The organism is Vibrio sp. 10N.222.54.E6, assembly GCF_041473955.1.
GTDB lineage: Bacteria > Pseudomonadota > Gammaproteobacteria > Enterobacterales > Vibrionaceae > Vibrio > Vibrio tasmaniensis_A.
This window is the reverse complement of record NZ_JBFRTD010000007.1, coordinates 1-108,984: the sequence shown is the minus strand read 5'-3', so window position 1 is coordinate 108,984 and position 108,984 is coordinate 1. Positions and strand designations below refer to the sequence as shown.

At 45.0% G+C, this 108,984-nt stretch carries 91 protein-coding genes, 6 tRNA genes and 1 riboswitch; of the genes, 38 read left to right on the top strand and 59 right to left on the bottom strand.

The features are described from left to right. Both AB4513_RS02860 and AB4513_RS02855 read right to left on the bottom strand, forming a co-directional pair. A partial coding sequence (locus AB4513_RS02860; RefSeq protein ID WP_136975490.1) for a phosphate-starvation-inducible PsiE family protein occupies positions 1 to 284 on the bottom strand: 284 nt, incomplete at its 3' end. A gap of 142 nt (positions 285 to 426) precedes the next feature. After that, positions 427 to 1,797: an NCS2 family permease gene (locus AB4513_RS02855; RefSeq protein ID WP_009848001.1), complete on the bottom strand. Its 1,371-nt coding sequence runs from the start codon at positions 1,795 to 1,797 to the stop codon at positions 427 to 429. A gap of 58 nt (positions 1,798 to 1,855) precedes the next feature. Continuing rightward, positions 1,856 to 1,955, bottom strand: a riboswitch (purine riboswitch). A 324-nt stretch (positions 1,956 to 2,279) separates the two neighbouring features. On the opposite strand from AB4513_RS02855, the gene gmk reads away from it, so the two are divergent. The 4 genes from gmk (at position 2,280) to recG (ending at position 7,718) form a co-directional block, all read left to right on the top strand. Continuing rightward, positions 2,280 to 2,903, top strand: a complete 624-nt coding sequence (gene gmk, locus AB4513_RS02850) for a guanylate kinase (protein ID WP_009848002.1) — start codon at positions 2,280 to 2,282, stop codon at positions 2,901 to 2,903. A 119-nt stretch (positions 2,904 to 3,022) separates the two neighbouring features. Further along, the gene (gene rpoZ, locus AB4513_RS02845) at positions 3,023 to 3,295 is read left to right on the top strand and encodes a DNA-directed RNA polymerase subunit omega (RefSeq protein WP_009848003.1); all 273 of its coding nucleotides are present in this window, start codon (positions 3,023 to 3,025) and stop codon (positions 3,293 to 3,295) included. A 45-nt stretch (positions 3,296 to 3,340) separates the two neighbouring features. Next, positions 3,341 to 5,467 carry a bifunctional GTP diphosphokinase/guanosine-3',5'-bis pyrophosphate 3'-pyrophosphohydrolase gene (gene spoT, locus AB4513_RS02840; protein WP_009848004.1) on the top strand — a complete coding sequence of 709 codons (2,127 nt, stop codon included), beginning with the start codon at positions 3,341 to 3,343 and terminating at the stop codon, positions 5,465 to 5,467. 172 nt (positions 5,468 to 5,639) lie between these two features. Beyond that, positions 5,640 to 7,718 carry an ATP-dependent DNA helicase RecG gene (gene recG, locus AB4513_RS02835; protein WP_102257553.1) on the top strand — a complete coding sequence of 693 codons (2,079 nt, stop codon included), beginning with the start codon at positions 5,640 to 5,642 and terminating at the stop codon, positions 7,716 to 7,718. 67 nt (positions 7,719 to 7,785) lie between these two features. Here the strand turns inward: recG and envZ are convergent, their stop codons facing one another. Together envZ and ompR are read right to left on the bottom strand one after the other, a co-directional pair. After that, positions 7,786 to 9,081 (bottom strand): two-component system sensor histidine kinase EnvZ, encoded by a 1,296-nt coding sequence (gene envZ / locus AB4513_RS02830; RefSeq protein ID WP_012603020.1) that lies wholly within the window; start codon positions 9,079 to 9,081, stop codon positions 7,786 to 7,788. Positions 9,082 to 9,389: 308 nt separating this feature from the next. Beyond that, positions 9,390 to 10,109 carry a two-component system response regulator OmpR gene (ompR, locus tag AB4513_RS02825; protein ID WP_009848007.1) on the bottom strand — a complete coding sequence of 240 codons (720 nt, stop codon included), beginning with the start codon at positions 10,107 to 10,109 and terminating at the stop codon, positions 9,390 to 9,392. A 178-nt stretch (positions 10,110 to 10,287) separates the two neighbouring features. Between ompR and greB the strand changes: the two genes are divergently transcribed. Together greB and AB4513_RS02815 are read left to right on the top strand one after the other, a co-directional pair. Further along, positions 10,288 to 10,770 (top strand): transcription elongation factor GreB, encoded by a 483-nt coding sequence (greB, locus tag AB4513_RS02820; RefSeq protein WP_102257552.1) that lies wholly within the window; start codon positions 10,288 to 10,290, stop codon positions 10,768 to 10,770. Between the two features lie 664 nt (positions 10,771 to 11,434). Continuing rightward, on the top strand, positions 11,435 to 13,765 hold the full coding sequence (locus tag AB4513_RS02815; RefSeq protein ID WP_102257551.1) for a Tex family protein: 2,331 nt from the start codon (positions 11,435 to 11,437) through the stop codon (positions 13,763 to 13,765). Between the two features lie 252 nt (positions 13,766 to 14,017). On the opposite strand, the gene AB4513_RS02810 is transcribed toward AB4513_RS02815, so the two are convergent. Both AB4513_RS02810 and bioH read right to left on the bottom strand, forming a co-directional pair. Continuing rightward, positions 14,018 to 14,491 carry a hypothetical protein gene (locus AB4513_RS02810; RefSeq protein WP_009848010.1) on the bottom strand — a complete coding sequence of 158 codons (474 nt, stop codon included), beginning with the start codon at positions 14,489 to 14,491 and terminating at the stop codon, positions 14,018 to 14,020. Between the two features lie 349 nt (positions 14,492 to 14,840). Beyond that, complete coding sequence (gene bioH / locus AB4513_RS02805; RefSeq protein ID WP_017099269.1) at positions 14,841 to 15,617, bottom strand: pimeloyl-ACP methyl ester esterase BioH; 777 nt, start codon at positions 15,615 to 15,617, stop codon at positions 14,841 to 14,843. A 93-nt stretch (positions 15,618 to 15,710) separates the two neighbouring features. On the opposite strand from bioH, the gene AB4513_RS02800 reads away from it, so the two are divergent. The 4 genes from AB4513_RS02800 (at position 15,711) to cysQ (ending at position 18,847) form a co-directional block, all read left to right on the top strand. After that, positions 15,711 to 16,424 (top strand): ComF family protein, encoded by a 714-nt coding sequence (locus tag AB4513_RS02800; protein WP_170962723.1) that lies wholly within the window; start codon positions 15,711 to 15,713, stop codon positions 16,422 to 16,424. Between the two features lie 109 nt (positions 16,425 to 16,533). Beyond that, positions 16,534 to 17,118, top strand: coding sequence for a Fe-S biogenesis protein NfuA (gene nfuA, locus AB4513_RS02795; protein ID WP_009848013.1), 585 nt, complete (start codon positions 16,534 to 16,536; stop codon positions 17,116 to 17,118). A gap of 313 nt (positions 17,119 to 17,431) precedes the next feature. Next, entirely contained in the window at positions 17,432 to 17,983 is a 552-nt protein-coding gene (nudE, locus tag AB4513_RS02790) for an ADP compounds hydrolase NudE (protein ID WP_102257550.1), read from the top strand. A 36-nt stretch (positions 17,984 to 18,019) separates the two neighbouring features. Further along, entirely contained in the window at positions 18,020 to 18,847 is an 828-nt protein-coding gene (cysQ, locus tag AB4513_RS02785; protein WP_009848015.1) for a 3'(2'),5'-bisphosphate nucleotidase CysQ, read from the top strand. A 121-nt stretch (positions 18,848 to 18,968) separates the two neighbouring features. Here cysQ and AB4513_RS02780 read toward each other — a convergent pair whose 3' ends face one another. The 12 genes from AB4513_RS02780 to gspC all read right to left on the bottom strand — a co-directional run bounded on the left by AB4513_RS02780 (position 18,969) and on the right by gspC (position 30,576). Beyond that, positions 18,969 to 19,748, bottom strand: a complete 780-nt coding sequence (locus AB4513_RS02780) for a type II secretion system protein N (RefSeq protein WP_102257549.1) — start codon at positions 19,746 to 19,748, stop codon at positions 18,969 to 18,971. A gap of 7 nt (positions 19,749 to 19,755) precedes the next feature. Next, on the bottom strand, positions 19,756 to 20,238 hold the full coding sequence (locus tag AB4513_RS02775) for a type II secretion system protein M (protein WP_102257548.1): 483 nt from the start codon (positions 20,236 to 20,238) through the stop codon (positions 19,756 to 19,758). A gap of 19 nt (positions 20,239 to 20,257) precedes the next feature. Further along, positions 20,258 to 21,505: a type II secretion system protein GspL gene (gene gspL, locus AB4513_RS02770; protein WP_102249014.1), complete on the bottom strand. Its 1,248-nt coding sequence runs from the start codon at positions 21,503 to 21,505 to the stop codon at positions 20,258 to 20,260. After that, positions 21,474 to 22,523 (bottom strand): type II secretion system minor pseudopilin GspK, encoded by a 1,050-nt coding sequence (gene gspK / locus AB4513_RS02765; protein ID WP_102257547.1) that lies wholly within the window; start codon positions 22,521 to 22,523, stop codon positions 21,474 to 21,476. The genes gspL and gspK overlap by 32 nt, the downstream gene beginning before the upstream one ends. Beyond that, positions 22,507 to 23,274 (bottom strand): type II secretion system minor pseudopilin GspJ, encoded by a 768-nt coding sequence (gene gspJ / locus AB4513_RS02760; RefSeq protein WP_102257546.1) that lies wholly within the window; start codon positions 23,272 to 23,274, stop codon positions 22,507 to 22,509. The genes gspK and gspJ overlap by 17 nt, the downstream gene beginning before the upstream one ends. Further along, on the bottom strand, positions 23,261 to 23,650 hold the full coding sequence (gene gspI / locus AB4513_RS02755; protein ID WP_076667666.1) for a type II secretion system minor pseudopilin GspI: 390 nt from the start codon (positions 23,648 to 23,650) through the stop codon (positions 23,261 to 23,263). Before gspI ends, gspJ begins: the two co-directional genes overlap by 14 nt. Further along, positions 23,637 to 24,230 carry a type II secretion system minor pseudopilin GspH gene (gspH, locus tag AB4513_RS02750; RefSeq protein ID WP_102257545.1) on the bottom strand — a complete coding sequence of 198 codons (594 nt, stop codon included), beginning with the start codon at positions 24,228 to 24,230 and terminating at the stop codon, positions 23,637 to 23,639. Before gspH ends, gspI begins: the two co-directional genes overlap by 14 nt. Before the next feature lie 100 nt (positions 24,231 to 24,330). Continuing rightward, positions 24,331 to 24,774, bottom strand: coding sequence for a type II secretion system major pseudopilin GspG (gspG, locus tag AB4513_RS02745; protein WP_017102442.1), 444 nt, complete (start codon positions 24,772 to 24,774; stop codon positions 24,331 to 24,333). An 88-nt stretch (positions 24,775 to 24,862) separates the two neighbouring features. After that, positions 24,863 to 26,083 (bottom strand): type II secretion system inner membrane protein GspF, encoded by a 1,221-nt coding sequence (gene gspF / locus AB4513_RS02740; protein ID WP_017099562.1) that lies wholly within the window; start codon positions 26,081 to 26,083, stop codon positions 24,863 to 24,865. Position 26,084: 1 nt separating this feature from the next. Further along, entirely contained in the window at positions 26,085 to 27,587 is a 1,503-nt protein-coding gene (gene gspE / locus AB4513_RS02735) for a type II secretion system ATPase GspE (RefSeq protein ID WP_009848025.1), read from the bottom strand. Continuing rightward, the gene (gene gspD / locus AB4513_RS02730; protein WP_009848026.1) at positions 27,587 to 29,611 is read right to left on the bottom strand and encodes a type II secretion system secretin GspD; all 2,025 of its coding nucleotides are present in this window, start codon (positions 29,609 to 29,611) and stop codon (positions 27,587 to 27,589) included. The genes gspE and gspD overlap by 1 nt, the downstream gene beginning before the upstream one ends. A 41-nt stretch (positions 29,612 to 29,652) precedes the next feature. After that, positions 29,653 to 30,576: a type II secretion system protein GspC gene (gene gspC, locus AB4513_RS02725; protein WP_009848027.1), complete on the bottom strand. Its 924-nt coding sequence runs from the start codon at positions 30,574 to 30,576 to the stop codon at positions 29,653 to 29,655. Positions 30,577 to 30,855: 279 nt separating this feature from the next. Here gspC and hslR point away from each other — a divergent pair, with 279 nt between their 5' ends. The 4 genes from hslR (at position 30,856) to AB4513_RS02705 (ending at position 36,242) form a co-directional block, all read left to right on the top strand. Next, entirely contained in the window at positions 30,856 to 31,242 is a 387-nt protein-coding gene (gene hslR, locus AB4513_RS02720; RefSeq protein WP_009848028.1) for a ribosome-associated heat shock protein Hsp15, read from the top strand. An 18-nt stretch (positions 31,243 to 31,260) separates the two neighbouring features. Then, on the top strand, positions 31,261 to 32,154 hold the full coding sequence (gene hslO / locus AB4513_RS02715; protein WP_009848029.1) for an Hsp33 family molecular chaperone HslO: 894 nt from the start codon (positions 31,261 to 31,263) through the stop codon (positions 32,152 to 32,154). Positions 32,155 to 32,491: 337 nt separating this feature from the next. Further along, the gene (gene pckA / locus AB4513_RS02710; RefSeq protein ID WP_009848030.1) at positions 32,492 to 34,117 is read left to right on the top strand and encodes a phosphoenolpyruvate carboxykinase (ATP); all 1,626 of its coding nucleotides are present in this window, start codon (positions 32,492 to 32,494) and stop codon (positions 34,115 to 34,117) included. A gap of 154 nt (positions 34,118 to 34,271) precedes the next feature. Then, positions 34,272 to 36,242 (top strand): AsmA family protein, encoded by a 1,971-nt coding sequence (locus AB4513_RS02705; RefSeq protein ID WP_102257544.1) that lies wholly within the window; start codon positions 34,272 to 34,274, stop codon positions 36,240 to 36,242. A gap of 39 nt (positions 36,243 to 36,281) precedes the next feature. On the opposite strand, the gene AB4513_RS02700 is transcribed toward AB4513_RS02705, so the two are convergent. The 3 genes from AB4513_RS02700 to AB4513_RS02690 are packed head-to-tail and all read right to left on the bottom strand — an operon-like array spanning position 36,282 to position 38,581. After that, on the bottom strand, positions 36,282 to 37,217 hold the full coding sequence (locus AB4513_RS02700) for a bifunctional GNAT family N-acetyltransferase/hotdog fold thioesterase (RefSeq protein ID WP_009848032.1): 936 nt from the start codon (positions 37,215 to 37,217) through the stop codon (positions 36,282 to 36,284). 16 nt (positions 37,218 to 37,233) lie between these two features. Continuing rightward, positions 37,234 to 37,668 carry a D-aminoacyl-tRNA deacylase gene (gene dtd, locus AB4513_RS02695; protein ID WP_004735590.1) on the bottom strand — a complete coding sequence of 145 codons (435 nt, stop codon included), beginning with the start codon at positions 37,666 to 37,668 and terminating at the stop codon, positions 37,234 to 37,236. Beyond that, positions 37,640 to 38,581, bottom strand: coding sequence for a virulence factor BrkB family protein (locus AB4513_RS02690; RefSeq protein ID WP_012603002.1), 942 nt, complete (start codon positions 38,579 to 38,581; stop codon positions 37,640 to 37,642). The genes dtd and AB4513_RS02690 overlap by 29 nt, the downstream gene beginning before the upstream one ends. Before the next feature lie 205 nt (positions 38,582 to 38,786). Here AB4513_RS02690 and AB4513_RS02685 point away from each other — a divergent pair, with 205 nt between their 5' ends. Further along, the gene (locus tag AB4513_RS02685) at positions 38,787 to 39,428 is read left to right on the top strand and encodes a DUF2959 domain-containing protein (protein ID WP_017099568.1); all 642 of its coding nucleotides are present in this window, start codon (positions 38,787 to 38,789) and stop codon (positions 39,426 to 39,428) included. A gap of 20 nt (positions 39,429 to 39,448) precedes the next feature. Continuing rightward, positions 39,449 to 39,979: an AAA family ATPase gene (locus AB4513_RS02680; RefSeq protein WP_009848035.1), complete on the top strand. Its 531-nt coding sequence runs from the start codon at positions 39,449 to 39,451 to the stop codon at positions 39,977 to 39,979. 192 nt (positions 39,980 to 40,171) lie between these two features. Here the strand turns inward: AB4513_RS02680 and typA are convergent, their stop codons facing one another. Beyond that, a complete protein-coding gene (gene typA / locus AB4513_RS02675; RefSeq protein WP_009848036.1) occupies positions 40,172 to 42,004 on the bottom strand; it encodes a translational GTPase TypA in 1,833 nt (610 codons plus the stop codon). A 563-nt stretch (positions 42,005 to 42,567) separates the two neighbouring features. Here typA and glnA point away from each other — a divergent pair. The 5 genes from glnA (at position 42,568) to AB4513_RS02650 (ending at position 50,228) form a co-directional block, all read left to right on the top strand. Continuing rightward, the gene (gene glnA / locus AB4513_RS02670; protein WP_009848037.1) at positions 42,568 to 43,977 is read left to right on the top strand and encodes a glutamate--ammonia ligase; all 1,410 of its coding nucleotides are present in this window, start codon (positions 42,568 to 42,570) and stop codon (positions 43,975 to 43,977) included. 240 nt (positions 43,978 to 44,217) lie between these two features. Further along, positions 44,218 to 44,787: a DUF4124 domain-containing protein gene (locus tag AB4513_RS02665; protein ID WP_009848038.1), complete on the top strand. Its 570-nt coding sequence runs from the start codon at positions 44,218 to 44,220 to the stop codon at positions 44,785 to 44,787. 168 nt (positions 44,788 to 44,955) lie between these two features. Beyond that, positions 44,956 to 46,032: a nitrogen regulation protein NR(II) gene (gene glnL, locus AB4513_RS02660; RefSeq protein ID WP_012602997.1), complete on the top strand. Its 1,077-nt coding sequence runs from the start codon at positions 44,956 to 44,958 to the stop codon at positions 46,030 to 46,032. 110 nt (positions 46,033 to 46,142) lie between these two features. Continuing rightward, the gene (gene glnG / locus AB4513_RS02655) at positions 46,143 to 47,546 is read left to right on the top strand and encodes a nitrogen regulation protein NR(I) (protein WP_009848040.1); all 1,404 of its coding nucleotides are present in this window, start codon (positions 46,143 to 46,145) and stop codon (positions 47,544 to 47,546) included. Between the two features lie 108 nt (positions 47,547 to 47,654). Then, positions 47,655 to 50,228: an EAL domain-containing protein gene (locus tag AB4513_RS02650; protein WP_009848041.1), complete on the top strand. Its 2,574-nt coding sequence runs from the start codon at positions 47,655 to 47,657 to the stop codon at positions 50,226 to 50,228. 125 nt (positions 50,229 to 50,353) lie between these two features. On the opposite strand, the gene hemN is transcribed toward AB4513_RS02650, so the two are convergent. From hemN to AB4513_RS02625, 5 genes are all read right to left on the bottom strand, one after another. Then, a complete protein-coding gene (gene hemN / locus AB4513_RS02645) occupies positions 50,354 to 51,745 on the bottom strand; it encodes an oxygen-independent coproporphyrinogen III oxidase (RefSeq protein ID WP_009848042.1) in 1,392 nt (463 codons plus the stop codon). A 347-nt stretch (positions 51,746 to 52,092) separates the two neighbouring features. Further along, positions 52,093 to 52,581 (bottom strand): DUF2489 domain-containing protein, encoded by a 489-nt coding sequence (locus AB4513_RS02640; protein ID WP_009848043.1) that lies wholly within the window; start codon positions 52,579 to 52,581, stop codon positions 52,093 to 52,095. A gap of 6 nt (positions 52,582 to 52,587) precedes the next feature. Continuing rightward, positions 52,588 to 53,145 carry a Der GTPase-activating protein YihI gene (gene yihI, locus AB4513_RS02635; protein ID WP_004735577.1) on the bottom strand — a complete coding sequence of 186 codons (558 nt, stop codon included), beginning with the start codon at positions 53,143 to 53,145 and terminating at the stop codon, positions 52,588 to 52,590. Beyond that, positions 53,145 to 53,783: a class I SAM-dependent methyltransferase gene (locus AB4513_RS02630; RefSeq protein ID WP_004735576.1), complete on the bottom strand. Its 639-nt coding sequence runs from the start codon at positions 53,781 to 53,783 to the stop codon at positions 53,145 to 53,147. The genes yihI and AB4513_RS02630 overlap by 1 nt, the downstream gene beginning before the upstream one ends. Before the next feature lie 557 nt (positions 53,784 to 54,340). Continuing rightward, positions 54,341 to 54,958 carry a cytochrome c gene (locus AB4513_RS02625; RefSeq protein WP_009848044.1) on the bottom strand — a complete coding sequence of 206 codons (618 nt, stop codon included), beginning with the start codon at positions 54,956 to 54,958 and terminating at the stop codon, positions 54,341 to 54,343. Between the two features lie 148 nt (positions 54,959 to 55,106). Here AB4513_RS02625 and yihA point away from each other — a divergent pair, with 148 nt between their 5' ends. Further along, entirely contained in the window at positions 55,107 to 55,766 is a 660-nt protein-coding gene (gene yihA, locus AB4513_RS02620; RefSeq protein ID WP_009848045.1) for a ribosome biogenesis GTP-binding protein YihA/YsxC, read from the top strand. Positions 55,767 to 55,996: 230 nt separating this feature from the next. Next, positions 55,997 to 56,596, top strand: coding sequence for a hypothetical protein (locus AB4513_RS02615; protein ID WP_009848046.1), 600 nt, complete (start codon positions 55,997 to 55,999; stop codon positions 56,594 to 56,596). Positions 56,597 to 57,103: 507 nt separating this feature from the next. On the opposite strand, the gene polA is transcribed toward AB4513_RS02615, so the two are convergent. From polA to hemB, 3 genes are all read right to left on the bottom strand, one after another. Then, entirely contained in the window at positions 57,104 to 59,905 is a 2,802-nt protein-coding gene (gene polA / locus AB4513_RS02610; protein ID WP_102257543.1) for a DNA polymerase I, read from the bottom strand. 693 nt (positions 59,906 to 60,598) lie between these two features. Then, entirely contained in the window at positions 60,599 to 61,039 is a 441-nt protein-coding gene (locus tag AB4513_RS02605; protein ID WP_009848048.1) for a GNAT family N-acetyltransferase, read from the bottom strand. Between the two features lie 81 nt (positions 61,040 to 61,120). After that, a complete protein-coding gene (gene hemB, locus AB4513_RS02600; RefSeq protein ID WP_009848049.1) occupies positions 61,121 to 62,164 on the bottom strand; it encodes a porphobilinogen synthase in 1,044 nt (347 codons plus the stop codon). Between the two features lie 208 nt (positions 62,165 to 62,372). Between hemB and AB4513_RS02595 the strand changes: the two genes are divergently transcribed. Continuing rightward, positions 62,373 to 63,134 carry a TatD family hydrolase gene (locus AB4513_RS02595; RefSeq protein WP_009848050.1) on the top strand — a complete coding sequence of 254 codons (762 nt, stop codon included), beginning with the start codon at positions 62,373 to 62,375 and terminating at the stop codon, positions 63,132 to 63,134. Positions 63,135 to 63,325: 191 nt separating this feature from the next. On the opposite strand, the gene tatC is transcribed toward AB4513_RS02595, so the two are convergent. The 7 genes from tatC to rmuC form a co-directional block, all read right to left on the bottom strand. Continuing rightward, complete coding sequence (tatC, locus tag AB4513_RS02590; RefSeq protein ID WP_009848051.1) at positions 63,326 to 64,081, bottom strand: twin-arginine translocase subunit TatC; 756 nt, start codon at positions 64,079 to 64,081, stop codon at positions 63,326 to 63,328. A 148-nt stretch (positions 64,082 to 64,229) separates the two neighbouring features. Next, positions 64,230 to 64,637, bottom strand: a complete 408-nt coding sequence (tatB, locus tag AB4513_RS02585; RefSeq protein WP_004735566.1) for a Sec-independent protein translocase protein TatB — start codon at positions 64,635 to 64,637, stop codon at positions 64,230 to 64,232. Between the two features lie 3 nt (positions 64,638 to 64,640). Beyond that, positions 64,641 to 64,895, bottom strand: a complete 255-nt coding sequence (tatA, locus tag AB4513_RS02580; RefSeq protein WP_009848052.1) for a Sec-independent protein translocase subunit TatA — start codon at positions 64,893 to 64,895, stop codon at positions 64,641 to 64,643. 54 nt (positions 64,896 to 64,949) lie between these two features. Further along, a complete protein-coding gene (ubiB, locus tag AB4513_RS02575) occupies positions 64,950 to 66,584 on the bottom strand; it encodes a ubiquinone biosynthesis regulatory protein kinase UbiB (RefSeq protein ID WP_009848053.1) in 1,635 nt (544 codons plus the stop codon). Then, positions 66,581 to 67,186, bottom strand: a complete 606-nt coding sequence (locus AB4513_RS02570) for an SCP2 domain-containing protein (RefSeq protein WP_009848054.1) — start codon at positions 67,184 to 67,186, stop codon at positions 66,581 to 66,583. The genes ubiB and AB4513_RS02570 overlap by 4 nt, the downstream gene beginning before the upstream one ends. A gap of 98 nt (positions 67,187 to 67,284) precedes the next feature. After that, positions 67,285 to 68,064 carry a bifunctional demethylmenaquinone methyltransferase/2-methoxy-6-polyprenyl-1,4-benzoquinol methylase UbiE gene (ubiE, locus tag AB4513_RS02565; RefSeq protein ID WP_029222994.1) on the bottom strand — a complete coding sequence of 260 codons (780 nt, stop codon included), beginning with the start codon at positions 68,062 to 68,064 and terminating at the stop codon, positions 67,285 to 67,287. 65 nt (positions 68,065 to 68,129) lie between these two features. Next, positions 68,130 to 69,662: a DNA recombination protein RmuC gene (rmuC, locus tag AB4513_RS02560; protein ID WP_102257542.1), complete on the bottom strand. Its 1,533-nt coding sequence runs from the start codon at positions 69,660 to 69,662 to the stop codon at positions 68,130 to 68,132. A 138-nt stretch (positions 69,663 to 69,800) separates the two neighbouring features. Between rmuC and AB4513_RS02555 the strand changes: the two genes are divergently transcribed. After that, the gene (locus tag AB4513_RS02555; protein ID WP_102257541.1) at positions 69,801 to 70,694 is read left to right on the top strand and encodes a DMT family transporter; all 894 of its coding nucleotides are present in this window, start codon (positions 69,801 to 69,803) and stop codon (positions 70,692 to 70,694) included. A 148-nt stretch (positions 70,695 to 70,842) separates the two neighbouring features. Here the strand turns inward: AB4513_RS02555 and AB4513_RS02550 are convergent, their stop codons facing one another. From AB4513_RS02550 to ftnA, 4 genes are all read right to left on the bottom strand, one after another. Further along, complete coding sequence (locus tag AB4513_RS02550) at positions 70,843 to 71,250, bottom strand: hypothetical protein (RefSeq protein ID WP_009848058.1); 408 nt, start codon at positions 71,248 to 71,250, stop codon at positions 70,843 to 70,845. Between the two features lie 130 nt (positions 71,251 to 71,380). After that, complete coding sequence (locus AB4513_RS02545; RefSeq protein WP_102257540.1) at positions 71,381 to 72,574, bottom strand: NAD(P)/FAD-dependent oxidoreductase; 1,194 nt, start codon at positions 72,572 to 72,574, stop codon at positions 71,381 to 71,383. 255 nt (positions 72,575 to 72,829) lie between these two features. Beyond that, a complete protein-coding gene (gene uspB / locus AB4513_RS02540) occupies positions 72,830 to 73,153 on the bottom strand; it encodes a universal stress protein UspB (RefSeq protein WP_009848060.1) in 324 nt (107 codons plus the stop codon). Positions 73,154 to 73,221: 68 nt separating this feature from the next. Further along, on the bottom strand, positions 73,222 to 73,749 hold the full coding sequence (ftnA, locus tag AB4513_RS02535; protein ID WP_004735556.1) for a non-heme ferritin: 528 nt from the start codon (positions 73,747 to 73,749) through the stop codon (positions 73,222 to 73,224). A gap of 189 nt (positions 73,750 to 73,938) precedes the next feature. Between ftnA and uspA the strand changes: the two genes are divergently transcribed. Further along, entirely contained in the window at positions 73,939 to 74,373 is a 435-nt protein-coding gene (gene uspA, locus AB4513_RS02530; protein ID WP_009848061.1) for a universal stress protein UspA, read from the top strand. 52 nt (positions 74,374 to 74,425) lie between these two features. Then, on the top strand, positions 74,426 to 75,304 hold the full coding sequence (locus AB4513_RS02525; protein WP_017103435.1) for a carboxylate/amino acid/amine transporter: 879 nt from the start codon (positions 74,426 to 74,428) through the stop codon (positions 75,302 to 75,304). 145 nt (positions 75,305 to 75,449) lie between these two features. Here the strand turns inward: AB4513_RS02525 and AB4513_RS02520 are convergent, their stop codons facing one another. The 3 genes from AB4513_RS02520 to AB4513_RS02510 form a co-directional block, all read right to left on the bottom strand. After that, complete coding sequence (locus AB4513_RS02520; RefSeq protein WP_017103434.1) at positions 75,450 to 76,040, bottom strand: hypothetical protein; 591 nt, start codon at positions 76,038 to 76,040, stop codon at positions 75,450 to 75,452. Positions 76,041 to 76,161: 121 nt separating this feature from the next. Beyond that, on the bottom strand, positions 76,162 to 76,941 hold the full coding sequence (locus AB4513_RS02515; protein WP_065679634.1) for a class I SAM-dependent methyltransferase: 780 nt from the start codon (positions 76,939 to 76,941) through the stop codon (positions 76,162 to 76,164). A gap of 120 nt (positions 76,942 to 77,061) precedes the next feature. Further along, positions 77,062 to 80,169 carry an EAL domain-containing protein gene (locus tag AB4513_RS02510; RefSeq protein ID WP_346762942.1) on the bottom strand — a complete coding sequence of 1,036 codons (3,108 nt, stop codon included), beginning with the start codon at positions 80,167 to 80,169 and terminating at the stop codon, positions 77,062 to 77,064. 126 nt (positions 80,170 to 80,295) lie between these two features. Here AB4513_RS02510 and asnC point away from each other — a divergent pair, with 126 nt between their 5' ends. Further along, positions 80,296 to 80,760: a transcriptional regulator AsnC gene (gene asnC, locus AB4513_RS02505; protein WP_009848066.1), complete on the top strand. Its 465-nt coding sequence runs from the start codon at positions 80,296 to 80,298 to the stop codon at positions 80,758 to 80,760. 68 nt (positions 80,761 to 80,828) lie between these two features. On the opposite strand, the gene prlC is transcribed toward asnC, so the two are convergent. Further along, a complete protein-coding gene (prlC, locus tag AB4513_RS02500) occupies positions 80,829 to 82,871 on the bottom strand; it encodes an oligopeptidase A (RefSeq protein WP_102257538.1) in 2,043 nt (680 codons plus the stop codon). Positions 82,872 to 83,150: 279 nt separating this feature from the next. Between prlC and AB4513_RS02495 the strand changes: the two genes are divergently transcribed. The 4 genes from AB4513_RS02495 to AB4513_RS02480 all read left to right on the top strand — a co-directional run bounded on the left by AB4513_RS02495 (position 83,151) and on the right by AB4513_RS02480 (position 87,827). Continuing rightward, complete coding sequence (locus AB4513_RS02495; RefSeq protein WP_029224298.1) at positions 83,151 to 83,990, top strand: 23S rRNA (adenine(2030)-N(6))-methyltransferase RlmJ; 840 nt, start codon at positions 83,151 to 83,153, stop codon at positions 83,988 to 83,990. Positions 83,991 to 84,178: 188 nt separating this feature from the next. Then, positions 84,179 to 85,534 carry a glutathione-disulfide reductase gene (gorA, locus tag AB4513_RS02490; RefSeq protein WP_102257537.1) on the top strand — a complete coding sequence of 452 codons (1,356 nt, stop codon included), beginning with the start codon at positions 84,179 to 84,181 and terminating at the stop codon, positions 85,532 to 85,534. A 202-nt stretch (positions 85,535 to 85,736) separates the two neighbouring features. Beyond that, entirely contained in the window at positions 85,737 to 87,434 is a 1,698-nt protein-coding gene (locus AB4513_RS02485; protein WP_102257536.1) for a hypothetical protein, read from the top strand. Positions 87,435 to 87,575: 141 nt separating this feature from the next. Then, positions 87,576 to 87,827 carry a DUF6482 family protein gene (locus AB4513_RS02480; protein WP_017103429.1) on the top strand — a complete coding sequence of 84 codons (252 nt, stop codon included), beginning with the start codon at positions 87,576 to 87,578 and terminating at the stop codon, positions 87,825 to 87,827. Between the two features lie 92 nt (positions 87,828 to 87,919). Here AB4513_RS02480 and AB4513_RS02475 read toward each other — a convergent pair whose 3' ends face one another. The 11 genes from AB4513_RS02475 to AB4513_RS02425 form a co-directional block, all read right to left on the bottom strand. After that, complete coding sequence (locus AB4513_RS02475; RefSeq protein WP_102257535.1) at positions 87,920 to 89,161, bottom strand: NADH:ubiquinone reductase (Na(+)-transporting) subunit B; 1,242 nt, start codon at positions 89,159 to 89,161, stop codon at positions 87,920 to 87,922. 198 nt (positions 89,162 to 89,359) lie between these two features. Then, the gene (locus tag AB4513_RS02470) at positions 89,360 to 90,346 is read right to left on the bottom strand and encodes an SPOR domain-containing protein (RefSeq protein WP_102257534.1); all 987 of its coding nucleotides are present in this window, start codon (positions 90,344 to 90,346) and stop codon (positions 89,360 to 89,362) included. A gap of 188 nt (positions 90,347 to 90,534) precedes the next feature. Next, on the bottom strand, positions 90,535 to 91,473 hold the full coding sequence (locus AB4513_RS02465) for an ABC transporter permease (RefSeq protein ID WP_004735541.1): 939 nt from the start codon (positions 91,471 to 91,473) through the stop codon (positions 90,535 to 90,537). 2 nt (positions 91,474 to 91,475) lie between these two features. Next, positions 91,476 to 92,453, bottom strand: a complete 978-nt coding sequence (locus tag AB4513_RS02460) for an ABC transporter permease (RefSeq protein ID WP_009848074.1) — start codon at positions 92,451 to 92,453, stop codon at positions 91,476 to 91,478. A gap of 180 nt (positions 92,454 to 92,633) precedes the next feature. Beyond that, positions 92,634 to 94,187, bottom strand: a complete 1,554-nt coding sequence (locus AB4513_RS02455; protein ID WP_009848075.1) for an ABC transporter substrate-binding protein — start codon at positions 94,185 to 94,187, stop codon at positions 92,634 to 92,636. A gap of 94 nt (positions 94,188 to 94,281) precedes the next feature. Then, entirely contained in the window at positions 94,282 to 96,009 is a 1,728-nt protein-coding gene (locus AB4513_RS02450) for an ABC transporter ATP-binding protein (RefSeq protein WP_009848076.1), read from the bottom strand. 1,117 nt (positions 96,010 to 97,126) lie between these two features. Beyond that, positions 97,127 to 97,203 (bottom strand) — tRNA-Pro (locus AB4513_RS02445). A gap of 55 nt (positions 97,204 to 97,258) precedes the next feature. Further along, positions 97,259 to 97,334 (bottom strand) — tRNA-His (locus AB4513_RS02440). A gap of 45 nt (positions 97,335 to 97,379) precedes the next feature. After that, positions 97,380 to 97,456 (bottom strand) — tRNA-Pro (locus tag AB4513_RS02435). A 77-nt stretch (positions 97,457 to 97,533) separates the two neighbouring features. Further along, positions 97,534 to 97,609: transfer RNA gene (locus tag AB4513_RS02430), tRNA-His, on the bottom strand. A 47-nt stretch (positions 97,610 to 97,656) separates the two neighbouring features. After that, positions 97,657 to 97,733 (bottom strand) — tRNA-Arg (locus tag AB4513_RS02425). Between the two features lie 297 nt (positions 97,734 to 98,030). On the opposite strand from AB4513_RS02425, the gene AB4513_RS02420 reads away from it, so the two are divergent. Beyond that, the gene (locus AB4513_RS02420; protein ID WP_009848079.1) at positions 98,031 to 98,444 is read left to right on the top strand and encodes a cytochrome c5 family protein; all 414 of its coding nucleotides are present in this window, start codon (positions 98,031 to 98,033) and stop codon (positions 98,442 to 98,444) included. Between the two features lie 96 nt (positions 98,445 to 98,540). Here the strand turns inward: AB4513_RS02420 and rep are convergent, their stop codons facing one another. Then, a complete protein-coding gene (gene rep, locus AB4513_RS02415) occupies positions 98,541 to 100,559 on the bottom strand; it encodes a DNA helicase Rep (protein ID WP_012602966.1) in 2,019 nt (672 codons plus the stop codon). 151 nt (positions 100,560 to 100,710) lie between these two features. On the opposite strand from rep, the gene AB4513_RS02410 reads away from it, so the two are divergent. The 4 genes from AB4513_RS02410 to ubiK all read left to right on the top strand — a co-directional run bounded on the left by AB4513_RS02410 (position 100,711) and on the right by ubiK (position 105,958). Further along, positions 100,711 to 101,328: a TetR/AcrR family transcriptional regulator gene (locus AB4513_RS02410; protein ID WP_009848082.1), complete on the top strand. Its 618-nt coding sequence runs from the start codon at positions 100,711 to 100,713 to the stop codon at positions 101,326 to 101,328. Positions 101,329 to 101,346: 18 nt separating this feature from the next. Beyond that, positions 101,347 to 102,453: an efflux RND transporter periplasmic adaptor subunit gene (locus AB4513_RS02405; RefSeq protein ID WP_009848083.1), complete on the top strand. Its 1,107-nt coding sequence runs from the start codon at positions 101,347 to 101,349 to the stop codon at positions 102,451 to 102,453. Between the two features lie 11 nt (positions 102,454 to 102,464). Then, positions 102,465 to 105,587: a multidrug efflux RND transporter permease subunit gene (locus AB4513_RS02400; RefSeq protein ID WP_009848084.1), complete on the top strand. Its 3,123-nt coding sequence runs from the start codon at positions 102,465 to 102,467 to the stop codon at positions 105,585 to 105,587. Positions 105,588 to 105,706: 119 nt separating this feature from the next. Continuing rightward, a complete protein-coding gene (ubiK, locus tag AB4513_RS02395) occupies positions 105,707 to 105,958 on the top strand; it encodes a ubiquinone biosynthesis accessory factor UbiK (protein WP_009848085.1) in 252 nt (83 codons plus the stop codon). 275 nt (positions 105,959 to 106,233) lie between these two features. On the opposite strand, the gene ilvC is transcribed toward ubiK, so the two are convergent. After that, positions 106,234 to 107,718, bottom strand: coding sequence for a ketol-acid reductoisomerase (gene ilvC, locus AB4513_RS02390; RefSeq protein ID WP_009848086.1), 1,485 nt, complete (start codon positions 107,716 to 107,718; stop codon positions 106,234 to 106,236). A gap of 146 nt (positions 107,719 to 107,864) precedes the next feature. Between ilvC and ilvY the strand changes: the two genes are divergently transcribed. Continuing rightward, positions 107,865 to 108,755 carry an HTH-type transcriptional activator IlvY gene (gene ilvY, locus AB4513_RS02385; protein WP_009848087.1) on the top strand — a complete coding sequence of 297 codons (891 nt, stop codon included), beginning with the start codon at positions 107,865 to 107,867 and terminating at the stop codon, positions 108,753 to 108,755. Positions 108,756 to 108,881: 126 nt separating this feature from the next. Here the strand turns inward: ilvY and AB4513_RS02380 are convergent. After that, positions 108,882 to 108,972, bottom strand: a tRNA-Ser gene (locus AB4513_RS02380). Positions 108,973 to 108,984: the final 12 nt, after the last annotated feature.

The window sequence follows — 108,984 nt, the reverse complement described above, 5'->3', positions numbered from 1 at the left end:
AGAGTAATGTAACGAGCAATCGCCATCATCGCGATGTAAATCGGATATCGAACCGGGATCTTACCGTTCATCACAAACTGCTGAACCATCGCCAACACTTCTAAATAGATGAACATCAGTAGAATATCGGTCAATTGCACTCGACGTTCAGCAAAAACATGCATGAACTCTTCGACCATCGCAAACAAGGTCGCGAGCGTGATCGCTACCAGTAATACCGCTTCCATAATGTGAAATACTTTTAAAAACGGCTTACTAAAAGATTTAGGTAAGTGAGAAGGCATAGTCACTCTTCAAAAAATAATTAATCCAGTCTCTACATTAGCATGCGCTCTAGAGAAGCGACGAATACAAAAATGGCCCCACATTCACTGCAGAGCCATCGACTTGTTTTTTACTTAGCCACTTTCTAGTGGCTAACTAACCTTACAACAGAATCAGGTACGTTAAGAACACCACACACAGCCCGTAGATCAATGGGTGCACTTCTTTGCGCTTACCTGCAACAACCATTGTGAATGCGTAGCTGATGAAACCCATCGCCATACCGTTCGCTGGTGAGAAGCTTAGCACTGTGAACATGATGGTGAAGAAAGCTGCAATGCGTGACTCTTTCTTTTCCCAGTTAATCTGACCAAGACGACCCACCATGTAGATGCCTACCACAACCATCGCAGGCGCGACCATTGCCGCTGAGAAGATAGAGAAGATTGGGTATAGGAATAGAGACACTAGGAATAAGCCAGCCACCATGACTGCCGCTAAACCTGTTTTCGCACCTTGAGAAGAGGCAATACCCGATTCAGAGAAAGCAGTAATCGATGTGGTACCTAGAATTGAACCAATCACAGTACCGCCCGCATCAGCCACTAGCGCCGATTTTGCATTCGGCACTTTACCGTCTTTGTCGATGATACCTGCATCACGGCCAACACCCACAATCGTGCTCAATCCATCGAAGAAATCGACAATCAAGAAGATAAGTACGATGAACAACAAATCGAACATTTTCTCAGGCGTAAAAGCTGAGAAGTCAAAGATAGCGCCAAAGCTGCCTGCCATACTTGGTGGCATTGAAACGAATTGGTCAGGGATTGGGGCGTTTGATGTGCCCATGAATACATCAGCAAGAATGGTCAACACGATAGCTGAAACAAACGAGATAAACGTGGCCAACTTAATGTCACGAACCATACAGCCCAATGCAATGAAGATACTCACATAAGCGATAATCACTTTTGGATCGGAAATGTCACCTAAGCCAACCAGTACGAACGGATTAGAAACGATGATACCCGCATTCTTAAGGCCTAAGAAAGCAATGAACAAGCCGAGAGACACAGTAATCGCCAGCTTCAAGTCTTCAGGAATCGATTCAATCATCGACTTACGGATATTAGTCAATGAGAAAGCAAGATAAAGAATACCCGATAGGAAGATGCCAAATAATGCTTCATTCCAAAGTACCGCCACTGAACCACTTAACAATAAACCTTTGAAGAAGCCATTCATGCTCATGCCAGGTGCTAGCATGACTGGATAGTTACCCCAAATGCCCATGATAAGCGTTGCAATAGCAGCAGAAAGAGCGGTCGCCGTAAAGACTGCACCTTTGTCCATTCCCGGAATGCCACCCAAAATTGCTGGGTTAACCGCCAAGATATAACTCATCGCTAAGAAGGTAATAAAACCTGCGTATAGCTCAGTGCTGATCGTGGTCTTTCTCTCTGAGAGTTTGAACATGGTGTCAAGTGAGCCAGATGTCTTCTGGGCTTTCAGGGTGGAGTCAGTATTCACAACAAAACCTATGTATTAAATTAAGAAATTTGAGATTCAAATGCTGTGAGAATAGAGGGATCTCTACACTAAAAACTGTAGTCACCAAGGTAGGCTCGGTAGTAGAAACATTTGATCCATTTCATCAAACATATACAGCATTTAATCGTTTGCGCGGATTGTAAGGATTGAGATTAAAACTTCAACAAATTTTGTTCAGATCACATAAAAAACTGAACATGATCGGTCATTACATTTATAGGAAGATCAGACAAAGGATCATTTGAGAATAAATAACGATCAAGCCAGTTGTTCTCAATCATCTAAATATGCTACTCTTCGCCTCCATTTTTCTGACCTAATTTTCACCAGTTGTCTCTATTAGTTTTACTTGTTATCCCTTTTTAGATGCAACCAGCGGAACAAAAATTAGAGTCAGTGCTATCTTTTATAGTGTCGGTTTATCGCCCTCACTCAATCCAACCAACAGTGGAAATATACAGATGGGCAAAGGTACTCTTTACATCGTATCTGCACCTAGTGGCGCAGGTAAGTCGAGCTTGATCTCAGCAATGCTAGAAACCAATCCAACCTACGCAATGAAGGTATCTGTTTCACACACCACTCGCGGTATGCGCCCTGGTGAAGAAAATGGTGTTCACTACCACTTCGTAGAGAAGCATCATTTTGAAGACCTTATTAATAAAGGTGAATTCCTAGAGTACGCTGAAGTTTTCGGCAACTACTACGGTACTTCACGCGTTTGGATTGAAGAAAACCTAGACCGCGGTATCGATGTATTCCTAGATATCGACTGGCAAGGTGCTCGTCAGATCCGTGAACAAATGCCTCAAGCGAAGAGTGTATTCATTCTTCCACCATCAAATGGTGAGCTAGAGCGTCGTTTGAATGTTCGCGGCCAAGACAGCGACGAAGTTATTGCGAAACGCATGAGCGAAGCAAAATCAGAAATTTCTCACTATGCAGAATACGATTATGTGATCGTGAATGATGACTTTGATGCAGCCCTAATGGACTTCAGAGCTATCATTCGTGCGGAGCGCTTAAAAGAAGATAAGCAAGCAGCGAAATACAGCGGCATGCTTACTGCTTTATTGGCGGAATAATCTAGATCCCCTAGATTTTCCATTGAGATAAGTATACGGTGAACTAGAAAGTCTCTAGTTAAACTTGTATACTTTCTCGTCATCAAAAATTTATTAGTTAATTACTATTTGGAGTCCTCATGGCACGCGTAACTGTTCAAGACGCTGTTGAAAAAGTTGGCAACCGTTTCGACCTAGTTCTTATTGCGGCTCGCCGCGCACGTCAAATGCAAACTGGCGGCAAAGATTCACTAGTGCCTGAAGAAAACGATAAGCCAACGGTTATCGCTCTTCGCGAAATCGAAGAAGGTCTTATCACTAAAGACGTACTAGATGCTCGTGAGCGTCAAGAGCAACAAGAGCAAGAAGCGGCTGAGCTTGCAGCAGTAAGCAGCATCGCTCACACTCGCTGATAGAATCAACGTCATTCGAACTAATTAACCTTCCGGGCCTTTAATTTGTATCTATTCGATAGCCTCAAAGACGTTGCCCAAGAATACCTAACAGAGCCTCAAGTTGAGGCTCTGCGTCAATCTTATGTGGTAGCGAGAGACGCCCATGAAGGGCAAACCCGTTCAACGGGTGAACCATACATTATTCACCCTGTAGCTGTTTCAAGAATCCTGGCAGAAATGCGTCTGGATATAGAAACTCTGCAAGCAGCCCTACTCCACGATGTAATTGAAGACACTGAAGTTACAAAAGAGGAGCTAGAAGCTCAATTCGGCAATACCGTTGCTGAACTGGTTGATGGTGTATCTAAGCTGGATAAGCTTAAATTTCGTGATCGCAAAGAAGCGCAAGCAGAGAACTTCCGTAAGATGGTTCTCGCGATGGTGCAAGACATCCGCGTTATCTTGATCAAATTAGCTGACCGTACTCACAACATGCGTACGCTTGGGGCACTTCGTCCTGATAAGAAGCGTCGTATTGCTCGTGAAACCCTAGAGATTTATTCTCCGCTAGCTCACCGTCTTGGTATTCATAACATTAAGACAGAACTAGAAGAGCTGGGCTTCGAAGCCCTTTATCCTAACCGTTATCGCGTCCTGAAAAACGTAGTGAAAGCTGCGCGTGGTAACCGTAAGGAGATGATCCAACGTATCCATAGCGAAATCGAAGGCCGCCTTGAAGAAGTCGGTTTGCCTGCTCGCGTACTTGGTCGTGAAAAGAACCTGTTCTCCATCTATAACAAGATGAAAACCAAAGAGCAGCGCTTCCACACCATTATGGACATCTACGCTTTCCGCGTGGTGGTTGATACACCAGATACTTGCTATCGCGTACTTGGTCAGGCCCACAGCCTGTACAAGCCTCGTCCTGGCCGCATGAAAGACTACATTGCGGTACCGAAAGCCAACGGCTACCAATCTCTGCACACGTCAATGATCGGCCCTCACGGGGTGCCAGTTGAGGTCCAGATCCGAACTGAAGATATGGAGCAGATGGCAGATAAAGGTGTCGCGGCGCACTGGTCTTACAAAGGCAATGGCTCACGCAGTAGCAACGGGACAACCGCACAGGTTAAAGCACAACGTTGGATGCAGAGCTTACTTGAGCTGCAACAAAGCGCAGGTAACTCATTCGAATTCATTGAAAATGTTAAATCTGATCTGTTCCCAGATGAGATCTTCGTATTCACGCCGAAAGGTCGCATTGTCGAACTTCCAGCAGGCGCAACAGCAGTCGATTTTGCTTACGCGGTACATACCGACGTCGGCAACATGTGTGTCGGTGCTCGTGTAGACATGAACCCTTACCCACTCAGCAAATCGCTGAAGAATGGCCAAACTATTGAGATCATCAGTGCTCCGGGCGCACGTCCGAACGCAGCATGGCTCAACTATGTAGTGACCTCACGTGCGCGTACGAAGATCCGTCAGGTTCTGAAAACGATGCGTCGTGAAGAGTCGATTACCCTTGGCCGTCGCCTACTGAACCATGCACTTGGTGAACACTCTATTGCCGATGTCGGTCAAGAGAATATCGAACATGTATTGTCTGATCTACGTCTCGATGACATTGAAGACTTGCTAGCATCGATTGGTCTTGGTGAGCTGATGAGTATCGTTATTGCTCGTCGTTTATTGGGCGATGCTGACGAACTGACTGAAGTGGCAAACAACAGCGATACGTCTAGGAAGAAATTACCTATCCGTGGTGCTGAAGGCCTATTACTGACGTTCGCCAACTGTTGTCACCCGATTCCAGATGATCACATTATTGCTCATGTATCTCCAGGTCGTGGTCTTGTGGTGCACCGTGAAACGTGTCCAAACGTTCGTGGTTACCAGAAAGAACCGGATAAATACATGGCGGTTGAATGGTCTGACGATTACAACCAAGAGTTCACGGCTGAACTTCAGGTCGAATTACAGAACCATCAAGGTGCGCTGGCTGAGCTAACTAACGTTATCTCGAAAACAGGCTCGAACATTCACGGTATTTCAACCGAAGAACGTGACGGACGCTTGTACACAGTGACTATCTTGTTGACCACGAAAGATCGTGTTCATTTAGCGAGCATTATGAAGAAGCTACGTGTGATGCCACACGCGCTCAAAGTAAGACGTCGTAAGAACTAACGTTCGAACTTATTGGCAACTTTGCTAAGAATTGAAATCCCCTTAATGCTTTATCGCTTAAGGGGATTTTTTATAACTGAATCCTCGAATTTATCTGACTCCATTCCTGCCTGTACAAAAATCCAGTAAAATGCTTGAATAGATTATCTCTCTTACGTTTATGAGTCTTGTTATGTCACAGCTTTTATCTGCTATCCCTCTCAACTCTTTATCTGGAGTCGGCGCAAAAGTCGCAGAGAAACTGGAAAAGGTTGGGCTTAACAATGTACAAGACCTGCTATTTCATCTGCCTTTGCGCTATGAAGATAGAACTCGTATCTACCCCATCGTAAAGCTGCATGCCGGGCTGTGGGCTGCTGTGCAAGGCAAGGTGATGCATGTTGATACCATTTTCGGTAAACGTAAGATGCTCGCAGTAAAGATCAGCGATGGTAACGGCACGATTACTCTGCGCTTTTTCAACTTTACTGCAGGAATGAAGAATAACTTTGCCGAAGGCAAACAAGTGCATGCTTATGGTGAGATCAAGCGCGGCAATATGGGGCTTGAGATCGTCCATCCGGATTACAAATTCTTTGCTCCTAGGCAACAGCCAGATGTTGAAGCGAATCTGACTCCGGTGTATCCAACCACTGAAGGACTAAGACAAGTCACGCTACGTAACCTTACCGATCAAGCTCTAGAGTTAATCGATAAAGCAGCCGTCAATGAGCTGCTACCGTCTGGTCTATACGACCACCAAATTACCCTCGCACAAGCACTGCATGCCATTCACAGACCGCCCCCGGGCATTGACCTAGAGCTGTTTGATGAAGGCAAGCACCCTGCGCAACTGCGCCTAATTATGGAAGAGTTGCTGGCTCAAAACCTGTCGATGTTGTCTGTTCGTAGCAAAGGACAGCAAGACAAGGCAATGCCTTTTCCTCCAGTAAACACTCTTAAAGATAAGCTACTGGCTCAGCTGCCGTTTTCACCAACCAATGCCCAAGCACGAGTGACCAAAGAGATCGAAGCTGACTTGGAAAAGCCGCACCCTATGATGCGTTTAGTGCAAGGTGATGTGGGCTCTGGTAAAACCTTAGTCGCTGCACTCGCGGCTGTTCGCGCATTGGAACATAGTCAGCAAGTGGCACTGATGGCACCAACCGAACTATTGGCAGAACAGCACGCGATTAACTTTGCTAACTGGTTTGAGGCAATGGGTATTCAAGTTGGATGGCTAGCAGGTAAGCTCAAAGGCAAGGCTCGTGAAACTGAACTAACACGAATTGCCAGCGGCGAAGCGCAAATGGTGGTCGGTACTCATGCGCTATTTCAAGAGCATGTCGAGTTCAACAACCTTGGTTTAGTGATCATTGATGAGCAGCACCGATTTGGCGTCCACCAGCGACTAGAGCTGCGTGAAAAAGGCGTGAAGCAAGGTTATTATCCTCACCAACTGGTGATGACGGCAACACCAATTCCACGAACGCTGGCGATGACGGCCTATGCCGACCTCGAAACCTCGATTATTGATGAGTTACCACCGGGGCGAACCCCAATTCAAACCGTCGCGATTCCTGATACTAAACGCGATGACATTGTTGAACGTGTGAAAAATGCGTGTCTCAATGAAGGCAAACAAGCTTACTGGGTGTGCACGTTGATCGATGAATCCGAAGTATTGGAAGCTCAAGCTGCCGCTGATACCGCAGAAGAGCTGCAACGCAAACTGCCCGACGTAAAAATTGGTTTGGTTCATGGCCGAATGAAACCCGCAGAGAAACAAGCGGTGATGCAGGAATTCAAAGAGAACAAACTGCACCTGTTAGTTGCTACAACCGTGATTGAAGTAGGTGTGGATGTACCGAATTCGAGCTTAATGATCATCGAGAACCCAGAGCGTCTTGGTCTAGCGCAACTGCACCAACTGCGTGGCCGTGTTGGCCGTGGTTCGGTCGCAAGCCATTGTGTACTGTTGTACCACTCCCCACTATCTAAAACCGCTCAGAAACGCTTAGGGGTACTTCGTGAAAGTAACGATGGCTTTGTTATTGCTCAGCGTGACTTAGAGATCCGTGGCCCCGGTGAGCTACTTGGCACTAAACAAACAGGCTTGGCTGACTTTAAGATTGCCGACTTAGTCCGTGACCAACGTTTGATACCTGAAGTGCAGCGTATCGCGCGTCATATCCACGATAGCTACCCAGACAATGCCAAGGCGATCATCAACCGCTGGCTGGGTGAGCGCGATGTGTATTCTAAGGCGTAATTCGCCCTCATATCTTGCTTAAAACGTAAAAAGGCTTCTACAAGGAAGCCTTTTTCGTGCGTATAGCCTAAGGTTTCACAGGGAAACTGATCTGCGCCTTCAAGCCACCCTCACTGCGGTTATTCACCACCACCGCACCTTGGTGTTGGCTGACAATACGTTTCACGATCGCTAAACCTAAACCTGTCCCTTCACTACCACGAGCCGTGTCACCACGAGTGAACGGTTCAAACAACTTACCAATTTGGTCTTGTGGAATACCCGGACCATTATCTTCTACCGTTACCCAAGCCAGTTTGTTATCTGCTGTCATGCCAGTCGATACTTTGACCCAACCATTACCGTAGCGCAGCGCATTTACCACCAAATTACTCACCGCACGCTTCATCGCGATCGGGTTACCCAAAGCAGGTTTCATGGTTTCTGGAATATCGGTTTCAATCTGAACCTCATAGCCTCCTTCAGAGCTAGAGACCTCGCGCGCAATATCATCGACAAATACCGCCTGGAATGAGTCTCGGTCCACAGGCTTTAGGTAATCCATAAACTGACTGATGATCTCATTGCACTCTTCAGTATCACTGATGATCCCTTCCGCTAGATAGCTATCTTCTGGCGACATCATCTCAGTCGCCAAGCGAATACGCGTGAGTGGTGTACGCAGATCATGGCTGATACCCGCCATTAGTAGGGCTCTATCTTCTTCGAGTTCTTGAATGCCTTTCGACATCTGATTAAAGGCTCGAGTTACCGAGCGAATCTCTTGTGCACCTTGTACTGGTAAGGGCGGTGGAATATCACCTCGCCCAACACCTTGCGCGGCTTTCTCTAGGGCTATCAACGGCCGATTTTGCAAGCGGATAAACAGCCACCCACCAGCAACAATCAACAACGCCATGATCAGACTGTTACGAAATAGAGGCGCAAAGTCTTCTTCTTGCAGCTCAGACAGGGGAATACGAATCAAGGAGTTAGGCAACTGCGCAATGTCCATCCACAACACGTAACTTTCTTTGCCCAAAACCAATCGCACTTCGGTTTCAGATCCGAGCTCTTTGGTCATCTCCTCACTCATCAGGTCTATCGCGACCGCATGGTAGTACTCGCCCGACGCTTCACTGTCCTTGGCATGAACCGTAACCCCGAGCTGCTCAAGTACACGCTGACGCAGTGGCGCATCAATCTCGATATCACTGCCTTGGTCCAATACTAGGTTTAGTTCGTGAGCCAAAATTTTATTAAACTGCTGCAAACTCGGCATCAATGCATAATTGAACACCGCGTAATACGAAAAAATTTGGCTGGCAACCAACAGGGTTAAGAAGAGCACTATCGACTGAGTAAAGGAGCTACGTATGCGCATAGAAGACCTAAAGTGAGGGATGATAAAGGAATATAGTGGGAACTATAGCTGTAATACCAATCACAGTAAGTAAATGATCATAAATAGCGCCGGAAAAAGGCTTGAGAACAAGGCTGCAATTTTTGATAAGTAGTTATTCTACAATCAAAATTTCTAACGAAGTTATCGAGCGTTTTAACAAGCTAGGATGAGCAGTTATTTACTACGATTGGTATCTCTCATTGTGCTGAATACAAAACGGGCCATCGCATATTAATGAGATGACCCGTAAATAATAAATTCTGAATCACAGAACGAGCAAAGCTAGATTACACAGCTTTGCCATCTGGAACGAATACATAACCCAAGCCCCACACCGTTTGGATATAACGAGGTTTACTTGGATCTTCTTCTACTAGACGACGCAAACGCGAAATCTGGACATCGATAGAACGTTCCATCGCTGAATACTCACGGCCACGAGCCATGTTCATCAGCTTATCGCGAGACATTGGCTCACGAGCGTTAGTGACAAGTGACTTCAGAACCGCAAATTCACCTGAGGTAAGAGGCATAGGCTCTTCACCGCGGAACATTTCACGTGTACCTAGGTTTAGGCGGAACTCACCAAACTCAACCACAGACTCTTCTGTGCTTGGCGCGCCCGGTGCTTCAATCACTTGGCGACGCATTACCGCTTTGATACGAGCAAGCAGTTCACGTGGATTAAATGGTTTTGGCAGGTAATCATCAGCACCCACTTCCAAACCCACAATGCGATCCACTTCGTCACCCTTTGCTGTAAGCATCAGGATTGGTAGCGAGTTGTTTGCGTTTCGTAGACGACGACAGATCGAAAGACCGTCTTCGCCCGGCAACATTAAATCCAATACCATCAAGTGAAAGTTTTCACGGGTTAACAGGCGGTCCATCTGCTCACTGTTTGCCACGCTACGCACTTGAAAGCCTTGCTCTGACAGATAGCGTTCTAGCAGTGCACGTAAACGAGCATCGTCATCGACCACTAAAATTTTGTAGTTTTCTTGCATGTAATGGTTCCACCTATTAAAGCTTAAACCTAAGGTTAAGCATTCTTGGTAAATTGTATATTGGTATAAGACATTAAAAATGTAACATTATTGAGGGAAAAGTCGCCTAAATAATTGTTAACGTATGTTGCCTTTCTATATATTCTATCTTAGATCATCATTTCATTAAGTCAGATTTATGAAAACCAAACTTATCACCCGCGAAGGTTATAACAAGCTCAAAGCAGAACATGACCACTTATGGCACGAGAAGCGTCCTGAAATCACTAAGATAGTCACTTGGGCTGCAAGCCTTGGAGATCGTTCAGAAAACGCAGATTACACCTTCAATAAGCGTTTGCTTCGTCAGATTGATCGCCGAGTGCGTTTCCTACGCAAATTCCTACCAGATGTCACTATCGTGGATTACTCGCCACAACAAGAAGGTAAGGTATTTTTCGGTGCTTGGGTCGAAATTGAGAATGATGATGGGGAAATTAAGAAGTTTCGCATTGTAGGACCTGAAGAGATCTACGGCGATGCTAAAGGCTATATCTCTATAGATTCACCAATGGCTAGAGCTCTGCTCAAGAAAGAAGCGGATGACGAGTTTACGGTAACCACACCGGAAGGCGACAAAGAGTGGTTCATTAACTCGATTCGCTACGCAGACGACGAATAATCAAACCTAATAAATACTTAGCGATGATCTGAGTGTTCAAGCAAACCCAAACGCCAGATAAAAGAAAACCCCGCTAGGCTTTCGCCTGACGGGGTTAAGTCTCTATCGCAGCAATCCGGCTACTGTTTATCTCTTCGAGATAAGGTGCTCCCTGCATCTTTCCTTGATAGTGGCTAAATCCTTTAACCAATTTCCTTTTTATTCATCGCCATCCTAGCGGTGTCCATTCTAGCCTGTCATCCTGACTGGCGAATCTCATCCAGAGATTATCACTTCCTTGCTGACCACTCATCCTAAGTAATCAAATCTTCATCCTGAAGATACCTAGTCCGTTAGGCTTTTTCCTGTTCCTGCCAACTCCCTGTCGACAAGTTAAATATTACGGTATTTGGGCGAGTTTCCTAGACAGTCCCAAAAAACATTTCAGGTGAGAAATACGCCCACAAACACACAAACAAATAAAATCAGTAACTTAGGTTTATTTTAAGACGATTTCATCGATTTAAAGTGACTTAGTCGCACACCACGTGTGAGAGATCTCGCACAAAGCGGATATCACAAACGGAAATTGGACTTCTGACAGGATAATTACACAGTCAAAGCTAGAAAAAGCGTACGCTCACCCCCATGTATTTGTCATGATATTAAATAAGAGATTCATCGGATGAGCCAAGCTATCTGTCGACTGATTGCTGAAGAACTGAATGTTCGTTCAGAGCAAGTCACCGCCGCAGTAAACCTAATTGACGACGGTAACACCGTTCCCTTTATTGCCCGCTACCGTAAAGAAGTCACGGGTGGCTTAGACGATACCCAACTACGCAACCTTGATAGTCGCCTTTCATACCTTCGCGAACTAGACGATCGTCGCCAAACTATCCTGAAATCGATTCAAGACCAAGGCAAGCTCACGCCAGAACTGGAGCGTGATATCACTCAAGCCGACAGCAAGACGCGCCTTGAAGATTTATACCTGCCATACAAACCAAAGCGTCGTACCAAAGGTCAAATCGCAATCGAAGCAGGCTTAGAGCCACTTGCCGATACACTTTGGAATGAACCACAGCACGATCCTGAAACCGAAGCAGCTAACTTCATCAGCAGCGATAAAGGCATTGCTGATACTAAAGCCGCACTCGATGGGGCACGTGCAATCGTGATGGAGCGTATTGCAGAAGACGCAAACCTACTTGAAAAGATTCGCCAACATCTAACTCGTAACTCTGAGCTCGTTTCACGTGTCGTGGCAGGCAAAGAACAAGCTGGCGAGAAGTTCAAAGACTACTTCGAACACAACGAAACACTCAACAAAGTGCCTTCTCACCGTGCGCTTGCTATGTTGCGAGGCCGAAATGAAGGCTTCCTAACGCTGGCAATGAATGCAGACCCTGAACAAGAAGAAGGTGTACGCGGTTCTTACTGCGAGAACATCATCTCTGATCACTACAGTATTACCCTAAGCAGCGCTCCTGCGGATGCATGGCGTAAACAAGTGATTAGCTGGGCATGGCGTATCAAGGTTTCTATGCACATGGAAACTGAGCTTATGGGCGCGATGAAAGAACGCGGTGAAATCGAAGCGATTGAGGTGTTCGCAACCAACCTTAAAGACTTGTTGATGGCTGCGCCTGCTGGCCCTCGAGCAACTTTGGGCTTGGATCCGGGTTTACGTACTGGTTCGAAAATCGCCGTGGTGGATTCAACAGGTAAGGTTCTGGCAACAGAGACCATTTACCCTCACCCACCACAGAAGCAATACGACAAATCTGCACACGTGGTTGAGCAGATGGTTCGCCAGTTCAATGTTGATTTGATTGCGATTGGTAATGGTACCGCTTCACGCGAAACAGACAGCTTTGTTGCTGATGTGATTAAACGCGGCAACCTAACAGCACAAAAAATTATTGTCAGCGAAGCGGGCGCATCGGTTTATTCCGCGTCTGAGCTAGCGGCAAAAGAGTTCCCGAACATGGATGTCTCGATTCGAGGTGCGGTGTCTATTGCGCGTCGTCTACAAGATCCACTGGCAGAGCTTGTGAAGATTGACCCTAAATCGATCGGTGTGGGCCAATACCAACACGATGTGAGCCAAACCATGCTTGCTAAGCGCCTAGACGCGATTGTCGAAGACTGTGTAAACGCCGTTGGTGTTGATGTGAATACCGCTTCTGCCGCGCTTCTGACTCGTGTCGCTGGTCTTTCTAGCACCATCGCTCAAAACATCGTCGACTTCCGTGATGAGAATGGTCGTTTCGAAGCGCGTACTACCTTGAAAAAAGTCGCTCGTTTAGGACCAAAAGCCTTTGAACAGTGTGCTGGCTTCCTACGTATCATGGATGGTAAGAACCCGCTAGACGCATCATCGGTTCACCCAGAAGCTTACCCATTGGTGAAAACCATCGCCGAGAAAAACCACAAAGACATCAAATCTCTGGTAGGTAACACAGACTTCTTACGTGGCTTACATGCGGTTGATTACACTAATGAGAATTTTGGTGTACCGACAGTAACCGACATCATCAAAGAGCTGGATAAACCGGGGCGAGATCCTCGTCCTGAGTTCAAGACGGCAACGTTCGCCGATGGCGTAAATAGCATGTCTGACTTAGAACCCGGTATGATCTTAGAAGGCGTGGTTTCAAACGTGGCTAACTTCGGTGCGTTCGTAGATATTGGTGTTCACCAAGACGGCTTGGTACACATTTCAGCACTGACCGATCGCTTTGTCTCTGACCCACGAGAAGTGGTGAAAGCGGGTGATATCGTGAAAGTGAAGGTGATGGAAGTGGATGTTCAGCGTAAACGTATTGCACTAAGCATGCGCATGAAAGATGAGCCTGGACAAGATAACCGCGCACAACGTTCAAGTGCACCTCGCACACAAAACCGCCCGAACCAAAACTCACAAGGTGGACAACGCCGTCGTGAGGAACCACAACAAAACGCGGCGATGGGTGGTGCATTCGCTGCTGCTTTTGCAAAAGCGAAAAAGTAATCCGTTAACTCGTCTGCAAAACAGATATGCTTAAAACAGAAAACCTGCATCCCTTAGGGGTATGCAGGTTTTTTTATTATGTGTTCAAAAAAGACATCGAAGCTTGGTTGTATTCTTCGTGCTTATACTCAAAATAATTGGAGTTGCAGCTAGGCAACAAGTAAGTTCATCCCTATGAGCATAGAGGTTCTATGTGATTAGGGTGAACTTACGCAGTTAACAACACTGCAGCTTCAAGTATGAAGAGTATAACTATAATACGACTAACATCTCTGATGGAGCATGAGGCGCAACAGCATGACCATAATGATATTTTATGACCTTACGTCGTTTCTCCATCTGTCCCTCCTGAATCGCCGCATCTAAAACATGCTTTGGCAGGCGGAAACGCATGGTATAGCCCTTTCCTTGATCAGCACTGTATGTTCTCAGAGCCAATAAGCTGAACAGCCTGTCAAAAGGATCTTGTGGCTTTTCATGGCTAACCGAATTGGCCTCTGACTCGTTCTCCATTTCATAACCTGGATGGTCTGAAGGATCCCAAGCCGACTGCTGCCTTCGTTTATCGTCTGATTTTACCTTACGCTCTGCATTGGTTCTCGCCAATGCTACTGCGGGAGCAACAGGTTCTCGGACTCTATTATCACGCGCAACTTGCTCTGTTTGCACATTAACGGACGGGGCGATTAGTGGCACACTTACTGCAGTTGCAGGTGACACAATCATCGCGAACTCTCCTCAAGAATCGCCCATCTCTGTTGCCATAACGCTGTCGTACTGAGTCAGCACAACAGGCATAGCCCAACTTACCGCAATCAACTCATGAGAGAGTTAGGTCTGAGTATCATGCAATGCCTTGGTGTTATACCAATCGTAGTAAATAACTGCTCATCCTAGCTTGTTAAAATGCTCGATAACGGCGTTAGAACTTTTGATTGTAGAATAACTACTTATCAAAACTACTTGTCAAAAAAAAGCAGCCTTGTTCTCAAGCCTTTTTCCTACGCTATTTTTGAACACTTACAGTGATTGGTATTAGGTTATATATCGACCAATCCGGCAATAAATTTAGTGATTATTTTTGCGCGAAGCTAACTAGTTCACTGCAAAAGGCATCGGCTTCTGTCATAAACGGCGCATGTGAAGACTGCGTGAATATATATTGCTCGGTATGAGGCAGCGCTCTACCCAGATCTTTTGCTACCTTGATTGGCACCAATCCATCCAGTCGCCCGTATAAACGCAGCATAGGCACTGAAATCTCCGGCAGTTGTTCACGCAAGTCAACATCAGACAGCATCTTTAAGCCGGCCAATAAAGAATCAGGATTCGGAAGCGGACGAGACAGTACCGCTTGCTTGAGTTGTTTTACATCTTGCCTTGCAGAAGGGCTGCCCATGGCTTGCAGTGCCATAAAGCGTTCGATAGTGGTTTGGAAATCTTTAACCAGCTGTTCGGTAAATGCGCTTAATACGTTTGGCTGAATACCTCGCCATAACACGGGTTCTTTTGCAGCGGCGAATTTAGGAGAACTGGCAACAGTCACCAATTTGCTTACGTAATCTGAGTGATGCAAAGCCATGTGTGTTGCGACCAAGCCACCCAGTGACCAACCGACCCAAATAGCCTGCTTTGGAGCTTCGGCCAACAATTGCTGAGCTATCTCTTCAAGATCTTGAGCGTGGCAATGAGAACTGTGTCCATAGCCAGGAAGGTCAACAACATGCACTCGAAAATCAGCTTCTAACGCATCAACGGTTTGTTGCCATACCGCACCGTTCATTCCCCAGCCGTGAACCAACACTAAATCAGGCCCTTGCCCAGAAACATGCCAATATAACGTGTCACTCATTCTCGATATTCCCTACTTTTTCCATCAGCGATAATCCGCGCTTTTCAGTATTGTGAGTAAAAGGAACACCATAACCCAAAAGCATCACGAGCTATGTTATCCGATTGGCTACAAAAACACACACCACGTCTGGTCACACCTCAATGCGACCTGTGTAAGCTAGATAAGTCGCACAGCGATACTCACCCTAGATGGTGTAATTATTGTCTCAAACTCTTTGATCCAGTTCCTCGCTGCCGACGATGTGGTTTAAAAACGCTGCTCACAGTAGAGCAGTGCGGGCAATGTTTATCACAGCCTCCACCTTGGCATCGTCTCTATTGTGTTGGGGACTACACCTTTCCAACAGCACGTTACATTCAGCAAATGAAGTACGCCGATAAGTTTTGGTTTGCACGCGATCTGTCAAAGCTATTAGCTTCACGTATCGAACATCCTGCTTCGATGGTCACCAGTGTCCCTCTGCATTGGCGTCGATATATTCATCGTGGCTTTAATCAAAGTCAGCTGCTCGCTAATTACACAGCTCAAGAACTTGGCGTTAAAGATGAGGTGCTGTTCCGTCGAATTCGCTCAACAGCTTCTCAGCAAGGGCTAACTAAATCCGCGCGATTACACAATCTAAAGAGTGCTTTTACGCTTAGAAAACAAGACTTTCATGGAAATATCCCCTCTCACGTCGCGATAATTGATGATGTTGTAACCACCGGCAGTACTGTGTATCAATTATGCCAATTACTACTTGAAGTAGGTGTGAAAAGGATTGATATTTACTGCATCTGCCGCACTCCTGAGCCCTCTGGATAGAAGCTGTGAATCGCTACTTGTACAGCAATCCAACAAAAAAGGGCTGAATTACAAGTCTGACAGGAGTAGAATGGCGCTAATAACCTACAAATCTACTCAGGTATTCGTCGTGTCAAATATTACTATTACAGAAACAGCTCAAACTCACTTTGCCAATCTGCTGTCACAGCAGCCTGAAGGTACAAACATTCGTGTGTTCGTGGTAAACCCAGGCACACAAAACGCTGAGTGTGGTGTTTCTTACTGCCCAACAGATGCTATCGAAGCGTCTGATACAAAACTGTCTTTCGAAGCATTCTCTGCATACGTAGATGAGTTAAGCCTGCCATTCCTAGACGAAGCTGAGATTGACTTCGTGACTGACAAAATGGGCTCTCAACTAACACTTAAAGCACCAAACGCAAAAATGCGTAAAGTATCAGACGACGCAACTCTGATAGAGCGTGTTGAGTATGCAATCCAAACCCAAGTGAACCCACAGCTTGCTGGCCACGGCGGTCACGTTAGCCTAGTAGAGATCACTGAAGAAGGTGCTGCTATCGTTGCATTCGGCGGTGGTTGTAACGGTTGTTCTATGGTTGATGTAACGCTAAAAGAAGGCATCGAGAAGGAACTTCTTCAACAATTCGAAGGTGAATTGACAGCCGTTCGTGATGCAACTGAACACGATCGTGGTGAGCACTCTTACTACTAAGCTCTTTTACGACTAAGCACTCATACAGTCTTAGCCAGTAGATAGTTAAAGATTCAATCAAAAGGTTGATGCGCAAGCATCAACCTTTTTTGTGTTTAAAACAGCAGAAGCACTCCTCAACCGTATATTTCCCGTTCAATGCCAACAATAGTGAGGCGTTACCATTTGCAGTAAGGTATTCAAGTGATCGCAATCGGTTCCTGCTCCAATAATTCTAGGATATGAAAGCTAGGATCTAGGAACTCACCGTCATTTCCCCTATATTAGAATGACTTTATAAGAAAGAATTCCAATGAGTTAAGGAGTGAGCGCAATGACAAAAAGGACCAAACCAGAAATTTTGGCTCAGCAAACTGTCGCTCAATCAAAACTGTTCTCTATCGAGTCTCTCGATTTACGCTTTTCAAACGGTGAAGAGCGCACTTACGAACGTATGAAGCCCAGCGGCCGAAACGCAGTCATGATGGTTCCGATTACTGAACAAGGCGATATTCTGTTAGTGCGTGAATACGCTGCGGGTACAGAGCGCTATGAACTCGGCTTCCCAAAAGGTCTAATTGATCCAGGCGAACAACCAAATGAAGCCGCCATTCGTGAACTAAAAGAAGAGATTGGCTTTGGTGCCAACAAGCTGACTCCTCTAAAAGAAGTGATCCTTGCACCCTCTTATTTCTCTAGCAAGATGACGCTGTTTATCGCAGAAGAGCTCTACCCAGAGAAACTAGAAGGTGATGAACCAGAGCCACTAGACATTGTGCGCTGGCCACTTGCTCAAGCCGAAGAACTGTTAACGCATCTCGACTTCTGTGAGGCTCGCAGTATTACCGCCCTACTATTAGCCCTTCGCGTATTAAACAATAATTAAAACAGTCAGAATCACTCGAAGAGTAAGAGAATATTTATGCCAATAACAAAAGATTTGTCTCACCTGCTGCCCTCTGTCATTGAGATTGCTCGCTCTGCTGGGCAACTGATCTTAGAGATCTACGAGAAAAAAGATTACGAAGAGTTTACCAAGAGTGATGATACGCCCGTCACTAGTGCTGATCTCGCCGCTCATAAACTGATCTCGAAAAAACTTAGCGAACTGACACCTGATATTCCGGTGTTATCGGAAGAAGCCGCTGATATCAGCCTAGAGCAACGTTCTCAATGGGATCGCTACTGGTTGGTTGACCCGCTGGACGGAACACAGGAATTCATCGCACGAAGTGGCGATTTCGCGACAATCATAGCCCTAATCGAACACAACAAGCCGGTAATGGGCGTGGTGTACGCACCGGTTTCAGGTGTGAGTTATTACGCTTACAGTGGTAAAGGTGCATGGAAAATTCCAGACCTTAATGACAGCGTTAAAATCAAAACGCACCGTCACGAGCTACCAAACCAATCGATCGCGATGGCAATCAGCCGTCGCCAAGACATCAATCGAATCACTAACCGTATGAGCTCTGCTTGGAACTACGACTTAGTTCCTCTTGGCTCTGCTGCGCTTAAGGCATGTTTAGTCGCAGAAGGTGCTGTGGACTGTTATCTACGTATTGGACCAACCGGAGAGTGGGATACCGCAGCAACCCAGTGCATTGTTGAAGAAGCTGGCGGACGAATCTTAAGTACCCAGTTAGAGCCGCTTTCGTACAATGAAAGAGAGACGCTTGAGAACCCGAACTTCATTGTGCTTGGTGATGCTGACTTACCGTGGGCAGAAATCTTACAAGGTAAAGACTAGGCTTACTTGCTCTCTTTAACCGTCAGATATCCTCTAGATTCTCAGAAAAAATAAAACGGGCACCTCACTGAGGTGCCCGTTTTATTTATATTTCATCGTTTAGTAACCCTTAGCTATTTAGCTAAAAACGGCCTTGATAAGTAAATTGGTACTTACCTTGGCTGTCAGGGTTGCCCAACCACTTAAGCTGACTCTGCATCGCAGGTGGGAATTCAGCGCCCGGCTTAAACCATGCGGCCGAGGTGTAGCTTTGATTTGGCGTTACGCTCGCAGAAAACTCACTATCAACTTGAGCACTCTTCTGATTACCTTTCGCTGAAACAGTGCTGTTTTCACAACTGATGTCAGCAATCACAGGGCCAAAATCTAACGAGCCAACCGGAGAATCAACCGCAGCGCCCGACCAAGCAAGCGTACCTTCACCCGATTGGCACCAAGGTTGAGCATGAACCGCATGTTTGATAGTCAGTTCAACTTGTCCTGCAATAGACACTGGCACAGGTATCGCTGGCGCATACTTCATCACGTTGCTAGCTGGCATTGATGCCACTAAGTTTTCCGTGTAAGCACCGCTCATGCTATACCCGATAAGCCCTTTACCAGATAAGTTCATGTCGCTGTTACGACCAAAGCGAATTGCAAGTTCTGCTTTGGCTTGGAATAGTTTAGAGAACTGGAAGTCCCACTGCACTGAGCCGTAATTGACACGCTGCCACGCAATATTGTTAGCGCGACCTTGCCAAACGGTGCCCTCAACGCCTTCAATGCTTAAACCACGTACAACGGGCGCATGTTTAAGAACAAAAGAAGCCGGCAAGTGCAGCAACAAACTTACCGAGAAAAAAACGATAAAGATGCTGCTAAATAACAAACCATACTTAAAAGATAAACCGCGTTTCACATTAACCTCATTTAAACTGTAGTCGGTTGACGTCAATAACCCCAAGGCTATCAGAGCGATCAATATCCATAAACTCAACCTCAACACCCTGCTTTTCTTTCAGGTATGTCAGCCAATCAACAAATTGATTAAATGGCAAAGGTTTAATCCACACTTGCAGCATCTCGCCACGTGGTTGCACTCGTATCAATTCGATCTTGAAGCGACGCATAGATGCAGGCACGGATTGATTCAAAGGCTGACTAGCACTAATGCCACCATTGCCTCTTAGTTCAACCACTTCATTGGCTTTATTAGTAACCCAAGCCAGTAGTTGTTTTTCACTTTGAATGCGATTCTGTGCCAGTTCAGCTCGCTGACTGAGGGGCTGTATTAGCCCCCAATAAATGATACCTACTACCAATAAAATTGAGCAACCAACGACTAATCGTTGCTCTCTTTGACTTATTGAAGTCCACCACGCTTGGAGTGGTTCAATTATATTTCTCATCACTGATCTCCTTGCGCAGTTACTGACGGGGCTTAAGGGTAAAACTACCAAATACGGCATCGCCATTACGGTTCAATGGCCCTTGTTCAACGGAAAACTTCTCTTCAAGTTTCACTTTAGCCGTCTCAAAATGTTGAAAATCAGCGCTTTTAGCTTGTAATCGAACTTCAGAACGATTGCCATCATAGCGAATGCTTTCGACTTCGATCGATTTCACTTGTCCTAACGTTTCTGGCAGCAATGCTAACCAACCAAGTAAGGAGTCACCATCGCCTGAGCCACCGTATTTCTTAGCTTCGTCATTCATCTGACGTTTAAGGTAGCTTACTGTCGGAATTCGTTGTTTACCTGGCAGAACGGCTCTAAAGATACGCTCACTCTCCATGCGATAGGCTTGTGCTTGTGCTTCGTATTGCTGCACCTTCAACACTTGTTGAGTCACAATCACGGCCACCAGCAAGCAAGCAGCGATCGCCACCTTCTGCCATACACGCCAATATTTACTGAAAGAAGATTTGGTTTTAAAGGTGCCCGTCAGTAAATTTACGCCGCTGGTGATCGCTTGTTGGCTCAATAAGGACATCACCAATTCCGCAGGCTTTGCTTGCCATTCCATACCGCTTTGCTGCTGTACATCGTCGCTCGGCATTGCGGTATAGCTGAAGATAGTCGTAGGTTGGTCTTCGTCGTCAGCCACAACCCAATCACTTTGCAAAAACATCGCTAACCATGCTTCGCTGATTGATACGGCTTGATAGTTACCTTGACGTTGAGAGTGACCTTGACGTAATAGCCAATGCTGGTCGATTTGCAATGCACTGATGCCTTGATCTTCAACAGGCACGGCTAGTGTATCTGGTAGCACCTTACGGAAAATAATATTGGCTTTGCGAAACTGGTCTAAAGCTTGTTTTAACCACTCGCGATCTACACCACACACAGTAGCGTGCGTTGCATCTTTATCTAAAATGGTTAGATGTAAGTCTTCGATATCTTGTGCCACTTCGTCTTCTAACAAAAATGGCAGCATAGAGTCGAACTGGCGAGCAGCACCTTTCGGAATTTCAACACGCTTAATTAAGCACTCATTTCCCGGCAATAAAGCGATACAGCTACGCTTTTCAGCGTAAGGCGTTAACTCATCAAGCTGATCCCAGCTAGACAGCTCACCACTTGCTATCACTTCTTGTTGGCTTGTCGACCAAACCAACCACTGCACTGGGCTTTGTGGCTCGCTACTCAGTCGAACGGTCAGAAACTCGCTCACGGATTCCTCCAAAACGACGGCGTACTACCGTCACTGTTTCTCTATTACTACTATAGAAAAGCGTTCGTATACGTACACGAGACTGCTCAACTAATACCTCTGCATCTAGCTCAAAATAGGCGCTATCTACAGTTAAATATGCTTTCGCTTGTTTGCTGACTTCTGCACTCACACCAACAATAGCAGGCTCAGCCATAAACGCATCCACCGAATCCCAGCCATCAAATGGGCGCTTGTCTATCAGCTGTTTGGCGTCCGATTCACTTAGACCGGGTGCAAACATTGCTTCCAGTAAAGATGCCTGCTTTTCCGAGATGGTATTCACGTTTAATCGGAAATCATCAGTGGGCAAAGCGCAAATAAATGGATGTACCTTTTCCATTGCCTCACCAGAGACCTGATAAACGGCTCGCAGCTCCGATTCATCTGCTATTAAGCCATTCGCCGCCAAATAAGCTGGCTTCATCGCCTCATAAGTGCTGTCTTCTACCCCCGTAGAAGAGGTGGCTCGAGTATCAGAGTCCAGAAATTCCCAACTTGAATTTGCGATAACCTCAGCCTGATAAGGCTCCACATTTTGGTTTTCCAGTAAGGTTTGCCAAACCTTCACTAAATAAGGGGGTTGGTTACTTGATGTCGTCGTAATCCCAGCGAGCGCATTAAGATTGAAACAAGCCTGCGCATCAACGATACGCCCTTTAACTTGGCCATAATCCAATGGGTATACCTGCTCCTCTAACGCCCATGGCTGGCTTAAGTTCACCGTATCACTATCTTTATAACTTTGCCTAATACCGTCTTGGACAAGTGCTTCTACACCAATGCTATACCAGTAAGCCTGTTGGTAATTCAGTTGATTGCCAACGCGTTTGAATTGCGTAAACAGACGCTCCGACATACTGCCAGCTATGGTTGCCATGATCGCCAAAAGCATCAGAATAATGATCAGCGCGACACCACGCTGTTTACGCCCCACAGCAGATTTTGTCAGTGCAGGCTTATTAGTTTGATGAATCATTATTCCCCTCATTACTGCCTGAAGAGTCACTGTTTGAAGAATCATCGACCTGATCTAAGGCGCCACTTGGTGTGAGATAAACACGTTCTATCTCACCGTAATCTTTCAGTGTCAGCTTAAGTCTCACCGCTTTAGGCAGTGATTTATCGGTTTGCCACTCTTTGCCCCAGCGGCTTCCGTCATAAAACTCGAACTCCAGGTTCTCAACATCATCAACCAGAGGAGTAATCACACCTTGTTGACCGGCAGGTGTATCGGGGTAACGCCACCATACACGCTCAAGCGTTTCCTCTTTTATGCGGTAGCCTACTTTGGTGACTTCTCCGCGAGGGAACTGCTGCTGTGGGTTGTGCCAACCAAGGCGAGTAAACATGATGCCAACACTGTCGGAATCCAGTAAATACTCTTTCATTAGGATCAGCTTAGATGATGCTTCTTCACCATTGGTACGAAATTGTCGTACCGCCATCTGGCGAAAATCATTATCTAAAATGACTAAACTGCGTTGCAGTTGATTTAAACGAGCACTGCGCTCAATAGAGAGTTCGTTGCTTCGTTGGACCTGATTTACCACCTGATAAGCCGCCATGCTTAACGTGGAAAAGATGGCAATCGAAACCAAAACTTCGATTAAAGTAAAGCCTCTCCCTTTTGAAGATAGACCTTGTTTACGAGGCTCTCGCTTATTGGCGGACATGCTCTCGCTTGGCGACTTGCTCTTAGCTAACGACACGCTTTTAATTGACCACATAACTGCGCACCGTGACCACTGGAGAAGCTTTCTTACTGGTTGCTGCACTCACATCAAACGCCTTTAATAAATTATCGCTGGTATCGATGGGAGTCACCTTCCAGAACCACTCTCTTCCCGCTAACTCTTGCGTGCCCTGCGCTTTTTTAAGCTTCTCAGGATGCAGCATGACTAAGGCCATCTGGTTATCAACAACCATCGCCGCGAAGGTTTTTTCTTCTAAATAACTGAGGGTATTAATGTGTTGGGTGACAGCACGAATCACACTGATCGCCGCCGTAGCGAAGATAGCAAGCGCAACTAATACTTCAAGCAGAGTCATTCCTCGAGAACCAAGAGGCATACCACGAGAAGGAGAACGGTTATTCCTCTTCATCTTCTTCTCCCGGCTCTAGCAGTCGAATCACACCATTATCCAACACGCGAATACGCCAACCATCTTGTATGGTGTCTCCGGTATTTGGATAAAACGACAATACAAATGGCGTCATTTCAGCACTCGACAAAATGTATATCTGAGGTGGCTTGGGCTTTTTTGTCTCTTCAAGATCCGCAAACATATCTTCATCAAACAAGCTTCCGGGATTGAACAAACGATCATCGTCTTCCCATGCGCCACCACCTAAAGTCAGTGACAACGCGAGTTCTTCCGGTAATTCAGTTGAAGAGGGGATTTTTTCAAATTCGACTTCTTGCCAACCTTCTGACTTAAGCGCCATCAGAACGTAAGTCGATTTCTTTTCATCAACCCGAACGCCAAAATCCAAGCCACTCAAAATAGCCTCTTCATTGAGTAATTGAACTCGTTGATAAAAGCTTTGAGCGTATTTTTTGGCGACATCTTTGCTATTGGTCGGAATAGTCGCTATCACCGCGACCGCAGTTACTGACAGTAATACCAACACCAAAAGAATCTCAATCAAGGTGAAACCTGGCTGTGTTTGCTTAGTTTTCACCTTGGAGACTCCATCTGTATACGTCTTACCATCAATAACGTATCAACTAACACGAACTGTTCAACCAACAGGAACTTATCAAGCGACAATAAACCGAAGCTTATTGGAAATCTTGCATGTTCCAGTTACCGATATCCGCAGCGATACCTTCACCACCTTCTTGGCCGTCAGCACCAAGCGTAAAGATATCGATAGTACCGTTATCACCTGGGCTTAGGTATTGGTACTCATTGCCCCATGGGTCGTTAGGCAGACGCTTAATGTAGCCACCGTCACGGTAGTTACGAGGCTCTGGACTGTTTGGCTTAGAAACCAATCCATCAAGGCCTTGATCCGTTGTTGGGTAAACACTGTTATCCAGTTTGTACATATCTAGCGCGTTCTCTAGCGCCACGATATCCGTGATGGCTTTCTGTTGATCCGCCTTCTCTTTGTTACCCAAAAGGTTAGGAACAACAAAGCTAGCTAAAACACCAAGAATAACCACAACAACCATCACTTCCAATAGAGTAAAGCCTGACTGTTTTTTCATTTTATTTTTCATTATTTTCTCCAAATTACAGATAGCGAGTTGAAGGTAATAATGCCCTTCTTCTCGATAATCCAAAAACTAACGTCTGATGAGCAATACGTTATCCACTCATTAAATTGTTCATTTCAAGCATCGGCATCAGTGTCGCCATCACGATAAACAGCACCAAACCGGCCATCAACGCGATAAGCGCTGGGGTGAAAATGCCTAACGCGATATTGACCGTCGACTCAAAGCTTTGGTCTTGGTTGTCTGCCGCTCTTGTCAGCATCTGTTCCAACTGACCACTCTGCTCACCACTGGCAATCATATGCAGCATCATCGGTGGAAAGAGTTTGGTTTGATCCAACGCTTTACGTAGGCTTGCGCCTTCTCTAACACTGTCTGAAGCCTGTAATACTTGTTGTTTCACATGTTGATTCGACATCACATCAACCGCGACCTTCATCCCTTCAAGGATTGGAATCGCACTCGAGGTACAAATTGAGAGTGTTCGTGCAAAACGAGAGGTATTGATCCCTTTCGCAATCTTGCCGATCAGCGGAATACTTAATAGTTTGCGATCCCAGTTCATGCGAACACCCGGCTTTTTTAGCGCGGTCTTAATCAACACAATCACACCAATGATCAACAACAGTAATTGGATGCCCCAATTCTGGATAAATTCACTCGATGCCAATAAAAATTGTGTCGACTGAGGAAGCTCTTGGCCCATTTGGATAATAGGCTCGACGATCTTAGGTACCACGGTTGCCAACAGGAACGAAACAATCGTCACCGCAAACACCACCAGCACCACAGGGTAGATCATCGCTTGTAGCAGCTTAGAGCGCATCTTCTGACGATTTTCTGCGTAATCGGCCAGTCGCTCCAATACCGCATCTAAGTGACCAGACTTCTCACCCGCCGCAACCATGGCCCTAAACAGTTCATCGAAGATGTGTGGATAATCAGACAAGCTATCCGCTAGCGAATAACCTTCTGTCACTTTAGATCGGACTGCCAGTAACATAGTTCGAATACGTGGCTTTTCAGACTGCTCAGCTACCGCTTTCAAGCACTCTTCTAGCGGCATACCTGATTGAACGAGCGTGGATATTTGACGAGTAATCAACGCAAGATCTGGCGTACTGATACCACGCTTAAAGCTGGTCGAAGGCTGAGTACCTTTCGCATTTTTCGCCTTAGCTTCGGTCATCTCAACCGGCATTAAACCTTGTTCTTTTAAACGTTGGCGAGCCTGACGAGCATTATCCGCTTCAATCGAACCCTTTTTGCTCTTACCTTTGGCATCCAGCGCTTTGTATTCAAATGCCGCCATACTAGACTTCCTTAGTCACTCGCATCACTTCTTCTAAGGAAGTTACCCCTTTCAGAACTTTGCTCAAGCCATCATCTCGAATACTTGGGGTTGTGCCACGAATCGCTTTCTCAATTGCCTGTTCTCCAGCTTCACTGTGAATCAGCTCTTGTACCGAATCGTCAATCATCAGTAGCTCATGAATACCGGTACGACCTCGATAACCTTTATGGCCACACTCTTCACAACCTTTTGCATGGTAAAGTGTGAGGCTCTCTTTCTTCTTCATACCAAACAGCTTTTTCTGTTCTTTATCGGCTTCGTAAGGTTCTTTACAGTCGTTACACAGAGTACGAACCAAGCGCTGAGCCAAAACACCCAGCAGAGAAGAAGAGATCAAGAAAGGTTCAATGCCCATATCACGCAGACGCGTGATCGCACCGATTGCCGTATTGGTGTGAAGAGTCGACATGACTAAGTGACCCGTCAAAGAGGCTTGAACAGCGATCTCAGCAGTCTCTAAATCACGGATCTCACCAATCATTACCACATCCGGGTCTTGACGAAGAATGGCGCGTAAGCCGCGCGCAAAGGTCATATCAACCTTAGGGTTTACCTGTGTTTGACCAATACCATCAATATCAAATTCGATTGGATCTTCAACGGTAAGGATGTTGCGTTCGTTACTGTTGAGTTCTTGCAGGCCAGCGTACAAGGTCGTTGATTTACCCGAACCCGTAGGACCGGTAACCAAGATAATACCGTGTGGGCGCTGAATAAGTTTACGGAAGTTCTCGTGGTTCTCTGCCGTCATACCCAAACTGTGTAGATCTAGACGAGTGGCGTTTTTATCCAACAGACGCATTACCACACGTTCACCGTGTGAAGAAGGCATGGTAGATACACGCACATCAACCGCTCGGCCACCGATACGCAGAGAAATACGACCATCTTGTGGCACGCGTTTTTCCGCAATATCCAATTTAGCCATAACCTTTACACGCGAAACCAACAGCGGAGCCAGTTTACGGCTCGGCGCCAACACATCACGTAACACGCCATCAATACGGAAACGGATAGACAGTGACTTTTCGAAGGTTTCGATATGAATATCCGAAGCGCCTTCTTTAATCGCCTCACCCAACATCGCATTAATTAACTTGATGATCGGTGCGTCGTCTTCTGATTCAAGCAAGTCTTCGTCTTGTGGCAACTCTTCCGCTAACGAGAAAAAGTCGTCATTGTCGGCACCAATATCTTCCATTAACTGTCGAGCTTCCGACGAGTCACGCTGATACGCGTCCGTCAGTTTTTTATCAAATTCGTCTGCGCTGATCGCTTGTGGCGTGAAGCCATTTTTCACAACACGGCTCACTTCAATGATCGCCGCCGATTTCAGAGGTTCAACATAATAAAGTACTGGCGCGCGCTCCGGGTGCTGATATTCCAACACCATCTTGTAGCGATTCGCAAAGCTAAACGGCAAGCGCTGATAAGTACGTGCCGCCCCTACCAATTCAGCCATTATTCTGCTTCCATTTGATCGATGAAGGCTTGGATTTCAGCAGGATGATTCATGCTATCGCCAAACTTAGGAAGTACTGGAATATTATCGTTATCCATTAGTTTCAAGCCTTGCTCTGCCTTGTACAGTTGCTCAGCACGGATAAAGTTGTATTTGCGTTGCGTGATACCATCGGCTGTCATGCCATCACGAATAATGGTTGGCTTGATAAATACCATTAGGTTCTTTTTCTCAACCTGAGTACTGGTTGATTTGAACAGGTGTCCAAGAACAGGAATATCACCCAAGAATGGGACCTTAGACTCACTCTCCAGTGCACGCTCGTCAATCAAGCCCCCCAACACCAGCATTTGACCATCTTGAACAATCACTGACGTATTTAGCTGACGCTTAGCAAAACGAACATCTACTGCCCCGTTTGCCCCTAATACGTTCGATACTTCTTGTTCTATTTGCAGTTGAACCGAGTCACCTTCATTGATTTGCGGCACGACTTTTAGCTTAATACCCACTTCTTTACGTTCAACCGTTTGGAATGGATTATCGTTGCTTGAACCTGCTGTAGAACCGGTTAGAACGGGCACCTCTTCACCAACGATAAACGACGCTTCGCCGTTATCCATCACCGTGATACTTGGAGAAGACAGAATGTTTGAGTTTGAATCGGTCGCAACCGCACTGATTAAGGCAGTCCAGTCGCCCATAACCACACTCATTGCAGCACCATTAACGCCAGAAAGAGCAGATGCTAACGTTGAATAGTCACCCTTTTCTGTCGTGGTTTCATTACGTAGGAAATTATTATCCTTATCGTAAACCGCTTTAGTTGTTGTCGAGTCTTTTGCTTCTTCTAGACCCACCATCACACCGCCAATCGATGCACCGGTATTGCTGTACTGAATCATGGCACCCGTTTCTAGGTTGCCCCACTGCACACCTAGGTTAACGCCGTCACCTTCTGCCATTTCAACAATTAAGGCTTCAATCAAAACTTGAGCACGACGGATATCGAGTTGAGCGATCACGTCTTGCAGCGCGTTCATGATGTCTGGCTGTGCGGTAATCACCAACGAGTTAGTATCGCTGTGAGCGGAAATCATCACTTGGTTTCGCTGCGATGAACTGCCTTTAGTTGATGTTTGTTTCTCTGATTGCAGATTGTCAGACACGCCTTTCAGCACATCGACTAAGTCTTCCGCTTTTGCGTATTTAAGGTAGATAACTTGGTTGTTACCCTTAGTCGCCATTTCCACATCAAGCTGTTCAATCAACTTTCTTAAACGACTGCGTACTTTAGGGTCGCCTGAGATAAGAATTGCATTGGTACGCTCATCGGCAACTAATTTAGGCTGTAGGAAGGCAGGGGTGTTTTTAGCATCTGTGGTTTTACTTAGTGCATCGACTATACGCACCATCTCCGCGGCGGAAGCATTCTTTAGTTCAACGACCTCAATCTCTTTATCACCCGCTTGGTCTACACGCTTGATGATCTCTGCTAAACGGTTTACAACCGCCGCACGGCCGGTAATCAAGATGATATTTGCAGGATCGTAGTGCACCACGTTGCCCGCGCCCGCGTTGTCATTCAGTTGACGAAGCAGAGGAGATAGCTCACGAACCGAGACATTACGAACCGTCACAACACGTGTCACAACGCTGTCGCCTGTGATCGAATCACGGTCGCCAACAACTGGGATTGCCGAGGTTTTAGAATCTTTCGCTTTGATGATCTTAAGAACACCTGAGTCCATTTCAACGACTGCATAGCCGTACACTTCTAATACGTTTAAGAAGAAGCTGTAATATTGCTCTTCATTGAGTACGTCGTAGCTGCGTACATCGATTTTTCCGCGCACCGAAGGGTCGACGATGATCGTCTTCTCTAGATTACGGCCAACAATATTAATAAACTCTTGGATATCAGTGCCTTTAAAGCTGGCACTAAAATCACTCGCGATGGCGGCGGGTGTGCAGATTAAGCTTCCTGCCAATAACCATGCACTTTTCTTAAACCAATGCTTCACGTACTTCTCCTACACTTTCGTCCTTCGTTAGACGCAAAGTTTTAAAATTCAATAAACACTTCATGTTGTTGACCATCTCTCTCGACGACGAGATTTAGCTCTGTCAGCTCTGAGATAGAACGGAATATGTTGCCCATAGCAGCGGGGTCTGTCAGGTCTTGCCCATTTAACTGAGTCGCGATATCTCCGTTTTGGAGCCCTACTGAGTTAAAAAGTTCTGAATCTTTGCCTGGACTCACTCGATAACCAATCACTTTATCGTCGCGCTTGACCTGGGACAGTCGAACATATTGGAAGATTTGTTGCGGATCTTTCATTATCTTCGCTTTAATTTCATCTAGCTTTTGCTCTGCTGAAGCAGGGTTATTACCACGAACCGAAGAAGAAGCGCGAGGTGGCGCAGGGGCTGAGACAGCTAAACGCTTGTACTCAATACCTTCAAGCATCAAGGTTTCGTCTCGACCTGAGTTATCAATAATGACACGGTCGACTAATACGGCTTTAAGCTTAGCTCTAGTGCCTTCTATCTCTTCATTAATTCCGTAGGTCGCCTGCGTACCGCGATTAGCGATCACCGCTAAGCTCCGTTTTGGATTAGAACTGGCAACAGCACCGACCAAAACTAGATTTAATCGTGTCTTTGGCGCATCTTGGATAACTTGCTGTTCAACCACAACTGGCGTGGTTGGGTTATAGGCACCAAAAAGGTTGCTCCGCTGCAAAGAAGATATATCAAGGGTCGATTGAGGAGTAGAAAATGATGAAGCTGTTGCTTTCCAAGGCACGACGGTTTGCTCAGCAGGTTCAATAAACCATGCAAGCTGCCCTAAAATCCATGCGGAAGCTGCAATCAACATACAACACATCGCTAGGCTTAGTTTCTGCTGAAGTACAAATCCATTTTCTAATAAGCGGCTCAACACAGGAGAATTTCCTGCGCGATTTTTGAGCTCTAAAAAGTTCACTTTCCTTGCCCCTTTTCATGACGACAAATGCTGCAAATCATTAAACTTTCAGCTTTTTTATTCATTCGTTCGATACCAAGCTTATTTAAGCATAAGATCCTGAACTATATCATAGCAAATCTATAAAGCGGCATTACATGGCTATTTTGTATTATGACTTGAAAAAAATGCCAACCGCCTCCACTTTAAGCTTCTACTTAATGTAATTAAAAGCATGTTGCGCACTGTTCATTACAGTTAAACCGCATTCATTTCTCACTTAATAAGGCGCAGCCCTATATGAAAACTACTAATGAAGCTGTCAGACTCGATAAATGGTTGTGGGCAGCTCGTTTTTACAAAACCCGGTCTATTGCTCGCAATATGGTCGATGGTGGCAAAGTCCACTATAATGGTCAGCGCAGCAAACCAAGTAAAATTGTCGAACTTGGAGCAGTGATTACCCTGCGCCAAGGTAATGAAGAAAAGACGGTGACAATCGAGAAAATCTCGGCCCATCGTGGTGGAGCTCCTATAGCTCAAACCCTCTATGAAGAAACCACCGAGAGCTTGGCAAAGAGAGAAGAGTTTGCAACACAACGTAAACTGAACGCTCATAACCCAGCACCAGAACGTCGCCCAGATAAAAAGCAACGTCGTGACATCATCAAGTTCAAGACTCAATAAGCTAGAAGGAATAGCCAAATGGCCAACCCAATGTCTACAAGTAATGTTTTAAATCGCTACCTATTTGAAGACCTATCAGTTCGTGGTGAATTGGTACAGATGGACGAAGCATACCAACAGATTATTTCTAGCAAGGAATACCCAGCGCCAGTACAAAAGCTGTTGGGTGAGCTACTGGTTTCAACGACGCTACTAACAGCGACTCTAAAGTTTGAAGGCTCTATCACCATGCAACTGCAAGGTGATGGCCCTGTATCTCTAGCTGTTATCAATGGCGATAACGATCAGAAGATCCGTGGCGTTGCTCGCTTTGATGGTGACATTGCCGACGACGCTGGCCTGCACGATCTAATAGGTAAAGGTCACCTAGTGATCACTATCGATCCTAAAAAAGGTGAGCGTTACCAAGGTATCGTTGGTCTTGAAGGTGACACTTTAGCTGAAGTCCTTGAAGGTTACTTCGCAAACTCTGAACAGCTAAAGACACGTCTATGGTTGCGCACTGGCGAGCATGAAGGTAAAGCACACGCTGCTGGTATGTTGCTACAAGTGATGCCAGACGGCACTGGTACGCCAGACGACTTCGAGCACCTAGAGCAGCTAACTGACACAGTTAAAAATGAAGAGCTATTCACTCTAGAAGCAAACGAACTGCTTTACCGTTTGTACAACCAAGAGAAAGTACAACTGTTCACACCACAACCGGTTGAATTCTTCTGTGGTTGTTCACGTGACCGAAGCGGTGCCGCTATCATTACTGTCGCTCAAGAAGAGATCTACGACATCCTTAGCACTGAAGGCAGCGTTGCTCTACACTGCGATTACTGTGGCACAAACTACTCGTTCGACAAGAATGATGTTGATGCTCTGTATGCAGAAGCGGCAGATAAAGGCAGCAATACGGTTCATTAATTTACGGCGTACCAAAAACACGTAATTTACCCCAAAAAGGTCAGCACTACGCTGGCCTTTTTTGTGATCAAAATATCGCAAACTCCGTAACATCTCGTAATAAAATCACCTCTTAATTTTAATCAATTAATAATGTTCTCTCCTCTAGCGCAAAGGTTTGCGTACAGGATAGACTAGTCAGGCCAATATGTGATGAGGCGCTTAAAACCCCATGGTTAATATGGATATTTTTTGAGCTATATCCCTGTTTCCCCCGAGCCTCGTTGCTAGCATGGTGAGCAGATAACAATAAAAAATTAATACAAAATCCCTACAAAATATCCTACAAGGAGCACCTATGACCGTTATGGAACATACTAAGGCTGCACAAATTGATCTAACTAAGCACGGACTGACTGGCGTTACTGAAGTTCTTCGTAACCCTAGCTACGAGCAGTTATTCGTTGAAGAGACACTGCCAGGTTTGGAAGGCTACGAAAAAGGCGTAGTAACGGAACTAGGCTCTGTTGCGGTTGACACTGGTATCTTTACTGGCCGCTCACCAAAAGATAAGTACATTGTTAAAGATGACACCACGCGCGATACCATGTGGTGGTCAGATCAAGGCAAAAACGACAACAAACCGATTACAACTGAAGTATGGGATGAGCTTAAAGAGCTTGTGACAACTCAGCTATCTGGCAAGCGCCTGTTTGTCATTGACGGTTACTGTGGTGCTAACCCTGATACGCGCTTAAGTGTACGTATTATCACTGAAGTAGCATGGCAAGCGCACTTCGTTAAGAACATGTTCATTCGTCCAACAGACGAAGAGCTAGCAACGTTCGAACCTGATTTCGTGGTAATGAACGGTGCTAAAACAACTAACCCTAACTGGGAAAAGCAGGGTCTCAACTCTGAAAACTTCGTTGCTTTCAACCTAACAGAACGCGTTCAAATCATCGGTGGTACTTGGTACGGCGGTGAGATGAAGAAAGGCATGTTCGCAATGATGAACTACCTACTTCCTCTGCAAGGCATTGCTTCAATGCACTGTAGTGCTAACGTCGGTGAAGAAGGCGATGTGGCGATTTTCTTCGGTCTATCAGGCACAGGTAAAACAACCCTTTCAACCGACCCTAAACGTGAGCTAATCGGTGATGATGAGCACGGTTGGGATGACGATGGTATCTTCAATTTCGAAGGTGGTTGTTACGCCAAGACCATTCGCCTATCTAAAGAAGCAGAACCTGAAATCTACAATGCTATCCGTCGCGATGCGCTACTAGAAAACGTAACGGTTCGTGGCGATGGTTCTATCGATTTTGATGACGGCTCAAAAACCGAGAACACTCGTGTTTCTTACCCGATTCACCATATCGACAACATCGTTAAGCCAGTATCAAAAGCCGGTCACGCTCAAAAGGTTATCTTCCTGACTGCTGATGCATTTGGTGTGTTACCACCTGTTTCTAAACTGACTCCAGAGCAAACGAAGTACCACTTCCTATCTGGCTTCACTGCGAAACTAGCAGGTACAGAGCGTGGTATTACTGAACCAACACCAACGTTCTCTGCGGCATTTGGGGCGGCATTCCTAACTCTTCATCCAACTCAGTACGCTGAAGTACTTGTGAAGCGTATGGAAGCAGCTGGCGCTGAAGCTTACCTTGTGAACACTGGTTGGAATGGCACTGGCAAACGTATCTCAATCCAAGATACTCGTGGCATCATCGACGCTATCCTAGATGGCTCAATCGACCAAGCTGAGACTAAGGTTATCCCTATGTTTAACCTAGAAGTACCACTAGCGTTGCACGATGTTGACCCAGCGATTCTTGATCCACGTGACACGTACACTGACCCTCTACAATGGGAAAGCAAAGCGAAAGATCTAGCAGAGCGCTTCATCAACAACTTTGATAAGTACACAGACAACGCTGAAGGTAAGTCACTGGTTGCGGCTGGCCCTCAACTGGACTAACCCAATCATCTGCTCGGGCCAAGCCAAAAGCGAACGCCCAATTTAAAATGATATTTTTGTAGCAAGCCCCTCTTTTGAGGGGCTTTTTTGTTGATGCTTGACCCTTTTTGTTCCACTCTGTTTTAAGACGATTGAAATTTAAGGCTTTCAGGGAATGAAAAAGGTATTCATGGTGTTCGGCATTGCGTTGGCTATCGCCGTTGCAACTATCGCAGCATTGCTATTAAGCCTGCAAACCCAATACCGTACGGATATTACTAACTTTTTTATCAAACATGCGATTGAACAACCTGTGCTCATTGAAGATGTTGAGTACCAGTCGCCTTATCACATCACCTTAATGGGCATTACCCAAAGCCAACCTGAAAAACAAACACCGCTGTATATCGACAAGATTGACCTTTGGTTCAGCTCCAGCTCGATTACGGAGGCCAAACTGGTCTTTGAATCTGTTTTGATCAGTGGCCTACAGTTAGAAGCCGACGACCTAGAAACGCTCACCTCTTTATTTACCCAGCCAAGCATTAAGATCCACCAGCTGGCCATCAACAATCTCGACTTTTCAACCCCAGACTTTAACGCGCGAGGCATCGACCTTCAGATCTCCGACCCAACGTGGAACAACGACAACTCACTTCTACCTTATGGAAAAACCCAACTTTCTGCCTCACAGCTGTATTGGCAAGGCGAAGCGTTCGATAACCTGTTGATTGACCTAGATCTTAAATCAAGTGATAGCACCCTGTATGGCGCTTCGTTTGACTGGCGTGGTGCCAAAATTTCTGGTCAAGCAGAGCAGTATCAGCAAGATTGGTCGTTGGTGAATGTGACCGTCGATGGCTTGCGACTCAATCAGAAACAGACCCAAAGCCTACTAAGCAAAGAATGGGATGTGGCAGGTATTCAGATCAATCACATCAATAGCTTAGATATTCTGCGTAGCGATGTAGAGTGGCAAGATGGCCACCTCGCAGCTTTTGATGCCTCGTTAGAAAATATCCAACTGCCTTTTGAGCTGTGGAAGCAACAGAGAGCCATTTTCTCTCTGCAAGCAGAGGGAGTGAGCATTGATGATGACATGTTCATAGAGCCAAGTATCAAGCTCAATTTAGATCCGAACCAGATTCTGATTGAAGACTTCTATACTCAATTCCTACAGGGCACTGTTCAACTTAATGGCAAAGTAACCCCTAACAGCATTCTATTAGCACAGCTCGACCTGCAAGGTATAAAGTGGATTACGGAAAGCCAAGATAGCCCTCTACCCGCCACTCTCTTGATACCTTGGCTCACGCAGCTCCAGAATGTCGAAATTAGCCGAATTAACATAGAACGCAACCAACTTATCCAACTTGCACAAAAGCCTTACTGGCAGGTCTCAGGATTACATATCGAGGGGTATCAAGTTCAACTTTTACAGGATAGAAAGCTAGGTCTGTGGCAAGGAAAGCTGATGGCCAGCGCGAATGATGCCAGCTATCAAAACATTATTAGCGCACAGCCAGTGGTTGAGATGAATAGCGAGCAAGGAAAATGGACGCTGACACGCCTGTTTATGCCACTAAAGCACGGCTATATTGAAGCCAACGCAACACTCGACTTCAACAAAATCAGTAAGCCATGGAGCTTAGAGATCTCTGCCGATGGATTACCGATAGCACCCATGTTACAGCAACTTGAACTACCGCTCGACGCAACCGGTTATGGCGAATTTGAACTTCAAGCTGCGGGTTTATACGGCGATTCATTAATGCTCGGCTATTCCACAACAGGTCAACTCACTGGTAGCGTTCGCCAAGGTGTGATGACCTTTAATGATAAGCTTTCTGAAACATCGACTGATAACGTATTTGAAATCCCAGAGCTCAATGCGAATTTTGACCGTGGACGCTTCACACTTGAACCAGTGCACATTATTGGTGCATCGGCAGCAGAGCAAAGCGAACAAAGGATTCAAACGTTAAATGGCGAAATTTCTGGAGAGCTCGACTTGCTAAAAACCGAGCAACACACTCTCTCTATTTCACTATCCGACCCATGCCACCAAATATCAGGAAAGCTCACCCAAGCTGAGTATTCCGAGATTAACGACTGCCAACAAAAAAGCGCCACTCCACAAGAGTAGCGCCTTCTATCTGTATCTTTATCTGCTAGCCATTGTCAGCTATACGCTTACGTTGGAGTCTGTTGATAATCTCTTTTTGTAGTCAGGGATCAGCATATAGGTTCCCGTAAACTCAACCGCCTCCACGTCGCCACTGTTAATGGTCACGTGAATGATGATACGAGCTTTTCTTCCAGACGCGAGGCGATCTAAATCGCCACTGATCCCATCCAATGACGTGGATGCCACTGGGTTTTGCTCAACTGGATGACGGTAACGAATATTACTATCTGCTAGTACGATATCACCTGTCAACCCACGCTCCTTCATTAGTAACCAAGTCATACCCCAACCGGTTAAGGTCGCCAAGGTAAAGGCTGAGCCAGCAAACATGGTGTTATGAGGGTTAAGGTTTGGATTCAACTGAGCACTACACTCGAACTGATAACCCGTGTATTGGTTAATCTTGATGCCCATCTTGTCACTGATCGGGATCTGATGCTCCCAGCGCTGCTGAAGCTCATTACACCATTCTGGTTTGCGCAGTACATCAGCCATTGGATCAAGAGGTTTTACCATCTGTTGGTGACGCACAGGCCCACGTTGGTCGTTAATCTCACCACGACGCTCAAACTCATTCTTCTCATAGAATGAGATCGCATCTTCACGAGCATTACACACCAAACGCTTCGCACCTTCTTGACGTGCCAGTGACTCTAGCGCAACCAAGATAAGTGAGCCCATGCCTTTGCTTTGGCGAGAGTTCTTCACCGCCATATAGCGAATCTGCCCCTCTAGATCTGGGGTGATATAGAGACGACCAATCGCCATCGGGCGACCTCGACCATCAACAATCATGCGATGGTGACTCATTGGGTCATATTCATCGCGCTCTGAACCGACCGGCATTCGCCAAGGTTCACGGAGCATTTGCCAACGAAAATGGTAATACTTGTTCAGTTGATTTTCGGTGGTCGGGGTTATGAGTTTAAACATGCTTATTCCTTTAAGCCTAAACCTGCAGCCAGAATGTCACTGGGCCATCATTAACCAAAGACACTTTCATGTCGGCTGCGAATCGGCCACGTTCCGTTGGCAACACTGATTCACATTGGTCAGAGAAGTAGTTGTAAAGACGCTCTGCATCTTCTGGGTGAGCACCGCGAGAAAATCCAGCTCGTGTCCCTTTCTTGGTGTCAGCTGGCAAAGTGAATTGAGACACCACTAATACCTTACCTTCTACCTGCTTCACGTTAAGGTTCATTTTATCGTCTTCATCTCCAAAGACACGATAAGTGGTCACTCGTTCCATCAAACGTTTGGCTTTGGCTTCGTCATCACCTTTTTCTACACCTAACAGAACTAATAAGCCTTGCTCAATCTCACCCACTACTTCGCCATCAACACGGACGGCAGCTTCACTTACTCTCTGGATCAGTGCTATCACTGTTGTTTCCTTGCTCTGTAATTTTGTCTTTATCCGACGAGTGTACCATTTCTTGAGAGTCACTCCACTGTTCCTGCTCGCCCAACGCGGCCGTCACTTCAGCACCCACTAACACAATCAACCAGCACAAATAGACCCAAACAAAAAGAATGGGAATCGCCGCTAATGCGCCATAAATCAACTGGTAAGACGGAAACTGAGTAATGTAAGCTGCAAAGCCTTTCTTGCTGAGTTCGAACAACAGAGCCGCCACTAGAGAGCCAGCTGCCGCATGAGAAAAGTGAATCTTTTTGTTGGGAACCAACAGATACAGACCGAAAAACGCAAAGAATGAGGTAATCAAAGGGAGCTTGCGAATCACGGTATTAAAAGCACTCGACACGACTTCGTTTTGTAACAAGTTTAATGATGTCACATACGACGTTGCAGCAATGCTCGCTCCGATCAAAATAGGCCCAAGTGTTAGCACCATCCAATACATCGAAAAAGACAACACAGCACGTCGCTTTTCCGTTACTCGCCAGATGTAGTTTAGGTTTTTATCAATATTGGAGATCAGCATCAGAGCGGCAATGAATAAGAACACACTGCCCACCGCCGTCATCTTGCCGGTATTAGCAACAAACTCCAGTAAAGCACCATGCACCGCATCCCCGGAAGCGGGAACAAAGTTGGTAATAACGAAGTTTTGAATCACTAAACCAACATCAGCAAAAACTGAAAATGACGACAAAATAGAGAGCAAAACCGTCAACATCGGTACGATCGAGAGCAAAGTAATGTACGCCAAGTACCCTGCATTCACATTAACTCTATCGTGCGTCATCCGCGTAAGAAGATAGCGGGAAAACTGGATGCTTCCTGTAGCTGCCTTTTTTATCTTCAACTTGTAACTCCCTGGTAACTCGTTCATAGTCCTAATTAATATTCCGTTATATTAATCACAGTAAGTAAATGTTCAAAAATAGCGTAGGAAAAAGGCTTGAGAACAAGGCAGAGTTTTGTGATAAGTAGTTATTCTACAATCAAAAACTCTAACGCCGTTATCGAGCATTTTAACAAGCTAGGTTGAGCAGTTATTTACTACGATTGATATTATTTAACTATAGGAAACTAGGATGCCTTATTTAATAGTTATAGTCCTCTCTATTTTTACTCTTACTGGATGCCAATCAGCTTATTACTCCGCCATGGAGCAAGTGGGTTACCACAAGCGTGACATTATGGTTGATAGAGTGGAAGACGCTAAAGAGTCGCAACAGGACGCTCAGGAAGAGTTTACTAGCGCACTTGAAGCTTTGAGTAGCCTAACTAATTTTAGTGGCGGCGACCTTGAAGACATGTACAACAAGATTAATGATAAATACCAAGACAGTGAAAAAGCCGCACAAAATGTCAGTGACCGCATTGCTGCGATTGAAGATGTGTCGGATGCGCTATTTGCAGAATGGCAGGGAGAGTTGGACCTTTACACCAGCGATTCACTGCGTCGTTCAAGTGAGAAAAAGCTGCGTGAAACCAAATCGTCTTACCAGACTATGCTTTCAGCGATGAAACGGGCTGAGAAGAAAATGGATCCGGTACTCAACACTCTTCGCGACAACACGCTTTATCTCAAACACAACCTCAATGCGAGTGCCGTTGGTTCATTGCAGGGAGAGTTTATGAGCTTAGAAAAAGACATCGCCTACGCGATAACACAGATGAATGCTGCGATAGCTGAGTCGGATAAGTTCTTAGCACAACTCAACCAAAAATAACGCTTCAGAGACAGAACACGATGAAGCCAATCATTATTACTGGCGGCCCCGGAGCCGGAAAAACAACTCTGATTAATGCCTTGGGTGACATAGGTTACCCAACCTTCGCAGAATCCTCTCGCCAATTGATAGAACAACAGAGCCAACTTGAGAACGGTATCTTACCTTGGTTAGACCTACCGGGCTTTGCTCGCTTGTGTTTAGACGTGATGAGCGAGCAAAAAGAGCAAGCGAAGCAGCACCAAATTGCTTTTCTTGACCGTGCGATTCCAGATATCTGTGGTTACTTAGCTCAGGCTAATCTTGAGATTGATGCGAACTACCGAGAAGCGAGCCAAGGCTACCACCCCCAAGTGCTGTTCTGTCGTCCTGAGGCATCGATTTACGTACAAGATGATGTGAGACCTTATCCGTTTGAGGAGGCATTAGAGATTCACCACGCGCTAGTCAGAGTCTATCAAAAGCTAGGTTATGAGGTGATCGAAGTGCCATTTATGTCGGTCGATGAGCGGCTTCAATTCGTTGAGCGTTACTTAGGTATCAAAAGCTAGATCCCCAACTCGGTCGTTGCTCCCTCTTGAGGATGACGAATACTTGAACGCCCTTCGTATCCTGCATCTCGTTTACCCGTATCTACTCCAACACCATATAAAACAAAAGCCCCGAGCAGCTAGGCTACACGGGGCTTTCTTATTTATTCTAAAACGTATTGCTTGAATAGCTAGAAGCTAGTCAACTGGCAATTAAGCCTTAGCTGGACGTGCTGCACGCTTACGTTCGTTTTCAGTAAGAAGCTTCTTACGGATACGTACGTTTAGTGGCGTTACTTCTACTAGTTCATCTTCATCGATAAACTCAAGAGCTTGCTCTAGAGTGTGCTTGATCGGTGGAGAAAGAACTTGTGCTTCATCAGTACCAGATGCACGAACGTTCGTTAGTTGCTTACCTTTCAGACAGTTTACTGTCAGGTCGTTTGAACGGTTGTGAATACCGATTACTTGACCTTCATAAACTTCATCAGCGTGCTCTGTAAATAGACGACCACGAGCTTGAAGGAAGAACAATGCGTAAGTCAGTGCTTTACCAGTCGCGTTCGAGATTAGAACACCGTTGTTACGTTGACCAATGATACCGCCTTTGTAAGGACCGTAGTGATCGAACGAGTGGTAAATAAGACCAGAACCAGACGTCATTGTAAGGAATTCAGTTTGGAAACCGATAAGACCACGAGAAGGCATCATGAAGTCCATGCGAACACGGCCTTTACCATCTGGTGCCATATCTGTTAGCTCACCCTTACGTAGACCGATGCTTTCCATGATCGCACCTTGGTGCTCTTCAACTACATCGATAGTAACCGTTTCGAACGGTTCCATTTTCTGACCATCTTCTTCTTTGATGATTACTTCTGGACGAGATACTGCTAGCTCGAAACCTTCACGACGCATGTTTTCGATCAGGATAGAAAGGTGAAGTTCACCACGGCCTGATACGCGGAAACGGTCTGGACTTTCAGTTTCTTCAACACGTAGTGCAACGTTATGAACCAATTCTTTTTCAAGACGCTCAAGGATGTTACGTGAAGTTACAAACTTACCTTCTTTACCCGCGAACGGAGAAGTGTTTACTTGGAACGTCATTGTTACTGTTGGTTCATCAACAGACAGTGGTTCCATTGCTTCAACAGTGTTTACGTCACAGATAGTGTCTGAAATTTTCAACTCACCAAGACCTGTGATTGCAATGATGTCGCCAGCGTTAGCTTGTTCTACTTCGTGACGCTCAAGACCTAGGTAACCAAGTACAGTACCTACTTTACCGTTACGTTTTTTGCCTTCAGCATTCACGATAGTTACTTGTTGGTTTGGCTTAACAGAACCACGAGTAACACGAGCAACACCGATAACACCTACATAAGAGCTGTAATCAAGTTGCGAAATTTGCATTTGTAGTGGACCGTCAAGGTCAACTGCTGGCGCTTCTACTGTATCAACAACAGCTTGGAACAATGGTTCCATGTTCTCGCCAGTTTCACCTTCAGTCATTGTTGCCCAACCGTTTAGAGCTGAAGCGTAAACAACGGTGAAGTCTAGTTGCTCATCTGTAGCACCTAGGTTGTCGAAAAGGTCGAATACTTGATCCATAACCCAATCAGGACGAGCGCCTGGGCGGTCAATCTTGTTGATTACAACGATTGGCTTAAGACCGTGTGCGAATGCTTTTTGCGTTACGAAACGAGTTTGAGGCATTGGACCATCAACTGCGTCAACGATAAGCAGAACAGAATCAACCATAGACATGATACGCTCAACTTCACCACCGAAGTCCGCGTGTCCCGGAGTATCTACGATGTTGATGCGGTAATCATTCCAGTTGATTGCTGTGTTCTTCGCAAGGATTGTAATGCCACGCTCTTTTTCGATGTCATTCGAATCCATGACACGCTCTTCAGCTTCACCACGAGACTCAAGAGTGCCTGACTGTTGTAGTAGTTTATCAACCAAAGTCGTTTTACCGTGGTCAACGTGCGCGATGATCGCGATATTTCTTAACTTATCAATCTGTGGAGTAGACATGGATTCTCGATTCACTCATAAAAGTAGCCGTCACTTATCTCAAAAGTTTGGATAATAACCGCTAGCTTGATTTAAAAAACGGTCAATAATATACCAGATTCTAGACAAAAACCCAGAAATATGTGATCTGAACCAAGGCTTTTTTCTTTATTAGCGATTCATATCCGCTTAACTTTGGTTCCGTACAGTGTCTAGTCGACTAATTCGTAGGGTTATCGAAAAGTATCACCCGCGAAGTGGGCAACCAAATCTCAGGTAAAATAACAAAAGTGGATTGACAACTTAGGCAATTCATTGCTGAATGGTGTTCGCTTATGTCTCATATTGGTGCACAGATAAACAGTTGCACCAATACCGTGCAATCAAAGATCATTTTGGTGCAAAAGTCAGAGTTCGCAAATAAAGAAAACAAGTAAATCATTGAAATTAATGGAATAATTTTTTTGGCACGTTTTTGGCTATAGATAAATCAGCATCGATTAATGCACGTATAGACATTAATCAATGCTGGTTTCAACCGAATCGAGCTAATACCGAATTAATAACACTGGAGGTTATCCAAGATGTCAGTAGAAAATGTACTATCCCTGATCCAAGAGAACGAAGTTAAATTTATCGACTTACGTTTTACTGATACAAAAGGTAAAGAGCAGCACATCTCTATTCCTTCTCACCAAGTTGATGCAGACTTCTTCGAAGAAGGCAAAATGTTTGACGGCTCTTCAGTAGCTGGGTGGAAAGGCATTAATGAATCTGACATGGTAATGATGCCAGACGCAGCTTCTGCTGTACTGGACCCATTCACAGAAGATGCAACGCTAAACATCCGTTGTGACATCCTTGAGCCTGCAACAATGCAAGGCTACGACCGTGACCCACGCTCTATCGCTAAACGTTCTGAAGAATACCTACGTTCTACGGGTATCGCAGACACAGTTCTAGTGGGTCCAGAGCCAGAATTCTTCCTATTCGATGACGTTAAGTTCTCAAACGACATGTCTGGTTCTTTCTTCAAGATTGATGATGTAGAAGCCGCTTGGAACACAGGTTCTGACATCGAAGGCGGTAACAAAGGTCACCGTCCTGGCGTTAAAGGCGGTTACTTCCCAGTAGCTCCTGTCGATTCATCTCAAGATATCCGTTCAGCAATGTGTCTAGTAATGGAAGAGATGGGCCTAGTTGTTGAAGCTCACCACCACGAAGTTGCAACTGCGGGTCAAAACGAAATCGCAACTCGCTTCAACACGCTAACAACAAAAGCGGATGAGACTCAAATCTACAAGTACGTTGTACACAACGTTGCGCACGCATTTGGCAAAACAGCGACATTCATGCCTAAGCCACTAGTTGGTGACAACGGTTCTGGCATGCACGTTCACATGTCATTGAACAAAGATGGACAAAACTTGTTTGCTGGTGATAAGTACGGCGGCCTATCTGAAATGGCTCTTTACTACATCGGTGGTGTAATCAAGCACGCTCGCGCAATCAACGCATTTGCTAACCCATCAACGAACTCATACAAGCGTCTTGTACCTGGTTTCGAAGCACCTGTAATGCTTGCTTACTCAGCACGTAACCGTTCTGCTTCCATCCGTATCCCAGTAGTACCAAGCCCGAAAGCACGTCGTATCGAGCTACGTTTTGGTGACCCAGCAGCTAACCCATACCTATGCTACTCAGCAATGCTTATGGCTGGCCTTGACGGTATTAAGAACAAGATCCACCCTGGCGAAGCTATGGATAAAGATCTATACGACCTTCCTGCAGAAGAAGCAGCTGAAATCCCAACAGTTGCAGAATCTCTACAAGGTGCTCTAGCAGCACTTAACGAAGACCGTGAGTTCCTAACTGCTGGTGGCGTATTCTCTGACGACTTCATCGATTCTTACATCACTCTGAAATCTGATGACGTACAGCGCGTGAACATGGCTACACACCCACTTGAGTTTGAACTGTACTACTCAGTTTAATCCTTAGTCGGTTAGCATGTAATTCTTACTGCAATAAAAGCTATTGCAACATGTAAGAAGCACTAAAAAATATTAGGCTCGCCTCGCAGGCGGGCCTTTTTTCTATTCTCCCTCCCCCAGCTTCCTCGTACCATATCTTAAACAAAAGCCCTCAGAGGCTGTTGCTATAAATACAATAAAATCAATAACAAAACTAACGTCAAACGTGAAAACACCTAACGGTGAAAAGAGGCTAACGATATGAAAAACATACTGTTCCTAATCGGATTAACAGTCGCATTCTCGTGCTCTGCTCAAACGGTGTACACCTGGGAAGATGAGGATGGTGTGCTTCACTTTAGTGATACCCCTACCGATCAAGGTGCGGAGGCTCTGCGCCTACCTGACGTACAAGCTTCCGCGCCTGCTCCTAAATTTGAGGCTTCAACGCCTGTTGACGCTGCAGATCCCTCTACAACTAAAATGGCAACACCAGTTCAAGCTCAGGAAAAAACGGATAACACGAAACGAGAGGTACCCGCTCAGTTAGCCCTCAGCATGCTGACTCCAGTTCATGATCAAACCATCCGCAGCAACCGTGGCTTAATCCCAATAAAAATAGAACTCAACCGCAAGCTTGGTATTGGAGAGCAGTTGCAATTGATGCTCGATGGTCGTCGTTATGGCGCTCCACAAACCCAACCTAATTGGGAATTGAAAGGTATCGATCGAGGCACTCACACCATTGCAATTCAAGCACATAGAAGCGGCAAGCTTATTGCATCTACTAGTCCAGTCACCGTGTATTTACATCGAGCGACGCTCAAGTAAGCCAATGTGTTAAAAGAGGCCAAATTACCTCTACTTTTCACCTGATCGAAGCAGCTTTCAGCGACTCTAATGAATTATCTTTAGCTTCTGGTTGATATGCGCCATACTTGAACTTAGCTTCGCACCAATTTGGTGCAGTGAGAAAAACACCAGTTCAAGGACGAAATAGTGAATCGATCAGCCAAAAGCGACAGCATAGATACACATCATCTTTCCAGCGCCATTCTCGACAATATGGTGACCTCAACATTGATGCTCGATGAGCAACTGTATGTCCGATACGCCAACCCGGCGGCTGAACAACTCTTTTCGCAAAGTGCACGACGTATCGTTGATCACCCTCTGAGCCAACTTATCCAGCACGCCTCACTGGATTTAGCGCTGTTGACTCAACCGCTACAAAGTGGCCAAAGCATCACAGACAGCGACGTTACCTTTGTGGTTGATAACCGCCCACTAATGCTTGAGGTAACAGTGAGCCCAATCTCTTGGCAGCGAGAAACGCTGTTATTGGTTGAGATGCGCAAGATAGACCAACAAAGACGCCTCAGCCAAGAGCTCAACCAACACGCACAACAACAAGCGGCTAAACTATTGGTGCGTGGATTAGCCCATGAGATTAAGAATCCATTGGGCGGATTAAGAGGAGCCGCGCAGCTACTTGGTAAAATGCTCCCTGATCAGTCCCTTAATGAATATACGCAGATCATTATTGAGCAAGCCGACCGCCTGAGAGCTTTGGTCGATCGCCTGCTTGGCCCACAGAAACCGGGGACCAAATCGGAAGAGAACCTTCACCAAATACTTGAAAAAGTAAGGCAACTCGTCGAGCTAGAATCAGGTTCAACACTCGTCATCGAACGAGACTACGACCCGAGCCTACCGGACATCTTGATGGATTCAGCACAGGTAGAACAAGCCATGCTCAATATAGTGAGCAACGCAGCTCAGATTCTGAAGGCTCAAGAATCAGGAAAAATCACCATTCGCACCAGAACGGTGCATCAAGCAAACATTCATGGTCAGCGACACAAACTCGCCGCTCGCATTGAGATCTGCGACAACGGCCCGGGTATCCCCGATGAATTGAAAGACACCCTGTTTTACCCAATGGTCAGCGGACGAGAAGGAGGTACAGGGCTAGGGCTATCGATATCTCAAAACCTGATCGATCAACACAATGGGAAAATTGATGTTGAAAGCTGGCCGGGCAACACCACATTCACGATTTATTTGCCGATATAAGCAAAGCTGTGTCTCCCACTGGAAACAACGTTTCATTGGCAACACTGAATACCGAACAATAAAAACAACAATGATTATCACAATAGATTTGGCTGCAAAGGATTTGAATTATGAGTAAGGGATACGTTTGGGTCGTCGATGACGACAGCTCTATCCGCTGGGTAGTAGAGAAAACACTTTCATCTGCGGATATAAAGTGTGAAACATTTGCTGATGCAGAGAGCGTATTACTTGCTCTTGAGCGCGAGACACCAGACGTTTTGGTGTCCGACATTCGCATGCCCGGCATTGACGGTATTGAGCTTTTGCATCAGGTTCATCAACGCTCTCCCGACCTGCCAGTGATCATTATGACCGCGCACTCAGACCTTGATGCTGCGGTCAATGCTTATCAAAAAGGCGCTTTTGAGTATCTGCCTAAGCCGTTCGATATCGATGAGACACTGACTTTAGTAGAACGAGCAATCGCCCACAGCCAAGAGCAAAAGCGAGAACAGGCGAGTGAAGCAGTAGAAGACACCAACGCGCCAGAAATCATTGGCGAAGCGCCTGCGATGCAGGAAGTCTTCCGCGCCATTGGTCGTTTGTCTCGGTCATCCATTTCCGTGCTAATCAATGGTGAATCAGGTACAGGCAAAGAACTAGTCGCACACGCCTTACATCGTCACAGCCCAAGAGCGAAAAAGCCCTTTATCGCCCTGAACATGGCTGCGATTCCCAAAGATCTCATCGAGTCAGAACTGTTTGGCCACGAAAAAGGCGCCTTTACCGGTGCTAACAGTGTTCGCCAAGGACGCTTCGAGCAAGCCAACGGGGGTACTCTGTTTCTTGATGAGATTGGCGACATGCCACTCGATATTCAGACTCGACTACTGCGCGTGCTGTCTGATGGCCAGTTTTATCGCGTAGGTGGACATTCTGCGGTTAAGGTCGATGTTCGTATCGTTGCCGCAACCCACCAAGATCTTGAGCGCTTAGTACATGACGGTGGTTTCCGTGAAGACCTTTTCCATCGACTCAACGTTATCCGAATCCATATTCCGGCACTGCGCGAACGTAAACAGGACATTGAAAAGCTGACTCACCACTTCCTAGCATCAGCCGCTGAAGAGCTTGGCGTAGAAGTGAAGACACTACACCCAGAGACCATTCTGAAGCTCAATCAGCTCAATTGGCCGGGTAACGTACGTCAGCTTGAGAACATTTGTCGTTGGCTAACTGTAATGGCGAGCGGCAGCGAAATACTCCCTTCGGATCTACCACCTGAGTTGTTGGAAGAGAAGGTTGTAATCAGCGAAGGTACTGATGGTAATTGGCAACAACTGCTGGCTAATTGGGCCAAGAGTGCGCTTGATTCCGGCGAAAAAGAGCTGCTGACTTATGCTCTACCCGAGTTTGAACGTATATTATTAGAGGCCGCACTCAACCATACTAATGGCCATAAACAAGATGCAGCGAAAGTTTTAGGATGGGGAAGAAACACCCTGACTCGTAAACTCAAAGAGTTGTACTGATCTATATATGCCTTTAGATACATATTTTTTAAAGCTAAAAAAGTGTCGCTTGCTTTGAATAGTATCGGTACAATTACAGTACACTATCTATCCAAACTGTAGCTAAAGATGTCTTTGAAAACACAAATTACCTTGAGAACCGCAGTGGTTCTGCCATTCGTGATGATATTTCTCTTCACTATGGGCGTAATGATTTTCACTCAAAAGCAAAGCTACAAGGAGATGGTGAGTGATATTAGTGCGCGCCAACTAACATCACTCACTGATAACGTTCATCAAAGCCTTGCCGATTTTTTAGAAAAGCCATTTCACGCTAACCTTTCACTAAGTCATAACATCGGTTATCACAACCTTTATAAAGAGGGAAATCTTAGTCAGGTTCAAGACTATATTCTTTACAAGTTTTCTGCGCATTTTCAAGCGATCCCTCAGCTTGATGTAATCGGCTTTGGTTCTGAAGATGGTAACTATGTCGGCTTTCGAAAAGAAACAAACCGCGGCTTAACTTTAATGGCTCGGGATGATCGAACTCAAGGCAAACTTGTCATTTATCGTGGTAATACGATTAGCGGAGACATTCGAACCACAATTTCAGGTTATGACCCTAGAGTTCGCCCTTGGTACACTCCAGTAGTGACACAGAACAAGGCTGTATGGTCATCAATTTATGCCAATGCAGATGAACGACAAGAGATCACTTTATCGGCTCTCGCTCCTATCTATAGTGATAACGAGCTCAAAGGTGTCCTCGCCAGCGATATTAAGATCAACACCTTTAATGCTTTTCTCAAGGATCTCAAAGATAAAACGGATGCCTCTGTTTATATTATTGATAAGCAACAGCGCTTAGTCGCTCATTCGGGCGGAGGCAGCGTGGTCTCTTGGGGAACAGGACAAACAGACAAAGGCCAGCGCTTGTTAGCAACAGAGAGTGCTAACGCGGTAATACGTGAAAGTGCCCGTTATGTAGATAAGTTTCATCTAATCGATGATTTAAATGTGCAGCGCTTTAGTTTTAATTTAGATAACGAACGATATTTCAATCAACTTACCCCTTATGAAGATGAGTACGGCATCACTTGGATTATTGGTATGTCGATCCCAGAAAGTAGCCTACTTGGTGAATTACCAAAAAACCAAAGAAACAGTTGGTTACTCGGTCTAACTCTCAGTTGCATTGGTATTATCGCTGGATTAATTGCCTTTAATCGCGTAACTCAACCCATCACTTCAACTGCAGGGGCAGCAAAGCGCCTCGCCAAAGGTGACTGGGAGACGAGCATGCCAAAAACGGGCAACATCTATGAAATTAGCATGTTAACTGCGTCATTTAATGAAATGACCAACAATTTAAAGGCTTCTTTTCAGGCGTTACAGGCTCAACTTACCTATGACTCATTAACCAAACTGTATAGTCGTGAAGGCTTTATTGATACAGCCAAGAAAAACCCTGAAAACGAAAAAGGTACACTTTATTTAATTGGTATTGACCGCTTTCGAGATATTAATGATAGCCTCGGCCATTACAATGGTGACCAACTGCTTATCATTGCGGCCGCTCGTTTAAGAGGTACGCTACCATCGAACTTCCTGTTAGCTCGAACTGGCGGGGATGAATTTGCGATTTACGCTCCTAACATCAATCAAATAGATGACGTTCAACTACTGACGAGTCGCTTACTTCGAATCTTTACCTCCCCATTTGCCATGGAATCAGAAAGCGTGGTCATCAAAGTATCAATGGGGGTCGTGAATGTCTCGAACGTCAACGACATTACACTGCTGCTACGCAACAGCAGTATAGCCTTGAGCAACGCAAAGCAAGACAAAACCAGTGTCAGTATTTACAACCCAGAAATGGGCAAAGCATCGAGATATCGTACCAAGATGCTGGCACGTCTTAACAAGGCAATTGATCTTCAGCAGTTCGAGCCTTTCTATCAGCCTATAATCGACCTTGAATCTGGAGCTACCATAGGTGCCGAGGCTTTGGCTCGTTGGGTAACGGACGAGGGTATAATCTCACCTTTGGAGTTCATTCCTTTAGCAGAAGAAACAGGATTGATCTACGACATTGGTAAGCAGATTTTGCACAAGTCATGTCGAGATACCGCAATTGCGATTGAATCTGGAAAATGGAATAAAGACTTCTCTATTCACGTTAACTTATCTGTCGACCAACTGAGTGAAAGCGGATTTATTGAATTGGTTAAAACCACGCTGCGTGACACCAAATTACCAGCCCAAAACCTGACGCTAGAGATCACTGAATCACGCATCGTCGACAATGACCAAACCATCATCGATAATATGCTGACGCTAAAAGCACTAGGCATCTCGATTGCAATTGATGACTTTGGTACCGGCTATTCGTCACTGGCTTACTTACACAAACTGCCATTTGATTGCTTAAAGATCGATCGCAGCTTCGTCAGTAAGTTGGAAAAAGAGAACCTAGACAGCTCCATCGTCGCGGCCATCGTCAACATTACCAAGGGTTTCAAAGTGAGTTTGGTGGCAGAAGGCGTTGAAACACAACAACAAGCTGAACTACTCAAGCAGCTTCAATGCCCATTAGCTCAAGGTTTCTTATACAGCCGTCCAGTTCCGTTTGACCAATGGCCTACCGACCTAGGCAGTAAGCTAAATGCCAAGTTTAAAACGAATAACAAAGTCGAATAAAACGCAGAGGCTAAACAGGGCACCAAAGAGAGCCGCGCCTAAATCAGGCAGAAACCGAATGAGTCAGATACAAAAATGCCAGCATGATGCTGGCATTTTTTATGTTTCTATTCTCTATCGAGTTATTAGATGACGCGAGAGAATTGCTGTTGGCGAGCCTTGGCACGTAGGTATTTATCAAAACACATACAGATGTTACGGATCAGCAAACGGCCACGCAAAGTTACGCGGATTTCTTTGTCATCGACTTCAACCAACTCATCGTTGATAAAGGTTTGTAGAAGCTCTAAATCTTCTTTGAAGTAGCGATTAAAGTTAACCGAGAACTCAGATTCGATCATTGTTTTATCAAGCTTGAAGTTACAAATCAGCTGCTTGATCACTTCACGACGTAGAAGGTCGTCACTGTCTAGTGCAACACCTTTCCAAAGTGCATGGCGCAGGTCATTCACTTGAGCGTAGTACTTCTTCAGCTCTTTCTGGTTTTGAGCGTAAGCATCACCGACCATTGAGATAGCAGAAACACCGAAACCAATTAAGTCAGCTTCACCTTGGGTCGTGTAGCCTTGGAAGTTACGATGCAGAATACCTTCACGTTGTGCTACGGCTAGCTCGTCTTCAGGTAATGCGAAGTGATCCATACCTATGAACTGATAACCCGCCCCGGTTAGCGTCTCGATAGTATCTTGTAAGATAGCCATCTTCTCTTTAGCTTCAGGTAGGTCTTCATCTTTTATCTTACGCTGCGCAGCAAACAGTTGCGGCATGTGTGCGTAGTTAAATACAGATAAACGGCCCGGCTTCATTTCTAACACTTGCTTCAATGTTTCAGCGAACAAAGCTTGAGTCTGCTTTGGTAGGCCGTAGATCAAATCCAGGTTAGTTGAACGGAAGCCTAGCTCTGTCGCACGTTGAACCATTGCAATAATGAACTCTTCATCTTGCTCACGGTTAACCAGCTTCTGTACTTCTTTATTAAAGTCTTGCACGCCAATGCTCAGGCGGTTGAAGCCTTCATTTCGAAGGTGGTCAAGTACGTCTAGCTCAATCTCACGCGGGTCAACTTCAATACTGATTTCAGCGTCAGCGGTGAAGTTAAACTCTTCACGCAAAATGCCCATCAAACGAGTGATTTGTGTTTTGGTCAAGAACGTTGGTGTACCACCACCGAAGTGCAGTTGAGTCACTTTACGGCCATTCAATAACGAGGCGCGCTGGCGGATTTCATGTTCAATCACATCCAAGTACTCATCCGCTTTATGCGAGTGACGAGTAATGACTTTATTACAACCACAGTAGTAACAAAGCTTGTGACAAAATGGGATATGCACGTAAAGAGAGAGTGGACGATCAGGATATTGAGTACACGCCATGTCGTAATCAGCGACAGTAAACGCTTCATGAAACTCCAACGCAGTTGGGTATGAGGTGTAACGAGGTCCCGAATAGTTGTACTTGTTTAAGATTTCTTGATCCCAAACGATTTGCTGATTCGTTGTTACTGGCTTGCTCGACATAGCGGTACTTCCAATTTAGATCCGCGAGAACCTAAGGTCTCTCAAATCATTTTACATACATTAAAATATAGACGGGTTATTTTGCCACACGACCAGTAAGGTCGTTCCAAGACAAAATCAATTTTTCAGACAAAAACTCAGAACTGCTAGCTTGATCACTAACAAAGCGTCGGGATTAACGAGACGCAAAAGGTAAGAAAGCCCATTTAACATTGTCTATTAAAAAGCAAGGCGACTTAAAAACAATATGCCTTTAAGACAAAGCGTCTTAAAGGCATAGGTATTAAAAGCAGCACGTCTTAAAAATGGAGTGTTCAACAAGCCTCTATATTAAATAGTCTTAGTGACTAGATCATCTGAATGTTGATTTGGTTGTTGAGAGGCTTAACCTTCTCCTGCAACCTTTTCAAATCTTCGATGACCGCATCATTCAAGCGAGTCTCTGCCTTATGGCGCGTGAGATTCTGCTGCATGCGATCTTTCTTCGTCAGTTCCTGTCTTGCATCTCCGCGAGCCATATCTTTTACGATATGGTACAGCTCAGAAAGAGCAGGATACTCAGAATCAAAATCGACACGCTCATCACCCTGAACGTTATCCATAATGATACACACTCGGATACTGATCTCAGGTAAGTCACACTGGCCTTGAATACCCGCTAAGCACAAAGTATTTACGTTTTCGTAAATCGTCGCGTTACGTTTTTCAATGGCAAGTGCTTGATGCTGCTTTTGCAACTCCGTCTGCTTCTTCACTTGAAGTAGAAGGTAACCTGCGTAAGAGCCCAAGCCGAGAATGATAATTCCACCAGCAATTGCTAATAAGGTTACGTTCATTGGCTATTAACCTTTAAAGCTGTCTAAGTCGAAATCTTCGAATTGAGATAGCAAGTCTTCGTCAGAGCTTGCTTTCTTCTTAGAGGCAACCGGTGCTTCTTCGAAGATCTCTTCTTCATCGTCTTCTGGCTCTAGCAGACCTAAGCGGCCCATTAGGTGTTCGATACGATCAAGTTTCTCATCAACAAACTTCTGCAGACCAGCACCTAGGTTTTCACCATTTTCGATACGATCTAGCAATGTGTTCAGTTGAGCATCATTCTCAAGCATCTCTAACTCTTGTTCGTTAGATAGCTTGCGCTCTTGTTTCGTCGACTTCTTCGCTGGTTCAACAATCAGCGGGATTTTTTTCTTGCTGCCTAAACGAGGGTCGCGAGCTAGTGCAGCTTTACGCTGTTTTGCTTCGCTACCATCAGAGTGACGGCTGCCAGACTTAAGGCCTTTACGCTTTTTAACACGCTTACGTTCACGACCTTCAACATCAGATTCACTACGGTTACGAGTAACCATAGGTTCCGGAGCGCCAAGTGCTCCCGGTTTTCTTGATTTCTTACTACGACCCATTACTGCACTTTCCTCAGTAAAATTACATCATTTCCAAAAAATTCTAGTTCGAGCTTATCCCGCTCTGCCAAAAACTGGAATGTTTGACGACTAAAGAAGACGACATGTGTCGGGTCATTCTTGTAGTGCCAACCAGCAAACGCGTCTACGTCTATTACTAGTTTAGTCATAAGACCAATCCAGCCCTTGGGTTTAACTAAATTCAACCATTGCTGCCACACTTTGTCTGGGTGATAAAGATGCTCTATCACCTCCGTGGCAGTCATAAAGTCATACGTTTTTTCCAACACAGAAGCTTCTGGGTGGTAATAGATATCGTACAACTCCATGGTGTGTCCGGCTTCTTCTAACATAATAGATAGCGTAGGGCCTGGGCCACAACCAAAATCCAACCCGTGTGAGTTAGATGAAATTTTGTCTGTTAGTGGATCCGCGATGCGAGATAGAAAACGGCGATAGCCTGCATCACTAGGATCGTTCTCATGGAGATCATAGTGTGCTTTCTCTTCTTTTGCTTCTAACCTTTGTTCAGGTTTAACAAATACCAGTTCACATTGCTGACACTGCAGATAGGCTCTGCGTTTGTCTTCAAAATAGTGATTCACGCCTTGGTGATGGCATAAGGGACAAGTATACATAGCACATCCTTAAACAGGGATGCGAAACATACCAGAAACTGAGTTTATAGTGGAGAGGTATTGGGTGTTTTTTCATCAAATCAATAAAAAAAGCGATAGGAAAACCTATCGCTCTCTAAATCTGCCTATATCGGCCAAAATTTGCATACTCAACTTGGTACACAAATCTCCATTTGTTATTGGTGCTTTCCATGCCAAATTTGTTTGTTGTTCATCGTCCTGATGAGTTTTGGCTATCCTTTTCTAACACCTTGTTGCTGGGCTGTCCTAGCCTGATCCGTTTCTGTCTATACCGTTAGACTAGATGACCATCCGTATCTAAGTCAGCTCCTAGCTGATGGCGGCTACTTTACCTTTTTACAAAAAGACTACAAGAGTGCGAGCTCACACTTTTGTACACAATTCGAACACGCATTGATAAATTAGACATTAACACAAACCGGATATATAAAATCAATACAAAAGAAAACGCCCCAACCATTACTGATCGGGGCGTCTCTTCAATCTCGCTCGAACGTACATTTCATTACTCTGGCTAAGAGCAAGAAACCGACATATTAGTGTAAACCACCAACGTACTTCGATAAGGTATCAATATCTGCGTCTGTTAACTTTTTAGCTACATCACGCATCATCGCATTCATGTCGTTATTACGGTTACCATCGCGGAATTTCTCAAGTTGAGCCTTGATGTAATCTGCGTGCTGACCTGAAATCTTAGGGAAACCAGAAAGTTCGGTACCATTACCACGAGGGCCGTGACAAGCAATACAAGCCGTTACGCCGCGTTCTGCGTTACCCGCAGTGTAAAGAACCTTACCTTCATCTACTACATTTTCAGGAGTAGAGTTACTAGAGATAGGGAGAGATGCGTAGTATGCCGCTAGGTCAGCCATATCTTCTTCAGATAAAGGCATCGCCATTGCACCCATTACAGGCTCGTAACGACCTTGTTTACCACCACTCGTCATACCTAGCTTAAGCTCTTTTAACTGCTTCTCTAGATACTTCTCATGTTGACCAGCCAGCTTAGGATACTGAGTGATCAGACTGTTGCCGTCAGCACCGTGGCAGGCAACACATGTTTGTGATTTGGCTTTACCAGCTTCAATACTACCTTGAGCCCATACTGAGCAGCTGGCTAAAAGACTCAAAATTAGCGCTAATTTCTTCATGACATTCCATTATAATTATCAAGCTTCCAGTACCACTCTATGTTGCCACTCATGGTACAATAGGCGACCTTATGCCGAGCACGGTTATTTTACACAAATTCACAAAAAAGTAATCAATCGACTACACAAAGTCGAGATGGAGTTAACAGTGAGCGTAAAAATTCATTATCAAAACACGCATTTCATTACCAGTGCACCTGATATTCGTCACTTACCAGAAGACGAAGGGATCGAAATTGCGTTTGCAGGACGCTCCAATGCTGGTAAATCTAGCGCACTAAACCGCGTTACAAACCAAAAAAGCTTGGCGAAAACCAGTAAAACCCCAGGTCGAACTCAGCTAATTAACCTATTTAAGGTTACCGACGGCTGTCATATTGTCGATTTACCGGGATATGGCTTCGCTCAAGTACCGCTTGAGATGAAGAAAAAATGGCAGAAGTCGCTAGGTGAATACCTACAACGACGTGAAAGCCTAAAAGGTTTAGTGGTATTGATGGATATCCGTCACCCAATGAAGGACCTTGACCAACAAATGATCTACTGGGCTATCGATAGCCGCATCCCAGTACAGGTTTTGTTAACAAAAGCAGACAAACTGAAAAGCGGTGCGCGTAAAGCACAGCTACTGAAAATCCGTAATGATGCGAAATCTTTCGGTGGTGATGTAGCGGTTGATGTCTTCTCTTCAATGAAGGGCATCGGCGTTGACCAACTGCGTGCCAAGATGGATGAGTGGTTTGCACCTGTGTTTGCTGATCAGATCATTGATGAGCTAGCGGACGAAGAGCAAAACGACTCAGAGTAATTCTTCTATCTATAGCTTTATCTATAATTAGAAGTTAAAGCACTTACAGCAAGTGATTTAGCCTTATTAATACCCTTCCTTATATAGGTGGGGTATTTTTTTGCCCAAAAATTAGTGAGTTAAACCTAAGTCTTGAGAATTAAAGACAAGATTAATCAGTTAGAAACGAGAGAAGTGAACCATACTAAAAGACACATCTAAATAAACAGAACAATGAGAAAGGAATACTCATGTGGAAAACACCATTGGCCATCATTGCACTTATGTTGATCTCACTGACAGGGTTCGCCTCTGAAGCAGAACAAGAACAAACCCCACTGATCAATGTTGATATGACCTTGGACTTGGATGGTATGGAAAAATACGCTCAAGACGCGAGTGAGTCTCTTGAGGTGATATCGCAATCTTTGCAGGCGATAGTCAACAACCCCAACCTCAGCAATGACCAACAACAAGCCTTGAATCAAACCGTTGAAAGCATCAATCAGCTTGCGAGCTCCACCAAGACATCACTCAATCAACTCCCACAAGTCTTAGACCAATCTCGACTCGCCTTTAAGAAAACCAGTCAATTACTGCTAGATGATATCCAAACTAAAATCATTATTGCGTTGGCAGCCGTTATCACTGTCATTGTTATCGCGTTGACCGCTATCTATCTACTTATCCTAAAACCCATGCAGCAAACCTTGGTGGAAGCGACCAACAATATCTCTTCTATGGCGCAATCTATCCAGATCACGGCCGAAGCTCTGAAATACAGCACAGAGAAACAACAGGAAATCATGGACTACATTGAGCATTCACCCACTCAATATACTGATAAATAAGACGTAAACGATCAATGCATTATGAGTCACTTGTAAAATAAAAGTTATTTTCAAGAATAAAACAATGCACTTAGAGACGGATTAAAATTACCAATTGCTGATTGAATTCCAGATCTAAGGCAATCAAGTGTTTATCACGGAGCTTAGGGAAAGCGTAACAAAAGGCACTAAAAATGGGAGATTTTACGGGGGAATAGTAGGTTGGAGATATTTTTCTTTCGCACAAGAAAAAACGCCCCAGTCAAATACTGACTGGGGCGGCTGAATCAGCCTAATCCAATAACGTGAAACAAAAGGTCTGAAAGATAGAACATCTTACCTCTGTACCCTACAAGATTTAATGTACAACAATTGCTCAGAAATGAAAACCATTTTTGTAGTTTTTTTTCATGAACGTTTTATTAAAACACCCAAAATCTTCTTATGACTTAACTTTATTCGAGACAAAAAAAAGCCAGTGTTTGTGCACTGGCTCATACTAATTTACTCAATAAGGTCAAAAACTGATTAGTGGGCTTGATCCCAGTTGTCACCGTGGCCAGCTTCCGCGACAAGCGGTACTTCTAGCTCTGCGGCGGATTCCATCAATTCTTGTACTTTACTTTCAATTTCGGCTAAAGCTGACTCTTCCACTTCGAAGACCAATTCATCGTGTACTTGCATAAGCAGTTTCACACGACCATCGCCTTCCGCTTGAATCCATTCATCAACCAACAGCATCGCTTTCTTAATGATATCTGCTGCTGTGCCCTGCATTGGCGCGTTGATTGCCGCACGTTCAGCAGCCTTACGACGCATGCCATTTCGAGATTGAATCTCAGGAAGGTGCAGACGACGACCGTAAATGGTTTCAACAAAGCCTTGCTCTGAAGCCGCGCTGCGTGTGTCTTCCATATACTGCATCACACCTGGGTAACGCTCAAAGTAAGTATCCATGTAGTGTTGTGCTTCGCCACGAGGAATACCTAGCTGCTTAGCCAAACCAAAAGCACTCATGCCGTAGATAAGACCAAAGTTAACCGCTTTAGCACGACGACGCTGCTCAGTGATCACACTCTCAATATCAACACCAATGATCTCAGCAGCCGTTGCCGCGTGGATATCTTTGCCTTGTTGGAATGCTTCCAGCAGCGCTTTGTCACCTGATAGGTGCGCCATGATACGCAATTCAATTTGAGAGTAATCGACCGCTAGAATCTTCCAACCATGTTGTGCAACGAATGCTTGGCGGATACGACGACCTTCTTCATTACGAATTGGGATGTTCTGTAGGTTTGGATCAGTCGAAGACAAACGGCCCGTCGCGGTCACCGCTTGATGATAAGACGTATGAACACGACCAGTCTCAGCGTTGATCATCTTCGGCAGTTTATCTGTGTACGTCGACTTAAGCTTCGCAAGACCACGATACTCAATGATCAACTTAGGTAGCGGGTAATCAAGCGCCAGCTCTTGAAGCACTTCTTCGTTGGTTGAAGGTGCACCTGATGGCGTTTTCTTGATAACTGGCAGACCCATTTTCTCAAACAGGATCGCTTGCAGTTGTTTTGGCGAGTTCATATTGAACTCTTGCTCTGCTATCTCGTAAGCTTTCTGCTCTAGCTCATCCAGACGAACCGCAATCTCTTGTGATTGAGCGCCTAGCAACATGTCATCAATGAATACACCAGTGCGTTCAATGCGAGACATCACAGGGATCAACGGTACTTCGATTTCTTCATAGATGGTTTTAAGCTTTTCATCTTGCTCGATGTTTTCCATCAGGCGGTTATGCAAACGTAGTGTCACGTCAGCATCTTCTGCAGCGTATGGAGACGCCTCACCCAGTTCAATCTGGTTGAAAGTAAGCTGTTTCTTGCCTTTACCTGCGATTTGCTCAAATGAGATGCAGCTGTGCTGAAGGAAACGCAGCGCTAGGCTGTCCATATCATGCTTGCCACCTACGCTGTTGAAAACGTAAGACGCCAGCATGGTATCGTGTTTGATGCCTTTCATCTCGATACCGTAGCGCGCTAGCACACTCATATCGTACTTCAGGTTTTGACCCACTTTAGCTTGAGCATCATCTTCAAGAATCGGTTTCAGTTGTTCAAGTACCCAATCACGATCCAGCTGTTGCGGTGCATCTAGGTAATCATGAGCAACCGGTACGTAAGCGGCAACGCCCTCGTCCGTCGCAAATGATAGACCGACCAAGTTCGCCACCATGTAATCAAGGCTGTCTGTCTCAGTATCAAAAGCAAACAATTCAGCTGCTTTAAGCTTTTCTAACCAAACATTGAATGACGCTTCATCTAGAATCGTTTCGTAGTTGCTACGATCAATCGTCACGGCAGACGTATTCATCTCTACAGTAGAAGCGCTGCTACGTACTGATCCAGCTCCCGCTGCGGAAGATTTCTCATCCGCCTCAACCACTCCGCTGCCACCTTCAAGGAGCTCGTTCAGCCAAGATTTGAAAACCAATTGACCGTATAGCTTGATCAACTCATCGATATTGGGTTGAGCTTTTACCAATGACTCAGGCGTCTCTTCAAGCTCAACATCTAGCTTGATTGTTGCAAGCTCGTAGGACATGTCAGCATTGGCTTTATTATCAGCCAGCTTCTTAGCCATCGTCTTCGAACCGCGGAAACCAAGCGCCGCAATATCATCAAGATTCTGATACAACTTTTCGATACTACCAATGCCTTGTAGTAAAGCCGTCGCTGTCTTGTCACCCACACCCGGAACACCAGGGATGTTATCGACTTTATCGCCCATCAGTGCCAAGTAATCGATGATCAGTTCTGGTGGGATACCAAACTTCTCAATCACACCTTCGCGATCCATTACCACGTTGGTCATGGTGTTGATCAGAGTAACGTTGTCATCAACTAACTGCGCCATATCTTTATCACCAGTACTGATAAGTACAGGCATCCCCATCGCAGAAGCTTGAGAAGCCAACGTACCAATCACGTCATCTGCTTCAACGCCAGGAATAGAGATAAGTGGCAAACCCATCGCACGAATCACATTGTGCAATGGTTCTATCTGGCAACGAAGATCGTCAGGCATAGGTGGGCGGTTTGCTTTGTACTCTGGGTACATGTCATCACGGAACGTTTTCCCTTTCGCATCAAAAATAACCGCAATACGATCAGAAGCAAATTGACGCATCATGCTGCGTAGCATGTTAACTACACCATAAACAGCGTTCGTTGGGATATCACCATTGCTCATGGTGCCAGGGTAAGCATGGAACGCGCGATATAGGTAAGAAGAGCCATCGATCAGAATCAATGGATTATCAGGAATACGAGCCATAATATTTGTGAATCCAGTAAGTACAGAAATTATCTGTTAAGAATGCCACGTCTGTTGGTTGGATTCCATGTTGTCGATCTGTATCCGTTCACTCGGTTGTATTCGTTATAATCGATTTGTTGTTATTTTTTGTTCTTAGACGCAAGCGTTCTGTGGATAACTCTGTTTATATTATTTATCCACCCTGTTGAGAAGTAAGGTTAACAAATCAAAAAACACCAGCAATACACTGAAAATAAAGAATAATTTTACAGATCGAACATATGACCAACGATCTTTTTACGATCCTGCATTGTGGAAAAGAATGCTGATGGCGTTTTATTCATAAAAAAACGTGCCACTAAATATGCATATTGTTGAATTGGAGGTATAAAAAAAGCGACACCCGAAGATGTCGCCTAGCAAAAACTGGTAAAGCCATTCAAATTGAATACCACAGCTTTACCTAAAAGCTATAAATTACACTGGAAGCAATGTGAGCAATGTCGTGTCAAAAAGAACTTAGTACAAGTTCGCGAGAATTCTGTTGGGTAACCAAGTTGATACTTGAGTACTTAACATCCTTGTGAACATTTCCTCATTCCCTAAGACAGGGTTAATAATAATGATTCTCATTTAATAGTCAACAACTAAATGATAATAAATCTCATTAAATTCATTTTAAATGATTTATCACCCCGATAAAGCAAATCATTAAGCTGATAATTGCTTCACGAAATGGATTCGATTTTCATTAATCTCTTCTTTTTCTTCCAATTTTTCAATTCGATATCCATTTTTCAATAGTAAACACAGCATCGCAGGAAACTGGTTACGAGATTTTACTTTCAGTTGCTCATAACCCCGCTCTTGTGCCCACTGCTCCTGAACATCTAATTGAGCCTGTGCGACCCCCTTATTTCTTGCAAGCGGTGACACACCACCAAACCAACTATAGAAAGTATTTGAGTTAAGCTCATAACCAATTTTAAAGCCGAGTAACACGTTCGCCTCTTCAGCCACTAAGATCAGGCTCTTTTTCCCTTCAAGCCGAGCTGCCAGTGAAGCGACACTCTCTTTTCTAGCAAATTCAGAGATCTGCTCGACAACAGACACAACCTCTCCCAGTGAACCTTCACGTACTATGACTGACATCTTCTTCCATCCTCATAAGCGAAAGGGCTGACACAATGGCCAACCCTTTTACTGAATATCACTTAAGTTAACGTTAAGTTGTTACTTTTCTTTTAAGTGCTTGGCTGCTTGTGCATTGTCTTCAGCAAGCCACTCTGCAACATCTTTAGCGAAGTAAGTCAGAATGCCATCAGCACCAGCACGCTTAAAGCACAGCAGTGATTCCATAACGGTGTCGCGTTCTTTCAGCCAACCGTTTTGAATTGCTGCTTTGTGCATCGCATACTCACCAGACACTTGATAAGCATACGTTGGTGCTTGAAGTTCATGTTTCACACGACGCACGATGTCTAAGTAAGGCATGCCTGGCTTAACCATCACCATATCCGCACCTTCATTGAGATCCATTGCCACTTCGTGAATCGCTTCATCGCTGTTGGCTGGATCCATCTGGTAGTTCTTCTTATTACCACCTTTCAGGTTCGAAGCACTGCCGACTGCATCACGAAATGGGCCGTAATAGCACGATGCGTATTTCGCAGAGTACGCCATAATCTGAGTATGAATATAACCCGCTTCCTCTAACGCTTCACGGATCTTACCAATACGACCATCCATCATATCCGACGGAGCAACCACATCTGCACCGGCTTCAGCATGCGATAACGCCTGCTGAATCAACACTTCAGTCGTTTCATCATTCATCACGTAACCATCTTCATCGATGATGCCGTCCTGGCCGTGAGTGGTAAATGGGTCCAGTGCAACATCAGTAATCACACCCATATTTGGCACGTGCTCTTTTAATGAACGTACCGCACGCTGCACTAAACCTTCTGAATTATGAGCTTCAGCCGCGCATAAGCTTTTAGCATCTTGGTTCACGACCGGAAACAGAGCAATCGCAGGAACACCCAATTTTGACAGGTAATCCGCTTCTTCAAGCATCAGATCGATCGACAAGCGTTCAACACCCGGCATTGACTCGACAGGCTCGCGGCGGTCTTTACCCATCAGGATAAACATTGGGTAGATGAGGTCATCCACAGACAATTGATTTTCTGCCATTAGGCGACGGCTAAAGTCGTGCTTACGCATACGGCGCATACGGCGACCTGGGAATTGACCTTGAATTGAAACAGACACTAGATTCTCCTTGCCTAGTCTAAGCACCGAAATGCTTAGATATGAAAAGTGCTAAATACAGGCAAAAGCATATCACTGATGGCTCAGGACGCTAGCAGTAAAATATAAAACCCACTCAAAAACAGGGATAAATGGCAAAAAATGACCTTCTCCTCACACTGCCGTATACTCATGACAACTCAGTAAAGACTGCTTTCAGGACAAAATAATGATCGACACCCATGCTCATATTTACGCGAGCGAATTCGATGAAGACCGTGAACAAGTCGTGCAGCGCGCACTGGTTCAAGGTATTGATACCATTCTATTGCCGAACATCGATTTAGCTTCTATCGAGCCCATGTTAGCGACGGAAGCTCAGTTTCCTGATGTGTGTCGTTCAATGATGGGCTTACACCCTTGTTATGTGGATGCGAATATCGAGCAGACCCTCAAAGCCATTCGAGCTTGGTTTGATAAACATGACTTTATCGCCGTGGGTGAGATTGGTATCGACTTGTACTGGGATAAAACCTTCAAGGCTGAACAAGAGATGGCTTTCGTGACTCAGCTGCAGTGGGCAAAAGAGCTCGATCTGCCAGTGGTGATCCACACTCGTGATTCTATTGAAGAGACACTTGCCTTACTTCGTAAAGAACAAGACGGCAGCTTACGTGGCGTATTCCACTGCTTTGGCAGCAGCTTAGAGGAGGCTCAAGCGATCAACGAGCTAGGCTTTCACTTAGGTTTAGGCGGTGTATCGACCTTTAAGAACTCAGGAATGGACAAGGTGATTCCACATCTTGATATGAATTACGTCATTCTAGAGACAGATTGCCCATACTTGGCACCAACACCGAATCGCGGTAAACGTAATGAGCCAGCCTACACGGAATTGGTAGCAAAACGCATCGCTGAATTGCGTGGAATGACCCTTGAAGAAGTCGACAATATAACGACCAGCAACGCTAAATTACTGTTTGGTTTATAATATAAATCGCAGTAAATCATCAGAAATAACGCAGTGATCGAGCTTTAAAACAAGTGAGCGTAACCCGTTATTTATGACGAAGGTATAATCGACATTCGATAAACAGACACAATAAAAAAGCGGCCTCGGGCCGCTTTTTTATTGTGTCATGTTTGCTGAAGGACTCTAGCAATTATACTCTTACAGCAGAATCAAGATTCAGCTTCTTCCTCTTCATCCGCATCTGGCTTACGCACATAGAAACGTGCGAAGAACAGACCGATCTCAAACAGAATACACATTGGAATCGCCAACAGTGTCTGCGAGATCATATCGGGAGGTGTCAGCATCATACCGACGATAAAAGCACCGACAACAATGTACGGACGCTTTTCAGACAGAGCCTTAGGCGTTGTCGCCCCCGTCCAACATAACAAGATAATCGCTACTGGTACTTCAAAGGCAATACCAAAAGCAAAGAACAGCGCGAGTACAAAATCGAGATAACTTGATATGTCTGTCGCGAACTCTACCTGCCCTAAGGAAATAGCCGTGAAGAAACTAAATACCAATGGGAATACTACGAAGTAAGCAAACGCCACACCACAGTAAAACAGCAAAGAACTTGAAGCCAATAGCGGCATGATCAAGCGTTTTTCATGCTTGTACAAACCCGGAGCAACAAAGGCCCACACCTGATACAAAATAAACGGCACCGCGACAAAAATAGACGCGATTAAGGTTAATTTTAGTGGTGTAAAAAATGGCGATGCAACATCCGTTGCGATCATCGTCGCCCCTTCAGGTAAGCGATCTACCAAAGGTGCTGATACGAATTCATAAATATCATTAGCAAAATAAATTAGCCCGACAAATATCACTAGAACAGCGACAATCGCGCGTAGTAAGCGATTACGTAATTCTAGAAGATGGCTAATTAAAGGCTGTGTCTGCTCAGTCGAAGACATGTCAAACCTCTTAAACAGGAAGATCGAAAAGGAGCCGCGCACCTATCTATCCAGTTGAATTGGTATCCACTTGAATAGTTATCTACTTGAATAGCTATCGATTTAAACATCTAGCAACTCAAGCATCTGGCGACTCCTCCTTGCGAGACTATTCGGCTTTCTTATCTGACGGTGCTGAAGCTTCGCTGTTGACCTGAATGGTTTCAGATTCCACAGTTTCCGTGACACTAGGTTCAGTCTCACTTGGCTTATCAGACTCAGGCTTAGCGTACGGACGTTGAACTTGAGCAGCGGCCTGCTTGAGTTCATCGACTGACGCTTTTAGGTCTGGAGATAAATCTTCCATACCCATTTTTTCCGCCTTGCGTAGGTTTTCTTGCAGCTCTTGCACCTTAAGCTCGTGAGAAAGTTCATCTTTCACACTGTTTGCCATGCTTTTCGCTTGTCCAACAAACTTGGAAATACTACGAATCGCCACGGGCAAACGCTCAGGTCCTAAAACCACTAACCCAACGACAGATATTAATACCAGTTCCCAAAAACCGATATCAAACACGATTTACGCCTGCTCTTTGTCTTTCTTTGTTTCAGCAGTTGTTTCAGCGCTAGCTTCTGTCTTCTGCTGTTCAATATTCTTTGGTTCAAAGTCTGCATCTTTCTTATCTGCAGGCTTGTCTTCATCGCTCATCGCTTTTTTGAAGCCTTTCACCGCTGAACCTAAGTCACCACCCATACCGCGCAGTTTCTTTGTTCCGAAAAGTAAAATTACAATTACAGCAATGATTAGAAGTTGCCAAATACTGATACCACCCATTGTCATTGTCCTCGGGTCTGTCTACACATAAAAAATATAAAGAGAGTCTACTGTCTAACGACGGTAAGCTCGCCAACTAAGCAACCAAAATGTGACACCTGCGATGCCACAGCCCATAGATAGCTGCTCATAAGGGCTTGAAACTAATATTGCGGAGCATACGACTAAAGTGGCTCCAACGCCAAACAAAAACTTTCCAGTTGCTTGCTGACGCTTACTATCTCGGTAACCTTGATAAAGCTGATCCATTCTATGGTTCATCGCTTTACCTTGGCGCAAGCTGTCATAAAGCAGCTCTGGCAGCTCTGGCAGTTTTTCTGCCCAGAATGGCGCGCGCTCTTTTACTGCGTTGATCACAGCTTGCGGCCCCACCTGATTCATCATCCAGGTTTCAAGGAAAGGCTTAGCCGTCGCCCACAAATCAAGCTGCGGATACAACTGGCGACCTAGGCCTTCCACATACAACAAGGTCTTCTGCAGAAGCACCAACTGAGGCTGAACCTCCATGTTGAAACGTCTTGCTGTATTAAATAAGTTTAGCAACACATGGCCAAATGAGATCTCGCCAAGTGGTTTTGCAAAAATTGGCTCACACACCATACGGATCGCGAACTCAAAATCATTGACGTTGGTGTCGTGTGGTACCCACCCCGAATCAACATGCAGCTCGGCGACTTTACGGTAATCGCGATTGAAGAAAGCCAGCAGGTTCTCTGCTAAATAGCGCTTATCTTCACTGTTGAGCGTGCCGACAATGCCACAATCCAAACCAATCCACTGAGGGTTGTCTGGATTCTCTGGGTTAACGAATACGTTGCCCGGGTGCATGTCTGCGTGGAAAAAGCTATCTCGGAATACTTGGGTGAAGAATACCGTCACACCGCGTTCCGCGAGCAATTTCATGTTGGTGCCGTTGGCGTTTAGCGTTTCAATATCGGATACTTGAATACCGTAGATACGCTCTGACACCATCAGGGTTTCGCTGCTTAGATCAGGGATAACCTCTGGAACATACAGCTCTTCACTGCCTTCAAAATTACGTCGTAGTTGAATCGCATTGGCCGCCTCTCGGCGCAGGTCTAGTTCATCAAGTAACGTTTTTTCGTACTCGTGAACGACTTCAACCGGTTTCAAACGACGTGCTTCAGGAAGCGACTTAGCGACTATACGCGCCATTCGGTGCATCAGTTTTAGATCTGCGTCAATCACCGGGCGAATATCAGGGCGAATAACCTTCAGAACAATCTCGCGACCACTCTCCTTGAGCTTTGCGGTATGCACCTGAGCGATAGAAGCAGAAGCCAATGGCTCGATATCAAAGTCGGTAAACCAGTTATCTAGGCTACCACCGAGCGCTTTTTCCATGTCTCGCTTAGCCAATTGACCATCAAATGGCGCCACTTGGTCTTGTAATAAAGCCAATTGGTCAGCGATATGAGGAGGAAATAGGTCGCGACGCGTTGACATCATCTGACCAAACTTAATCCAAACAGGCCCTAATTCTTGCAACGCTAAACGCAAGCGATGACCCAATTCTTTATCTTGATGTTTGTTCTTGAGCCAAAACAGTGACTTTCTCGCCAGCAAAGGAGCCTTGGTCAACTGGTGCTCAGGCATCAACTCATCAAGGCCGTATTCCAACTGTACCTTGATAATATGATAAAGACGTTTCAGTTCTGTTGGGGTCATGCTTTCTCCAACAGAGCGTTCAGTTTAGCTTCAAGACGTGCAGCTGAGCTTTTCACGTCATCAACCTGATCGCAAAAATGTGCCACTTCTAATGGCGCTGGTGCAATCTTCCACTCTTCAGTTAATACCTGAGCGAGATGGTTTTGATGCTTAGTCGCTTGCTTAGCCACAAGGCCACCAACATTCTTAACGCCTTGTACCAAGGTATGGGCAACCACATCTCCAGTCACGCGCGATAGCCACTCTTCCAAGTCAGGCTTGCAGTCTGTCATTAGCTGAGCAAATTTCTGAGCCAGTTGAATATCACCCTCTAAGATCAGCTTATCTTGCTTGATCAGTTTGGTGATGTTCGATTGCTCACGCAGTTCTGGCAGTACCGAGAGGTTCAAAGATAGGTAGCAATCAGGTTGTCCTTCGTAGTCAGCCAACACATCGATTTGTTGGCTAAAAACGAAAGTGAGAGTTTTGTTCAGCTCTTTCAAATTAACTTGAATGATCTGCCCCTTTAAACGAGACAAACGACGAACCAAAGCTGGATCATCGTTCACGAAAGTATTTAAAGAGGTTTCAATAACCGCGGTGACCAATGGATCAAATGGCATGACTGTCCTTACCTTTGAAAACGGATAAGCGTTAACCTATCCGTTGTATCTTTATTCTTATTTTTTAGCACACTCAACGAGCCTGCTACCAAGTTCGACTAGAACTTGTAACCACGGTGCAGCGCAACAATGCCGCCCGTTAGGTTGAAGTATTTAGTATTTTCAAAACCCGCTTCTTGCATCATGCCTTCCAAGGTTTCTTGGTTAGGGTGCATACGGATTGATTCTGCAAGGTAACGATAGCTGTCTGCATCGTTAGCAATCAGCTCACCCATTTTTGGCAATAGGTGGAAAGAGTATGCATCGTAAACCTTTGATAGTGGCTCAAGCACTGGCTTAGAAAACTCAAGAACCAACAGACGACCGCCCGGCTTAAGTACGCGGTACATTGAACGCAGCGCTTGGTCTTTGTCGGTAACATTACGCAGACAGAAGCTGATGGTAATGCAATCGAAGTAGTTATCTGGGAAAGGCAGCTCTTCAGCATTGGCTTGAACGTAATGTACGTTGCCAACAATACCGCTATCACGCAGTTTATCGCGGCCAACATTCAGCATTGAGTTGTTGATATCAGCAAGAACCACGTGGCCTTTTTCACCAACGATACGCGAGAATTTCGCAGTCAGGTCGCCAGTACCACCACCTAGATCTAGGATACGTTGACCCGGGCGAACGCCACTGCAATCAATCGTGAATCGCTTCCACAAGCGGTGAACACCACCCGACATTAAGTCATTCATGATGTCGTATTTAGCGGCTACAGAGTGAAATACCTCTGCTACTTTCGCGACTTTTTGGTCTTTCGCGACTGTTTCGAAACCAAAGTGTGTGGTTTCTGACTCTACTGCTGAATTTGTCTGCACGCTTGTGTCCATAATGCTGTTATCTACCATGGTAAGTTCTCATCGACAGTACACTCTCTCTTTAGAGGCGCTGCGGCCGATTAGTTTACTTTATCCTCAGCGGGTTGTCTTTCTACTAAGGAGGCATTTTCTGAAAAAGCCTCATTTTGAGCGATTTCCGCCAAGCCAACCGAGATAGGTTTCTTCACCTCGACACCCAATTGCTTAAAGCTTTCGGCCTGACGAATCACATTACCACGACCAGTCACCAGCTTATTCATGGCACCTTGGTAGCTTTGGTTGGCTCTGTCTAATGAGCTACCAAGACCTTCCATATCATCAACAAACAAGCGCAGCTTGTCGTAAAGTTTGCTCGCCCGCTCTGCAATGATTTGTGCATTCTGGTTCTGTCTATCGTTGCGCCACAAGTTATCAATGGTACGCAGTGCCACCAGCAAGGTGGTTGGGCTAACCAAGATAATGTTTTGCTCCATCGCATCTTTAACCAAGCTAGGGTCGGCTTGAATCGCCACCTGAAACGCAGGTTCTACCGGAATAAACATCAACACATAATCAAGGCTCTGTATGCCTTTGAGTTGATGATAATCCTTCTGGCTCAAGCCTTTAATGTGCGCGCGCAATGAAGCCAAGTGATCACGTAATGCAGCATCACGTTGTTGATCAGTTTCAGCATTGAAGTAACGCTCAAACGCCACCAAAGCCATTTTTGAATCCACCACCACTTGCTTGTCTTGTGGCAGATGCACAATCACATCTGGCTGGTAACGCTTGCCCGCATCGTTTTGCAGGTTCACTTGAGTTTGGTATTCATGACCTTCGCGCAGCCCTGATTCTGCCAGCACCCGTGCCAGTACCACTTCGCCCCAGTTACCCTGCTGTTTATTATCGCCCTTTAGTGCTTGGGTCAGATTAACCGCTTCACGCGTCATGCTCTCATTAAGACGTTGCAGGTTTTTAAGCTCATGTACTAAGGTGTGACGCTCTTTGGCTTCTTGACTGAAGCTATCATTAACCTGCTTCTTAAAGCCTTCTAACTGCTCTCTCAGCGGTGATAACAAACCTTCAAGGCTCTGCTTGTTCTGTTGATCTACCTTGGCGGTTTTGCTCTCAAACAGTTGATTCGCTAACAGTTCAAACTGCTGTTTCAATCGGGACTCTGCCTGCTCTAACAATTGCAGCTTTTCACTGTTGGCGAGGTTTTCTTGGTCATGCCTTGCTTCTTGCTCACGAAGTTCGGCTTCTAATTCAGACTTATGCTCTTTAAGAATATTGATATCATCGGCATACTGCTGACGCTCTTGCTTCACGGCTTCAAAATAGCGCAGCTTCTCCATCGCAGCCATCACCTTGCCATGGGCCTGCTTAAGTTCAAATGCCGCTTTATCTCGATCATCATCCAGCTCATTGAGCTCTTGTTGCGCCTCTGCGAGTGAGGATTTGAGCTGAGATTGTTGTGACTCATACAGCAAACGGTCGGACTCTAGTTGCTGTTCAAGAAGTCGCTGCTGAAAAGAGAACTTCTGTTTGATCCACCAACCCACCACACCGCCGCTGACGAGCGCGCCGGAAATAGCAGCAATAAGCGGTGCTTGATGTTCGATAATCCATTGCATGATAATGATTTAGCCTAATTGGAAATAACTCATTAAAGGGTATTTTGATACTGGATAAATGTCCAGTTTGCCGTATTAAAATTCGACAGATAGACTAAGCGCTCCGTATTCTGCCCCATCAAATTAGAATGAGTTGCTATGAACGAACGTCGTGCCTTGGGCTTTGGCCTTGCTGCGGTATTACTGTGGTCAACAGTCGCTACTGCTTTTAAGCTGACCCTTGCTGAGTTTTCACCGATTCAAATGCTGACCATCGCCAGCATTGTGTCGTCGATTGCGCTGATCGCAGTCTGCGCGTTTCAAGGCAAGCTTTCTCAGCTGAGTACCACGTTTCTTTCAAACCCTTGGTATTACTTACTGCTCGGTTTGGTTAACCCACTGGCCTATTACCTGATTCTATTCAAAGCCTACGACCTGCTGCCTGCATCTCAAGCTCAAGCCATTAACTACAGCTGGGCTATCACGCTAACCTTAATGGCTGCGGTGTTTCTGGGACAAAAGATTCGTAAACAAGATTGGATTGCGTGTACCTTCAGCTATGCGGGTGTGGTAGTCATTGCCACCAAAGGCGATGTGCTAGGAATGCAGTTCGATAGCCCACTCGGTGTGGCTCTGGCGCTACTTTCAACCTTGCTTTGGGCGGGATACTGGATTCTAAACACCAAAAACAAGGCTGACCCTGTGATTGGCGTATTGCTTGGTTTCTTAGTGGCATTGCCCTTCGCGATCGGTTTAACCATTTATGAAGGCGAGAGCTTTAGCCAAATCACAGCGAAAGGTTGGATGGCCGTAACTTATGTTGGCCTATTCGAGATGGGTATTACCTTTGTCTTGTGGCTCTCAGCACTAAAACTAACCAACAATACGGCACGTATCAGCAACCTAATTTTTGCCTCACCGTTTATCTCGTTGATGCTACTTTCGACCATCATTGGCGAAGAGATTCACCCAGCGACACTGTTTGGTTTGATGCTGATTATTGCTGGTTTGGTGATTCAACAGATCAAGTTTTCAAAGAAAAACCCTACGTAAATAAGAGCTAAAAGACTCGATTGAGCACGAAAAGCTATCGATATAGTCTAATTTTCTCAATTAGATGTTAGATACAAAAATGGCGAGTCATATGACTCGCCATTTTTCTGTAAGATAACATTAAGTTGTAAGTCTCAATGTTCGATATTCAACCGTTGTTTTTCATATCAAATTTGGACTTAAATATCATGAAAAACAAGACCATAAATATAAAATCATTTACACCATAAATTGTGTAAAACACGCCAGCCATCGTATCCGCTTCATATACTGGTGATAGCGTATTATTGGAAAGCCAATTCACCCAAACAACCACATAAACCAACTTTTCAATAAAGAAAGCACCAGCAAGATATTTGATGTTCGCATTGATTGTTGCAGCCCCAAGGTACGCAAAACCCCAAACGACGATCATAATCAGTCCAAAGTTGGACATTACTACGGGATCGGCTTCGTTAATGGCACTATTCGTAAAAAAGCGTGAAAACAGTAAAACAGCACCAACATTCATCGCTCCTGCTGCCAATAGAATGCTTTTTACTTTTGTCTGATTCATTGCAAACCCCTCATTTAAATAATTAAAACATCAATCACTTATAATCTTTATCATTTGTGACGAAGTCATTTTTTCTACTGACTGAAAATGCTCTAAATGAATAAGCTTAGCCAGTGCCATCGCCACTGTGCTATACGTTTTGGCCTGCAACCCAACCAGACGACCACGTCCATTGGAAGTTATAGCCCCCTAACCAACCCGTTACGTCCATTACTTCACCGATGAAATAGAGGCCAGACACACTCTTACACTCCATGGTTTTCGAAGATAGGTGATCAGTATCCACTCCGCCTAGAGTCACTTCGGCAGTTCGATAACCTTCCGTGCCATTGGGTGCAATTTTCCAGTTCTCTAGGTGCTCAACGATGCCACTAAGCTGCTTTTCGTTGAACTGTTTAAGCGGCTTGTCTTCAAGCTCTTTACGGTCAATCAGCACTTCTACAAAACGCTTTGGTAGTGCTTTCGCCAAGGTATTTTTCAGGCTCTGATTTGGGTGTTTCTCGCGAGAATTTTCAAGCAACTCGGCAACGTCTACTTCAGGTACTAGGTTGATAGAAACCGATTGACCCGCTTTCCAGAATGAAGAGATTTGCAGTACCGAAGGACCAGATAAGCCGCGGTGCGTAAACAGCAACGCTTCTTTAAATAAAGTGCCGTCTTGCGCTGTGATCTCAGCAGGAATTGCGATACCAGAAAGCTCAGCGAAAGCTTCTTTGTCTTCTTTATGCAGCGTGAATGGTACTAGCCCTGCAGTAGTTGGCAGTACCGACAAACCAAACTGCTCTGCAATCTTATAGCCAAATGGCGTTGCGCCTAGCTTAGGCATAGACAAACCGCCTGTCGCTACAACGAGTGAGTCACACTCAACTTCGTCGGTATTGAGGTGCATCTTGAAGCCTGCGTCTGTTTTTTCGATGGAGTGAACATCACAACGGTAGCGCTGTTCAACTTTCGCTTGCTTACACTCGTCAAGCAGCATGCTCACGATGTCTTTTGCTGTGTGGTCATTCACACAGAACAACTGGCCGTGATCGCGCTCTTCGAACTCAATGCCGTACTTGCTCACCATCGAGATAAAATCCCAGTTGGTGTATTGAGATAAAGCTGACTTCACGAAGTGAGGGTTGTTACATAGGAAGTTGTTGGCTGAAACATCATAGTTAGTAAAGTTACAACGACCGCCACCTGAGATTAAAATTTTTCTGCCTGGTTTCTTTGCATGATCAACCACCAGCACTCGTCGCCCGCGTTTTCCCGCTTCCGCAGCACACATTAAGCCAGCGGCGCCCGCACCAATTACGATTACATCAAATTTTTCACTCATGTGGTTCTGCTTTTCTTCACTTGTGCAGCCCGAGTACGCCCTGTTCTCGAAATGCCATCAATAAAAAAGGATGTGCATAAACAGCACATCCTTACTAATTGCTCGCTATTTTAGCGGCAATTTTAAACTTTGCAATTGATGTTCAATTGTACAATTCACAGACATAAGCAAGCCACTGTTTGGTTTGGCTTAGCGAACCAACAACCGAAGCTTTACACCAAAAACCTAAGCTCTACTTCAATCGTACTAAATGACTTAGACGATGAAAGAAGACAGCAACGTTACACCTAACAGAGCAGAAGAGAGTATGAATAACTGCCTTACACGATCGCACTTCGACGTAAAAACTTCGTCGTGATGGTGGTGATACTCTTTGCTTTTGATGTAACTAAACAGGCGAACCTGTTTGGTCATATTGCCATGGGTTGTGAAGAAACCACCTCCATCTACTTGTTGATATAGTAGAGGGTGTGCTTCTCGCATAATATAAATGAGTGTTCTTAGCGCAGTAAAGTAACGCGCCCAGTTCACACAAGTCACAACCATTAGTGCAAATAGAATAGTGTCGCCGCTGATCATCCTTTCCTCCTTACATCTTCATAAGAAAACTCAAAAGAAAAAGATAATCAGTGTCTTTCTCGTACTACCTATACGGCAGGAGCTTCCATAATTGAAGATGAACCATCTTTTGCCAATTGCGCTAAGTCTTTATCAATAAAGAACAATGCTTTACCGTCTTCACCAACAAGCTCTAGCTTATCCAATACACCTTTAAACAACTTCTCTTCTTCGTGTTGCTCTGCAACGTACCATTGCAGGAAGTTAAAGGTTGAGTAATCTTGTGTGCTGAAAGCAACGTGAGCCAGTTTGTTGATCTTTTGAGTAATCATTTGCTCATGTTCGTAAGTTTCACGGAACACAGCCCCAAGGCTATCAAATTCATGTTTTGGCGCTTCAATCGCACCTAAAATTGGCATTGCACCTGTCTCACTTACGTAAGTAAAAAGACGCTGCATGTGTTCCATTTCTTCGACTGCATGAACACGCAGAAACTCTGCTGCACCTTCAAATCCTTTATCTTCACACCAAGCACTCATTTGTAAGTATAGGTTGGATGAGAAAAATTCTAGATTAATTTGATCGTTCAGTTGCTCTACCATAGTTTTTGATAGCATTTAAGACTCCTAATTACATCTTCAGTTTTCTCTACTATATCACTATTTTATGAATATCTCGCAGGCCATTAGTTAACCAATATTTCGAGCAAACATTACGCAAGACAGTGGATATGAGATCACTTCAGCAAAAAAAGGCATTGCATAGTGCTAGTCTTTAGTTAGGCAATGAATAGAAGAGGTAGCGATATGAGTTACAAACATATTTTGGTCGCAGTCGATTTATCAGATGACAGCAAATTACTTGTGGATAAAGCGGTAGCATTGGCTAAGCCATTGGAAGCCAAAGTCTCTTTTATCCATATCGATATTAATTATGCAGAGCTCTATACCGGCCTTATTGATATCAACATGGCAGAAACCCAGCACAACGCGATGGAAGCATCTCGAGTTCAGCTACAAAATTTTGCAGAACACGCTCAATACCCTATTACCCACACCTTAGTGGGCAGCGGCGACCTGAGTCATGAACTGTGTGACACCATCAATGAATTCAATGTTGATTTAGTGGTTTGTGGGCACCATCAAGACTTCTGGAGCAAATTGCTCTCTTCAACACGACAACTGATCAATGCCTCGCCGGTTGATATGCTGGTCGTGCCTCTAAGAGATTCAGAAGACTAATGAATTAAGGTTAGGTAACATACAGCTCATATCTTATTAACGAAGTTTTTATATGAGCTATTTAGCTAGTGTTACCCTCTTATGGGCCTTCTCTTTTAGCCTGATCGGCGTTTACCTTGCTGGTCAGGTTGATTCTTGGTTCTCTGTATTAATGCGTGTTGCCCTTGCTGGCATTGTATTTCTTCCTTTCCTGAAGTTTCGAGGTATCTCGCGTAAGCTGATCGCTAAGTTGATGGCGATTGGTGGTATCCAGCTTGGGCTGATGTACTGCTTCTATTACCAGTCTTTCTTGCTGCTATCCGTTCCTGAAGTCCTTCTGTTTACCGTTTTTACCCCAATTTACGTCACGCTTATTTATGACTTCCTCAAAGGACAATTCTCTCCGTGGTATTTAGTGACAGCGGCGATTGCTGTATTGGGCGCTGTATTCATTAAATTCGCGGGTATCAACGAAAACTTTTTAGTCGGTTTCCTCGTAGTCCAAGGTGCAAACCTGTGCTTTGCTATCGGCCAAGTTGCTTACAAAGTAGTGATGGAGAAGGAATCGACAGAGTTACCTCAGCGCACAGTATTTGGTTACTTCTATTTGGGTGCGTTATGCGTCGCTTCGGTTGCTTTCATACTCTTAGGTAACCCTGAGAAGCTGCCAACAACCACTCTTCAATGGGGCATCCTGATTTATCTTGGCTTGATTGCTTCGGGGCTAGGTTACTTTATGTGGAATAAAGGTGCATGCATGGTGAATGCTGGTGCACTGGCTGTAATGAACAACGCCTTAGTTCCAGCCGGCCTTGTAGTGAACATCCTTATTTGGAACAGAGACGTCGACTTGATTCGATTGGCCATTGGCGGCGCGGTTATCTTGTTCTCTCTATTCGTCAACGAGACATGGGTGAAAAAGCGTGTTGCGAGATCCACAAGCAACGCCTAACCGCTTTCACTGAGCTAAGTGAACTAAACTAAGCTAAGTGAGCAGAGCTAAATGAGTTAGCTCTGATAACCCCAAAAAGCAAAAGAGCGACCTTAGGTCGCTCTTTTTAAATCATCGTTGTAGCAATAAGTTATCCGTACCAGTTTCAGTGAATGTGACTATGGCTCACTACCTGAGTCTTGGTTTCAGTGAAAGCGACGTCATCAAGTTGTAGGTTGATACGTTCAAGGTTACTTTCCAGTTTTTGACTTTTCTTAAACAGCTTTTGCTGCTTCTTAATCATCTTCGCGAGCTTTTTGTTGTACTTCTCTTGTTTCTTAGCCGCTTTCTTCGCTCGCTTGAGGTCGGCTTTTTCATCACCACTCGCATTAGCGATTCGTTTTTTCAGTTTGGCTTTTTTCTGTGATGCATTTTTATCTACAACATTAGGGGCAATATCAGCAGCGGCTGGATCGAACATTTGTACGCTCGGCTCAATTGTCTCGCTGATTTCCGCAAGCGATAACTCGGGTGCAGGTAATGTTTCCGCTAGTAGGCCGCATGCGGCTTTTTCTTCAACGGGTTTATTTTGACAGCCAAGAGGTGGAATTGCGGTTGGTTTGCATAGGTTCGCTTGATCCGCCGAAGAACGCGCACAAGAACGACACACAAATTTAGGTTCAGTAACCAAGCTGTGGATCTCTCCTAGGTGTTCAGTGATATCTCGACGGTTTAACTTACAAAAGCGTTTAGCCATGCTACAACTCCAGCTAAGAATAATAATGATTCTTAGTTAGATATACATCCGTAACGCGACTATCGCAAGTGTTAAATGGTGATTTATCGTATTTATGACGGGAAATTTTCTTAGCGTGTCTCTAAGTCATTGATGCTTTCACATACACATCAAAACGGTTCTTTTTAGTTTCGATTGCCATGCTCGGTTTTTGCTCGTCTAACCATGCTGCGTAATCCGGTCTTTTGACCACAACGCGCTTAGTTGCCAGCTTCATCGCAGGCTCAAACAAGCCATCGGCATCCAGATCGGCGCCAACCAAAGATTGGAATACTCGCATCTCTTTCTTAACCAAAGCCGACTTCTTCTTGTTCTCTGGGTGTGGGTACATAGGATCGAGGTACACCACATCAGGCTGTTCGAAGTTAGGGTCGTTGCTAAGTTTATCCAGCGCATCGTGACTTGAAGCGTGAATCAACTTCATACGTTCGCTAACCCAACCGCCGATATCTGGGTCTTTTTTTGCTCTCTGCAGGCCGTCATCCAATAATGCAGCCACAACTGGATGTCGCTCTACCATCTGCACTTTACAGCCCAACGAAGCCAATACAAATGCGTCACGCCCTAAGCCTGCTGTACCATCAAGAATAGTTGGCGTTGCACCTTTGTTTAAACCTGCCGCTTTAGCAATTGCCTGACCTTTACCACCACCAAACTTACGTCTGTGACCGACTGCGCCTCCCACTAAATCAACAAAAATAGCGCCAAGCTTAGGCTCATCGACTTTACGTAGCTCAAGTCGCTCGCAAGTCAGTACCAAAGCAAAATCGCTGTTTTCATCATGAGATAAATTCCAACGGGTCGCTAAGTCATTTAGATGATCGATTTGGGTAGCATCTTCGCAAATCAGTTGTAGTTGCAAGGTCGTCTCCAACAGACAGTAGTATTCAAAACAAAAGAGGCAACCAGTTTACCTGATTGCCTCAACAATACATATTAGCGGTGAAAAGTATTCACAGCTCGGTCGGCTTACCTAAACCAATTACTCTATCTCTCGTTCTTGCCTTAACTCTTCAACAAGCTCGGCCAGTGGCTTCGGTCGGCCAATAACATAGCCCTGAGCGTAGTTAACACCGAGTTCAATCAACTTATCGAGAACCTGAGTATTTTCAACAAACTCAGCCACCGTGTGCTTGCCCATCTGCTTCGCTAAATCATTGATCGAACGAACCATCACATAGTCCATCTCGTTAACATCAATATCACGCACAAACAGGCCATCAATTTTCACAATATCAACGGGCAATGCCTTCAGATATCCGAATGACGATAAGCCTGAACCAAAATCATCCAGAGCAATCAAACAGCCGAGCTCTTTAATTCGAGTAAAGAACTTGATTGCCTGCTTCATATTACTCATGGCGGCCGTTTCAGTGATCTCTAAACAAATCTTATGGCAAGGCACTGATGAGTTCGCCAAACTTTCAATCAAGAATTCAACAAACTCTCGGTTACCCATCGAGTGACCAGAAAGGTTTATCGAACACATCCCCAAATCATCAACGAGATGTGGGCGTTGCTCCAACCAATTCAACGTCTGACTGACGACTTGGCGATCAATCAAATGCGCGATGTTATAGCGCTCGGAGGCTGGCATGAAGATCCCCGGTGAAATGTACTCACCTTGGACGTTCTTGATCCGCACCAGTATCTCAAAGTGCATTTTGTTGCTATTTCCCTCTAGACCAAGAATACGTTGGGCAAATAACTCCAAGCGATCATTGGCTAAGGCTTCGTGTACCAAGTTAACGCATTCCATTTCTAAATGGCGACGGCGCAGATCTTCATCATCTAGATGATAAAGGTGATAACGATTTCGCCCTTCCTCTTTAGCGGCATGGCAAGCGGCATCCGCCTGTGCATGCACCATTTGTGATGAAGCGGCAGTATGGTCAATCAATCGAATTCCGATAGAACAAGTAAGATTGAGGTGAATATCACCCCATAAGAATGGATTCTCACTCATCATCGATATAATACTGTGACAGACATTGACAGCATCTCGCTCAGTACAGTCTTTGATTAATACCGCAAACTCATCTCCCCCCATCCGAGCTAACACAGCATTGTAAGGAAGCACATCTTCTATCAGATTAGCGCTAAATAAGATCGCGGCATCACCCGCTTCATGCCCAGCAGTATCGTTCAATACTTTCAATTGGTCCAAATCTAAGAACAACATCGCATGAGTTCTCATATGACTCTCGACCTCTTTCAGCGCCTTTTGTAGCTCTTGCTCAAAGTGGTTGCGGTTGAAAGTGTCTGTAAGCAGGTCATAACGCGCTTGGTATTCTAACTTTTCAGAAAGTTCGCGGGTTTCAGTAATATCCTCTCCCACAATCAACAGCTGACCCGAGTCGACCAATGGACGAATATTTTCACGAATCCAGATCGTTCTACCGTCCGCATGACGATACTCGATATCACGACGCCACACGCCGCGAATTTTGTGCTGTGGTTGCAACAAGATATGACGAGGAATCATCGCGTTCTCATCCACATAAAATTCTCTAGGGCGATGCCCCAAAAGCAGATCAAGTGGATAACCTAGTAATTCTTCAGCAAACTGGTTCACTTGCTGAATGCGATTATTGACATCCAGTGTAATCATCATCACCGGCTGCTTGTCGTAATACAGTTTGAGATTCGCTTCACGTTGGAATAATTTGTTCTCAGCAAGCTTTCGTGAGGTAACATCACGAGCTTCAAATAAGAACTGAATGGTGTCCTCTTCACTGTTCGGCATCGGCTTTAAAGAGATATCTAGCACCATTCCACCACGATCACGGCACCATACCTCAGCCTCAAATCGTAGGGTTGGATAATCATCCCTTTCAGCAAAATACTCCTTCAGCACTTCGCCAGCGGCACCCTCCCAATATTCTTGGAGAGGTGTTCCTAATTTATAACCTTGATTATAAAGAAGCTCATGCAGCTTACTGTTGCTCGACAGCAGTACACCGCCTTTATCAAGAATACCCATGTACTGTAGACTTTGATCGAATATCGACTCTAGTAACAGCTGGCTTTGTCGGCTAGCACGCTCACTTTTCTTGAGGCGGTTGAGGTAGTAAACCAAGGTCGCAATAACACACGACATAACCAGAAACAGCAAACCTATTGTTCGAATTTCATCGTGATAACGCACCAAGAATGACTGAGGCTTATTGAGAAAAGTAATTGAAGCTTCATTCTCAGTTCCCAGCCCCCAGCGTGACATCTGTTGGTAGTCGAGTTTAATTTCCGATGCGCCAGGTGCGACTAAAGGCAGAGGTTCATTTGGGTTTGCTAATACCTTTAGTAAAACACGTCCCGTATCTCGACCTTGCGTTTCACCACTTTGAATAACACCGCCTATCGCCCCAAAACCCAACCCCAAATCGTGCACCATATACAGTGGCATTTGGGTTTTAATGTTCAATTGTCGCCAGTCTTCAACGCTACTCACGTTGCCTTTAGCATCGCGATAATATGCCCAAAAGAGTAAGCTCTGATCTAGATCGGTTCGCTGAGAAAACGCAATTAACTCTTGGTAAGAGTCAGGCACATAGTGCTCCAGCAAATCGGAAAAGTTGGGGTGAGCCTCAATAGAACGATCAATTTGTGAGCGGATAGCCTCACCTGTTACTGAATGGTCAGTAACAATGTATATCTTCTTTATGTTTGTTTGAAGACGCTTAATTAGCTCAATATTACCCAATAAATCAATATCTTCAGTAATGCCCGTCGCATTCAAACCTTCAATCATTTCAGGAGTAAAATTGTTGATACCACCAAAGATTACTGGCGTATCTTTGAGATCGGGCGCAAGGCGCTTCATTAAATTAAGGGCGTTATTGTCACTGACTACAACCGCAGCAAATTCTTCATGCATCAACTTGGTGTGATAAAGCTGATAAACGCGCTCTAAGTATTCTGGGTTTTGAGTTCGTTTACTATCCAAATAAACAACTCGATACGATAGTCGATCACGCTCCAGTTCTTCTGATAATCCTTTGTGGAAATCATCAGTCCAGAAAAAACCCTGATGATAAGAGTGAATAACCAACACATCTTTTGTTTGAGCTGAAACAAAAGCACTCCAACACATAACAATCAAAAACAACGAAAATCGCACTGAATTCACCCTAACACTATAGTTGCTGCTAATATTATCACCCTTGGCTATGATGTGTACTAAAGCCGGTATGTTTTTTATTCACCCTAAGGATTATGCATGTCCACAACTACAGCTCGTCTGGATGATCTAGACCGTGCCATTCTCAAAACCTTAATGGAAGATGCGCGCACGCCTTATGCTGAAATGGCAAAGAAATTCGATGTCAGCCCCGCGACGATTCACGTTCGTATCGAAAAGATGAGATCAGCCGACATTATTGAGCGAACCGAGGTTGTGGTAAACACCAAGAAGCTTGGTTACGACGTGTGTTGTTTTATTGGTATCAACCTCAATGCAGCTCGTGATTACCACTCAGCCATTGCCAAACTGAATGCATTAGATGAAGTGGTTGAGGCGTACTACACCACTGGCGCCTACAACATTTTCGTTAAACTGATGTGTAAATCGATCGAAGAGTTACAGTTCGTACTGATCGATAAATTGCAGGCGATTGACGAGGTTCAATCGACTGAGACACTGATTTCATTGCAGAACCCTATCAACCGCAATGTAAATCCATAATCGTTTGATAAATCGATACAAAAAGAGCCTCACAAGGAGGCTCTTTTCACATTCTGACTAGCACAATATTAAGCGCTGATACCCGCATGACGCAGCATCGCGTCGATTTGAGGCTCACGACCACGGAAGCGTTTGAACAGCTCCATTGGCTCTTCACTACCACCCATTTCAAGGATGTTGTTCAGGAAGCGATTACCGGTTTCAGTGTTGAAGATACCCTCCTCTTCAAATGCTGAGAACGCATCTGCCGATAACACTTCTGCCCACAGGTAGCTGTAGTAACCCGCGCTGTAGCCACCAGCAAAGATATGCCCAAAGCTGTGTGAGAAGCGGTTCCAATCAAGGCTTGGCAATACAGAAACCTTAGACTTAACGTCGGCTAACGTTTCTAGTACGCGAGCACCGACTTCTGGATCGTATTCTGTGTGCAGTGTGAAATCGAACAGGCCAAGCTCTAGCTGACGCAGGATAAACATCGCAGATTGGAAGTTTTTCGCCGCTAGCATCTTCTCTAGCATCTCTTTCGGTAACGCTTCACCCGTTTCGAAATGACCAGAGATGAACGACAACGCCTCCTCTTCCCAACACCAGTTCTCGAGGAACTGACTTGGCAACTCAACCGCGTCCCAAGGCACGCCATTGATACCAGAAACCGCACTCGCATCAACTTGCGTTAACATATGGTGAATACCGTGGCCGAATTCGTGGAACAAGGTTACCACTTCATCGTGCGTAAATAGCGCAGGCTTATCACCGACTGGCTTGTTGAAGTTACACGTTAGGTAAGCCACTGGCGTTTGTAACTCGCCAGATTGAGTAATGCGACGACCGCGACAGTCATCCATCCAAGCGCCGCCACGTTTGTGCTCACGTGCGTATAGATCTAGGTAGAAGCTACCGCGCAATGTGCCTGTCGCATCAAAGATGTCGAAGAAGCGCACTGAATCATGCCATGTATCCACACCTTCACGCTCAGTCACCGACATACCAAACACACGGTTCAGTACTTCGAACAAGCCAGAAACCGCGTTCGACTCAGGGAAGTATGGACGAAGCTCTTCATCAGAGATCTCGAACAAGTTCTGTTTTTGTTTCTCGCTGTAGTAAGCGATGTCCCACAGGTTTAGCTCAGAGACACCAAACTCTTTTTCAGCAAACTGACGTAGCTCTTCGACTTCGCGCTCACCTTGTGGTTTGGCTTTTACTGCTAGGTCGTTAAGGAAACCAAGTACTTGGTCTGGCGTTTCTGCCATCTTAGTCGACAGAGATTTTTCGCTGTAAGTGCTAAAGCCAAGCATGCGTGCGATCTCGTGACGCAGCTTAAGTTGTTCAGTGATGATCTCAGTGTTGTCCCACTTACCAGCATTTGGACCGCGATCTGAAGCGCGAGTTACGTAGGCTTCGTACAGTTCTTTACGCAGTTCTTGGTTATCACAGTACGTCATCACTGGTAGATATGAAGGGATGTCCAGAGTCAGTAGATAACCTTCCTGCTCTTTAGCTTGTGCCGCGGCTTGTGCTGCTGCCAATGCCGATTCAGGCATACCAGCCAGTTCAGCCACGTCTGTAACTTGCTTGCTCCAACCCATGGTTGCATCAAGCACATTGTTTGAGAATTGAGAACCTAGCTCAGACTGGCGCTTACTGATCTCACCGTAGCGATGCTGTTCGTCCGCTGGTAAGCCAATGCCTGATAATTCAAAATCACGCAGTGCGTCAGTGATGGTTTTTTGTTGAGCTTGGTTTAATGCCGAGAATGCTTCGCTCGCCTTGATCGCTTTATACGCTTCGAACAAACCTTTGTGTTGGCCGACCCACGTGCCGTACTCAGAAAGTACTGGTAGGCAGCTCTCATAAGCGTCACGCAGTTCGTCGCTGTTCATAACAGAATTCATATGGCTTACAGGAGACCAAATGCGGCCTAAACGATCATCCACTTCTTCAATCGGAGCAACGAGGTTGTCCCAGCTTGGTGAAGTATTACCTTCAAGTACTTGTTCTATTTTGTTGCGACACTCTTCAATCACTTGCTCAACCGCTGGCTTAACGTGCTCAGGTTTGATCTGTGAAAACGGAGGTAAGTCCGTGAAGGTTAATAGCGGATTAGACATATAAACATTCCTTTGGCTTTAGAGACTTTCGTCTTTTTTGTAATGAGGTCGTCTTACAGTCATCAGGCTAAGGATCGCCCTAAAAAATCACCTGCGAATAGTTATTAAATAGTGTCCATGAAGGCAAATTTCAATAGTAGAACCAATAACTAACTGCATATTGCGAACAGCTGTTCCTGAATTGTTCGAGAATTTATGGTCCATTGGGGGTTATAATAGTCAAATTAACCCCACCTACACTAACCACACTCTAATTCGAGAGTGTTACGAGAGTTTAATTTGTTAAGTTATCGCCACAGCTTCCACGCGGGCAACCATGCCGACGTGGTAAAGCATATCGTACAGAGCCTTATTCTTAATTCTTTGAAACAGAAGGATAAGCCTTTTGTTTACCATGACACTCACTCTGGTGTAGGTCGTTACGACTTAACGCATGAATGGTCTGAAAAAACGGGCGAATACAAGCAAGGTATTGCACGCGTCTGGGCACAAACAGAACTTCCTGAAGACATTCAAAGCTACCTTGAGTCTATCTCAGCACTCAACAATGGCGAAAAACTGCGTTTCTACCCAGGTTCACCACGTGTAGCACGTGCGCACCTACGTGACCAAGACCGCATGGTATTAACCGAACTTCACCCTGCAGACCACCCGCTGCTTGAGCAAGAGTTCCACCGCGATCGTCAGGTGTCTATCTATAAAGAAGATGGCTTCCAACGCTTAAAAGGCAGCCTGCCACCAAAAGAGCGTCGTGGTTTGGTGCTAATCGATCCGCCTTACGAACTGGCAAAAGAGTATCGTGATGTTGTGACTGCGATTGCTCAAAGCCATAAACGCTGGGCAACTGGTATCTACGCAATTTGGTACCCAGTGGTAAACCGCTGTGATATCGAAGACATGATCGAAGGACTTGAAGGCTTAGGCATCAACAAGATTCTACAAATCGAACTTGGCGTATCACCAGACACCAATGAGCGTGGCATGACAGCATCAGGCATGATTGTTATCAACCCGCCTTGGAAGCTAGAAAGCCAAATGAACGAAATTCTTCCATTCTTGAAGGAAGCAATTGCGCCGGCAACCGGTCACTTCAAAGTAGAGTGGATCGTACCCGAGTAATCTCGAACTTAACGTCATGCTCTGACGAATATTCAGCAGATTGTGACGTACACGAATAAATTTTAAACAGGGAGATTGAGTTCAACCGATCTGCCCTCAATATAATAATTAGACAATTTAAGAATCTATAGGACGTAGGTGTTCAGTGCGCTCACTGTACCCACAGCCTTCAATAAATGGAGAAAGTAATGGCGACTCATTTTGATTACATCTGTATCGGCGGCGGTTCAGGCGGCATCGCATCAGCTAACCGCGCAGCAATGCACGGTGCAAAAGTTGCACTTATCGAAGCTCAAGACCTTGGTGGTACTTGTGTAAACGTTGGTTGTGTTCCTAAAAAGGTTATGTGGCACGGTGCTCAAGTTGCTGAAGCGATCAACCTATATTCAAAAGACTACGGCTTCGACGTTGACGTAAAAGGCTTCAACTGGGGCAAACTGGTTGAAAACCGCCAAGCGTACATTGGTCGTATCCACAAATCTTACGATCGTGTTCTTGGTAACAACAAAATAAACGTAATCAAAGGCTTTGCTAAGTTTATTGATGAAAAAACCGTTGAAGTTAACGGTGAACACTACACTGCAGATCACATCCTGATCGCAGTAGGTGGTCGTCCAACCATTCCAAACATCCCTGGCGCAGAGCACGGTATCGACTCAAACGGTTTCTTCGACCTGATGGAGCAACCTAAACGTGTTGCTGTTATCGGCGCGGGCTACATCGCAGTAGAAATCGCAGGCGTACTAAGTGCACTTGGCACAGAAACACACCTGTTCTGTCGTAAAGAGTCACCACTTCGCAGCTTCGACCCAATGATTGTTGAAACACTGGTTGAAGTAATGGAAGCGGAAGGTCCAACACTTCACACGCACTCTGTTCCTAAAGAAGTAGTGAAAGAAGCAGATGGCACGCTGACTCTGCACCTAGAGAACGGCAACACTCAAAACGTTGACCACCTAATTTGGGCTATCGGCCGCCACCCAGCAACTGACGCTATCAACCTAGCATCAACTGGCGTTGCAACAAACGACCGTGGCTACATCAAAGTAGATGAGTTCCAAGCAACCAACGTTCCTGGCATCTACTGTGTTGGCGACATCATGGAAGGTGGCATCGAACTAACACCTGTTGCTGTTAAAGCCGGTCGTCAGCTTTCTGAGCGTCTATTCAACGGTCAAACAAACGCAAAAATGGACTACACGCTCGTTCCTACTGTTGTATTCAGCCACCCACCTATCGGCACTATTGGTCTAACGACTCAAGAAGCTGAAGAGCAATACGGCAAAGACAACATCAAGGTATACACGTCTGGCTTTACTGCAATGTACACTGCAGTCACTCAGCACCGTCAACCTTGTAAGATGAAGCTAGTATGTGCTGGCGAAGAAGAGACTGTAGTTGGCCTACACGGCATCGGTTTCACTGTTGATGAAATGATTCAAGGCTTCGGTGTTGCAATGAAAATGGGCGCAACCAAAGCAGATTTCGACTCTGTTGTGGCGATTCACCCAACGGGCAGCGAAGAATTCGTTACCATGCGATAAACCACTGTAAGTCAAAGAAATATTATACAAAAGCCGACCTATGTCGGTTTTTTTTGTTTTTTACCGTATGGTTGGGATATTTATTAACCGAACAGCATTTTACATACTTAACTTGGAATCAAGATCAAACTACAATCGCGCGCTATAAAATTACACGCATAAAAAAAACAATTAGCTCTAATACATGAAGGATGTACGAGTAATGAAAAAAGTGAGTATTCTCGCAGCAGCGATTGCAGTGGCTTTAACAGGTTGTGGTAGCGACAGTTCTAATTCAGGTGTCACAACACCGCCAGGACCATCCACAACAACCAACAAGTTTATCGATGCCGCTGTTGAAGGTATCTACTACAGCACTAGCTCTGGTTCAAAGGGCATCACAAACAGCGAAGGCGAATTTACCGCTAAGTCTGACGACACGGTGACCTTCTTCATTGGTGGTGAAAATGGCTTGAAAGTAGGGGCAGCATCAAACCGTGATGTACTGACACCATTTGAAGCAGCGGGCAAATACGACCGAGCTCTAAATTTAGCAATTCTACTTCAGTCTTTAGATAACCAATCTGGCAGCGCTTCTGATGAAGTACTGACAATTCCAGATGCGCTGCGCGAACCTGATGCAGCGACGTTAGCGAAGATGAAAAGCCTAAGTCTAGATGACCGTGATTCTGTTACAGACTTCCTGACAGCGATGGGAGTCACTTCAATTACTAGTGAATCTGAAGCATTGGCTCATATGGAGAAAGCATTCGGAGAAAAATCAGGGACTGTTCGCGGCAGCACTGATGCCAATCCATTTGTAGCGAAAAATGGGCAATTCATTCGCTCAATCATGGTGAGACAGTATGATATTAACGATCCAAACAACCGCCCTAACGACAAGACAATGTTAGTTCACGCTGACAAAATGCTCCCTAAAGCTGTGTTTGAACATACACGTGGCACGCCTTACTTCACTTATCAAGATTCAGCCAATGGTCTTATTGCTGTAAGTGACAGCGACTCTTTATTGTCATACGCAGACGCTGAAAAGTACATCAGCTGTGTATTGACGGGAAGTTCTGCAGGCTGCAATCAAACAGCTCACCCAGACTTCACTCTAAACGCTCCGTTTTCTTACCTTCTGCTTGATAAAAGCAAAGAAAATACCACACCTAAGCCAGGACGTTACGATGAGGTACCTTTCATTGAAGGGAATCAACAAATCCTCAACCACTACACGCCAAATAAACTGGAAGATGATCGAGATGAAGGCGATGCAGACCCTTCATACCAATATGAAACCCTTTCTGGTAGCTATGACCCAATTACAAAAATATACACACAAATTCGTTCAAAAACTGAGTTAAACGACCCATCAAACGAATCTAGTGGAAAGAATCGCATCGAAGAAAGTTTGAATTTCTACTATCACGTAGAAACACCTAGCGACGAAAGGTACGTAGACTTTACTGGCTCTTGGGATACCACTCAGATTTGTGCTGATGGACAAAATGCTGTCATGAGAATGGTATTTGATTCTGAGGGCGCTACCGTATCAGGGAAAGAGTGCAATGCAAACTCACCGGCAGATCTTGAAGACTCAGGCAAGAAGTATACCTATGAAGAGCTTGCTGCAATTGACTATTGGTGGTTTAACATTTCGGGACGTGAATCAAAAGCAACCCTGACAGATTTAAACTCAGTTGTGCGCTTCTGTGATGATACTGACAATGGTTATATTCCTGGTTCAGGAGATAAATGTCCTGTTGATGCAAATGGTAATAACCAAGAATACATCATTAAATGGGAATACCAACCTGCTGGTACCAACTGGGATGAAGGGTTGCTAACTCGCCGTAAAATGACTCCAGACGGATCAACAACAGGCCGTGTTAGCATCATGCAGAAAATCAACTAACCTTTGAGTTAATTTGATTACTTATTAATAAACCAGAAGCTGAGCTTCTGGTTTTTTCATTTTTAACACACATGAACCTTCAAACAACCATCAACGTAGATACAGAAACAAAGAACTATCGAGAACAACATGGAGTTTGTTATGAATCTACTCATTGAATCATTTGAAGGCGGGATCTACTTGGCTTACCAAATCATTGGCGAGCAAAAGCAGTTAATCAAAGACGACCACCAGCACCCAATGAAGTTTTTGAGTGTTAACCAAGCCCGCGACCACTTCAGTGATCAAGGCGTATCGTCAGCAATGCTGATACACAACAGTGCATACGACGAGATGTGCGGTGAGCATTGTGGTAACACCCAACCGTTCGAAATTGATTTGAAATGGAGTTAAATCAACTTCAAATCAATCGCAATAAAAATTGAAAGGCTTGCAGCGATGCAAGCCTTTCTTATGGGAGTAACTTTCCCTGTTCCGCATTAAAATCAGCGCAATGTTCGTTTCTGTCTACGTTTGATGTTTTGCTCTTTCACTACAAAGTCGAACAGCGGAGCAAACAGGTTAGCAAACAAGATCGCCAACATGATGCCCTCTGGATAAGCAGGGTTGAGCACTCGAATACCGACCGTCATCACACCGATCAGAATCCCGTAAGCCCACTTACTCTGATTAGTAAACGCGGCAGAAACTGGGTCGGTTGCCATAAAGAAAGTGCCAAAGGCAACACCGCCCAATACAAAGTGCCAGTAGAACGGCATCGAGAACATCGAGTTGGTATCAGAGCCAATCCAGTTCAGTAAACTCGACGTTGCCACAAGCCCAACAATCACACCAGCCACAATGCGCCAAGACGCTATCTTCATGACGATCAAAATCAGACCCGTCAACATGATGAGCAATGAAGAAACCTCGCCCATCGAGCCCGGAATATTACCGATAAAGGCATCCATCCAAGTGATGGCCTCACCAGTCATGTTGTTGATCAGCGACGAGCTCCCCCCCTCATACCATTGGCTGAGCGGTGTTGCGCCAGAATAACCATCAGCTGCCACCCATACCAAGCCACCGGACATGTTGGCGGGATAAGCAAAGTAAAGAAACGCTCGCCCCGCTAGTGCAGGGTTGAGAAAGTTTCGCCCTGTACCACCAAACAGCTCTTTCGCGACAACGATACCAAAGGTGATACCCAAAGCGGCTTGCCACAACGGGATAGTTGGCGGAAGAATAAGTGCGAACAGTACCGAGCTTACAAAAAAGCCTTCATTCACCTCGTGTTTTCGTACAACGGCAAATAAAACTTCCCAGAAGCCCCCGACCACAAATACGGTGGCATAAACAGGTAGGAAGTAGAGCGCCCCCAAGAACATCTGGCGCCCCCAGTCGCTTGCGACTAAGGACTGTGCATCACCAAACGCCCACGATAAGCGCCAACTGCTCTCTATAAGCGAGGTAAGTTCGTTAAGTTGATAACTGGATGTTAGTACCGAGACACTCTGGTGCCCGACGTTATACATACCCCAAAACATGGCAGGGAAAGTCGCTAGCCACACCAAAATCATTATTCGCTTGAGATCGATACTATCTCGAACGTGGGTCAAGCCTCGGTTTACGTTGCCGGGCGTATAAAAGATGGTGGCAAACGCCTCATAGACAGGGTAAAGCTTTTCGTATTTACCTCCGGCTTCAAAACGCGGGGCTACGTCTTCTAATCGTTTCTTCAAACTCATAATCTCAATCACCTTATTGCTTGAGTTATGGTTTTCTACGCACCAACTGCTCTATTTGAACAATTTTTAGCTATTTTTAATCAAATTTGTATTGAAAATCCGAGTATCCGGAAATCGACCTGATATTGAAAAGAAAGGCGTATAAACAACAAAGCCCCAGCAATGGCTGAGGCTTATTTGATATTACGCACGTCTTCGTTATTTCACACACATCACATTAAGTAGTGAGGAGCCTTTAAGCTGGTTTACGTTACCGTTAGTAAACAGGCCTTTTTTGTCTGCGCCCCAATAAGGCAGGTGCATTGGCCAATTCTGATTTTCCATGACCTTCGACCCTAAGAGACTTTGCCACTGATTTTCACTCAACAGCGTCATATTAATCTTACCACATACTAATTCGGCACTGTCGTAATCGAGTCGGCTCCAAGGTTTACCTTGCTCCATATAAAACTGTTGTTCATCACCTAAAAGATAAGGAATCGCATATTTACTACCCGCAACACTCGCTGTCATGCGTATTTCAATGTTCAGATCATTGTCTGAATTTGCACCATGACTAGGGAAAGCTTGAATGGCAGCAGCACTCGCGACTGCAGTTTTTTGAGCAGCAGCTATCGGCTTCGGCGCTGATTTCGCTGCTACTTTAGCCTTAACTGAGGCTTGATGCTTAACCGTTTTTGGCTCTGCCGTTTTTGACTTCATTGCTTTGGTCACGACCGGTTGTGAAGAAGAGGTCTTCGATTTATCAACCATACGAATAAAGGCTTCGCCATACCCAGAAATCTTACGTACCTGAGCTAAGTCTTTTCTCGCATCAGAGAAGGTAGAATAAGGACCAATTAGGCAGCGATAATCTCCACCTTCGGGCTTCATCCATACGTTAGTTGAAATCTTCTCATACAATGGCTTTGCTTTGCTCAGTGACAAAGGCTTATTCAACAAACCACATTGAACCCAAAACAGCTCATTATCTGAATGATGTTTAGGCGCTTTATTGCCCCAAACGCCTTTACCAATCGGACATGATTGTTCTAGCTGTGGTAACTGATTGGTGCTTGCCTGAGTCGCATCGCATAGAACCGATTCGGCATTAACTTGGCTTGATACCAACAGGGATGCAGCAATAAGCCCCATACGATAATTTCTAACCACAGCACGACATACAACATTCATTGTCAACTTCATAACCACCACTTAAACCCTCTAGGGGTTAATTATTACCGAACAAATGTCGATAAAACATGAATTCCATTTTAAGTACTATTGACTCTATCAATGGTACTAAGTTCCAAATTCATTAAGCAAAAAAAGAGCCGTAATTGCTTACGACTCTTAGTTTAGTGATTTTTTTTACTAAAAATCAAACTGAACTATCACCCTTTATAGATTTTCGGGTTAAACACGTCACGTAACCAGTCGCCTAGTAGGTTGATAACTAGAACCAATGTCACCAAAAGCACACCTGGGAATGCAGTGATCCACCATGCTCCTGAGAAGATGTAGTTAAAACCAGTACTAATCAGAGCACCCAGTGAGGGTTGGTCGACTGGAAGGCCTAAACCTAGGAAAGAAAGTGCCGCTTCTGACATGATGGCATTTGCCACCTGTACTGTAGAGATAACCAAAATCGGTGATAAACAGTTAGGCAGAATATGACGGAACATGATACGAGGTGCTCTAAAGCCCATCACACGTGCCGCTTCTACGTACTCTTTCTTCTTCTCTGCTAATACTGATGCACGAATAGTACGCGCATACTGCGGCCATTCTGCGATACCAATGATCACCACCAGCATCACCACAGCGTATTGTGCATAGAAATCACTACCGAAACTTGCCTTAAAGATGGCCGAGACAATGATCGCAACCATCATGGTTGAGAACGAAAGCTGAACATCAGCGAAGCGCATCAAGAAGCTATCAATACGGCCACCGAAGTAACCTGCAGACAAGCCAATGATGATACCAAGCGTCAGTTGTAGACCTACCGCTAAGAAACCAATAGTCAGTGATAAACGAGAACCGTAAAGCATAGTCGATAAAATATCACGGCCTTGCTCATCCGTTCCTAGCAAGAAGCGTTCTTCGCCGTCTTCCATCCATGATGGTGGAAGTTCTGAGTCCATGATATCAATCGATGTCACGTCGTACGGGTCTGTTGGCGCTAGGATAGGTGCAGCTAGAGCCATCACCAAGAAGATTGAGAAAATGGCGAAGCTCACCATTGCCACTTTGTCGCGTAAGAAGTAATACACAATGTCAGATTGCTTAAAACGTTCCCAGCGAGACGGCACTGTCGATGTCTGTTCCATGATTATGCTCCTTTCCCTGTGATGTTAACGGTTGGGTTGATAACACCGTAAAGCAAATCAACAATCGTGTTAGTCACGACGAAAATAAGACCAACAAAAATAACGTATGCAGTAATCAGTGGTGTATCTACACGGTTGATTGCTTCTAAGAATAAGAAGCCTGTACCTGGCCACTGGAAAACAGTTTCCGTAAGAATGGTGTAAGCCACCATCGTACCAATCTGAACACCACCAACGGTAAGTACCGGTAGCATGGTGTTTTTCAATGCATGTTGGTAATAGATTTTGTTTAGCGCTAGGCCTTTCGCTTTACCAAACTTAATGTATTCAGAACTTAGAACTTCTAACATTTCAGAACGAACTAGACGAATAAACAGCGGCAGCATGATAGATGCCAGAGCAATACTCGGAAGTACTAAGTGTGCAAGGCCATCTAGCGTTAAGAAGCCAGACTCCCAACCAAACCAGTTGGCCGTATCACCACGTCCAAATGACGGCAGCCAACCGAGCTCGATAGAGAACACATACATCAGCATGATTGCAGTTAAGAAAACAGGAACCGAGATACCGACACTACTGCCTGCCATAATCAATTTGGTAAAAAAGCTTTTTGGGTGAATCGCAGAGTAAACGCCGAGTGGGATCGACATACAAACAATAATTAAAGAAGCACCAAATACCAGCTCCAGAGTTGCCACTAGTTTATCTAGAATCACATCAACTGCAGGTCGCTTAAAGAAGTATGAAGTACCAAGATCACCCTGTAGAGCTGCGCCTACAAAGCGAGAGTATTTTGTAACGAAGGGATCATTTAAGCCGAGTTCATCGCGTAGCGCTTGACGCTCCGCCTCTGAAACAGATTGACCGACTAACTCACGTAACGGGTCGCCCAGGTTATCCTGAATGGCAAACGCCACCAAACTGATCACAAACATCACTATCAGTGCCTGAAACAGGCGCTTGACCAGAAACGTAACCATTCCTTGCCCCTTATCTATCCATGACTATCTAATCGAAATCCGCGACTAGACAACAAAAAATTCAGTCTTAAAAAAGGTATTTAGCCAGACTGAAGGAAGACCAAATACCGAAACTTAAATCTATATCTTAATAATATTGAGAGCCTGAAAGCTTCAGGCTCTCGATTCTAGCAAGCTAGATTATTTTACAACTAGGTCGCCGAAGTAAGGCATAACCATTGGGTTTACTACGTCTGCTGCACCTACGTTAGATTTCGCGCCCCACGCTTCACTCTGCCAGTGTAGAGGAACGAAGACTGCATCGTTGTAAAGTGTTGCTTCAACGCCTTTCAGCATCTTAGAACGCTTAACTGGGTCAGTTTCAGTATTAGAAGCTTCTACAATCGCATCCATTTCTGGGTTTGAGTAGCCAGAACAGTTGTATTGACCACGGCCAGTCTCTTCGTTACGAGTCATTGTTAGGAACTCGTTGAAGTTAGCTGAATCTTCAGTATCTGAGTGCCAGCCGATCATCATCATGTCTGCTGAACATAGATCAAATTCTGGCCAGTACTGTGCTTTAGGCATTGTCTTAAGATCAACTTTGATACCAATCTTAGACAGCATTGCCGCAGACGCTTGCGCAACTTTCGCATCGTTCACGTAACGGTTGTTAGGCGCTGCCATAGTTAGTGTAAAGCCGTCTTCGTAGCCCGCTTCTTTCATCAGCTCTTTCGCTTTTTTCAGATCGTAACGAGGAACTAGATCTTCGTTGTGACCCGCGTAGCCTGTTGGGCTCTGCTGACCAGCAGCTGTCGCGAAACCTTTCATGATTTTCTTAACAATACCTTCATTGTTAATCGCATGAACGATTGCTTGACGAACGCGCACATCTTTCAGTGCTTCGTTGCTGTTTTGGTTCATTTGGAACGTAATGATACGAGTACCAGGTAGCGTTACTAGATCGATGTTCTTAGCTTTTTTAACACGCTTGTGATCGTTTGGCGCAACAGGGTGAATCATATCAACGTCGCCAGAAAGAAGTGCTGCTACACGCGTTGCATCTTCTTTGATTGGCACAAGTGTTAGCTTGTCTACGTTACCTTCAGTTTCTGTGTCCCAGTAATCATTGAAACGCTCGAACGTTACTTTAACGCCTTGCTCACGCTGCGTTACGATAAATGGACCAGTACCAGAAACGTTAGTCGAAGCAAACGAGTTACCGTGCTTAACTAGCTCAGATTTGTCATTACCTTCCGCTGTTTGACCAGAGTAGAACTTGCTGTCCATTGGGAAGATGTAGGTTGCTGTTTGTAGTACTAGTGGGTAAGCCGCTTTTGATACTAGCTCAACTGTGTAGTCATCCACTTTTACCATTTTTTCGTATGGCGTGAAGATAGACTTAAAGTCTGGAGAAGCTTGTAGACGTTCAAAAGTCCACACAACATCATCAGCAGTCAGTTCGTTACCAGAGTGGAATTTCACGCCTTTACGTAAGTTAAAGCGGAAAGTCGTTTCATCAACACGCTCCCAGCTAGATGCTAGGCGGCCTTCAAAATCCATCTCTTGAGTGAAACGTACTAGAGGGTCAAACACCATGTGAGACATTTGCAGTGTGCCACCAGACAGCTGCTCGTGCGGGTCAAGTGATACCGGGTCAGCTGCGTAGCCAACGGTAATATCTGCTGCTGCTGCACTAAAGCTTAGGCCAGCTGCCATTAAAGCTACTGCTAATTTGCTTTTCATGGTTTTCATTGCATAACTCCTTCATGCGGGAATCCAGATCCCTAGTTGTTGTATTTGCGTCTGTTTATTGTTTTTAGCAAGCTAAACTCCAGCCTGCTGATTTTTATACCGCGGCTTGTGCCACTGCTTTTTCTTCTCTTAAACCTGTAAATTCAGGCATTAAAGAAATTAGGTGTTTGCTGTATTCATGCTGAGGCGATTGGAATAGCTGCTCAGTTGGCGCTACTTCCAATAGTTCTCCCATTTGCATCACACCAACACGATCACACATTTGGCGAATAACCGGTAAATCGTGACTGATGAACAGCATGGTTAGGTTGAGCTCGTCTTGTAAATCTTTTAATAGGTTAAGGATCTGAGCCTGAACCGACACATCCAGCGCCGAGGTAGGTTCATCACAAATCAAAAGACGTGGACGAGTTGCCAAGGCGCGAGCGATAGAAATACGCTGACGTTGGCCACCTGAGAATTCGTGTGGGTATTTAACCCCAGCCATCTTGCCTAAACCAACGTGCTCTAGCAGGTCGTTAACGATCTGACGAGTTTCATTCTCGTTACGCGTAAGTTTATGGAATCGGATCGGCTCAGCAATGATGTCGAATATCTTCATTCGAGGGTTCATTGATGTATAAGGGTTTTGGAAAACCATCTGCATTTGACGACGCATTGGGCGACGTTCTTTTTCAGATTTAAGTCCCGTAAGATCAACGCCTTCAAACGTTACCTTGCCTGAGTTAGGTGCGTACAAACCAGCAATCACACGAGCAATCGTTGATTTACCCGAACCAGATTCACCAACAAGACCAAAAGTTTCACCTTCATGTACTTCAAAGCTCACGTTATTTGACGCCTGAACGTACTCTCGACGACTCTCAAAGAAAGAATCCTTGGTAGTAAAGCGTAAGTTTACATTTTCAACATTCAACAGTGGACCAGTGTAATCACGGTGATCTTGGCTTTGACCCAACCAATGGTTTTTCACATCAAGTGGTTCCATCTCATGTGCTTCTTCGATGTAGCTCACAAGAGGGAAACGATCAAGTTTACGATCTGAGCGCGGAACCGCGGAGATAAGACTGTGCGTGTAAGGGTGTTCAGGAGTACCAAGGACTTTCGCCGTCGGACCAAACTCAACCAAATCACCACGATACATAACGGCTACGCGATCGGTAACATTAGATACCACACCCATGTCGTGTGTGACCAACATACAACCTACATTCTTCTTAATACATAGGTCGCGAATCAAACCCAAGATCTGGTCTTGAATAGAAACATCCAGTGCGGTTGTTGGTTCATCAGCGATGATTAGGTCAGGTTCACCTGCCAGTGCGATCGCGATAACAACACGCTGACGCATACCGCCAGAGAATTGGTGTGGGTACTGCTTTAAACGGTTTTCTGGTTGCGGAATACCAACTTGGTTCATCAAATCTAATGAGCGCTGGTAGGCTTCTTGATCCGAAACCTTCATGTTGGCATGAATCGTCTCTTTTAACTGCTGTTCTACTGTGAATAGAGGGTTAAGAGAAGTCATTGGATCTTGGAAGATAAAACCAATCTTTGAGCCGCGAACAGAACGCATCTGTTCAGGAGATAAGCCTGAAACTTTTTCACCGTCCAGAAATACCTCGCCGCTAGCAATGCGACCAGGAGGGCTCAGCAAATCGATCACAGCATTACCTACTGTTGATTTGCCTGCACCAGACTCGCCTACAACGCCAACAATTTCACCACGTTCAATGTTGAACGAAAGTGATTTCACTGCGGCGTGAACTCCATGACGAGATGGGTATTCGATACGAAGATTTTTTACTTCTAAAAGTGACATTACCAGACCTCTACTGCTTTGGCAGCTCTCTGCCCTGTCTGCAAAATTGAATCCATTCTTACCAGAATATTGTTCTGATATTTTATACGGTTGACAATTTGGCAAATAATTCACAGAAAAGCAACAAAAATAGGATAAAAAGTCGACATTAAACGCTTAGCAAGTAAAAATGCCACATAAGTATTCACTCGAAGAGCATATAGTAATGAAAACCAGCATTATATTTCCAATAATAAATACTCACAAACCCCTTACTACTGCGTACTTGTAGAGTTAAACATATCATTCAAAGCACATATCCCCACCAGTCACCAAAATCAAATAATTATTCCAAAAAACAATTAACACTATAGAAACAAACGCTAACTTTACCAATTTAAGCAAACAAAACAACCAGATAAAACCAACCCAACAACATATTCAACCATATGAATTTTTTGATAAATACAAACAAGAAAAACGAAAGATTTAATAAATCAAAGGATTTTTTAAACAACAAGATTCGAAGAAATCTGTCAAATACAGGCCTTAGAGAACATATTTAACGTCAAATTTCACTTTTCATAAAAATCCCTAGACCAAACCTATTAATTTGTCGAATAATTGGTGGTGGGTTTTATATAAAATTAGATATCGATCTGCACATTTGATAAAGCAAACCGCTCCGTATAAGCACCATAATGAAGATAAAGGGTAAGAGCCTGCCTTGTTATATGGAGGGGGAGATTTACGGAGGTGACATCAGGCAAGATGTCGAAGCGGTTGAAGTCCCAGCATTCAAAATTGAGGATTACTGAAACGAGAGATGTAAAAAAGCCCCGTAATTCCTGACACGGACGACTAGTTGAGGCTTCTTAAGGTGGTCAGTGAAGAGACATCCTTTGAACATCAGACGAACCCCACTTGGGTTCCAACCTAGAGATCTACAGATGAAAAAAAAAGCTCATCATTTCTGATAAGCTTTCTTAAAGGTGGTAGGTAAGGTGGTAGGTGAAGAGGGGGTTGACGCGGCAGGGCTCCCTGCGGACTGGCGATCCAGCCCACGACCCTCTGGTCTCAAATTATCTAAATTCCAGGCGTAAAAAAGCCCCGTCATTTCTGACGAGGCTTCTTAAGGTGGTCGGTGAAGAGGGATTCGAACCCCCGACCCTCTGGTCCCAAACCAGATGCGCTACCAAGCTGCGCTATTCACCGAGACGTTTCGTTTGATTTCTCAAACAGGGAACTTCAATGAAGTTACCAAAATTAATGGGGTGGCTAACGAGATTCGAACTCGCGACCACCGGAATCACAATCCAGGGCTCTACCAACTGAGCTATAGCCACCACTAATCTTTTATATAACCGCTTAAAAGGCGATTATTGAAATAGTGGTCGGTGAAGAGGGATTCGAACCCCCGACCCTCTGGTCCCAAACCAGATGCGCTACCAAGCTGCGCTATTCACCGACTAATTTTGTATCGACTCTTGGGAATAATGAATCAACACTGGAAGCCGAAGCTACCGATATTTTGTAAAGAAAGAATGGGGTGGCTAACGAGATTCGAACTCGCGACCACCGGAATCACAATCCAGGGCTCTACCAACTGAGCTATAGCCACCATTATTTCTTTTTGCCAATTCTCACTTACCTAAGTAAGAGACCGGATGGCGCGCCTGAAAGGATTCGAACCTTCGGCCTTTGGCTCCGGAGGCCAACGCTCTATCCAGCTGAGCTACAGGCGCATGCCCTGTCGGCGGAGTGGAATAATACGTATATCACCTTATGCCGTCTAGTACTTTTTTAACTTTTTTTTCTGTTTGGTCTCTTTTTCGACAGTTAATATGTGATAAACCCCTTATTTGAGTACTACAACCCACCGCAGCTTATAAGTTGTTGTTTATTGCAACAACTTATCGGGATATAATCACCCATTATTTACATTGGTTTAACAGTTGCTCTTTGCTGATAAAGCCAAAACACCCTTCCAACACTATAAATTGGTAAGCATGTACTTACCTTGGGAATGTAAAGTGAGTTTAATGGATATGTCTCGTCGAATTTTAAGCGTTGTCATCGCAGTTTTAACCTTTTCAACTGGCGCTATGGCTTCAGGCCTAAGCGAAGCAGAGCAAGATGCTATTGCTGAACGCATCAAACCAGTTGGCCAAGTTTACCTAGTCGGCAGCGAGCCAGTAGCCGCAGAACCAACAGGCCCTCGTGATGGCGCAGCAGTTTACGGTACCTTTTGTATCGCTTGTCACGCATCTGGCGTAAGTGGCGCACCTAAAACAGGTGACGCTGGTGACTGGGGTCCTCGTATTGCCCAAGGTCGCGACATTCTAGCTGACCACGCAATCAACGGCTTCAATGCTATGCCAGCGAAAGGTTCATGTATGGACTGTTCAGATGATGAAATCAAAGATGCTATCGAGCACATGATTGCTGGTCTGTAATTTACCGATCTGTAATTAAAAATGCCAGATTCAAAAAAGGTGACCTCATGGTCACCTTTTTTATTGGCTTTTATATAACGCGATGAAAGCAAGGAATTACTTCTTGTTGAACATCGCTCGAATGTTAGCAATGTGTGCCTGTCCTTTTTCCATTCTTTCTTCAGCGGATTGTGGTTTCTTAACACTTTCCCACTCCACATCTTCATGCGGCAGTTCATCGAGGAATCGGCTTTGTGTTGGCTTTATCAATTCGCCATACTGACGACGTTCACGACATTTAGTGAAGGTCAGCTCTTTCTGCGCGCGAGTAATCCCTACATACATAAGACGACGTTCTTCTTCTACGTTACCTTCATCGACACTGGTTTGGTGTGGCAAGATACCCTCTTCGGCTCCCATCAGGAACACATACGGAAACTCTAGGCCTTTCGATGCGTGCAATGTCATTAATTGAACTTGGTCTGCATCGTCATCATCTTCACCACGCTCCATCATGTCACGTAGCGTTAAACGTTGAACCACTTCTCGTAGGGTCTTCTCTTCTTTGTCGTAGTTGTCACCCTCAAGGTCAGCAACGATCCAACTATAAAGATCAGAAACGTTCTTCATTCTCATCTCTGCAGCCTTCGGGCTTGCCGAGGTTTCGTACAACCAATCTTCATAGTTAATATCACGAACCAAAGAGCGAACAGCCTCAACGGTATTGCCACGTTCAGCATTATCAGAAATACGAACAATCCAATCGCTGAAACGGCGCAGGTTTTCTAAACCACGACCAGTCAAAGTTTGCTCTAAACCCATCTCAAAGCTCGCTTCAAACAAGCTCTTGCCACGCATGTTGGCGTAGCTGCCTAACTTCTCAAGCGTCACCGGGCCAATCTCACGACGTGGTGTGTTTACAATACGTAGAAACGCGTTGTCATCATCAGGGTTCACCAACACGCGGAGGTAAGCCATGATGTCTTTAATCTCAGCTCTAGCGAAGAAAGAGGTACCGCCAGAAATTTTGTAAGGCACACGGTTCTGCATCAACGCTTTTTCAATCAAGCGAGATTGGTGGTTACCACGGTACAGCACTGCGTAATCTTTATATTCTGTGCGATTCAAAAACTTGTGAGCGATGATCTCACCTGTAATACGCTCTGCTTCATGCTCTTCATTCTTAGCATTCAGTACCTTGAGCTTTTCACCGTCCGGGATCTCAGAGAACAGTGACTTTTCATAAACGTGTGGGTTATTAGCGATCAAGATATTCGCTGCACGCAAAATTCGACTCGTTGAGCGGTAGTTCTGCTCTAATTTGATCAAGCGTAAGTTAGGGTAGTCCTCACCTAACAGCACCAAGTTTTGCGGTTTTGCACCACGCCATGAGTAAATAGATTGGTCATCGTCACCTACGACCGTCAAACGACCACGCTCTCCCACAAGCAGACGCACCAATTCATATTGGCTGGTGTTGGTATCTTGATACTCATCGACAAGTAAATAGCGAATACGAGACTGCCAGCGCTCACGCACTTCTTGATTGGTTTTCAGAAGTAATACTGGCATCGCAATCAGATCATCAAAATCGAGCGCGTTGTATGCCTTCATCTGTTTCTGGTACATCTCAAAACAGAATGCAAACAACTGCTCTTGTTCGCCTTGAGCTCGAGCTTTCGCCTGATCTGGCGTCAGCATGTCATTCTTCCAATTCGAAATGGTGCTCATTAAAGCACGCAGCAGATCCTTATCACCATCGATCTGTCTCTCTGTTAGCTCTTTTAATAGCGCCAACTGGTCTTGGTCATCAAATAGAGAGAAGCCCGCTTTCAGACCCAGCGCTTTGTATTCACGACGAATGATAGTTAAGCCCATGGTATGAAAAGTCGAAACGATCAGGCCTTTCGATTCACCTTTACCCAGAGTTTGCCCCACACGTTCTTTCATCTCGCGTGCCGCTTTATTGGTAAAAGTTACCGCTGCAATATTGCGTGCCTTGTAACCACACTCTTGAACCAAGTAAGCAATCTTATTCGTGATAACACGTGTTTTACCAGATCCTGCGCCTGCTAATACTAAACAGGGGCCCGAAACATATTTCACGGCTTCATCTTGTCTTGGGTTCAGTTTCATTTGGTTCTCAATTTGGTCTATCGGGGCGAATTCAATTGCGCGCCTATAATAATGCTGCAACACCTCGAATGCTACGCTCTCTTATGCAAGAATTTTATATCACATATGAAAAACTATGTTGCACTTATGTATGGGTCTTAGGCTATAATGAATGAACGTTCATTCATTAGTGAGTATATTATCACTGTCTGGTTTTTATTCTATGATAGATAAAAGACAACAAATTATAGATGCCGCCGAAAAACTGATTGCTGAATCAGGCTTTCACGGACTTTCTATGCATAAACTAGCTAAAGAAGCAGGAGTTGCGGCTGGAACTATTTATCGCTACTTCTCAGACAAAGAAGAACTATTACAACAAGTTCGCTTAGCTGTCACTCAACGAAATGCTGGTTTAATTCAGCAAGGCGTTGAAGATTCGATGAGTCTAAAAGAACGATTTAGAAAAATGTGGCTCAACATTTTCGAGCTCTCGGGATCAAACATCTGCAATTTAAAGAATAGAGCTCAATACGACTCTTTACCTTGTATTCGCAGCCATGAGACCAAAGAGATTGAACGAAAAATGTTCCACAAAATAGATCAACTCTTTACTGAAGGTAGAGAGCAAGGGGTGTTTAAGCCTCTAGAAAACCCTGTTTTAGCAGCACTTAGCTTAGAAGTCAGTGTCACGCTGGCCCGTAAGCAATCTCTTGGATATTACCAACTTGATAAAAAAGCCATTGAAGCGGCGATTGAAGCAAGTTGGGATGCGATTATTACACACTAATTTGGAGTTCTAACTAGAATGAAAAAGTGGACTTTCTTCATGTTACTCATCGCTGTACTACTTTTCGGCAGCGTTATTGGGTTTAACATGTTTAAACAACAAAAAATTGCTGAGTTTATGGCTAACCGACCTGAGCCAGAGTTTCCAGTAACGGTAACAGAAGTTCAACCTATCGACTGGGTTCCAGTAATCGAAGCTATCGGCTTCATCGAACCTAACCAAGGTGTAACACTAGCGAACGAAACCAGCGGTGTTATTGACCAAATCTCTTTTGGTTCTGGTACTGATGTTAAAAATGACCAACTTCTTGTTCGTCTTGATTCCGGCGTAGAAAAGGCAAATCTAAAGAGCTCTGAAGCTCGCCTGCCTGCGGCAAAAGCAAAATACAAACGCTACCAAGGTCTTTTTAAGAAAGGTTCTATTTCTAAAGAAGCATACGATGAAGCAGAAGCAAACTTCTATTCTCTATCTGCTGATATTGAAAGCCTAAAAGCATCTATCGAACGTCGTGAAATTCGTGCTCCTTTCGATGGAAAAGTGGGCATTCGTAACGTTTACCTAGGTCAATACCTGCAATCAGGTACGGATATCGTTCGTTTAGAAGATACCAGTGTCATGCGCCTGCGCTTCACGGTTTCTCAAACTGATATCTCTCGCATCCATGTGGGTCAAGCTATCGACATCTTTGTTGATGCCTACCCAGAGAAGCCATTTGAAGGTTCTATCAGTGCCATCGAACCAGCAGTAAGCATCCAAAGTGGTCTTATCCAAGTTCAAGCAGATATTCCAAACAATGATGGCAAGCTTCGTAGCGGTATGTTCGCTCGTGCTAACATCATTCTGCCTAAGCTAGAGAACCAAGTTACTCTTCCTCAAACAGCGATTACTTTCACTCTATATGGTGACAATGTTTACATCTTAACTGAAGAAGACGGAGTTCAGCGTGTTGCTCAACATGTTGTAAAAGTAGGTGAGCGTACGGCTGATATTGCACACATCCTTGATGGTGTAAAAGCTGGCGATACAGTTGTAACTTCTGGCCAAGTACGCCTAAGTAACGGCGCCAAAGTTAAAGTTGTTGAAAGTGATGCGATCACTCCACCATCTGAAACACCTAAGCTGTAACTGGAGGCACAATGCGCTTTACTGATGTTTTTATTAAACGTCCAGTTCTAGCGGTATCCATCAGCTTTTTGATTGCTCTGCTTGGCTTACAAGCAATCTTCAAAATGCAGGTGCGTGAATACCCTGAAATGACGAATACCGTGGTGACAGTCTCAACTGGTTACTATGGTGCAAGTGCCGATCTTATCCAAGGCTTTATCACCCAGCCCCTCGAACAGGCTGTGGCTCAAGCGGATAACATCGATTATATGACATCTTCTTCTGTGCTAGGTAAATCTACGATTACCGTGAACATGAAGTTGAACACCGACCCGAATGCGGCATTGTCTGACATACTGGCCAAGACAAACTCGGTACGTTCTCAGCTACCTAAAGAGGCTGAAGATCCAACCGTAACCATGTCTACCGGTTCAACAACCGCTGTACTCTATATTGGTTTTACCAGTGACGAATTGGTATCGAGCCAAATTACCGACTATCTAGAGCGTGTAATCAACCCGCAGCTATTTACGGTTAATGGTGTATCTAAAGTTGACCTATATGGTGGTATGAAATACGCACTGCGCGTATGGCTAGACCCATCAAAAATGGCGGCGATTGGTCTGACTGCATCTGATGTAATGACGGTACTGAACGCTAACAACTACCAATCAGCTACGGGTCAAGCGACCGGTGAGTTCGTGCTTTACAACGGCAGTGCCGATACTCAGGTATCAAACACTGAAGAACTAGAGAATCTAGTCGTGAAAAGCGGAGAAGGTGAGATCATTCGCCTATCCGATATCGCGAAAGTTTCTCTTGAGAAAAGTCACGATGTTTACCGAGCAAGTGCTAACGGCCAAGAGGCGGTTGTAGCCGCGATCAATGCGGCGCCAAGTGCGAACCCAATCAACATCGCAGCTGATGTACTGGAACTTCTTCCTCAATTAGAGAAGAACCTACCAAGCAACATCTCAATGAACGTCATGTACGATTCAACTATTGCGATTAACGAGTCAATTCAAGAAGTTATTAAGACTATCCTTGAAGCGGCATTAATCGTATTGATCGTGATTACTTTATTCTTAGGTTCATTCCGAGCGGTACTGATCCCTATTATTACTATCCCACTGTCTTTGATTGGTGTGGCAATGGTAATGCAGGCAATGGGTTTCTCTTGGAATCTAATGACACTACTTGCAATGGTACTTGCCATCGGTCTAGTGGTAGATGATGCGATCGTAGTACTTGAAAACGTCGACAGGCATATCAAGCTCGGCGAGTCCCCTTTCCGTGCAGCGATTATCGGTACCCGCGAAATTGCGGTGCCTGTTATCGCAATGACGTTAACGCTAGGTGCGGTATATGCTCCAATTGCGATGATGGGTGGTATTACAGGCTCGCTATTTAAAGAGTTTGCATTAACCCTAGCGGGTTCGGTTTTCGTATCAGGCATTGTGGCACTAACGCTCTCGCCAATGATGTGTTCGAAAATGCTGAAAGCTCACGCTGAGCCAAGCAAGTTTGAGCAGAAAGTTCATAGCGTGCTAGATGGCATGACTAACCGTTACGAGCGTATGCTTGGTGCGGTAATGCAACATCGTCCAGTATTTATTGGTTTTGCTATCATCGTATTTGCAAGTTTACCGTTGTTGTTCAAATTCATCCCTAGTGAGCTAGCACCTTCAGAAGATAAAGGTGTAATCATGTTGATGGGTACAGCACCGTCGAATGCAAACTTAGACTTCATGCAAAATACCATGAACGACGTAAACCAGATTCTGTCTGATCAGCCAGAAGTTGCTTACGCACAGGTATTTACAGGTGTGCCAAATGCAAACCAAGCATTTGGTATCGCGTCTATGGTTCCTTGGAGCGAACGTGAAGCAAGCCAATCAGACGTAGCAAACCGCGTTGGTAATTTGGTGAAAGATGTTCCAGGAATGGCGGTAACTGCATTCCAAATGCCAGAACTACCCGGTGCTGGTTCAGGCCTTCCAATTCAATTTGTCATAACAACGCCAAACAGTTTTGAAAGCTTGTTCCAAATTACCACAGACATTCTGGCTGATGTCTCTTCAAACCCGTTGTTCGTATATTCAGATCTCGACCTGAACTACGACTCAGCAACCATGAAGATCAACATCGACAAGGATAAAGCAGGCGCATACGGTGTGACCATGCAAGATATCGGTATCACGCTCGGTACCATGATGTCTGATGGCTACGTGAACCGTATAGACTTGAATGGCCGTTCTTACGAGGTTATTCCTCAAGTTGAACGTAAATTCCGTTTGAACCCAGAATCAATGAACAACTACTACGTACGTGCTGCAGACGGCAACGCTGTACCACTAGGCAGTTTGATTACGATTGATGTTGTGGCAGAGCCTCGCTCTCTTCCTCACTTCAACCAATTGAACTCGGCGACGATTGGTGCGGTACCGGCTCCAGGCGCTGCAATGGGTGATGCAATTGCGTGGTTTGAAGACACGGCAGCGAATAAGCTTCCAAGTGGCTACAACCATGACTACATGGGTGAAGCACGCCAATACGTAACAGAAGGTAGCGCACTTTACGCGACCTTTGGTTTAGCTCTGGCAATCATCTTCTTGGTATTGGCGATTCAGTTTGAATCACTGAAAGACCCACTGGTTATCATGGTATCTGTACCACTGGCGATCTGTGGTGCCCTAATAGCTCTGGCTTGGGGCGCGGCAACGATGAACATCTACTCGCAAGTTGGTTTGATCACCTTAGTCGGCCTGATTACCAAGCACGGTATCTTGATTTGTGAGGTTGCGAAAGAAGAGCAGCTGCACAATCAAAAAACTCGTATTGAAGCGGTAATGGAAGCAGCGAAGGTTCGTCTTCGTCCAATCCTGATGACAACGGCTGCGATGATCGCGGGTCTAATCCCACTGATGTACGCAAGTGGTGCGGGTGCGGCTCAGCGTTTCAGTATTGGTATCGTAATCGTTGCTGGTTTAGCAATTGGTACTCTCTTCACGCTATTTGTACTGCCAGTGATTTACAGCTACTTAGCTGAAAAACACAAACCTCTACCTGTATTTGTTGAAGACAAAGACCTAGAAAAACTAGCTCGTGTCGATGAAGCAAAAGCAGCGCACAGAGAATTAGCTGATAATAAGTAATCACTAAGTCGTAATAACAATAAAAAGGCTACTTCGGTGGCCTTTTTTTGTACGCCATAGGCGACATCTCAAGTGTGATTAAATAGAATAGTGGTAAATATTCAGGAGTTTTAATTGATATGTTTGATCCAAAAAAACTAGAGCAGATTGCTAAGCAGATCCACGATTCTATGCCTCAACCAGTAAAAGAGCTTGGTTCAGACGTAGATCAAAAAGTTCGTCAGGTTATCCAAGGCCAACTGAACAAGCTAGACGTTGTAAGCCGTGAAGAGTTTGATGTTCAAACACAAGTACTACTGCGCACTCGCCAAAAGCTGACTGAAATGGAACAAAAGCTAGCGGACTTAGAAGCGAAGATTGCCGACAAATAAGCGTAAAAGAAAGCAAACTGAAAGGGTTGGTGTGAAAACACCAACCCTTTTGTATTTCTGAAGCTCAATCAAGGACTGAAAGTCGACGAATACTTATCAAACAATGTTCATTTTATTGATTTTTAAGACTTTGTTACTAAAAGCAAAAAGGCTTGGTCAACGGCGACCAAGCCTTTTTATTAGATGTTGTGTTGCTTATTTATAACTCCAACCTGTAAGGAGTTAGTGATACTGCTTCGCTTTTTCTACAAATTTATCAGTATCTAAGCGACTAATTAACCGCCTACAGCGATACGCTTCATGTCGCTCATGTAGCTACGTAGCTCTTCACCGATGTACTCGACAGGGTGGTTACGGATAGCTTCGTTTACTTCAATTAGCTTAGCGTTATCAACTTGGTTAGATGTTTCACCTAGACCACGGCCGATTACGTCTGTTGCAACTGAAGGCATGAACTTCTCACGTAGTAGCGGTGTTGCTACGTTAGCGAATAGGTAGTTACCGTACTCAGCAGTATCAGAGATTACAACGTTCATTTCGTAAAGACGCTTACGAGCAACTGTGTTTGCGATTAGTGGAAGCTCATGTAGAGATTCGTAGTAAGCCGACTCATCGATGATGCCAGATGCTGTCATTGCTTCGAATGCTAGCTCAACACCCGCACGAACCATAGCAACCATAAGGATACCGTTATCGAAGTACTCTTGCTCTGAGATTTCTACGTCAGAAGCTGGGTAGTTTTCGAATGCAGTTTCACCAGTCTCTTCACGCCAGCCTAGTAGGTTCACGTCATCGTTCGCCCAGTCAGCCATCATAGTGCTAGAGAAGTGACCAGAAATGATGTCATCCATGTGCTTGTTGTAAAGCGGACGCATTAGATCTTTTAGCTCTTCAGAAAGCTCAAACGCTTTAACTTTAGCAGGATTAGATAGACGGTCCATCATGTGAGTTACGCCACCGAACTTAAGTGCTTCAGTAATCGTTTCCCAACCGTATTGTAGAAGTTTACCTGCGTAGCCTGGTTCGATGCCATCAGCAATCATCTTCTCGTAAGATACGATAGAACCCGCTTGTAGCATGCCACAAAGGATAGTTTGCTCACCCATAAGGTCAGATTTAACTTCAGCTACGAAAGAAGACTCTAGGCAACCTGCACGGTGACCACCAGTGCCTGCAGCCCAAGCTTTAGCGATATCCCAACCTTCGCCTTTAGGGTCGTTTTCTGGGTGAACAGCGATCAGTGTTGGTACACCAAAGCCACGCTTGTACTCTTCGCGAACTTCAGAACCTGGACACTTAGGTGCAACCATTACAACGGTAAGGTCAGAACGTAATTGCATGCCTTCTTCAACAACGTTAAAGCCGTGAGAGTAACCAAGAGCAGCGCCTTGCTTCATTAGGGGCATTACTGTTTCAACAACGTTTGTATGTTGCTTATCTGGAGTAAGGTTGATAACTAGATCTGCTTGAGGGATTAGCGTTTCGTAGCTACCCACAACAAAGCCGTTTTCATCAGCATTCTTGAATGATTGACGCTTCTCATCAATTGCAGCTTGGCGAAGAGCGTAAGATACGTCTAGACCAGAATCACGCATGTTTAGACCTTGGTTTAGGCCTTGAGCACCACAGCCAACAATGACGATCTTCTTGCCTTCAAGGTATTCAGCTTCAGTCGTAAATTCTTCACGATCCATGAAACGGCAGCGACCTAATTGGTCTAGTTGCTCACGAAGGTTTAATGTATTGAAATAGTTAGCCATTGTAGGGCACTCCTTTAAAAATAAGTCCGTAAGGTCGATATCTCTCTATCGAATGACTTCATACTAAAACAGACACTCCGTTGCTGAAAGTGATATATTCACAATTAGTTATTGCAATAAATGCAACATGGAAATGATCGCAAAACATGAACATAAAATCTCTACAATTATTTATACATTTATGTGATAGCAAGAGTTTCAGCAAAACAGCAGCTGCTATGCACGTCAGTCCTTCTGCCCTTAGTCGTCAAATACAAAAGCTTGAGGAAGAAACAGGGCAAGAACTGCTTATCAGGGATAATCGAAGTGTTGACCTCACACCAGCAGGGAAACATCTGTTGCCTGTGGCATTGAGCATCGTTGGCGAGTGGCAGCAATATAATCTCCACCTAAAAGGCGGAGAACAGGAGCTCAAGGGTGAGATCCGCATTTTCTGTTCCGTAACAGCAAGCTACAGTCACCTTCCTGAACTCATTACTGAATTCAGGGCTATTCATCCGTATATTGAGTTTAAGCTCTCTACTGGTGACCCAGCGCAATCCATCGACAAGATACTAAATGATGAGGCTGATATTGCTATCTCAGCAAAACCAGACATTCTTCCCTCAAGATTAGAGTTCGAAACCATCAGCGATATACCACTGTCAGTCATCATCCCATCCGGTGTCAGTAGTTTTAGCCAGCAGCTGCAATCAGAGAAACCAAACTGGAATGAAGTGCCTTTTATCATCCCAGAAGCAGGTACTGCACGAGAACGTGCGAACGCGTGGTTCAAAAAGATGAAGATAAAGCCCAACATTTACGCTCAGGTATCAGGTCATGAAGCTATCGTAAGTATGGTTGCTCTTGGCTGTGGGGTTGGTATCGCTCCAGACGTTGTAATCAACAACAGCCCAGTGAGAGATAAAGTCGATCGTTTAAAAATAGAACCAATCAAACCCTTTGAATTAGGTGTCTGCTGTAAACGATCTCAACTTGAGAACCCATTGATTAGAGCGTTCTGGCAGGTAGCCGAAGGAAAGTATATCCCTGACTAGTTATCTATAAGCGATAACAAGCAGATGTGGAGGCACAGATAAAGAGCACGTTAGTGCTCTTTTTTTTTTTTCATAAACGACAAATATGAAAAAATCCCGCTGATTTCTCAGCGGGCTTTTCAATGGTGGTGGAGGGATAGGGATTTGAACCCTAGAACCGCTATTAACGGTTGCCGGTTTTCAAGACCGGTGCTTTCGACCACTCAGCCATCCCTCCAACAAATTGTCA

Excerpts from the sequence above, each read along its gene's own strand:
- gmk (WP_009848002.1), top strand. The coding sequence starts at position 2,280 with ATGGGCAAAGGTACTCTTTACATCGTATCTGCACCTAGTGGCGCAGGT.
- rpoZ (WP_009848003.1), top strand. The coding sequence starts at position 3,023 with ATGGCACGCGTAACTGTTCAAGACGCTGTTGAAAAAGTTGGCAACCGT.
- recG (WP_102257553.1), top strand. The coding sequence starts at position 5,640 with ATGTCACAGCTTTTATCTGCTATCCCTCTCAACTCTTTATCTGGAGTC.
- envZ (WP_012603020.1), bottom strand. The coding sequence starts at position 9,081 with ATGCGCATACGTAGCTCCTTTACTCAGTCGATAGTGCTCTTCTTAACC.
- ompR (WP_009848007.1), bottom strand. The coding sequence starts at position 10,109 with ATGCAAGAAAACTACAAAATTTTAGTGGTCGATGACGATGCTCGTTTA.
- greB (WP_102257552.1), top strand. The coding sequence starts at position 10,288 with ATGAAAACCAAACTTATCACCCGCGAAGGTTATAACAAGCTCAAAGCA.
- AB4513_RS02815 (WP_102257551.1), top strand. The coding sequence starts at position 11,435 with ATGAGCCAAGCTATCTGTCGACTGATTGCTGAAGAACTGAATGTTCGT.
- AB4513_RS02810 (WP_009848010.1), bottom strand. The coding sequence starts at position 14,491 with ATGATTGTGTCACCTGCAACTGCAGTAAGTGTGCCACTAATCGCCCCG.
- bioH (WP_017099269.1), bottom strand. The coding sequence starts at position 15,617 with ATGAGTGACACGTTATATTGGCATGTTTCTGGGCAAGGGCCTGATTTA.
- AB4513_RS02800 (WP_170962723.1), top strand. The coding sequence starts at position 15,711 with ATGTTATCCGATTGGCTACAAAAACACACACCACGTCTGGTCACACCT.
- nudE (WP_102257550.1), top strand. The coding sequence starts at position 17,432 with ATGACAAAAAGGACCAAACCAGAAATTTTGGCTCAGCAAACTGTCGCT.
- cysQ (WP_009848015.1), top strand. The coding sequence starts at position 18,020 with ATGCCAATAACAAAAGATTTGTCTCACCTGCTGCCCTCTGTCATTGAG.
- AB4513_RS02775 (WP_102257548.1), bottom strand. The coding sequence starts at position 20,238 with ATGAGAAATATAATTGAACCACTCCAAGCGTGGTGGACTTCAATAAGT.
- gspK (WP_102257547.1), bottom strand. The coding sequence starts at position 22,523 with ATGATTCATCAAACTAATAAGCCTGCACTGACAAAATCTGCTGTGGGG.
- gspJ (WP_102257546.1), bottom strand. The coding sequence starts at position 23,274 with ATGTGGTCAATTAAAAGCGTGTCGTTAGCTAAGAGCAAGTCGCCAAGC.
- gspI (WP_076667666.1), bottom strand. The coding sequence starts at position 23,650 with ATGAAGAGGAATAACCGTTCTCCTTCTCGTGGTATGCCTCTTGGTTCT.
- gspG (WP_017102442.1), bottom strand. The coding sequence starts at position 24,774 with ATGAAAAATAAAATGAAAAAACAGTCAGGCTTTACTCTATTGGAAGTG.
- gspF (WP_017099562.1), bottom strand. The coding sequence starts at position 26,083 with ATGGCGGCATTTGAATACAAAGCGCTGGATGCCAAAGGTAAGAGCAAA.
- gspE (WP_009848025.1), bottom strand. The coding sequence starts at position 27,587 with ATGGCTGAATTGGTAGGGGCGGCACGTACTTATCAGCGCTTGCCGTTT.
- hslR (WP_009848028.1), top strand. The coding sequence starts at position 30,856 with ATGAAAACTACTAATGAAGCTGTCAGACTCGATAAATGGTTGTGGGCA.
- hslO (WP_009848029.1), top strand. The coding sequence starts at position 31,261 with ATGGCCAACCCAATGTCTACAAGTAATGTTTTAAATCGCTACCTATTT.
- pckA (WP_009848030.1), top strand. The coding sequence starts at position 32,492 with ATGACCGTTATGGAACATACTAAGGCTGCACAAATTGATCTAACTAAG.
- AB4513_RS02705 (WP_102257544.1), top strand. The coding sequence starts at position 34,272 with ATGAAAAAGGTATTCATGGTGTTCGGCATTGCGTTGGCTATCGCCGTT.
- AB4513_RS02700 (WP_009848032.1), bottom strand. The coding sequence starts at position 37,217 with ATGTTTAAACTCATAACCCCGACCACCGAAAATCAACTGAACAAGTAT.
- AB4513_RS02690 (WP_012603002.1), bottom strand. The coding sequence starts at position 38,581 with ATGAACGAGTTACCAGGGAGTTACAAGTTGAAGATAAAAAAGGCAGCT.
- AB4513_RS02685 (WP_017099568.1), top strand. The coding sequence starts at position 38,787 with ATGCCTTATTTAATAGTTATAGTCCTCTCTATTTTTACTCTTACTGGA.
- AB4513_RS02680 (WP_009848035.1), top strand. The coding sequence starts at position 39,449 with ATGAAGCCAATCATTATTACTGGCGGCCCCGGAGCCGGAAAAACAACT.
- typA (WP_009848036.1), bottom strand. The coding sequence starts at position 42,004 with ATGTCTACTCCACAGATTGATAAGTTAAGAAATATCGCGATCATCGCG.
- glnA (WP_009848037.1), top strand. The coding sequence starts at position 42,568 with ATGTCAGTAGAAAATGTACTATCCCTGATCCAAGAGAACGAAGTTAAA.
- AB4513_RS02665 (WP_009848038.1), top strand. The coding sequence starts at position 44,218 with ATGAAAAACATACTGTTCCTAATCGGATTAACAGTCGCATTCTCGTGC.
- glnG (WP_009848040.1), top strand. The coding sequence starts at position 46,143 with ATGAGTAAGGGATACGTTTGGGTCGTCGATGACGACAGCTCTATCCGC.
- AB4513_RS02650 (WP_009848041.1), top strand. The coding sequence starts at position 47,655 with ATGTCTTTGAAAACACAAATTACCTTGAGAACCGCAGTGGTTCTGCCA.
- hemN (WP_009848042.1), bottom strand. The coding sequence starts at position 51,745 with ATGTCGAGCAAGCCAGTAACAACGAATCAGCAAATCGTTTGGGATCAA.
- AB4513_RS02640 (WP_009848043.1), bottom strand. The coding sequence starts at position 52,581 with ATGAACGTAACCTTATTAGCAATTGCTGGTGGAATTATCATTCTCGGC.
- yihI (WP_004735577.1), bottom strand. The coding sequence starts at position 53,145 with ATGGGTCGTAGTAAGAAATCAAGAAAACCGGGAGCACTTGGCGCTCCG.
- AB4513_RS02630 (WP_004735576.1), bottom strand. The coding sequence starts at position 53,783 with ATGTATACTTGTCCCTTATGCCATCACCAAGGCGTGAATCACTATTTT.
- AB4513_RS02625 (WP_009848044.1), bottom strand. The coding sequence starts at position 54,958 with ATGAAGAAATTAGCGCTAATTTTGAGTCTTTTAGCCAGCTGCTCAGTA.
- AB4513_RS02615 (WP_009848046.1), top strand. The coding sequence starts at position 55,997 with ATGTGGAAAACACCATTGGCCATCATTGCACTTATGTTGATCTCACTG.
- polA (WP_102257543.1), bottom strand. The coding sequence starts at position 59,905 with ATGGCTCGTATTCCTGATAATCCATTGATTCTGATCGATGGCTCTTCT.
- AB4513_RS02605 (WP_009848048.1), bottom strand. The coding sequence starts at position 61,039 with ATGTCAGTCATAGTACGTGAAGGTTCACTGGGAGAGGTTGTGTCTGTT.
- AB4513_RS02595 (WP_009848050.1), top strand. The coding sequence starts at position 62,373 with ATGATCGACACCCATGCTCATATTTACGCGAGCGAATTCGATGAAGAC.
- tatC (WP_009848051.1), bottom strand. The coding sequence starts at position 64,081 with ATGTCTTCGACTGAGCAGACACAGCCTTTAATTAGCCATCTTCTAGAA.
- tatA (WP_009848052.1), bottom strand. The coding sequence starts at position 64,895 with ATGGGTGGTATCAGTATTTGGCAACTTCTAATCATTGCTGTAATTGTA.
- ubiB (WP_009848053.1), bottom strand. The coding sequence starts at position 66,584 with ATGACCCCAACAGAACTGAAACGTCTTTATCATATTATCAAGGTACAG.
- AB4513_RS02570 (WP_009848054.1), bottom strand. The coding sequence starts at position 67,186 with ATGCCATTTGATCCATTGGTCACCGCGGTTATTGAAACCTCTTTAAAT.
- rmuC (WP_102257542.1), bottom strand. The coding sequence starts at position 69,662 with ATGCAATGGATTATCGAACATCAAGCACCGCTTATTGCTGCTATTTCC.
- AB4513_RS02555 (WP_102257541.1), top strand. The coding sequence starts at position 69,801 with ATGAACGAACGTCGTGCCTTGGGCTTTGGCCTTGCTGCGGTATTACTG.
- AB4513_RS02550 (WP_009848058.1), bottom strand. The coding sequence starts at position 71,250 with ATGAATCAGACAAAAGTAAAAAGCATTCTATTGGCAGCAGGAGCGATG.
- AB4513_RS02545 (WP_102257540.1), bottom strand. The coding sequence starts at position 72,574 with ATGAGTGAAAAATTTGATGTAATCGTAATTGGTGCGGGCGCCGCTGGC.
- uspB (WP_009848060.1), bottom strand. The coding sequence starts at position 73,153 with ATGATCAGCGGCGACACTATTCTATTTGCACTAATGGTTGTGACTTGT.
- ftnA (WP_004735556.1), bottom strand. The coding sequence starts at position 73,749 with ATGCTATCAAAAACTATGGTAGAGCAACTGAACGATCAAATTAATCTA.
- uspA (WP_009848061.1), top strand. The coding sequence starts at position 73,939 with ATGAGTTACAAACATATTTTGGTCGCAGTCGATTTATCAGATGACAGC.
- AB4513_RS02525 (WP_017103435.1), top strand. The coding sequence starts at position 74,426 with ATGAGCTATTTAGCTAGTGTTACCCTCTTATGGGCCTTCTCTTTTAGC.
- AB4513_RS02520 (WP_017103434.1), bottom strand. The coding sequence starts at position 76,040 with ATGGCTAAACGCTTTTGTAAGTTAAACCGTCGAGATATCACTGAACAC.
- AB4513_RS02510 (WP_346762942.1), bottom strand. The coding sequence starts at position 80,169 with ATGTGTTGGAGTGCTTTTGTTTCAGCTCAAACAAAAGATGTGTTGGTT.
- asnC (WP_009848066.1), top strand. The coding sequence starts at position 80,296 with ATGTCCACAACTACAGCTCGTCTGGATGATCTAGACCGTGCCATTCTC.
- prlC (WP_102257538.1), bottom strand. The coding sequence starts at position 82,871 with ATGTCTAATCCGCTATTAACCTTCACGGACTTACCTCCGTTTTCACAG.
- gorA (WP_102257537.1), top strand. The coding sequence starts at position 84,179 with ATGGCGACTCATTTTGATTACATCTGTATCGGCGGCGGTTCAGGCGGC.
- AB4513_RS02485 (WP_102257536.1), top strand. The coding sequence starts at position 85,737 with ATGAAAAAAGTGAGTATTCTCGCAGCAGCGATTGCAGTGGCTTTAACA.
- AB4513_RS02480 (WP_017103429.1), top strand. The coding sequence starts at position 87,576 with ATGAATCTACTCATTGAATCATTTGAAGGCGGGATCTACTTGGCTTAC.
- AB4513_RS02475 (WP_102257535.1), bottom strand. The coding sequence starts at position 89,161 with ATGAGTTTGAAGAAACGATTAGAAGACGTAGCCCCGCGTTTTGAAGCC.
- AB4513_RS02470 (WP_102257534.1), bottom strand. The coding sequence starts at position 90,346 with ATGAAGTTGACAATGAATGTTGTATGTCGTGCTGTGGTTAGAAATTAT.
- AB4513_RS02465 (WP_004735541.1), bottom strand. The coding sequence starts at position 91,473 with ATGGAACAGACATCGACAGTGCCGTCTCGCTGGGAACGTTTTAAGCAA.
- AB4513_RS02460 (WP_009848074.1), bottom strand. The coding sequence starts at position 92,453 with ATGGTTACGTTTCTGGTCAAGCGCCTGTTTCAGGCACTGATAGTGATG.
- AB4513_RS02455 (WP_009848075.1), bottom strand. The coding sequence starts at position 94,187 with ATGAAAACCATGAAAAGCAAATTAGCAGTAGCTTTAATGGCAGCTGGC.
- AB4513_RS02450 (WP_009848076.1), bottom strand. The coding sequence starts at position 96,009 with ATGTCACTTTTAGAAGTAAAAAATCTTCGTATCGAATACCCATCTCGT.
- AB4513_RS02420 (WP_009848079.1), top strand. The coding sequence starts at position 98,031 with ATGGATATGTCTCGTCGAATTTTAAGCGTTGTCATCGCAGTTTTAACC.
- rep (WP_012602966.1), bottom strand. The coding sequence starts at position 100,559 with ATGAAACTGAACCCAAGACAAGATGAAGCCGTGAAATATGTTTCGGGC.
- AB4513_RS02410 (WP_009848082.1), top strand. The coding sequence starts at position 100,711 with ATGAACGTTCATTCATTAGTGAGTATATTATCACTGTCTGGTTTTTAT.
- AB4513_RS02405 (WP_009848083.1), top strand. The coding sequence starts at position 101,347 with ATGAAAAAGTGGACTTTCTTCATGTTACTCATCGCTGTACTACTTTTC.
- AB4513_RS02400 (WP_009848084.1), top strand. The coding sequence starts at position 102,465 with ATGCGCTTTACTGATGTTTTTATTAAACGTCCAGTTCTAGCGGTATCC.
- ubiK (WP_009848085.1), top strand. The coding sequence starts at position 105,707 with ATGTTTGATCCAAAAAAACTAGAGCAGATTGCTAAGCAGATCCACGAT.
- ilvC (WP_009848086.1), bottom strand. The coding sequence starts at position 107,718 with ATGGCTAACTATTTCAATACATTAAACCTTCGTGAGCAACTAGACCAA.
- ilvY (WP_009848087.1), top strand. The coding sequence starts at position 107,865 with ATGAACATAAAATCTCTACAATTATTTATACATTTATGTGATAGCAAG.